The 112,122-nt window shown below is 65.2% G+C and carries 111 protein-coding genes and 1 pseudogene (2 of these 112 only partly in view); 62 read left to right on the top strand and 50 right to left on the bottom strand.

What is annotated here, in order from left to right; all coding sequences use genetic code 11:
• Positions 1–103, top strand: partial view of an NAD(P)-binding domain-containing protein gene (locus tag PU724_RS07505; RefSeq protein ID WP_128273406.1) — the final stretch only. 1,256 nt of this gene lie to the left of the window's left edge; the window shows 103 of its 1,359 coding nt (coding positions 1,257–1,359); the start codon falls outside the window, past its left edge; the stop codon is at positions 101–103.
• 27 nt (positions 104–130) lie between these two features.
• On the opposite strand, the gene PU724_RS07500 is transcribed toward PU724_RS07505, so the two are convergent.
• The 9 genes from PU724_RS07500 to PU724_RS07460 form a co-directional block, all read right to left on the bottom strand.
• A complete protein-coding gene (locus tag PU724_RS07500) occupies positions 131–508 on the bottom strand; it encodes a GFA family protein (RefSeq protein ID WP_354421107.1) in 378 nt (125 codons plus the stop codon).
• Between the two features lie 38 nt (positions 509–546).
• Positions 547–2,526, bottom strand: coding sequence for an ABC transporter permease (locus tag PU724_RS07495; protein WP_354421105.1), 1,980 nt, complete (start codon positions 2,524–2,526; stop codon positions 547–549).
• Entirely contained in the window at positions 2,523–3,602 is a 1,080-nt protein-coding gene (locus tag PU724_RS07490) for a quaternary amine ABC transporter ATP-binding protein (RefSeq protein WP_127310445.1), read from the bottom strand. The genes PU724_RS07495 and PU724_RS07490 overlap by 4 nt, the downstream gene beginning before the upstream one ends.
• A gap of 75 nt (positions 3,603–3,677) precedes the next feature.
• Positions 3,678–4,652 carry an ABC transporter substrate-binding protein gene (locus tag PU724_RS07485; RefSeq protein ID WP_127282592.1) on the bottom strand — a complete coding sequence of 325 codons (975 nt, stop codon included), beginning with the start codon at positions 4,650–4,652 and terminating at the stop codon, positions 3,678–3,680.
• Positions 4,653–5,036: 384 nt separating this feature from the next.
• The gene (locus PU724_RS07480; protein ID WP_354421103.1) at positions 5,037–5,822 is read right to left on the bottom strand and encodes an SDR family oxidoreductase; all 786 of its coding nucleotides are present in this window, start codon (positions 5,820–5,822) and stop codon (positions 5,037–5,039) included.
• 8 nt (positions 5,823–5,830) lie between these two features.
• Entirely contained in the window at positions 5,831–6,598 is a 768-nt protein-coding gene (locus PU724_RS07475; RefSeq protein ID WP_127282594.1) for an SDR family oxidoreductase, read from the bottom strand.
• A gap of 131 nt (positions 6,599–6,729) precedes the next feature.
• Positions 6,730–8,238: a sugar ABC transporter ATP-binding protein gene (locus tag PU724_RS07470; protein WP_127282595.1), complete on the bottom strand. Its 1,509-nt coding sequence runs from the start codon at positions 8,236–8,238 to the stop codon at positions 6,730–6,732.
• Positions 8,239–8,259: 21 nt separating this feature from the next.
• The gene (locus PU724_RS07465) at positions 8,260–9,198 is read right to left on the bottom strand and encodes a sugar ABC transporter substrate-binding protein (protein WP_127282596.1); all 939 of its coding nucleotides are present in this window, start codon (positions 9,196–9,198) and stop codon (positions 8,260–8,262) included.
• Positions 9,199–9,332: 134 nt separating this feature from the next.
• The gene (locus PU724_RS07460) at positions 9,333–10,343 is read right to left on the bottom strand and encodes an ABC transporter permease (RefSeq protein ID WP_187331217.1); all 1,011 of its coding nucleotides are present in this window, start codon (positions 10,341–10,343) and stop codon (positions 9,333–9,335) included.
• 216 nt (positions 10,344–10,559) lie between these two features.
• On the opposite strand from PU724_RS07460, the gene PU724_RS07455 reads away from it, so the two are divergent.
• Positions 10,560–11,522: a sugar-binding transcriptional regulator gene (locus PU724_RS07455; protein ID WP_127282597.1), complete on the top strand. Its 963-nt coding sequence runs from the start codon at positions 10,560–10,562 to the stop codon at positions 11,520–11,522.
• Here PU724_RS07455 and PU724_RS07450 read toward each other — a convergent pair.
• The 5 genes from PU724_RS07450 to PU724_RS07430 all read right to left on the bottom strand — a co-directional run bounded on the left by PU724_RS07450 (position 11,512) and on the right by PU724_RS07430 (position 17,136).
• Entirely contained in the window at positions 11,512–12,114 is a 603-nt protein-coding gene (locus PU724_RS07450; RefSeq protein ID WP_127282598.1) for a hypothetical protein, read from the bottom strand. The two genes, PU724_RS07455 and PU724_RS07450, sit on opposite strands and share 11 nt — an antisense overlap.
• A 75-nt stretch (positions 12,115–12,189) precedes the next feature.
• Complete coding sequence (locus PU724_RS07445) at positions 12,190–13,674, bottom strand: xylulokinase (RefSeq protein ID WP_354421099.1); 1,485 nt, start codon at positions 13,672–13,674, stop codon at positions 12,190–12,192.
• A 19-nt stretch (positions 13,675–13,693) separates the two neighbouring features.
• Positions 13,694–15,016 carry an NAD(P)H-dependent oxidoreductase gene (locus PU724_RS07440; protein WP_127311943.1) on the bottom strand — a complete coding sequence of 441 codons (1,323 nt, stop codon included), beginning with the start codon at positions 15,014–15,016 and terminating at the stop codon, positions 13,694–13,696.
• 293 nt (positions 15,017–15,309) lie between these two features.
• The gene (locus tag PU724_RS07435) at positions 15,310–16,416 is read right to left on the bottom strand and encodes a mandelate racemase/muconate lactonizing enzyme family protein (RefSeq protein ID WP_354421096.1); all 1,107 of its coding nucleotides are present in this window, start codon (positions 16,414–16,416) and stop codon (positions 15,310–15,312) included.
• Positions 16,417–16,443: 27 nt separating this feature from the next.
• Positions 16,444–17,136, bottom strand: coding sequence for a GntR family transcriptional regulator (locus PU724_RS07430; RefSeq protein ID WP_127287319.1), 693 nt, complete (start codon positions 17,134–17,136; stop codon positions 16,444–16,446).
• 111 nt (positions 17,137–17,247) lie between these two features.
• Between PU724_RS07430 and PU724_RS07425 the strand changes: the two genes are divergently transcribed.
• Entirely contained in the window at positions 17,248–17,439 is a 192-nt protein-coding gene (locus tag PU724_RS07425; protein ID WP_245493438.1) for a hypothetical protein, read from the top strand.
• A 9-nt stretch (positions 17,440–17,448) separates the two neighbouring features.
• On the opposite strand, the gene PU724_RS07420 is transcribed toward PU724_RS07425, so the two are convergent.
• From PU724_RS07420 to PU724_RS07410, 3 genes are read right to left on the bottom strand one after another with little or no spacing between them, the layout of a single operon-like run.
• A complete protein-coding gene (locus PU724_RS07420; protein WP_127393688.1) occupies positions 17,449–18,603 on the bottom strand; it encodes an efflux RND transporter periplasmic adaptor subunit in 1,155 nt (384 codons plus the stop codon).
• A 14-nt stretch (positions 18,604–18,617) separates the two neighbouring features.
• Positions 18,618–21,806 (bottom strand): efflux RND transporter permease subunit, encoded by a 3,189-nt coding sequence (locus tag PU724_RS07415; RefSeq protein WP_354421093.1) that lies wholly within the window; start codon positions 21,804–21,806, stop codon positions 18,618–18,620.
• A complete protein-coding gene (locus tag PU724_RS07410) occupies positions 21,800–22,057 on the bottom strand; it encodes a hypothetical protein (RefSeq protein WP_292349124.1) in 258 nt (85 codons plus the stop codon). Before PU724_RS07410 ends, PU724_RS07415 begins: the two co-directional genes overlap by 7 nt.
• A gap of 248 nt (positions 22,058–22,305) precedes the next feature.
• Here PU724_RS07410 and PU724_RS07405 point away from each other — a divergent pair, with 248 nt between their 5' ends.
• On the top strand, positions 22,306–22,887 hold the full coding sequence (locus PU724_RS07405) for a TetR/AcrR family transcriptional regulator (RefSeq protein WP_354421090.1): 582 nt from the start codon (positions 22,306–22,308) through the stop codon (positions 22,885–22,887).
• Positions 22,888–23,243: 356 nt separating this feature from the next.
• On the opposite strand, the gene PU724_RS07400 is transcribed toward PU724_RS07405, so the two are convergent.
• From PU724_RS07400 to PU724_RS07390, 3 genes are all read right to left on the bottom strand, one after another.
• Positions 23,244–23,378 carry a hypothetical protein gene (locus PU724_RS07400; protein ID WP_354421088.1) on the bottom strand — a complete coding sequence of 45 codons (135 nt, stop codon included), beginning with the start codon at positions 23,376–23,378 and terminating at the stop codon, positions 23,244–23,246.
• Between the two features lie 105 nt (positions 23,379–23,483).
• On the bottom strand, positions 23,484–24,641 hold the full coding sequence (locus PU724_RS07395) for a fumarylacetoacetate hydrolase family protein (RefSeq protein ID WP_354421086.1): 1,158 nt from the start codon (positions 24,639–24,641) through the stop codon (positions 23,484–23,486).
• 71 nt (positions 24,642–24,712) lie between these two features.
• Positions 24,713–24,940, bottom strand: coding sequence for a hypothetical protein (locus PU724_RS07390; protein WP_354421085.1), 228 nt, complete (start codon positions 24,938–24,940; stop codon positions 24,713–24,715).
• Here PU724_RS07390 and PU724_RS07385 point away from each other — a divergent pair.
• The 6 genes from PU724_RS07385 (at position 24,828) to PU724_RS07360 (ending at position 31,032) form a co-directional block, all read left to right on the top strand.
• The gene (locus PU724_RS07385; protein WP_435528288.1) at positions 24,828–26,108 is read left to right on the top strand and encodes an NAD(P)/FAD-dependent oxidoreductase; all 1,281 of its coding nucleotides are present in this window, start codon (positions 24,828–24,830) and stop codon (positions 26,106–26,108) included. The genes PU724_RS07390 and PU724_RS07385 overlap by 113 nt on opposite strands.
• A gap of 98 nt (positions 26,109–26,206) precedes the next feature.
• On the top strand, positions 26,207–27,094 hold the full coding sequence (locus tag PU724_RS07380; RefSeq protein ID WP_354421081.1) for an ABC transporter permease: 888 nt from the start codon (positions 26,207–26,209) through the stop codon (positions 27,092–27,094).
• Positions 27,091–27,924, top strand: a complete 834-nt coding sequence (locus PU724_RS07375) for an ABC transporter permease (protein WP_292170326.1) — start codon at positions 27,091–27,093, stop codon at positions 27,922–27,924. The genes PU724_RS07380 and PU724_RS07375 overlap by 4 nt, the downstream gene beginning before the upstream one ends.
• 30 nt (positions 27,925–27,954) lie before the next feature.
• Complete coding sequence (locus tag PU724_RS07370; RefSeq protein ID WP_354421079.1) at positions 27,955–29,025, top strand: ABC transporter substrate-binding protein; 1,071 nt, start codon at positions 27,955–27,957, stop codon at positions 29,023–29,025.
• A 266-nt stretch (positions 29,026–29,291) separates the two neighbouring features.
• Positions 29,292–29,900 carry a cupin domain-containing protein gene (locus PU724_RS07365; protein WP_127311581.1) on the top strand — a complete coding sequence of 203 codons (609 nt, stop codon included), beginning with the start codon at positions 29,292–29,294 and terminating at the stop codon, positions 29,898–29,900.
• 103 nt (positions 29,901–30,003) lie between these two features.
• Positions 30,004–31,032 carry an ABC transporter ATP-binding protein gene (locus tag PU724_RS07360; protein ID WP_426213066.1) on the top strand — a complete coding sequence of 343 codons (1,029 nt, stop codon included), beginning with the start codon at positions 30,004–30,006 and terminating at the stop codon, positions 31,030–31,032.
• Between the two features lie 9 nt (positions 31,033–31,041).
• On the opposite strand, the gene PU724_RS07355 is transcribed toward PU724_RS07360, so the two are convergent.
• A complete protein-coding gene (locus PU724_RS07355) occupies positions 31,042–31,743 on the bottom strand; it encodes a GntR family transcriptional regulator (protein WP_320320796.1) in 702 nt (233 codons plus the stop codon).
• Between the two features lie 230 nt (positions 31,744–31,973).
• Here PU724_RS07355 and PU724_RS07350 point away from each other — a divergent pair, with 230 nt between their 5' ends.
• The 9 genes from PU724_RS07350 to PU724_RS07310 all read left to right on the top strand — a co-directional run bounded on the left by PU724_RS07350 (position 31,974) and on the right by PU724_RS07310 (position 41,180).
• On the top strand, positions 31,974–33,014 hold the full coding sequence (locus PU724_RS07350) for an ABC transporter substrate-binding protein (RefSeq protein WP_127311577.1): 1,041 nt from the start codon (positions 31,974–31,976) through the stop codon (positions 33,012–33,014).
• An 85-nt stretch (positions 33,015–33,099) separates the two neighbouring features.
• On the top strand, positions 33,100–34,182 hold the full coding sequence (locus PU724_RS07345) for an ABC transporter ATP-binding protein (RefSeq protein ID WP_320320820.1): 1,083 nt from the start codon (positions 33,100–33,102) through the stop codon (positions 34,180–34,182).
• Positions 34,182–35,099 carry an ABC transporter permease gene (locus tag PU724_RS07340; RefSeq protein WP_354421074.1) on the top strand — a complete coding sequence of 306 codons (918 nt, stop codon included), beginning with the start codon at positions 34,182–34,184 and terminating at the stop codon, positions 35,097–35,099. The genes PU724_RS07345 and PU724_RS07340 overlap by 1 nt, the downstream gene beginning before the upstream one ends.
• Positions 35,096–35,896, top strand: coding sequence for an ABC transporter permease (locus tag PU724_RS07335; RefSeq protein ID WP_127393102.1), 801 nt, complete (start codon positions 35,096–35,098; stop codon positions 35,894–35,896). Before PU724_RS07340 ends, PU724_RS07335 begins: the two co-directional genes overlap by 4 nt.
• A 21-nt stretch (positions 35,897–35,917) precedes the next feature.
• On the top strand, positions 35,918–37,504 hold the full coding sequence (gene ggt / locus PU724_RS07330; RefSeq protein WP_354421072.1) for a gamma-glutamyltransferase: 1,587 nt from the start codon (positions 35,918–35,920) through the stop codon (positions 37,502–37,504).
• Positions 37,505–37,575: 71 nt separating this feature from the next.
• On the top strand, positions 37,576–39,105 hold the full coding sequence (locus PU724_RS07325) for an acyl--CoA ligase (RefSeq protein ID WP_128275605.1): 1,530 nt from the start codon (positions 37,576–37,578) through the stop codon (positions 39,103–39,105).
• Entirely contained in the window at positions 39,105–40,091 is a 987-nt protein-coding gene (locus tag PU724_RS07320) for a 2-dehydropantoate 2-reductase (protein WP_292102290.1), read from the top strand. Before PU724_RS07325 ends, PU724_RS07320 begins: the two co-directional genes overlap by 1 nt.
• A gap of 150 nt (positions 40,092–40,241) precedes the next feature.
• Positions 40,242–40,595: a nuclear transport factor 2 family protein gene (locus PU724_RS07315; protein WP_127393099.1), complete on the top strand. Its 354-nt coding sequence runs from the start codon at positions 40,242–40,244 to the stop codon at positions 40,593–40,595.
• Between the two features lie 231 nt (positions 40,596–40,826).
• Complete coding sequence (locus tag PU724_RS07310) at positions 40,827–41,180, top strand: ArsC family reductase (RefSeq protein ID WP_128274685.1); 354 nt, start codon at positions 40,827–40,829, stop codon at positions 41,178–41,180.
• A 211-nt stretch (positions 41,181–41,391) separates the two neighbouring features.
• Here PU724_RS07310 and PU724_RS07305 read toward each other — a convergent pair whose 3' ends face one another.
• The 4 genes from PU724_RS07305 to PU724_RS07290 form a co-directional block, all read right to left on the bottom strand.
• Complete coding sequence (locus PU724_RS07305) at positions 41,392–41,748, bottom strand: DUF488 domain-containing protein (RefSeq protein WP_128274687.1); 357 nt, start codon at positions 41,746–41,748, stop codon at positions 41,392–41,394.
• A 22-nt stretch (positions 41,749–41,770) separates the two neighbouring features.
• Complete coding sequence (locus PU724_RS07300) at positions 41,771–43,027, bottom strand: aminopeptidase (RefSeq protein ID WP_128274688.1); 1,257 nt, start codon at positions 43,025–43,027, stop codon at positions 41,771–41,773.
• A 78-nt stretch (positions 43,028–43,105) separates the two neighbouring features.
• Positions 43,106–44,020 (bottom strand): LysR substrate-binding domain-containing protein, encoded by a 915-nt coding sequence (locus PU724_RS07295; protein WP_354421068.1) that lies wholly within the window; start codon positions 44,018–44,020, stop codon positions 43,106–43,108.
• A gap of 109 nt (positions 44,021–44,129) precedes the next feature.
• On the bottom strand, positions 44,130–44,495 hold the full coding sequence (locus PU724_RS07290; protein ID WP_426213084.1) for a hypothetical protein: 366 nt from the start codon (positions 44,493–44,495) through the stop codon (positions 44,130–44,132).
• Here PU724_RS07290 and PU724_RS07285 point away from each other — a divergent pair.
• A complete protein-coding gene (locus tag PU724_RS07285; RefSeq protein WP_426213079.1) occupies positions 44,473–45,588 on the top strand; it encodes a YbfB/YjiJ family MFS transporter in 1,116 nt (371 codons plus the stop codon). The genes PU724_RS07290 and PU724_RS07285 overlap by 23 nt on opposite strands.
• Before the next feature lie 122 nt (positions 45,589–45,710).
• A complete protein-coding gene (gene sbmA / locus PU724_RS07280) occupies positions 45,711–46,970 on the top strand; it encodes a peptide antibiotic transporter SbmA (protein WP_354421062.1) in 1,260 nt (419 codons plus the stop codon).
• A gap of 25 nt (positions 46,971–46,995) precedes the next feature.
• Here sbmA and PU724_RS07275 read toward each other — a convergent pair whose 3' ends face one another.
• Complete coding sequence (locus tag PU724_RS07275) at positions 46,996–47,997, bottom strand: polysaccharide deacetylase family protein (protein ID WP_354421060.1); 1,002 nt, start codon at positions 47,995–47,997, stop codon at positions 46,996–46,998.
• A 203-nt stretch (positions 47,998–48,200) separates the two neighbouring features.
• Here PU724_RS07275 and PU724_RS07270 point away from each other — a divergent pair, with 203 nt between their 5' ends.
• Together PU724_RS07270 and der are read left to right on the top strand one after the other, a co-directional pair.
• Positions 48,201–48,866 carry a tetratricopeptide repeat protein gene (locus PU724_RS07270; protein ID WP_127284884.1) on the top strand — a complete coding sequence of 222 codons (666 nt, stop codon included), beginning with the start codon at positions 48,201–48,203 and terminating at the stop codon, positions 48,864–48,866.
• A 6-nt stretch (positions 48,867–48,872) separates the two neighbouring features.
• Positions 48,873–50,300 (top strand): ribosome biogenesis GTPase Der, encoded by a 1,428-nt coding sequence (gene der, locus PU724_RS07265; RefSeq protein WP_354421058.1) that lies wholly within the window; start codon positions 48,873–48,875, stop codon positions 50,298–50,300.
• Between the two features lie 224 nt (positions 50,301–50,524).
• On the opposite strand, the gene PU724_RS07260 is transcribed toward der, so the two are convergent.
• Positions 50,525–51,445, bottom strand: a complete 921-nt coding sequence (locus PU724_RS07260; protein WP_354421056.1) for a LysR substrate-binding domain-containing protein — start codon at positions 51,443–51,445, stop codon at positions 50,525–50,527.
• A 117-nt stretch (positions 51,446–51,562) separates the two neighbouring features.
• Between PU724_RS07260 and PU724_RS07255 the strand changes: the two genes are divergently transcribed.
• The 7 genes from PU724_RS07255 (at position 51,563) to PU724_RS07225 (ending at position 57,084) form a co-directional block, all read left to right on the top strand.
• Entirely contained in the window at positions 51,563–52,834 is a 1,272-nt protein-coding gene (locus PU724_RS07255; RefSeq protein WP_354421054.1) for an MFS transporter, read from the top strand.
• Positions 52,835–52,964: 130 nt separating this feature from the next.
• Complete coding sequence (locus PU724_RS07250) at positions 52,965–54,149, top strand: cell wall hydrolase (protein WP_354421052.1); 1,185 nt, start codon at positions 52,965–52,967, stop codon at positions 54,147–54,149.
• A gap of 266 nt (positions 54,150–54,415) precedes the next feature.
• Entirely contained in the window at positions 54,416–54,808 is a 393-nt protein-coding gene (locus PU724_RS07245) for an AtpZ/AtpI family protein (RefSeq protein ID WP_354421050.1), read from the top strand.
• Between the two features lie 63 nt (positions 54,809–54,871).
• Positions 54,872–55,630, top strand: coding sequence for a F0F1 ATP synthase subunit A (locus tag PU724_RS07240; protein ID WP_127284233.1), 759 nt, complete (start codon positions 54,872–54,874; stop codon positions 55,628–55,630).
• A gap of 67 nt (positions 55,631–55,697) precedes the next feature.
• Entirely contained in the window at positions 55,698–55,922 is a 225-nt protein-coding gene (locus PU724_RS07235; protein WP_006206606.1) for a F0F1 ATP synthase subunit C, read from the top strand.
• Between the two features lie 63 nt (positions 55,923–55,985).
• A complete protein-coding gene (locus tag PU724_RS07230; protein WP_127392822.1) occupies positions 55,986–56,582 on the top strand; it encodes a F0F1 ATP synthase subunit B in 597 nt (198 codons plus the stop codon).
• Between the two features lie 10 nt (positions 56,583–56,592).
• The gene (locus PU724_RS07225) at positions 56,593–57,084 is read left to right on the top strand and encodes a F0F1 ATP synthase subunit B (RefSeq protein WP_354421044.1); all 492 of its coding nucleotides are present in this window, start codon (positions 56,593–56,595) and stop codon (positions 57,082–57,084) included.
• A 241-nt stretch (positions 57,085–57,325) separates the two neighbouring features.
• Here PU724_RS07225 and PU724_RS07220 read toward each other — a convergent pair whose 3' ends face one another.
• Together PU724_RS07220 and PU724_RS07215 are read right to left on the bottom strand one after the other, a co-directional pair.
• A complete protein-coding gene (locus PU724_RS07220; protein WP_354421042.1) occupies positions 57,326–58,021 on the bottom strand; it encodes a ribonuclease HII in 696 nt (231 codons plus the stop codon).
• Positions 58,022–58,169: 148 nt separating this feature from the next.
• Positions 58,170–59,324, bottom strand: coding sequence for a PA0069 family radical SAM protein (locus PU724_RS07215; protein WP_135858543.1), 1,155 nt, complete (start codon positions 59,322–59,324; stop codon positions 58,170–58,172).
• Positions 59,325–59,474: 150 nt separating this feature from the next.
• Between PU724_RS07215 and PU724_RS07210 the strand changes: the two genes are divergently transcribed.
• Together PU724_RS07210 and PU724_RS07205 are read left to right on the top strand one after the other, a co-directional pair.
• The gene (locus tag PU724_RS07210) at positions 59,475–59,978 is read left to right on the top strand and encodes a glycosyltransferase (protein ID WP_354421040.1); all 504 of its coding nucleotides are present in this window, start codon (positions 59,475–59,477) and stop codon (positions 59,976–59,978) included.
• Between the two features lie 30 nt (positions 59,979–60,008).
• Positions 60,009–60,389 (top strand): annotated as a pseudogene (locus PU724_RS07205) (hypothetical protein); the annotation flags it as partial.
• A 21-nt stretch (positions 60,390–60,410) separates the two neighbouring features.
• On the opposite strand, the gene moaB reads toward PU724_RS07205, so the two are convergent.
• The 6 genes from moaB to PU724_RS07175 form a co-directional block, all read right to left on the bottom strand.
• Complete coding sequence (moaB, locus tag PU724_RS07200) at positions 60,411–60,962, bottom strand: molybdenum cofactor biosynthesis protein B (RefSeq protein WP_320320788.1); 552 nt, start codon at positions 60,960–60,962, stop codon at positions 60,411–60,413.
• Positions 60,949–61,845, bottom strand: a complete 897-nt coding sequence (locus PU724_RS07195; protein ID WP_320320787.1) for a 4-(cytidine 5'-diphospho)-2-C-methyl-D-erythritol kinase — start codon at positions 61,843–61,845, stop codon at positions 60,949–60,951. The genes moaB and PU724_RS07195 overlap by 14 nt, the downstream gene beginning before the upstream one ends.
• A gap of 26 nt (positions 61,846–61,871) precedes the next feature.
• Complete coding sequence (locus PU724_RS07190; RefSeq protein ID WP_127284240.1) at positions 61,872–62,057, bottom strand: hypothetical protein; 186 nt, start codon at positions 62,055–62,057, stop codon at positions 61,872–61,874.
• A gap of 83 nt (positions 62,058–62,140) precedes the next feature.
• Complete coding sequence (locus tag PU724_RS07185) at positions 62,141–62,998, bottom strand: S49 family peptidase (protein WP_128347012.1); 858 nt, start codon at positions 62,996–62,998, stop codon at positions 62,141–62,143.
• Positions 62,999–63,106: 108 nt separating this feature from the next.
• Positions 63,107–63,910 (bottom strand): tRNA1(Val) (adenine(37)-N6)-methyltransferase, encoded by an 804-nt coding sequence (locus PU724_RS07180; protein ID WP_292173603.1) that lies wholly within the window; start codon positions 63,908–63,910, stop codon positions 63,107–63,109.
• A complete protein-coding gene (locus tag PU724_RS07175; RefSeq protein WP_127259063.1) occupies positions 63,907–64,131 on the bottom strand; it encodes a putative signal transducing protein in 225 nt (74 codons plus the stop codon). Before PU724_RS07175 ends, PU724_RS07180 begins: the two co-directional genes overlap by 4 nt.
• Positions 64,132–64,293: 162 nt before the next feature.
• Between PU724_RS07175 and PU724_RS07170 the strand changes: the two genes are divergently transcribed.
• The 3 genes from PU724_RS07170 (at position 64,294) to PU724_RS07160 (ending at position 68,783) form a co-directional block, all read left to right on the top strand.
• The gene (locus PU724_RS07170; protein ID WP_127284243.1) at positions 64,294–65,310 is read left to right on the top strand and encodes a polyprenyl synthetase family protein; all 1,017 of its coding nucleotides are present in this window, start codon (positions 64,294–64,296) and stop codon (positions 65,308–65,310) included.
• Positions 65,311–65,625: 315 nt separating this feature from the next.
• Positions 65,626–67,398 carry a tetratricopeptide repeat protein gene (locus tag PU724_RS07165; RefSeq protein ID WP_354421036.1) on the top strand — a complete coding sequence of 591 codons (1,773 nt, stop codon included), beginning with the start codon at positions 65,626–65,628 and terminating at the stop codon, positions 67,396–67,398.
• A gap of 440 nt (positions 67,399–67,838) precedes the next feature.
• Complete coding sequence (locus PU724_RS07160; protein WP_127284245.1) at positions 67,839–68,783, top strand: glycine--tRNA ligase subunit alpha; 945 nt, start codon at positions 67,839–67,841, stop codon at positions 68,781–68,783.
• A gap of 48 nt (positions 68,784–68,831) precedes the next feature.
• Here the strand turns inward: PU724_RS07160 and PU724_RS07155 are convergent, their stop codons facing one another.
• The gene (locus tag PU724_RS07155; RefSeq protein WP_354421034.1) at positions 68,832–69,011 is read right to left on the bottom strand and encodes a hypothetical protein; all 180 of its coding nucleotides are present in this window, start codon (positions 69,009–69,011) and stop codon (positions 68,832–68,834) included.
• Between the two features lie 220 nt (positions 69,012–69,231).
• Between PU724_RS07155 and glyS the strand changes: the two genes are divergently transcribed.
• Both glyS and PU724_RS07145 read left to right on the top strand, forming a co-directional pair.
• Positions 69,232–71,385, top strand: a complete 2,154-nt coding sequence (glyS, locus tag PU724_RS07150; protein WP_354421032.1) for a glycine--tRNA ligase subunit beta — start codon at positions 69,232–69,234, stop codon at positions 71,383–71,385.
• Positions 71,386–71,608: 223 nt separating this feature from the next.
• Positions 71,609–71,893 carry an ATPase gene (locus tag PU724_RS07145; protein WP_354421030.1) on the top strand — a complete coding sequence of 95 codons (285 nt, stop codon included), beginning with the start codon at positions 71,609–71,611 and terminating at the stop codon, positions 71,891–71,893.
• Between the two features lie 66 nt (positions 71,894–71,959).
• On the opposite strand, the gene PU724_RS07140 is transcribed toward PU724_RS07145, so the two are convergent.
• The gene (locus tag PU724_RS07140) at positions 71,960–72,349 is read right to left on the bottom strand and encodes a hypothetical protein (RefSeq protein ID WP_128275505.1); all 390 of its coding nucleotides are present in this window, start codon (positions 72,347–72,349) and stop codon (positions 71,960–71,962) included.
• A gap of 135 nt (positions 72,350–72,484) precedes the next feature.
• Positions 72,485–72,973 (bottom strand): hypothetical protein, encoded by a 489-nt coding sequence (locus PU724_RS07135; RefSeq protein WP_354421028.1) that lies wholly within the window; start codon positions 72,971–72,973, stop codon positions 72,485–72,487.
• 164 nt (positions 72,974–73,137) lie between these two features.
• Here PU724_RS07135 and PU724_RS07130 point away from each other — a divergent pair, with 164 nt between their 5' ends.
• The 3 genes from PU724_RS07130 to PU724_RS07120 all read left to right on the top strand — a co-directional run bounded on the left by PU724_RS07130 (position 73,138) and on the right by PU724_RS07120 (position 76,321).
• Entirely contained in the window at positions 73,138–74,103 is a 966-nt protein-coding gene (locus PU724_RS07130) for an L-threonylcarbamoyladenylate synthase (RefSeq protein ID WP_354421026.1), read from the top strand.
• A 20-nt stretch (positions 74,104–74,123) separates the two neighbouring features.
• The gene (locus PU724_RS07125; RefSeq protein ID WP_354421025.1) at positions 74,124–75,569 is read left to right on the top strand and encodes an FAD-binding oxidoreductase; all 1,446 of its coding nucleotides are present in this window, start codon (positions 74,124–74,126) and stop codon (positions 75,567–75,569) included.
• A gap of 185 nt (positions 75,570–75,754) precedes the next feature.
• Positions 75,755–76,321: a DUF6101 family protein gene (locus tag PU724_RS07120; protein ID WP_127287094.1), complete on the top strand. Its 567-nt coding sequence runs from the start codon at positions 75,755–75,757 to the stop codon at positions 76,319–76,321.
• Positions 76,322–76,561: 240 nt separating this feature from the next.
• Here PU724_RS07120 and ubiA read toward each other — a convergent pair whose 3' ends face one another.
• On the bottom strand, positions 76,562–77,545 hold the full coding sequence (gene ubiA, locus PU724_RS07115; protein WP_320320781.1) for a 4-hydroxybenzoate octaprenyltransferase: 984 nt from the start codon (positions 77,543–77,545) through the stop codon (positions 76,562–76,564).
• Between the two features lie 51 nt (positions 77,546–77,596).
• Complete coding sequence (locus tag PU724_RS07110) at positions 77,597–78,508, bottom strand: LysR family transcriptional regulator (RefSeq protein ID WP_354421022.1); 912 nt, start codon at positions 78,506–78,508, stop codon at positions 77,597–77,599.
• 90 nt (positions 78,509–78,598) lie between these two features.
• On the opposite strand from PU724_RS07110, the gene PU724_RS07105 reads away from it, so the two are divergent.
• Together PU724_RS07105 and purD are read left to right on the top strand one after the other, a co-directional pair.
• Entirely contained in the window at positions 78,599–79,393 is a 795-nt protein-coding gene (locus tag PU724_RS07105) for a phytanoyl-CoA dioxygenase family protein (protein ID WP_354421020.1), read from the top strand.
• Positions 79,394–79,545: 152 nt separating this feature from the next.
• Positions 79,546–80,826 (top strand): phosphoribosylamine--glycine ligase, encoded by a 1,281-nt coding sequence (gene purD / locus PU724_RS07100; RefSeq protein WP_354421018.1) that lies wholly within the window; start codon positions 79,546–79,548, stop codon positions 80,824–80,826.
• 24 nt (positions 80,827–80,850) lie between these two features.
• Here the strand turns inward: purD and melA (PU724_RS07095) are convergent, their stop codons facing one another.
• From melA (PU724_RS07095) to melA (PU724_RS07070), 6 genes are all read right to left on the bottom strand, one after another.
• On the bottom strand, positions 80,851–82,221 hold the full coding sequence (melA, locus tag PU724_RS07095; RefSeq protein ID WP_354421016.1) for an alpha-glucosidase/alpha-galactosidase: 1,371 nt from the start codon (positions 82,219–82,221) through the stop codon (positions 80,851–80,853).
• A 20-nt stretch (positions 82,222–82,241) separates the two neighbouring features.
• Positions 82,242–83,909: an ABC transporter ATP-binding protein gene (locus PU724_RS07090; RefSeq protein ID WP_354421014.1), complete on the bottom strand. Its 1,668-nt coding sequence runs from the start codon at positions 83,907–83,909 to the stop codon at positions 82,242–82,244.
• Positions 83,910–83,919: 10 nt separating this feature from the next.
• Entirely contained in the window at positions 83,920–85,056 is a 1,137-nt protein-coding gene (locus PU724_RS07085; protein WP_127392698.1) for an ABC transporter permease, read from the bottom strand.
• On the bottom strand, positions 85,057–86,064 hold the full coding sequence (locus PU724_RS07080) for an ABC transporter permease (RefSeq protein WP_127283556.1): 1,008 nt from the start codon (positions 86,062–86,064) through the stop codon (positions 85,057–85,059).
• Between the two features lie 119 nt (positions 86,065–86,183).
• Positions 86,184–88,268 carry an ABC transporter substrate-binding protein gene (locus PU724_RS07075; RefSeq protein ID WP_128274726.1) on the bottom strand — a complete coding sequence of 695 codons (2,085 nt, stop codon included), beginning with the start codon at positions 88,266–88,268 and terminating at the stop codon, positions 86,184–86,186.
• A gap of 101 nt (positions 88,269–88,369) precedes the next feature.
• Positions 88,370–89,836, bottom strand: coding sequence for an alpha-glucosidase/alpha-galactosidase (gene melA, locus PU724_RS07070; protein ID WP_292103160.1), 1,467 nt, complete (start codon positions 89,834–89,836; stop codon positions 88,370–88,372).
• Positions 89,837–90,082: 246 nt separating this feature from the next.
• Here melA (PU724_RS07070) and PU724_RS07065 point away from each other — a divergent pair, with 246 nt between their 5' ends.
• Positions 90,083–90,925, top strand: a complete 843-nt coding sequence (locus PU724_RS07065; RefSeq protein WP_127283568.1) for an AraC family transcriptional regulator — start codon at positions 90,083–90,085, stop codon at positions 90,923–90,925.
• 16 nt (positions 90,926–90,941) lie between these two features.
• On the opposite strand, the gene PU724_RS07060 is transcribed toward PU724_RS07065, so the two are convergent.
• Complete coding sequence (locus PU724_RS07060) at positions 90,942–92,102, bottom strand: glycoside hydrolase family 25 protein (RefSeq protein ID WP_407046031.1); 1,161 nt, start codon at positions 92,100–92,102, stop codon at positions 90,942–90,944.
• A 272-nt stretch (positions 92,103–92,374) separates the two neighbouring features.
• Here PU724_RS07060 and PU724_RS07055 point away from each other — a divergent pair, with 272 nt between their 5' ends.
• From PU724_RS07055 to PU724_RS07030, 6 genes are all read left to right on the top strand, one after another.
• Complete coding sequence (locus PU724_RS07055) at positions 92,375–94,144, top strand: acyl-CoA dehydrogenase family protein (RefSeq protein WP_354421011.1); 1,770 nt, start codon at positions 92,375–92,377, stop codon at positions 94,142–94,144.
• 28 nt (positions 94,145–94,172) lie between these two features.
• A complete protein-coding gene (locus PU724_RS07050) occupies positions 94,173–94,928 on the top strand; it encodes a crotonase/enoyl-CoA hydratase family protein (RefSeq protein WP_354421009.1) in 756 nt (251 codons plus the stop codon).
• Positions 94,929–95,137: 209 nt separating this feature from the next.
• A complete protein-coding gene (locus PU724_RS07045) occupies positions 95,138–96,463 on the top strand; it encodes a hypothetical protein (protein WP_354421007.1) in 1,326 nt (441 codons plus the stop codon).
• On the top strand, positions 96,456–97,049 hold the full coding sequence (locus PU724_RS07040) for a hypothetical protein (RefSeq protein WP_354421005.1): 594 nt from the start codon (positions 96,456–96,458) through the stop codon (positions 97,047–97,049). Before PU724_RS07045 ends, PU724_RS07040 begins: the two co-directional genes overlap by 8 nt.
• Positions 97,046–97,624 carry a hypothetical protein gene (locus PU724_RS07035; RefSeq protein ID WP_354421003.1) on the top strand — a complete coding sequence of 193 codons (579 nt, stop codon included), beginning with the start codon at positions 97,046–97,048 and terminating at the stop codon, positions 97,622–97,624. Before PU724_RS07040 ends, PU724_RS07035 begins: the two co-directional genes overlap by 4 nt.
• A 15-nt stretch (positions 97,625–97,639) precedes the next feature.
• The gene (locus tag PU724_RS07030; RefSeq protein WP_127283564.1) at positions 97,640–98,209 is read left to right on the top strand and encodes a hypothetical protein; all 570 of its coding nucleotides are present in this window, start codon (positions 97,640–97,642) and stop codon (positions 98,207–98,209) included.
• Between the two features lie 16 nt (positions 98,210–98,225).
• On the opposite strand, the gene pdxH is transcribed toward PU724_RS07030, so the two are convergent.
• On the bottom strand, positions 98,226–98,843 hold the full coding sequence (pdxH, locus tag PU724_RS07025) for a pyridoxamine 5'-phosphate oxidase (protein ID WP_292103146.1): 618 nt from the start codon (positions 98,841–98,843) through the stop codon (positions 98,226–98,228).
• Between the two features lie 40 nt (positions 98,844–98,883).
• Here pdxH and PU724_RS07020 point away from each other — a divergent pair, with 40 nt between their 5' ends.
• The 4 genes from PU724_RS07020 (at position 98,884) to PU724_RS07005 (ending at position 101,953) form a co-directional block, all read left to right on the top strand.
• On the top strand, positions 98,884–99,348 hold the full coding sequence (locus PU724_RS07020; protein ID WP_128274979.1) for an RT0821/Lpp0805 family surface protein: 465 nt from the start codon (positions 98,884–98,886) through the stop codon (positions 99,346–99,348).
• Between the two features lie 99 nt (positions 99,349–99,447).
• Positions 99,448–100,380 (top strand): DnaJ C-terminal domain-containing protein, encoded by a 933-nt coding sequence (locus tag PU724_RS07015; RefSeq protein WP_354421000.1) that lies wholly within the window; start codon positions 99,448–99,450, stop codon positions 100,378–100,380.
• 107 nt (positions 100,381–100,487) lie between these two features.
• A complete protein-coding gene (fabI, locus tag PU724_RS07010; protein ID WP_127282527.1) occupies positions 100,488–101,306 on the top strand; it encodes an enoyl-ACP reductase FabI in 819 nt (272 codons plus the stop codon).
• A 59-nt stretch (positions 101,307–101,365) separates the two neighbouring features.
• Positions 101,366–101,953, top strand: coding sequence for a histidine phosphatase family protein (locus tag PU724_RS07005; protein WP_128276159.1), 588 nt, complete (start codon positions 101,366–101,368; stop codon positions 101,951–101,953).
• 46 nt (positions 101,954–101,999) lie between these two features.
• Here PU724_RS07005 and PU724_RS07000 read toward each other — a convergent pair whose 3' ends face one another.
• Complete coding sequence (locus PU724_RS07000; protein WP_127282525.1) at positions 102,000–102,263, bottom strand: DUF1344 domain-containing protein; 264 nt, start codon at positions 102,261–102,263, stop codon at positions 102,000–102,002.
• 388 nt (positions 102,264–102,651) lie between these two features.
• Here PU724_RS07000 and aroC point away from each other — a divergent pair, with 388 nt between their 5' ends.
• Both aroC and ribB read left to right on the top strand, forming a co-directional pair.
• Positions 102,652–103,761, top strand: coding sequence for a chorismate synthase (gene aroC / locus PU724_RS06995; protein ID WP_292349216.1), 1,110 nt, complete (start codon positions 102,652–102,654; stop codon positions 103,759–103,761).
• A 111-nt stretch (positions 103,762–103,872) separates the two neighbouring features.
• Positions 103,873–104,973, top strand: coding sequence for a 3,4-dihydroxy-2-butanone-4-phosphate synthase (ribB, locus tag PU724_RS06990; protein ID WP_354420996.1), 1,101 nt, complete (start codon positions 103,873–103,875; stop codon positions 104,971–104,973).
• A gap of 37 nt (positions 104,974–105,010) precedes the next feature.
• On the opposite strand, the gene PU724_RS06985 is transcribed toward ribB, so the two are convergent.
• Positions 105,011–106,234 carry an MFS transporter gene (locus PU724_RS06985; RefSeq protein ID WP_354420994.1) on the bottom strand — a complete coding sequence of 408 codons (1,224 nt, stop codon included), beginning with the start codon at positions 106,232–106,234 and terminating at the stop codon, positions 105,011–105,013.
• Between the two features lie 120 nt (positions 106,235–106,354).
• Here PU724_RS06985 and PU724_RS06980 point away from each other — a divergent pair, with 120 nt between their 5' ends.
• The 7 genes from PU724_RS06980 to dxs all read left to right on the top strand — a co-directional run.
• Entirely contained in the window at positions 106,355–106,948 is a 594-nt protein-coding gene (locus PU724_RS06980; protein ID WP_126055934.1) for a TetR/AcrR family transcriptional regulator, read from the top strand.
• Positions 106,949–107,077: 129 nt separating this feature from the next.
• Positions 107,078–108,058 carry a hypothetical protein gene (locus PU724_RS06975; protein WP_354420992.1) on the top strand — a complete coding sequence of 327 codons (981 nt, stop codon included), beginning with the start codon at positions 107,078–107,080 and terminating at the stop codon, positions 108,056–108,058.
• An 88-nt stretch (positions 108,059–108,146) separates the two neighbouring features.
• Positions 108,147–109,073, top strand: a complete 927-nt coding sequence (locus PU724_RS06970) for a histone deacetylase family protein (RefSeq protein WP_354420990.1) — start codon at positions 108,147–108,149, stop codon at positions 109,071–109,073.
• 3 nt (positions 109,074–109,076) lie between these two features.
• Positions 109,077–109,328, top strand: coding sequence for an exodeoxyribonuclease VII small subunit (locus PU724_RS06965; protein ID WP_127282519.1), 252 nt, complete (start codon positions 109,077–109,079; stop codon positions 109,326–109,328).
• A gap of 104 nt (positions 109,329–109,432) precedes the next feature.
• The gene (locus PU724_RS06960) at positions 109,433–109,699 is read left to right on the top strand and encodes a DUF2277 domain-containing protein (protein ID WP_127282518.1); all 267 of its coding nucleotides are present in this window, start codon (positions 109,433–109,435) and stop codon (positions 109,697–109,699) included.
• 7 nt (positions 109,700–109,706) lie between these two features.
• On the top strand, positions 109,707–110,627 hold the full coding sequence (locus PU724_RS06955; protein WP_127310676.1) for a pirin family protein: 921 nt from the start codon (positions 109,707–109,709) through the stop codon (positions 110,625–110,627).
• Between the two features lie 108 nt (positions 110,628–110,735).
• Positions 110,736–112,122, top strand: the 5' portion of a protein-coding gene (gene dxs / locus PU724_RS06950; RefSeq protein ID WP_354420988.1) for a 1-deoxy-D-xylulose-5-phosphate synthase. 527 nt of this gene lie beyond the right edge of the window; only the first 1,387 of its 1,914 coding nucleotides appear in the window; its start codon is at positions 110,736–110,738; its stop codon lies off the right edge, out of view.

Raw genomic sequence — 112,122 nt, 5'->3', positions numbered from 1 at the left:
GATGACCGGCACCATGGCGCCGCTGCACCATACGCCCTGGCTGCAGGCGCTGGACGACTCGATGGAGAGCTATCTCGAGGTGAAGGGCGTCGCGGCGGAATAGCGCCTGCGCGACCAGGCGCGCTTGCCGTCAGGCCGGCACGGCGACCCAGCCGTGCCGGCGCTTGTCGAAAACCGACCGCGTCGGCGCCGGAAAGGATGGGTCGGCGAAACAGCCGACGGCAACGGCGACCGCGGCCGGCCGTCGTGAAAGATACCAGAACACCGTCGAGCCGCACGTCTCGCAGAAGTGGAAGGCGATCGAAAATCCGCTATCGGAATTGCGCTCGAATGTCCGCGACGATCCGGTGACGTCGGTCGCGGCGGCATCGAAGAAGGCCGCGATCCCGAACGGGCTGCCGGTCCGCCGCTGACAGTCCAGGCAATGGCAAAGCGAAACGATGTCGGGCTCCTGCGGGCAGCGGATCTGCAATTGGCCGCAGGCGCAGCTGGCCGTCCGGCTGGTCATGGTCCTGTCTCCTTTGGGTGGTTTCGGCGCTTGGGGCTTTACCCCAGCCTCGCCCTGGCTTTCGCTGTCCAGGCATTGAACAGCCGGTCGGCGACGATGCCGATGAAGGCGATGGCCAGCCCCGCGACGATGCCGCGGCCGGAATCGGCCTTGGACAGCGCGATGAACACCTCCTGGCCGAGATCGCGGGTACCGACCATGGCGCAGATGATGATCATCGCCAAGGCCATCAGGATCGTCTGGTTGACGCCGAGCATGATCTCGGGCAGCGCCAGCGGCAGCTGCACGCGGAAGAAGGTCTGGCGCGGCGTGCAGCCGGAAACCTTCGCCGCCTCGATCAGCGCCGGCGGCACCTGGCGGATGCCGTGATTGGTGTAGCGGATCGCCGGCACGACGGCGAAGGCGATCGTCGCGATCATCGCGGTGACGTCGCCGACGCGGAACAGCATCACCACCGGGATGATGAAGCAGAAGGACGGCAGCACCTGCAGCGTGTCGATGATCGGCGTGACGATCTTCTCGAAGCGGTCGCTGCGCGAGGCGGCAAAGCCGATCGGGATGCCGATCAGGCATGAGATGAAGGCCGAGATGCCGCAGAGATAGACCGTCGCCATGGTCTTTTCCCACAAGCCCGTCACCGCGCAGAAGGCGGTCAGTGCCGCGACCAGCGCGGCAAGGCGCAGGCCGCCGAGCTGGTAGCCGGCAAGGCCGAGCAGGAACACCGCGCCCAGCCACGGAAAGCCTTCGCAGAAGGCGCGCACCGGATTGAGCACGTTGAGGATCAGCGCCACGCGGAAGGCCTCGATTGTGTCGAAGAAATTGATCGTCACCCAGTTCACCGCCGCTTTCCACAACGGCGCCGTCGTGAAGGTGATCGCCTTCGGCACCGCCGCGAAGGCGGGCACGAACAGGCTGAGCAGCGTGGTGGCGGCAAGGATGGCGACGGCCAGCGTCAGGTTGGGATAGCGCCGCCAGAAATTCGGGCTAGCCGCCTGGTGCGTCTGGCCCATCGCGTGGTTGTGGGCGATCGCCTGGCTCAGCCGGTCGAGCGCGATGGCCAAGGCGACGATGGCGAGGCCGGCCTCCATCGCTTCGCCGACCTTCAGCGCCCTCAGCGCCAGGAGCACGTCGTAGCCGAGGCCGCCGGCGCCGATCATCGAGGCGATGATGACCATGTTGAGGGCCAGCATGATGACCTGGTTGACGCCGACCATCAGCGTCGGCCGCGCCGAGGGCAGAAGCACGCGCCACAGTTTCTGCCTGGCCGTGCAGCCGGCCATCTCGCTGAACTCGTCGATCTCGGACGGCACGCGCTGCAGGCCGAGCATCGTTGCCCTGACCATCGGCGGCGTGGCGAAGATGGCGGTGGCGATCATCGCCGACACCGGGCTGTTGCCGAACAGGAGCAGCATCGGGATCAGATAGGCGAAGGTCGGAATGGTCTGCATCAGATCGAGGGCAGGGGAGACGACGAGCCTTTCGGCCCAGGGCTTGCGCCAGCCCCAGATGCCGACGAACAGGCCGGTGACGATGCAGAACGGCACCGCGATCGAGATCAGCGCCAGCGTCAGCATGGCGCTGGTCCATTGGCCGAACAGCGCGACATAGGCAAAGCAGCCGCCGACCAGCACACCCAACTTCCAGCCGCCGGCGGCGCGGCCGGCGAGGAACGCCGCAACGCAGACACCGAGCCATGACAGGCGCGGCAGCGTGAAGGTGTCAGCGCCATGGCCGATCTTGAAGTTCTTGGCCAGAAGATCGAGCGCGAAGTCGAGCGGCACGCCAAGCACCGCCGTGATCGAGCGGGTCAGCCAGGAGAAGTTCGTCTTTATCCACTTCATCAGCCCGCCTATCCAGTCGGCGACCGGAATGACGGCGTCGGCCGGATAATTGACCGCCCAGGGCACTTTGTCCTCGAGCAGGAACACGACCAGCACAGCGGCAAGCGCTAGCGCCCAGATCGCCAGCCAGCGCTGGACCGGCGGTCTGGCTTCGCTGGCGCTCGCCGTTACCGTCATGCGCCGGCTCCGCTGCGCTCGATGCCGGCGAGCAGGTCGATCACCGCTTGCGGCGTCACTTCGCCGATCGGCTTGCCGCTTCCGTTGATCACGGCGAAGGGCTTGCCGGCCGCGACGATACCGGCCGAGAAGCTGGCAATCTTCGCCTCCGGCGAGACTGTGCCGCCATGCTCGGCGCCGCCGCAGGCGCGCATCAGGCTCCTCGCCGAGATCACCTTGGCGCGGTCGACGTCGCGGGTGAACTCGGCGACATAGTCGGTCGCCGGATTGACCACCAGTTCTTCCGGTGTGCCGGTCTGGATGACCTCGCCATCCTTCATGATGGCGATGCGGTCGGCGAGCCGGATCGCCTCGTCGAAATCATGGGTGATGAAGACGATGGTCTTGTGCAGCATCGTCTGCAGCCGCATCAATTCGTCCTGCATCTCGCGGCGGATCAGCGGATCGAGCGCCGAGAACGGCTCGTCGAGGAACCAGATCTCCGGCTTGGTGGCGAGGCTGCGCGCGATGCCGACGCGCTGCTGCTGGCCGCCGGAAAGTTCGCGCGGATAGAAATGCTCGCGCCCGCGCAGGCCGACGAGCTCGATCACCTCGCGGGCGCGGGCCTCTCGCGTCGCCCGGTCCTGTCCCTGGATGCTCAAGGGAAAGGCGATATTGTCGAGCACGTTGAGATGCGGCAGCAGCGCGAAATTCTGGAACACCATGCCCATGCGGTGGCGTCTGAGCTCGATCAGCGCCGCATCGGAAATCTTGAGCAGGTCCTTGCCTTCGAATTCGACCTTGCCATGGCTCGGCTCGACCAGCCGCGACATGCAGCGCACCAGCGTCGACTTGCCTGAGCCGGACAGCCCCATGATGATGAAGATCTCGCCCTGGCGGATCTCGAGGTCGACGGCGCGTACCGCGCCGACCAGTCCCGCCGCCGCGATGTCGGTGGGGCTCGCCTTGCCGGCGCGCTCGCGGATGAAGCTCGCGGCATTGGCGCCGAACAGCTTCCAGACATTGCGGCAGGCAAGCTTTATCGGGCGCGCATCCCTGGGCGCACCTGCGGCCTGCGGTTCAGTCGCGTCGCTCATGCATTCGTCCTTCTGGAACGGGCAGTAGAGACCCGGCCATGCCCGGCCGGGTCTCGCAATTTCCAGTCGGAACGGTCACTGCGCCCAGGCCTTCCAGTCGGCCTCGTGGGCGGCGATCCAGGCGGCGGCGACCTCTTCCGGCGTCTTGCCGTTGAGGTCGATGTCGCCGCTCATCTTGTTGAGCTCGTCGGTGTCGATCGTATAGGCCTTGGCCACCTTGTAGGCGACCGGCCATTTCTCCTTCATGCCGCCCCAGGCATATTTCCAGATTTCGCCATGCGGCTTGCCGCAGTCGTATTTGGCGTCGGGGTTGGTGCCCCATTTGGGGTCGGTGTAGCACTCCGGCGTGTATTCGGGGAATTCGACCCACTCGCCCTTGTACTTGGCCGGCGCCCAGTGCGGCGAATAGATCCACAGCATGATCGGCGCCTTGCGCTGATAGGCGGAATCGAGCTCGGCGAACATCGCCGCGTCGGTGCCGGCATGGATGACGGTGAAGGGCAGTTTCAGCGCCTCGACGCGCTCGTCGTCAAAGCCCTCCCAGGTCACCGGGCCGCCGAGGTAGCGGCCCTTCGGCGTTGTCTCGGCCGTCGAGAAGGCCTCGGCGCATTTCGGGTCCTTCAGCGCTTCCCAGTTGGGCAGGCCGGGGCATTTCTCCTTCATGTATTCGGGGAACCACCATTCTTCCTTGGCCTTCGGGCCGAGCTTGCCCAGCCGCTCGGTCTGTCCGGTGGCGTCGGAGGCCTTCATGGCTTCGCCGGCGGTCGTGTCCCAGAATTCCAGGCCGACATCGAGGTCGCCATTGGTGAGGCCGGTGGTCAGGCTGGAGAGGTAATCGGCGGTCGGGTATTCGACCGTGTAGCCGAGCTTTTCGAGGATGCCGCCAAGAATCTTGGCGTTGAGGTTGACGCTGGTCCAGTCGAACAGGGCGATCTTGATCGGATCGCTGGATTCAGGCGCGGCGGCTTGCGCTGCCGGCGTCAGTGCGCTTGCCAGGGCAAGCGTTAGGGCTCCCATTGATGCTGTCGAAATCATGCTCCGAAGTGACATACTTGTTCTCCTGTCAAGCTCTAGAGGATTATCGGTCGTTCCCTTCTTCTGGTCTTTTTATGATTGTGTTGGAAAAGCCGGTCGCTGCGCAAGCGCCCATCCGGCACTGAAGCCGGCGCGAAAGGGTGAGATGATGCCAGGATGAAGGTGCCGTGCGGAGCGAGGCCGCGTCATGGCCGCCCGTCGATGGCTGCCGGGGCAGTCATCCGCGGTTCGATCGCCGCCGATGCGGCGCTCTTGAGCATGCGAGCCATCAGGGTCCCGTGATCCAGGCCTGGCGCGCCATGCGGCGAGCCGAAGCCGTTTCATAGGATGAAATTATATATACCAAGGTTCATGTCGCGCAACGCACAAACGCACTGAGCGATGCGCAATCCGACAGCCTCAGGACATGATCAGGCCGCCATCGATATTGATGGTCTGGCCGGTGATGTAGGCCGCATCGTCGCTGGCGAGGAAGCTGACCAGCCCGGAGACGTCCTCGCCGCTGCCGGCACGGCCCATCGGGATGTTCTTCACCCACTCCGCCATCAGCTCGCCCGGCTTGTAGTCGCCGAGCAGCTTGCCCCAGGCGGTGTCGTTATAGGCCCACATGTCGGTGTCGATGATGCCGGGGCAGATGGCGTTGACGGTGATCTTCTCCTTGGCCACTTCCTTGGCGAGGCTCTGGGTGATGCCGACGACGCCGAATTTCGAGGCCGCATAGTGCGGCGTGTAGATAAAACCCTGCCGCGCCTGGCCCGAAGCGGTATTGATCAGCCGGCCGCCCTCGCCATGCTTGCGCATGCGCCCGATCGCTTCCTGGCAGCACAGGAACACGCCCTTGGTGTTCACCGCCAGCACCTTGTCCCACTCGGCCTCGGTCATCGCTTCGATCCTGGCGATGGTGATGACGCCGGCGTTCTGCACCGAGATGTCGACGCGGCCGAATTCCTTTTCGGCGAGGTCGTAGAGCGCCGCGACCTCGTCCTTCCTGGTTACATCCATGCGCATCGAGGCAACCTTCGCGCCCGCCGCCTTGAGGCCTGCCGCGACCTCGTCGACGCGCGGATCGATGGCGCTGACCACGACCGCGGCGCCCTCCGCCGCGAAGCGTTTCGCCATCGCCGCGCCGATGCCGCCGCTGGCGCCCGTGACGACCGCCGTCTTTCCTTCAAAGCGCTTCTGCATCTTCTCTCCTACCAGCAGACGAAGCCGCCATCGACGATGAGGTCGATGCCGGTGACGAAACTCGAGGCGCGGGCCGCCAGGAACACGGTCGGTCCGACCATCTCTTCCGGCGTCGCCATGCGGCCCATCGGCGTGTCGCGCTTGAAGATTTTTATCTGCTCGGCCACCTCCGGCCGCTTGTTCATCGGCGTCAGCGTGTAGCCGGGGCTGACGACGTTGACGCGCAGGCCGCGGTCGGCCCACTCCATGGCGAGGCTTTTCGACATGTGGATCACGGCCGCCTTCGAGGAGTTGTAGTGCGCCTGCGTCAGCCCGCGATTGACGATCGAGCCCGACATCGAGGCGATGTTGATGATCGAGCCCCTGCGGCGCGGCAGCATGACGCGCGCCTCGGCCTGGCACGACAGGAACACGCCGCTGACATTGACGTCGTAGATCTTCTGCCATTTCTCCAGCGGCAGCGTTTCGGCGGGTTCGGCGCCGGCGATGCCGGCATTGTTGACGGCGATGGTCAGCGCGCCGAGTTCTTTCTCCAGGCGCTCGATCGCCGCCGACAGGTCGCTCTCGGAGGTCACCGAGCCAGTCAGCACCAGTGCCTTGCGACCGAGCGCGGATATCTTCTGCGCGGTCTCTTCCAGCCCGCCCTTCGAGCTGTGGCCGAAGCAGGCGATATCGGCGCCGGCTTCCGCGAGGCCGATGGCGATCGCCTGGCCGATGCCGCTGCCGGCGCCCGTCACCAGCGCAACGTCGCCACTGAGATCGAATAGTTTGGTCATTGGTTCCCTCCTGCCGGCTCTCGCGAAATCAAAGGGCGCCAACACTTTGTTGGCGCCCCGCGCGGTCCGGTGCCTGGGAGGCTATCACCTGCTGCGCCAAGTTTCGATTCCCCGGGTTCCTCACGTCGATCTCAGCTTGTCGCTAGCTCCATCACCGCGACATTGCTGGCTTCGCCGCGCTCGAGGATGCCGCGCTGGCGGCCGCGGCTCAGCACCAGCACGCGGTGCGAGAGCCCCAGCACCTCCTCGAGATCCGAGCTCACCACCACCACCGCCATGCCGGAGCGGGCGAGGTCGGCGATGACGTCGTAGATCGCGGCGCGGGCTCCAACGTCGATGCCGCGCGTCGGCTCGTCGAGGATGAACACCTTGGGTGGCCGTGACACCCATTTGGCGATGATCACCTTCTGCTGGTTGCCACCGGAAAGTTTCGAGACCGCCTGGTTGGGCTTGCCCTTGACGCCGAGCCGGGAGATGCCGGCCTCGGCGAATTTCTGCACTGCCCTGGGAAACACCCAGCCCTTCGGCGCGACATGGTCGAAATTGCCGAATGCCAGGTTCTCGCCGATCGTCTGCTCCAGCACCACGCCTTGCGCCTTGCGGTCTTCCGGCACCAGCACGACGCCGGCCCTGATCGCGGCGGCCGGGCCGTTGAGATGCACCGGCTTGCCGGCGACGCGCACCGCACCGGAAGAGATCGGGTCGGCGCCGGCGATCGCCCGCACCAGCTCCGTGCGCCCGGCGCCGATCAGCCCGGCGATGCCGAGGATCTCGCCTGATTTCACCGAGAAGCTGACGGCGTTGAAGCTCTTGTCCGGCGACGACAGGTTCTCGACCTCGAGCAGCGTTTCGTCGCGCGGCGGCGACTGCTTGGGGAACATGCGCTCGACGCTGCGCCCGACCATCTGCTCGACCACGGTGCGCACCGGGATGTCGGCGCGCTCGTGCCGGGCGACGATGCGGCCGTCGCGCATCACCACCACGCGGTCGGCGATCTGCGCGATCTCGTCGAGGCGATGGCTGATATAGATGAAGGACATGCCCTCGGCCTTGAGCTTGCGGATCTGCTGGAAGAGCAGCTCCGTCTCCTCGCCGCCGAGCGCCGCGGTCGGCTCGTCGAGGATCAGGAGCTCGGCGTTGAGCGTCAGCGCCTTGGCGATCTCGACCTGCTGCTGGGCGGCAATGCGCAACGTGCGCACCTTGCGCTCCGGCGAGACGTCGAGGCCGAGGCGCTTCAACTGCGCCGAGGCCTTGGCATTCATGGTCGCGCGATCGATGCGGCCGCCGCGCATCGGCAGGCGCCCGACATAGACGTTCTCCGCCACCGACAGGTCCGGCAGCAGCTTCAATTCCTGATGGATCATGCCGACGCCGGCCTCGATGGCCGCGGCCGGATTGGCGGGGGAATAGGGCTTCCCCCGCCAGATGATGGTGCCGGCATCGGGCTTGGTCGAGCCGGCGATGATGTTGGAGACGGTCGATTTGCCGGCGCCGTTCTCGCCGAGCAGCGCCACGACCTCGCCCGGCCGCACCTCGAAGCTCGCATCGGCCAGGACCTGCACCGGTCCGTAGCTCTTGCAGAGCCCGTTGACGAAGAGCCCGTGATGCGGGCTTTCGCTGTGGCGAGGGTCGGAGGACATCGCGGCGCTGTCTCGGGTGCCTTACGGATGCTTTTCGATGAACTGCGCGACATTGTCCTTGGTGGTCAGCGTCGCTTCCTGCAGCTGCTCGGCAGGGATCTTCTCGCTGGCCACCAGCTTGATCGCCGCGTCGACTGCGAGCCGGCCCATGCCCTGGGTCTGCTGCGTGGCGGTGACGTCGAACACGCCGTCCTTCAAGGCCTTCAGCGCCGCGACGTCGCCGTCGAAGCCGGCAACCCAGACCTTGTGGCCGGGATTGGCGACCTTGACCGCCTGTGCCGCGCCCAGCGCCAGCGCGTCGGCCTGGCCGAAGATGATCGACACGTCGGGATGCGACTGCAGCAGATCCTGCGTCAGCTTGAAGCCTTCGTCCTGGTGCCAGCCTTCGCTCCACAGCTCGCCGACCACCTTGATGTCGGGATAGGCCTTGAGCGCCTCGCCGCAGCCCTTCGAGCGGTCGACTTCCGGTGTCGTGCCCTTCTGGCCATGGATGATGATCATCTCGCCCTTGCCGCCGGCCTGCTTGGCGATGTAGTCGCAAACGCCCTGGGCCGAGGCGACGCTGTTGGTGGCAATGAAGGTGTCGCCCGGCGCGCCGTCGGCGTTGCGGTCGACATTGACCACTGGGATGCCGGCGGCCTTCGCCGTCTTGGTCGGCACGGTGGCGGCGGTGGCGCCGGCCGGGATGTAGATCAGCGCGTCGATGTTCTGCGTGATCAGGTCCTGCACCTGGCTGACCTGGGTCGCCGAATCGCCCTTGGCGTCGACGGTGACCACATCGATGCCCTTCTCCTTGGCGTAGGCTTCGACCGACTGCTTGATCTGGTTGAAGAAGTCGGCCTGCAGGTTGGCGACGGCCAGCCCGAGCTTCTTGGCGTCCTTGGCCGAGGCCGCGTCGGACAGGCCAAGCAGCGGGACGATGGCCGCGGCGGCGAGCAAGAGTGAACGTTTGGTCAGCATGTTTTTCCTCCGTTGATATTCAGTATGTTCCGCCCGCGCACCACGGCGCCCCTTGGCCGAACGTTCCCAGTCTCGGATCGACCGATCCGTCCATCGCCCGGAGATCCGGGCGAATTCTCATTGCGCCCGGCTCCTCACTGCGATCTGCGGCGCCAGGTGTCGGTGGCGACGGCAAGCGCGATCACCACGCCGATCACCACCTGCTGGATGAAGGGAGAGACGCCGAGCAGGTTGAGGCCGTTGCGCAGCACGCCGATGATCAGCACGCCGACCGCGGTGCCGCCGATCGAACCGACGCCGCCCGAAAGGCTGGCGCCGCCGATGACCACCGCCGCGATCGTGTCGAGCTCGTAGCCGAGGCCGGAGCTCGGCTGCACGGAATCGAGACGGGCGGCGAGCACGATGCCGGCCAGACCGGCAAGCACGCCGCAGATCGCATAGACCCAGTTGGTCAGCGATTTGACCGGAATGCCGGACAGCCGCGCGACCTCGGCGCTGCCGCCGATCGCATAGAGGCTGCGGCCGGTGGCGCGGTAGTTGAGGAAGATGGCGAAGACGATCGCCAGCACGATCATCAGCCCGACGGTGACCGACAGGAAGCCGAAATGGCGGACGATCGACAGGTTGGTGAACCAGTCGGGGAAGCCGACGATCTGCGAGCCGTCGGTGATCATGTTGGCGAGGCCGCGCGCCACCGACATCATGGCGAGCGTCGCGATGAAGGGCGGCAGCTTGGTCATCGTCACCAGCAGCCCCGAGACGAGCCCGCAGAGGCCGGCGACGACGAGCGCCGCCACGACGCCCGCCGGCACGCCGAGATTGAGATAGTCGGGGTGGGCGATATAGCCCATCACCATGGCGGCCAGCGCCAGCACCGAGCCGACCGAAAGGTCGATGCCGCCGATCAGGATGACCAGCGTCATGCCGATCGCCATGATGCCGAGCACGGTGATCTGGTCGAGCACGTTGAGGATGTTGCGCACCGTCAGGAAGGTGTCGGTTGTCAGCGTCAGCGCCAGGCACAGAAGCGCGAGCCCGATCAGCGGCCCCATGGTTCCGGCGAACAGCGCCGAAAACTTCGTGCCCGTCGCGCCCTGCGCGCCGGCCGCGGCCTTCAGCTCGCTTGCATCATTGCTCACAGCCACCTTGTCTCCTCCGTCCGCGAACCGGCGATGCGCTGCCGTCCGCTCTTGTTCACCAGGCATCCTCCCTTGTGAACAATTTATCTTTGATATGCAATTTTGTTCAGCTAATCTGTTCATCAGAAAATTGTCAAGTGCCGCGGACGCATTCGGCGGCGGTTTGCGCCACCCGACGGATTGGCCTAGGGAAGGCCAAGGGAGATGCGGAGGGGCACGAGGATGGCGGTGATCGAGAACGAGAAGGCCTCGCGCTTCCCGGATGCCGAGCTCAAGGCCCGCGCCGCCTGGCACTATTATGTCGAGGGCCTGACCCAGGAGCGCATCTCCGAGATCCTCGGCATCGGCCGCATCAAGGTGCATCGCATCCTCTCTGCCGCCCGTGAGGAAGGCGTGGTCCAGTTCCGTATCCGCGACAGCGTCGTCGAATGCGTGCAGCTCGAGGAAAGCCTGAAGCAGCGTTTTGGCTTGAGCCAGGCGGTGGTCGTGCCTTCAGCCGCCGACAGGACCAACGCGCCGCTGATGATCGGCCATGCCGCGGCAACCTATCTGGCCGACAACGTCAATCCCGGCGATGTCATCGCGCTGGGCTGGGGCCGAACGCTGAAGTTCGCCATCAACGAACTGCCCCGACGGCCAATCGCCAGGACCACGGTGGTTTCGATGCTCGGCGGTCTTACCCATGCGCAGCCGCTCAACCCGACCGAGAGCGCCTGGGAGTTCGCCGAGAAGATCGGCGCCGAATGCTATCTGCTGCCGGTGCCGGTCTATGCCGACAGGCCGGAGCAGCGCGATGCCTTCATGAGCCAGCGCAGCGTCCAGGACGTTGTCTTCCGCGCCCGGCGCGCCAACATCGCCGTGCTCAGCGTCGGCGCCTTCTCGGGCAATAGCCCGATCGCCAATTACGGCTTCATCAAGCCGAGCGAGCTCGAGGAATTGCAGGCGGCCGGCGCCGTCGGCGACATCCTCTGCTACTTCATCGACGCCGAGGGACGCCCCGTCGACCATGAGGTCAACCGCCGCGTCTGCGCCTATCCGCTGCAGGATCTCTCCGATATTCCGTCGATCATCCTGGTTTCGGGAGGACAGGACAAGGTGGCCGTCATGCGCGCCGCGCTTGCCAACACCAGGGTCTCGGTGCTGATCACCGACGAGGACGCGGCCAAGGGCCTGCTCAGTCGCTAGTCCAGCCGGCTAGAAAGTCACAGACCTTGGGGCGCCTCTCGTAAGACCAGTCTTTCAGCAGCACGGGCTTGAAATTTCCCTTGATCGGCCTGCTTTCTTCCAGGTCCTTGGAGACGGTGCCCTTGCCGGTGAGGTAGTTGATGTCGCAGTCGCCCTGGATCGTATCGACGGTGTCATCGGACGTCCGGTTCCCCCAGTCCCAGCTGCGGCTGTAGCCGCCGACCATGAATTGGCCGTGGCGATAGACGACGGTCAGCGTCTCTTCGGTCGATTTGCTGGCGCCGCAGCCGAAGCAGGAGGTGATCGCCAGCGATCCCTTGCCCTTGGCTTCGAGATCGATGATGCGGTCCTCGGTCAGCGCTTTCCTGACGAAGTCGGGTTTTCGCGAAGGACCGGGCTTTTCCGCCCCTGTCCCCAGATAGACGTAGAGCTCGGCTGGACCATCGTCCTGCATCACCACGGCCCGGTCCATCGTGCCGTCCTGGTCGATGTCGAGCGAAAGCTCGAACGCGGGTTTGTCGCCGGCAAGCGCCGGCACGGGCATTGCCGCCAGCGCAACAAGCCAGGCCGCATGATGAAGGGCTGTCGTCATGAGCAATCGTCCGCCGCGCGCCGGGAGCGTATCACCAGCAGGGCAAGACGCAATATGCGTCGGTTCACACAGATTTCATGCCGCGCCCAGCCGCGCGTGGATGTCGCGCGTCGCATGATAGAGGTCGCGGTAGATTGCCTTGCGCGCGCGATAGACCGGCACCAGCGCCTCGACCGGATCGACCTGTCTTGCCGGTGGCGCGGCCATCGCCTTGGCGGCGTCCTCCGGCGAACCGAACCATCCGATCGCCGAGGCCGCCAGCATGGCGGCACCGAGTGCGGCCGCCTCGTTGACCGGCGAAATGGAGAGCGCCCGTTCCAGCACGCTCGCCATGATCCGCATCAGCAACGTCGAATTGGTGCCGCCGCCGGCAGCGATCATCGCCTCTGCCTTGCCGGTCTGCGCCTCCATCGCATCGGTGGCGATCGCCTGCTCGAAGGCGATGCCTTCCAGCACCGCGCGGAAGAGATGTCTTGGCTCATGGTCGAGCGACAGGCCGACAATGGCGCCGCGCGCAGCACCATCCCAGTACGGGCTCATGACCCCGGCCCAGTACGGCATGACCAGCAGGCCGTCGCTGCCTGCGGGCACCTCCATCGCGGCCTTCTCCAGGATGGCGGCGGAAGGTGCACCGGTGGTGCGCACGATCCAGTCGACCAGCTGCATGCCCGAGCGCAGCACCGTCTCCAGCATGAAGCCGGAGCCGGTCGGCGAGACCAGCGTGCGGAACGCGTCCGAAGTCGTGACCGTGCCGGAATAACTGCCGCTGACGACGCCCGAGCCCAGCGAGAGATAGCTCTTGCCGGGACCATGGACGCCCATGCCGAGGCCCATCGCCTGGCCGTCGCCGGCGCCGGCGATGATGGGCGTGCCGGCTTTCAGCCCCGTTGCCGATGCGATGATTTCGGAAAGCCCGCCGCAGATTTCTCCCGGCCCGACCAGTTCCGGCAGATGCTCCGGCCGCAACCCGGCGGCCTCGACCAGGCGGGGATGCCAGGCGCCGGTCTTGATGTCGAGCAGGCCGAGCGGATCGGCACTCGCGGTGCTGGTCACCAGCCGTCCGGTCAGCCGATGGACGAAGAAGCCATGCACGTCGACCAGTGCCGCTGCCTGGCCAAGCGCCTGCGGCCGATGTTCTGCAAGCCAGGCGAGCGCATAGAGCGCCGGCGTCGGATCCGGCGGCTTGCCGCTCCAGTCGCGGATCGCCTCGCGGCCGAGCTCGGCCGAAAGCCGCGCCACTTGCGGGCGGGCGCGCTCGTCCAGCCACAGGATCGCCGGGATGAGCGGCTTGCCGGCAGCGTCGATCAGGGTGAACGTCTCGCGCTGGTGGGCGATGGAAATCGCCGCCACGCGCGAACCGCCGACCTTGCCGGCGACCTGCTTCAGTGCCGCAAGCAGCGCCGTCCACCAGTGCTCGGCGTCCTGTTCGAAATGGCCGGGCGCCGGGTTTGACAGCGGGTAGGTTTCGCGCGCCTGGAACAGTTCCGCCCCGTTCCGCGCGAAAGCGATCGCCTTCACGGCCGTCGTCGAGGCGTCGATCCCGATTACGACATCGTCCATCAGGCGGGGATCCGGGAGGTCAGGCGGCGTTGGTGACAAACCGTCCGTCCGACTGGTCGAGACGACGGCGGATCTGGGTTATCACCATCGAATCGTCGGGGACACAGTTTTCATAGGTGAGGAAGTCGCCGGCCTTCACTGGCTTCACCACCTTGGCGCGTTCGGCAAGCCCGAGCGGCAGTGCGCCCCTGGCACGCGCGTCCTCCCATGTCATGGCGAAGCCGCGATAGTCGTTCTCGCCGATCATGCCGAGCGACTGGCCGGCGCCGAGGTTGCTCTTGGCGACCGCCACGGCTTCCGCCACCGGATGGTCGAGCGGCTCCATGTCGGCGCGCTTGTAGACCACGGCGCGCGCCGCCGAGAGCGGCACCTCCAGGCTGGTCAGGTGATAGGGGCGGAAGATCGTGAAATAGGGGCCCTTGCCGACCTTGAGGTCGATCATGCGCTCCAGCACGCGCGGATGCCTGGTCTCGATGATGCAGAACACGCCGGGCGCCACGCCCTTGCCGATCGAATAGTCGACCACGCCCTTGCGGTGCAGCACGCCGCCATCTTCGCGCGGGCAAAGCACGTTGGCGAGTTCGTCAAGCGTCGCGGTCGGGCCGTGCATGCCCGGCACGTCAGGCACCAGGCCGGTGGCGTTGGCGATCGCCACCATCTCGATCGCCGTCTTCGAGCCGTCGACGAACTCGACCAGCATGCGCGCGTTCATGTTGCGCTCGCTGGCCTCCTTCTCGTAGTCGGCCGGCACGGCGTCGATCTTCAGCGGATTGTTCTTGCCCTTGCCGGCGGCAACGATGTTGAAGCCGAGGCTCTTGGCGAAGCCGATGATCTCCAGCGTGCAGGCGGGCTCGTCGCCGGCGGCGCCGGTGTAGACCACGCCTGCCTTGCGCGCCTCTTCCTTGAGGAAGCGGCCGATGGTGATGTCGGCCTCGACATTGAGCATGACGATGTGCTTGCCGTTCTTCATCACTTCGAGCGCGAACAGCGTGCCGATGTTGGGGTTGCCGGTGGCGTCGATGATGACGTCGATGCGGCCGGCGGCAGCAAGCGCATGCAGATCCTCGGTGACGGCGATCTTGCCGGCCTCGATAGCACGGTCGATGGCAGAGGCGTTGGGCGCCTGGACGATGTCGGAGAGGTCATGGCCGGCAAGCAGGGCCGCGTCGATCGCCGCTTGCGGACGCACCTCGGAAATGGCGCCGATGCGCATGCCCGGCATAAGTGCTACCTGAACGACGATGTCGGTGCCCATCTGCCCGGCGCCGGCGAGACCGATGATGATCGGCCCCTGCTTTTCAGCGCGCTGCAGGAGTTCCGCTGCGAATTGCGGATGGGACATATAGCTTCCTCCGGTCCTTGGCGCGCCGCTGCGCCGGAATGATTATCATGAACATTCCTATTTCCAATTGAAAAATATTTCAACCGGCATTTGGGCAGATGCTGCGGGAATCCGATTTGCAGACGCCGGTGCAGCGGCAATGCCGGACCTTCGATGTCGGCAGGGCGCATTCGTGAGGGATTTTGTCGGGCGTTTTTGGCCAAAATCGACGCCTTCAGCACGAATAGTGCTGAGTGTCTCAACAAGCGCTCAACCTGGAATCGGCGTCGCCGATATGCGGCGGATCTTTATCTTCAGCCGCCGATCTCGAAGAACGGTTTGCCGAGCAGGTCCGGCACCACGTCGATCCCGAGGCCAGGCCCGTCGGGGATGCCCATGCGGCTGCCGGTCACCGGCGGTTTGTTCGAGGCGGTGCGCACCGTCACCCATTCGTGGAAGGCGATGGCGTGCAGCCGCCGCTCCTCCGGCGTCGACAGCGACAGATGCGCCATCGCCGCGGTGTCGATCTCTGCGCCGCCGGTGTCCTCGACCGTGATCATGAAGCCGAGGTCGACTGCGACGTCGCGGATCTGCCGCGTCCTGGTGACGCCGCCCAGCCGCGAGATCTTCAGCGTCAGCCCGTCGGCCGCGCCCCTGCGGTAAATTTCCAGCATCTCCTCCAGCGAGGTGACGGATTCGTCGAGCACCATCGGCTTGTCGAGCATGCGGCGCACCGACATGTTCTCGTCGAGCGTCGTGCAGGGCTGCTCGAACGTGTAGTCGATGCCGCGCGTCGCGTCGGCGAACTGGCGCGCCTGGTAGGGCGTCCAGCCGGCATTGGCGTCGCAGAAGATCACCGTGCCCTTCGGTACGGCGGCGGCGACCGTCGTCACGCGCTCGATGTCGTCGCGGACATTGCCGCCGACCTTGACCTGCAGCCGGTGGTAGCCCTCGGCGACGATGCGCCTGGCGAGCGCGGCCATTTGGTCGAGCGTGCCGTGCGTGACGACCCTGTAGAGCTCCGCCGTCTCGCTCTCGCGGCCACCGAGCATCGTCACCAGCGGCACGTCCGCGGCGCGCGCCGCGAGGTCCCAGCAGGCCATGTCGAACGCCGACTTGATGTAGGGATGACCCTTGAACACCGTGTCCATCAGCCGGCCGATGCCGGCAAGGCCGCGCGGATCCTGGCCGATCAGATGCGGCGCGATTTCCGGCACGCCCGCGCGCGTTCCCGCCGGAAACGCGGCCGAGTAGAAATTGCCGAGCGGCGCCATCTCGCCCCAGCCGGTCGCGCCGCTGTCGGAGGTGATGGCGACGATCACCGCGTCGAAGCAGTCGGCGACGCGCCCCTTTGACATCCGGTAGGGCCCGTCCACGAAGGGCTGCACGACATGGTAGGCCTTGATGCTCTTGATCTTCACGTTGTCGTCCACTGTCTGCGGGATTGGTCAGGCGCCTTTGGAGGCGCGCTTTTCGAGGCTGCGCGCATAGGCGAGAAGCTCTTCGAAATCGAGGTCGATATGCTCGCGCGCATGGCGTTGGGCGGCGCGCATGTCGTTGCCCTTGAGCAGCGCCACATAGGTCTCGTGTACATCCTCCGCGGGCACCGGCTCGGCGCGCGCCTGCTGGTGCAGCGCGAAATACATCTGCAGCCGGCTGGTCAGGCGCTGCCAGGTTTCCAAAAGCACGGAATTGTCGGCCCATTCGTAGATCAGGCCATGCAATTGCAGCGCCGTCTCGATCTGGCGCGTGGTGTCGAGCGCACGCGTCGCCTGCTTGACCGTCGCGTGGCGGCGGTCGAGCTCGTCGAAGAAGCGCTGGTCGCGCAGCGGCCAGGTGCACTCGATGGCGAATTCATCGAGCACCTTGTTGAGCGAATAGGCGTCGATGATGTCCTTGGCGGTGACATCGATGACGAAGGTGCCGGCGTAGGGAATGCTGGTCAGGATGCCTTCCTGGACCAGCTCACGCATCGCTTCGCGCAGCGGCGCGCGGCTTACCCGCATCTGTTCGGATATCCTGAGCTCGTTGAGCTTCTGCCCCGGCTCCAGCTGGCCGGTCAGGATGGCGCGCCGCAACAGCGCGACGATCTCCGCCCTGCGCGTCGTATCCGCGATCGGACTGAAATCCAGCTTCGCCATGCGCCCACTCCGGATGAACCATCGGAAGACAAACAGATTGTCGACAATCTAACAAGAGGGCAATTTGCGAATTCCGAAATTTCTGTCGATGGCTCAGGCCGCGCGGCAATCATGGCCGGGGCCGATCTCGAAGCGGGCCGCCTGATCGCGCTGTCGTCGGTCTCGGTGCGCCTCGGCCAGCCCTATTGCGCCTTCATGCTGCCGGCAAAGGCCGAGCGTGCCGACATCGCCGGGCTGGTCGCCTTGCTCAACAAAACGGCGCCCTCGACGTGGGAGTCGAGGGCGCCGCGGGACCGGGACTGATGGGGGTTATCAGCTGGCCGGTTTTTGTTGCGGCAGCGGCGAGACGGGCATGCCGGGGCCGATCTTCTGCAGGTTGCCGGTAATCACCTGGTCGCCCTCGGCGACGCCGCTCAGGATGGCCACCTGGTCGCCATTGACCGGGCCGAGCGACACCATGCGCTGGTCGACAGTATTGCCCTTGCCGACGACGTAGAGGTACTTGCCGAGCTGGCTGGAGCCGAGCGCCACCTGCGGGACCATCAGCGTGTCGGGCTGCTCCTTCACATGCAGCCGGACGCGAACATACTGGCCGGGCAGCAACGAGAACTTCGCATTGCCGATCGTCGCCCGCGCCGTGATGGTGCCGGTCGAATGATCGATCGTGTTGTCGATGAAGGTGAGCTCGCCCTTCTGGCTGGGTTCCGTCTGACCCGGCAACAGAACATCGACGGCGATCGGGCCGGCCGCCTTGGCCGCCTCGATCTCAACCAGATCCGTCTCGCTCGGATTGAAGGTGACGTAGATCGGATCGAGCTGCACCAGCGTGTTGAGCACCGTGCCGGCGACGCTGACCAGCGTGCCGACCGAAGCCTGGTTGCGGCCGATGCGCCCCGGGAACGGCGCCTTGATCTCCGCATAGCCGAGGTTGAGCTCGGCGGTGCGGAGCGCCGCCCTGTCGACCGCAAGCGCCGCCTCGGCCGCGCGCAAGGTGCTGGTGCGCTGGTCGAAGCTGTCCTTGGCGAGGTAGCCGCTCTTGGCGAGCTCGGTGCCGCGACCGAGATTGGAGCGCGCGTAGTCGAGCGTCGCCGTGTCACGCTCGATCTCGGCCTGCGCCTGGTCGAGTGCGGCCTGATAGTCCTGCGGCGCGATCCGGTAGAGCAGGTCGCCCTGCTTGACGTCGCTGCCGTCGGCGGCAGCCTGCTCCTGCAGGTAGCCGGGCACGCGGGCCTGCAGCGTGATGCTGCGGATCGACTCGACGCGCGCGGCATAGTCGAGATAGATCGGGATGGTCTTCTTGACGACGTTCACCACCGGCACCGGCATCACGAAGGCCGCCGGCGCGGGCGCCGCGCCCGCCGTGCCGGCATTGAGGCTCAAGCTGCCCATGTCGAGCAGATGGACGCTGGCCATCGAAATTGCGCCGAGCGCCACGGCCGTTCCCAAAGCGATTTTCCATTTACGCATTTTGGTCTCCAATCCTATTCGGCCGCTTCAGCCAGGCGCAGGGGCGCCGGCTCGGCAGTCGGTTCAATATGCTCTTGTTCATGTTCCGCGGCGGGTTCGCTCCGCTCACGGCGCTCGCGCAGCTGCTCGATCACCGCGTAGAACACCGGCACGAACACCAGCGACAGCACCGTCGCCGCCACCATGCCGCCGAAGACGGTGGTGCCGATCGACTGGCGGCTGGCCGCACCCGCGCCGGTGGCGTACATCAGCGGCAGCACGCCGAGGATGAAGGCAAAGGCCGTCATCAGGATCGGCCTGAGCCTCAGCCGCGCGGCTTCCATCGCCGCCTCGACGATGCTGAGGCCTTCCTCGCGCCGTCGCCTTGCGAACTCGACGATCAGGATCGCGTTCTTCGCCGCCAGGCCGATCAGCATGACGAAGCCGATCTGCGAGTAGACGTCGATCTGCATGCCGCGCAGCAACAGCACTGCGAAGGCGCCGAACAAGGCGAGCGGCACGGCGAGCAGCACCATGAACGGCATTGCCCAGCTTTCATACTGCGCCGCCAGGATCAGGAAGACGAAGACGATTGCCAGGCCGAACACGATCGAGGCGATCGAGCCTGCCTTGAGCTCCTGATAGGTGATGCCGGTCCACTCATAGCCGAAATCCCTGGGCAGGACATTTGCCGCGGCGCGTTCCATCGCCGCCACCGCCTGTCCGGACGAGAAGCCGGGGGCGGCGCCGCCATTGATCAGGGCCGACGCATTGTTGTTGTAGTGGGGCACCGTCTCGGGCCCGACGATCGGCACCAGTTTGCCCAGCGTGCTCAGCGGCACCATGCCGCCCGACGAATTGCGCACATAGAGCCGCGAGATGTCGGTCGCATCGGCGCGCGCATCCTTGTCGGCCTGGATCGTCACCCGGAAGGTGCGGCCGAACAGGTTGAAGTCGTTGACGTAGAGCGAGCCGAGATAGATCTGCAGCGTGTTGAACACGTCGGGCAGGTTGAGGCCGAGGAGCTTCGCCTTGCTGCGGTCGAGGTCGTAGTTGAACTGCGGCGTCGAGGTCGAGAAGGACGAGAACAGCTGCTGCGGATTGAGCTCGGGCTGCTTGCGCGCCTCGGCGAGCAAAGCCTGGGTGACGTCGTTCAGCGCGGCACTTCCGCGCCCGGACAGGTCCTCGACCTGGAACTCGAAGCCGCCGGTGGTGCCGAGGCCCGGGATCGAAGGCGGGTCGAAGGACAGCGCGAAGGCTTCCGGCATTTGCAGCAGCTTGCCGCGCACCTGCTCGACGAGCTTGGAGGCGCTCTGCTCCGGGCCGCGCTCGTCCCATGGCTTCAGGATGGCGAACTCCACCGCCGAGTTCGACTGCGCCGCGCTGGTCAGGAAGTTGAGGCCGCTGATCGATCCGACGATGTCGACGCCGGGCGTGTTCTGCAGGATGTCGCGCGCCTTCTCGGCCACCGCGTCGGTGCGCTCCAGCGAGGCGCCGTCGGGCAGCTGGATGACGACGAAGAAATAGCCCTGATCCTCGACGGGGAGGAAGGTCGAGGGCAATTTCTGCCAGACGAAATAGGTCGCGACGAGACCGGCCGCGAACAGGCCGAGCATGATCCAGCGCAGCCTGATCAGGATGCGCACGCCGTGCGCATAGGCATGCGACAGCCAGTCGAAGCCGGCATTGAACCAGCGGAACAAGAAGAACTGCGTCTCGCCGCGATGGCGCAGGAATGCGGCACTCAGCGCCGGGCTCAGCGTCAGCGAGTTGAAAGCCGAGATGCCGACAGAGATCGCCACGGTGAGCGCAAACTGGTTGTAGAGCTTGCCCGAGACGCCGGGGATGAAGGCGACCGGAATGAACACCGCCATCAGCACCGCGGTGGTGGCGATGATCGGTCCCGTCACTTCCGCCATCGCCGCGCGCGTGGCTGCCAGCGGTTTGAGCCCGGCCTCGAGTTGTCGCTCGACATTTTCCACCACCACGATCGCGTCGTCGACGACGAGGCCGATCGCCAGCACCATGCCGAGCAGCGACAGCATGTTGAGCGAGAAGCCCAGCATGTACATCACCGCCAGCGTCGCGATCAGCGACACCGGGATGGCGATGGTCGGGATGATGGTGGTGCGCCAGCTTTGCAGGAAGATGAACACCACCGCCACGACCAGCACCAGCGCCTCGCCGAGCGTGATCAGCACGTCATGCATCGAGGCCGACACGAAGCGCGTCGTATCGTAGTGCATCCCGTATTTGACGCCTTTCGGGAAGCGCGCCGACAGCTCCTGCATCTTGTCCTTGACCCGCTGCTGCAGGTCGAGCGCGTTGGAGCCCGGCATCTGGTAGACGGCGAGCACCACCGTCGGGTCCTTGCCGAAGAAGGCGGAGGAGGAATACTGCAATGCGCCGAGCTCGATGCGCGCGACGTCGCGCAAGCGCACCAGCGAGCCGTTCGCGGGGTCGGCGCGCACGACGATTTCGCCGAATTCCTTCGGGTCGCTCAGGCGGCCGACGGCGTTGACCTGCATCTCGAAAGCGGTGCCGGCAGGCGCCGGCGACTGGCCGATCTTGCCGGCCGCCACCTGCACGTTCTGTTCGGCGATCGCGTTCTGCACGTCGACGGCGGTGATGCCGAGATTGGCCAGCTTGTCGGGATCGAGCCAGACGCGCATCGAATAGCGCCGCTCGCCGAAGATCTGCACGTCGCCGACGCCGGGCAGGCGCTTCAGCGGATCGACCACCTGCAGATAGGCGAGGTTGCTCAGCGCCACCGGATCGACCGAGCCGTCCGGCGAGGTGAGGTCGACGATGAGCACGAAATTGGGGTTCTGCTTCTTGATCGTCACGCCGCTTTGGTTGACGATCGCCGGCAGCGAGGATGCGGCCTGCGAGACGCGGTTCTGGACGTCGACGGCGGCGGTGCTCAGCGGATAGCCGACATCGAAGGTGATGGTGATGGTCGAGGAGCCGTCGTTCGAGCTCGTCGACGACATATAGGTCATGCCCTGCACGCCGTTGATCTGCTGCTCGAGCGGCGTGGTCACGGTGTCGGCCACGACCTGCGCGCTGGCGCCCGGATAGTGGGCGCTGACCACCACCTGCGGCGGCGTGATGTCGGGGAACTGCGAGACCGGCAGCAGGAAATACGCGATCGCACCCGCGAGCATCATGATGATGGCGATCGCCGATGCGAAGATCGGGCGCTGGACGAAGAAGTTCACCATGACACGCAGGCCTCGTTGAATGCTTTTGCCTCACCAAACGCGTTGGCGATCCTGGACAGCTGCCGGCTCCGCGCCGCGCCTGAATCTTCCAGGAAACGCGGCAGCGCCTTGCGGTCCGGCGCCTGCGTGGCCGCCTTCGAACGCAGCATCGCCTCGAAGCTGCGCGGATCGACCCGATCCGCCATCATCACCAGCCGGATCATCGGATCCCGGATGGCCTCGTCGATCGTCAGGTCTTTGCGCTTCTGCATAGGAGCGGCTCCTTGCTTGCGGTCCGCATCCAAATGATCGCGAACCGTTTTCTCGTCTTCACCGGCCGAAGCCGCATGACAGGCAGGTTTCTGGCCCTATCTCACTCTGGCAGGACCGATCGGCGGGTCTTGTCGTTGACGCGGAGAGACATAGGTGTTACCAGTAAGTAACATTCTGGAAGTTACAGACCGGTAACACCCTAGTCAAGAGGTGGCCGAGGGTTTTTTGGAAACGAAAGGAGATCATGATGGCAGACGGCGTCGTGGAGCGCTCTCGCCCCCGGGATCGGATCCTGGTGACGGCGCAGGACATGTTCCACAAGCACGGCATCAAGGGTGTTGGCGTCGACGCCATCACCGAGGCCGCCGGCACCAACAAGATGACGCTCTACCGTCACTTCGAATCCAAGGACGACCTGATCATCGAATGCCTGCGCGCCACCGCGGCGAAGGCTGCCGCGATATGGGACGCATTCGAGGCCGAGCACCCGGGCGACAAGCTGGCGCAACTGCACGCCTGGGTCCGCAAGGTCTCCGAGATGCTCACTGCCGACAGCCGCGGCTGCGACATGGCCAATGCCGCCGTCGAGCTCAGCGAGACCGATCATCCGGCCAGGCGCGTCATCAAGGAGCTGAAGGAAGCCCAGCGCGAACGCCTGGTCAGCCTTTGCCGCGATGCCGGCGTCGGCCAGGCGGAGCTTCTTGCCGATACGCTGTCGCTGCTGCTCGAAGGCGCGCGCGTCTCGATGCAGAGCGTCGGCGCCGAGGGTCCGAGCGCGCAGTTCGTGCGCATGGCGGAAGGGCTGATCGCGTCCTTCAGGGCGCGCTGACAGCGGCGCCCGTCTCCAGACCGCAACGGCCGGAACAAAAAAAGCCCGCTGCCGGGAGGAGGAGGCAGCGGGCTCGATTTCGAATGCGGCACGGGAGGAGGTGTACCGCATTCACCGTCGGCATCACATCTGGGAGGAGGAGACGGCCGACACCCGGATATCTACTGATTGCTTAACGATTCGGCAACCATGAAACTTGCATAGCTGATGTGCAGAATTGCCGCACCGTTTGCCAATCATCCGACAAATCTGGATAAAGCAGCCTTGTTGCGGCTCGCTAACCTATTGAACCGGAATGTTTTCTTTGAAATCAGCCGCGGCCTAGTTTGGGCGAGATGAGGGTAGTCGAGCGAGGCTCAGCCGCGCGAACCGTTCTGCCTGAGTTCCGCGCGCCGGCCGCGCCAGATCCTGCCCAGCCAGTCGACCAGTACGACGAAGCCGCCCAAGCGTTTGGCGACGTTGCGCGCGGAGATCAGCGGCGAATCGGACATGTCGGCGGCCCCCCGACCGCGCCGCGATCTTGGAACGGATCGCGCCGGCAGTCACCGGGCCTCAACATAAAATTGTGTTGATGAAGGCCGGTTCTTGCAGGGTTGTCAGATTAGGCCGGCCCTGGCGAGGTCGCGCATCAGATGGCTGGCGCCATAGGTCCAGTGCGGGCAATCCGGTGACAGGCGCACGCGGTTGACCAGCGCGCCGAGCTTCTCCGACGAGATGGTGACGATGTCGCCGACCTTGTGGGTGAAGCCCTTGCCCTTCTCGCCGCGATCCTTCGACGGTACGAACATGGTGCCGAGATAGAGCGCCAGCCCGTCCGGATACTGGTGATGCGGCCCCATCGCTGCCTTGACCAGCTCCTCCGGCGAGCGGCTGATCTCGGCCATCGAGCTTGCGCCCTCCAGAGCGAACCCGTCCTCGCCCTCGACGCTGAGGCGCACCGTGGCGCGCTTCACGTCGGCGATGGAAAAGGTCTCGTCGAACAGCCGGATGAAGGGACCGAGCGCTGCGGACGCGTTGTTGTCCTTGGCCTTGCCCAAGAGCAGCGCCGAGCGCCCCTCGACGTCGCGCAAATTGACGTCGTTGCCGAGCGTGGCGCCGACAATGCGGCCGGTGCTGTCGGCGATCATTGCGATCTCCGGCTCCGGATTGTTCCAGGTGGAGACGGGATGCAGGCCGACATCGGCGCCGAAGCCGACTGAGGCCATCGGCTGGCATTTGGTGAAGATTTCGGCGTCCGGACCAATGCCCACCTCCAGATATTGCGACCAGGCGCCGCGCGAAATCAGCTTGGCCTTGATCTCCATCGCTTCCGGCGAGCCGGGCTTCAGCTTCGACAGATCGTGGCCGATCAGGCCGGCAATGTCGGCGCGGATGGCATCGGCCTTCTCCGCCGAGCCGCGCGCTTGTTCTTCGATGACGCGCTCGAGCAGGCTGACGACGAAGGTGACGCCGGAAGCCTTCACCGCCTGCAGGTCGGCGGGGGAGAGCAGGAACGGCTTCTTCGCGTCGCGCTCTGCCTCGAAACTGTTGGTGGCGATGTCTTCAAGCGCGCCGATCAGCTTGCCCTTGGCGGAGCGGACATAGCCGGCCGGGTCGGGCAACTCGCAGAGGTCGCGCACGGTTGGAGCCGCGCTCGACGTGATGTCGAAGACCGTGCCGTCGCGCACCGCGACCACCTGCGGATGGGCCGCCTCGCTGGTCCTCGCTCGCCCGATGAAAATTCCGTCGGCGGGCAGGCGGGTCGGGTCGGTCATGGCATCGGTCCTTTCGTTTGCGGCGGGCACTTTCCCCGGATTTTGTCCAGACGTCCATCCCGCCGATGGGATCATTTGTGTGCCACTATCCGCAGCCACGGGCCGGCTGGCACAATCGAAGCGACTTTCAAATCCATGAAATCGGCAATACGATTTTCACGCGCCCATTGCATTTCCAGGTGTTCCTTGCCCAAGCCGTTTTCCGACCCGATCTGGCAGAGGCCCAAAACGGTGTCCGCGTTCCAGCCGCAACCGGCGGTCGGCGCAGTTGACGTCGTCGTCGTCGGCGGCGGGATCATGGGCCTCTCCACCGCGCTCCATGCCGCGCGGCAGGGCCTTGCCGTCCAGGTGCTGGACGCCGGAGCGATCGGCGTGGGTGCCTCGGGTCTCAATGGCGGTCAGGTCATCCCCGGACTGAAATACGATCCGGAATGGCTGGTCGAGCATTTCGGCAAGGAGCGTGGCGAGGCGCTGGTCAATTTTGCCGCCTCGACCGCGGATGCGGTGTTCGACCTGATCCGCGACGAGAAGCTGGCGGTGCCGTTCACCCGCAACGGCTGGATCCAGGCTGCGCACACCGAAACCGCTTTGACTGCGGCAGCAAACCGGGATCGCCAGTGGCGGGCGCGCGGCGCCGACGTCGAACTGCTAAGCCAGGCCGAGATCGCGGCCATGACCGGCGCCAAGGGCTATCTCGGCGGCTGGCTCGACCGCCGCGCCGGCGTCGTCGATCCGCTGGCCTATACGCTGGAGTTGGCGCGGGTCACCGCTGCCGCTGGCGCAGGGATCGCCGAAGGGCAGAAGGTGGTGAAGCTGCGCAAGGACACCGGTCTCTGGCGCGTCTTGACCGAGAGCGGCACGGAGGTGCGGGCGAAGGCGGTCGTGCTCGCCACCAACGCCTACACCGATGGCCTTCTGCCTGGCCTCGCGCGGACGATCGTGCCGCTGCACTCCTTCCAGATTGCCACTGCGCCGCTACCGGCCGATATCGGCGCCGGCATCCTGCCGGGCGGGCAGGCGGTGTCGGATTCGCGCCGCATCCTCGTCTACTACCGTAGAAGCGCGGACGACCGGCTTGTGCTGGGCGGGCGCGGCCGCATGGCGCTGCCCTCCAGCGCCGCGGACTGGGCGCATCTGGAACGCGCCCTGATCCGTCTCTATCCGGCGCTTGCCGGCATCGCGATCGAGAAACGCTGGTTCGGCCGGGTGGCGATGACGCCGGATCACCTGCCGCATATCCACGAGCCCGAAAAGGGCCTGCTTGCCGTTGCCGGCTGCCAGGGCAGGGGCGTCGGCCTGATGAGCGCGCTCGGCAAGCGCATGGCAGGCTACCTGGCGAGCGGCGACGCGCGGCAACTGCCGTTCCCGTTGTCGCCGATCCGGCCGATCCCGTTCCATGCCTTCCGGCAGGTCGGCGTTGCCGCGACGATCGCCTGGTACCGGATGCTCGACGCGTTGGAGCGCTGATTTCGCCGAGCACATTCCGTCATTCTCGCGATTCAGCTTGACAGTTTCACAAATCTGAAAAAATCTAAGTCGATTTCATAAATCCGACGGGCAGATCGATGTCGGCCATTGCAGCAAGTCAGCCATTGCCGGAAACCCGCACTTCGCCGGCGTTCCGCTTCGCCATGCTGCTGCCGGGCGGGCTGGTCACCTTCTTCCTGATCCTGTTCGCTCTCGGACTGGTGATCTTCCTTGCCTTCCGCGGCAATGACGGCTCGCTGCTCGGCGTTGGCCTGACCGCCGCGAACTTCGTCACCGTGGCCACCGATCCGCTCTACTGGACGGTGACGCTGCGCTCGCTGGTCATCGCCGGTCTGGTGACGCTGGCGACGGTGGTGACAGCCTATCCGGTCGCCTACTATCTCGCCTTCCATGCCGGGCGGCGCCGCGGCCTGCTGCTCTTCCTGGTCACGCTGCCATTCTGGACCAGCTATCTTTTGCGCGTCTTCGCCTGGAAGATCGTGCTTGCCTATAATGGCGTGCTCAACTCGGCCTTCATCGAAAGCGGCATCTGGTCGGAGCCGACGCTGGCCTTCCTCAACACGCCGGCGGCGGTCGTGGTCACGCTTGCCCACGCCTACGCGCCCTTTGCCATCCTGCCGATCTATGTCGCGCTGGACACGATCCCGAAATCGCTGCTCGAAGCCGCTTCCGATCTCGGCGCCCGTCCGTTCACGGCGTTCCGCCGCGTCGTGCTGCCGAATTCGATGCCGGGCGTGCTGGCGGCGGCCCTTGTCGTCTTCGTGCCGACGGTCGGCGACTACGTCACGCCGGCGATGGTCGGCGGCCCGGCCAGCACCATGATCGGCACGCTGATCCAGTCGCAGTTCGGCAAGGCCAATGACTGGCCGTTCGGCGCCGCACTTTCCGTCTGCGTCATGCTGGTCATCCTGTGCGTGGTGCTGGTCGCGCGCGGCGCCGACCGCAGATTTGGCAGCCGCACATGAGCGCGGCGCGCACCGACATCAACAAGGGCGGCCGCTGGCTCGGCCTCTATGTGCTTGGCTATCTGGTCTTCCTCTATCTGCCGGTGCTGCTGATCCCGCTGTTTTCCTTCAACAATTCCATCCAGGCTGCGTTTCCGCTGCAGGGCTTCACGCTTGAATGGTACGAGACGCTCTATGGCAATCCGGTGCTGTCGGGCGCGCTCGCCAACAGCCTCGTCATCGCCACGGTTGCAGCCACCGGCGCCACGCTCTGCGGCATCACCGTGTCCTATATGGATCTCTACGGCCGCTCGCCGCTCGCCGCCACGATCAGCGCCATCGCCCGGCTGCCGATCCTGATCCCCGGCGTCATCGTCGGCATATCGCTGCTGATCCTGGTCAATCTCATCGGCCTCGGCCCGTCGCGCGTTTCGATCGTGCTTGGGCACATCCTTGTCGCGCTGCCGACGACGGTGGTGGTGATGCGCAGCCGCTTCGCCGCTATTCCCAAAACCATCCGCGAGGCGGCGCTCGATCTCGGCGCCTCCGACTGGACGACGTTCCGGCGCGTCATGCTGCCGCTGAGTGCGCCGGCCGTGCTGTCGGCCTTCATGCTTGCCTTCCTCATCTCCTTCGACGAGTTCATCGTCGTCTTCTTCCTCGCCGGCACCGAGCCGACGCTGCCGCTCTACATCTGGAGCCAGCTGCGCTTCCCGCGCTCGCTGCCGACTGTCATGGCGCTGGGCACGGTGATCCTGGCCGTATCCTTCATCATCGCCGGCTCAGCCGAAATCCTGCGCCACCGCGGCCTTGGCGCTGCGCGTCGGCCAGCCGCCGCCAAACCTGCCTGAACCACAACAAAGAAAGAGAGGAGAACGAAAATGACATTCCAGCTGAAATCGATCACCGGACACAAGACCCGCGCCGGCCTTGCGGCCCTGGCGCTCGCGCTGTCGTCGACCGTCGCCTTTGCCGCCGACAAGCTGCAGTATTTCACCTGGTCGGGCTACGAACTGCCCGACTTCAACAAGAGCTTCCTCGCGGCCCATCCGGACGGCGTCGAGGCCTCGATCTTCGGCGACGACGACGACGCCTTCACCAAGGTCAAGGCCGGCTTCCGGCCGGACATCGCGCACCCCTGCTATGACAAGGTGGCGCGCTGGAACAAGGAAGGCCTGCTGCAGCCGATCGACACCAAGCGCATCAAGAACTGGGATTCGATCTTCCCGGTGTTCAAGAACCTGCCCGACATCCAGGCCGGCGACGGCAAGGTCTGGATGGTGCCGTGGGACTGGGGCAACACCTCGATCCTCTACCGCACCGATCTGGTGAAGAACCCCGAGGCGAGCTGGAACCTTCTGTGGGACAAGCAGTATGCCGGTCGCATGGCGACCATCGACGCCGTGCATGACACGCCGATCGTCGCCGCACTGCTCGCCGGCGTGAACCCCTTCGACATGACCCCGGAGCAGATGGACAAGGTGGCGGAGAAGCTGCGCGAGCAGCGGCCGCTGCTGTCCAGCTACACCACCGACATGACCTCGGTCGAACAGGCGCTGGCAAGCGGCCAGCTGGTCGCCGCCATGACCTGGAACGCGTCGGCCACCTCGCTGAAGAAGCAGGGCGTGCCGGTCGAGTTCATGAAGCCGAAGGAGGGCATGCTGACCTGGTCCTGCGGCTTCGTCATGCTGAAGGACGCCAAGAACGTCGATCTCGCCTATGACTTCATCAACAGCCGGCTCGACGCCGACTCCGGTAAGTATCTGATCCAGTCCTATGGCTACGGCAGTTCGCTGAGCACCGCTTTCGCCGGCGTGGCGAAGGACGAGCTGGAAAAGCTGCAACTGCCGTCGGATCCGGACGAGATGCTGAAGACCACCATCTTTACTGGGCCGATGAAGCAGAACGACGACGTCGCCAAGATGTTCGAGAAGGTGAAGGCCGGGGGTTGAGCGCCATTGCCAAAACCGGTGCTGCCCCTCACCTGCCTGCCGGCATCCTCTCCCCGTATAGTGACGGGGAGAGGGGCGCTGTCATCGCCGCTTTCGCAAATCGCCGCTGTTGCTGCAGGAAGAGGGGCGACGCTGCGTTCAGCCCCCTTCTCCCCGTCACTATACGGGGAGAAGTGCCCGGCAGGGCGATGAGGGGCGGCGCCAACGCCGGTAAGACCAGAACCGGCTCTATTGGCTGGCCAAAGTACTGCAACGAGGACGAACGCATGGACGTTTTTGACGAAGCCGCCGAAAGGTCGAAGGACGATGCCGATGTGCGCGTCGGCCGGCGCGTGCGGGCGCTGAGGCTGGAGCGCAAGCTGTCGCTGGCCGAGCTTGCGGCAAAGGCCGGCATTTCGATCGGCGCGCTCAGCCAGATCGAGCGAGGCATGTCCTCGCTGCGTGTCAAGGTGATCTGGCCGCTGGCCGCCGCGCTCGACATCGAACCGTCTGCGCTGATCGCCGACGGCAATGACGCCGTCAACGACCTCTATTGCGTGCGCGCCGACAAGCGGCGGCAGATACCGGTCAAGTCGGAAGGCATCGCCAAGGCATTGCTCTCGCCGCCAGCGGCCACGCTCACCGGCATGCTGGTTACGGTCGAGGCCGGCGGCGGCACGGCGGAAGCCTACGCCCATGCCGGCCACGAATTCGGCTTCGTGATGACGGGCGAGGTCGAACTGGTGGTCGATTCGACCACCTACGGATTGAAGGCCGGCGACAGCTTTGCCTTCAAGAGCACGCTTCTGCATGCCTTCCGCAACCCCGGCGCCGAGTGCTGCCAGATCCTCTGGGTCAACACGACAAAACCCTCCGAGGTGCGCGATGGCGCCTGATGCGACAGAGCAATTACAGGAAAAGCCCGACACGGTTTTCCGTCCGGAATTGCGAGATGCATTAGTTCGACTGCAGAAAGTCTCAAAGGTCTTTCCGGGTGGTGTGGTTGGTCTCGACGCCGTCGACCTGGATATCGCTCCGGGTGAGTTCCTCACTTTGTTAGGCCCGTCCGGTTGCGGCAAGACCACCAGCCTGCGCGTCATCGCCGGTTTCGAGAGCCCGACCAGCGGCAATGTTCTGCTCGAGGGCCGCGACATAACGGGCCTGCGGCCCTTCGATCGTCCGGTCAACACCGTGTTCCAGGACTATGCGCTGTTCCCGCACATGGATGTCGCCGAGAATGTCGGCTTCGGCCTGTCGCTGCGCAAGCTGTCAGGCGCCGAGCAGGCGAAACGCGTCGGCGCGGCGCTTGACATGGTCGGCCTCGCCGACAAGCTCGGCGCCCGCGTCCTGGAACTCTCGGGCGGCCAGCGCCAGCGTGTCGCGCTCGCCCGCGCCATCGTCTGCGAGCCGCGCGTGCTGCTGCTCGACGAGCCGCTGTCGGCGCTCGACGCACATCTGCGCGAGCAGATGCAGGTCGAGCTGAAGCGGCTGCAGTCGCGGCTCGGCACCACCTTCGTCATGGTCACCCACGACCAGACCGAAGCGCTGTCGATCTCCGATCGCATCGTCGTCATGAACAAGGGCCGCATCGAGCAGATCGCGCCGCCGGCGACCCTCTACGACCGCCCTGCGACGAAATTCGTCGCCTCTTTCATCGGCACCATGAACCTCCTGCCGTCGCGCTTCGTCGGCCGCGACGGCGAGCGCCTGCGCTTTGCCGCCGGCGAGCTGCCGCTGGAAGCTATATCCGAAACCGGCGAGATGCCGGCCGCCGGCGAGATGCGCACCATCGGCGTGCGTCCCGAGGACCTGTTGGCGACCACTGAAGCCGCCGACGGCACCGCGCCGGCACGGGTGAGCGGCGTTGTCTTTCACGGCCGCACGCTGCGCCTCCACGCCGAGCTGGGGCAGGGGATGCGGGTGGTGATCGATGCGCCGCGACGCGCCGACGGTTTTCAGTTCAGCGTCGGCGACGTGGCGCATATCAGCCTGCGCCGGGGCGCCAGCTGCCCTATGCTTTCCAATTGACCGCTTGCCTCAGGACGCCCTGGCGAAAAAACCCTGATAGTCGGATTTGGCCTGCAGCAGGCGCAGGATGTTCTCGCGTGAGCCTCGCACATGCGCGCGGGCGCGCTCGCCGGCAAGCGCCACATCACCGGCGCAGATCGCGTCGACGATGCCGGTGTGCTCCTCGCGGGTGAGCTTCCACTCGTCCAGCCACAGAAGCTCCGTCCAGACATATTGCTGGCACTTGTCGAGTATGCCGCAGAGCATGCCGGAGAGCATCTCGTTGCCGCCGATTTCGGCGATCACGCGATGCAGGTCGATACCGACCTGCAGTTCCTCGAACTGCTCCCTGGTGCTGCGGTCGGGGATCGCGGCCAGACGCTCGCACTCGGCAAGAACTGCGCGCAGCCGCGTCCTGTCGGCGGCGGTGGCGTTGGCCGCCGCCAGCTCGGTCGCGCGCCCGTCGAGCAGCTCGCGGATGTCGAAGGCCTCGCGGAACATGGTGAGATTGAACTCGGCGACCAGATAGCCCTGGCGCGGACGGCCGATGACCAGGCCGTCGCGCTCCAGCCGGTTGAAGGCCTCGCGCACCGGTGTGCGGCTGACCTTCAGGCGCTCGGCCATGTCGGCTTCCGTGACACGCGAGCCGGGCGGAATCTGGCCGGTGATGATCAGCGCCTTCAGCTTCTCGAACACCGAATCGCGCAGCGTGTTCTTTCTCTCCTTGCTCAAGCGTCCCGCCTCCAACGGTCTGTCATGGATTCGCAGTCTAGAGCCTTTTGGCGCTTGCTTGAAACAGGACCGTTTCGAGCAGGGTAGCGCTCCGGCCTTGGCCTCAATCTTTCGTCGCCAAAAACGCATGGCGCGTGTTGACATCGGCCTCCGACGAATTACACTCAAAATTGTATACAAATTCGCATACCAAATCAACGATAATGGGAACACCGGTTGGAGAAGCGAAAATGACGAAGCTGCTTTGCATCAAAAGTCTTGCGGTCGCGGGGCTGCTGGCCTCGGTCGCCGTCCCGGCATCGGCCGCCGACACCATCACCGCCGCCTCCTGGGGCGGCACCTATCAGGAGGCGGAGACCAAGGCCTTCTTCGATCCGACGGCCAAGGAACTCGGCATCACCATCAAGCAGGACACCACCAATGGCCTCGACGACGTGCGCCTGCAGGTCACCGGCAATGCCGTCAAATGGGACATCACCGAGCTCGGCGCCGACGAATGCGCGCGCGGCTCCAAGGAAGGCCTGTTCGAGAAGCTCGACTACAGCGTCATCGACAAGAGCGGCATCAATCCCAAGCTCGTCCATGACGACTGGGTCGGCATCTCCTACACCTCCGTGGTGCTGATCTACCGGACCGACGTTTTCGGCGACAAGGGGCCGAAGACCTGGGCCGATTTCTGGGATGTCGAGAAATTCCCCGGCCGCCGCGCGCTCTCCGGCAGCCAGGCGACGGAAACGCTGAGTGTCGCCGCGCTCGCCAAGGGCATTCCGATCGACAAGGTCTATCCGGTCGACATCGACGGCGCGCTGCAATCCGTCGACAAGGTCAAGGGCCATATCGACGCCTGGTGGACCTCGGGCGCCCAGGCCATGCAGCTCGTCAAGGACGGCGAGGTCGACATGGCGAGCATCTGGAACGGCCGCGCCGGCACCTTGCGCAAGGAAGGCGCGCCGGTCAGCTTCTCCTTCGACCAAGGCGTTCTCACCGCCGACTGCATGGTCATCCCCAAAGGCTCGAAGAACAAGGACCTCGCCATGAAGGCGCTGGCCAAGTTCGTCAGCCCCGACCTTCAGGCCAATTTGCCGCTCTATGTCGACAACGGCCCGGCCAACGAAAAGGCCTTCGAGACCGGCAAGATCCCGCCGGAGCGGATCAAGGACATCAATTCCGCGCCGGACAACGTCAAGAAGCAAGTGCTGCAGGATCCCGAATTCTGGCGCGACACCCTCGTCGAGGCGACCGAGAAGTTCAACAACCTGATCCAGCAATAGACAGGGTGGCACCGGTCGGGGCAGCGTCCAGGCGCTGCCCCAGCTCCGTCCCGCCATGAATGATCCGGAGTCCAGGGAGATGCTTTTGTCCATCGCGCCGACCGCGCTTCCCATCGGCATCAGCGGCATCGAAAAGAGGTTCGGCGGCGTCTCGGTGCTGCGCGATCTTTCGCTCGATGTCGCGGCGGGTGAATTCCTGACGCTGCTTGGCCCGTCGGGCTCGGGAAAGACGACGCTGCTGATGATCCTGGCGGGCTTCGTCAGGGCGAATGCCGGCAGCATCAAGGTCGGCGGCGAGGAGATCATCGCCATGCCGCCGCACCGGCGCAACATCGGCATGGTGTTCCAGAACTATGCGCTGTTCCCGCATATGAATGTCTTCCACAACATCGCCTTTCCGTTGAAGCAGCGCCGCGTCTCGACGGCGGAGACGGCCGAGCGCGTCGAAAAGGCGCTGGACCTCGTGCAGTTGAAAGGGCTCGGCGAGCGCCGCGTCGACCAGCTTTCCGGCGGCCAGCGGCAGCGCGTGGCGCTGGCCCGCGCCATCGTCTTCGAGCCGCGCATCGTGCTGATGGACGAGCCGCTTTCGGCCCTGGACAAGAGCCTGCGCGAGCACATGCAGATCGAATTGCGCAATCTGCATCGCCGGCTGGGCATGACGACTGTCTACGTCACCCACGACCAGCGCGAGGCGATCACCATGTCGGATCGCATCGCCGTCATGAACGCCGGCTGCATCGAGCAGATCGACAGGCCGGAAGTGCTCTACGCCGCGCCCAAGACGCGCTTCGTCGCCGGCTTCATCGGCGATTCCAACTTCATCCCGGTCGAAAGCCGCAACGGCAGCGTCTGGTATGAGGACAGGAAGATCCGCATGACCTCTGCGGCGCCGGCCGCCGGCTGCCATCTGATGGTGGTGCGGCCGGAAAAGCTGCGCCTCGTCGCCGACGCTCAGCCGGCGGGCAGCGTCAACGTGATCCCGGCGACGGTCGGCGACGTCATCTACCAGGGCGACAGTTTCGCCTGCTATGCCACCCTGCGCGACGGGCGCCAGGTGACGCTGCGCGACTATTGCCGCTCCGACGTGCTGGCCAGGCTGCCAAGGCCCGGCGAGCCGGTCAATCTCGGTATTGATGCCGAGGATGTGGTGCTGGTGGCGGCGGACTGATGAGCATGCAATCCGCGATACTGCCCCATGCTGGCGCCCCGACGCTCAACGCCGATGCGTTGCATGCCGATGCGCGCCGCGAATCCTTCGGGCTGCTGGCGCTGCTGTCGCCCGGCCTGCTGCTCGTCTTCGCCGTCATCATCGTGCCGATCGGCTGGCTGTTCTGGCTGTCGCTGTTCGACGAGACCGGCTCGCTGAGCGCTTCGAACTACGCGCGCTTCTTCCAGCAGCCCTCCTACATCAAGACCTTCCTCACCACCTTCAAGGTTGCCTTCGCCGTCACCGGCGCCTGCGTCGTGCTCGGCTATCCGCTGGCCTACATGCTGTCGCAACTGCCGCGCCGCGCGGCCTCGATCTGCCTGATCCTGGTCATCCTGCCGTTCTGGACCTCGGTGCTGGTGCGCACCTATGCCTGGCTGGTCATCCTGCAGCGCAAGGGGTTGATCAACAGCTGGCTGATCGATCTCGGCGTCATTAGCCAGCCGCTGCCGCTCGCCAACAATTTCGCCGGCGTCATCATCGGCATGACCCACATCATGCTGCCGTTCCTGGTGCTGCCGCTCTACGCCTCGATGAAGACGATCGACATCGATTGCCTGCGCGCCGGCATGAATCTCGGCGCCAGCCCGGCCGCCACCTTCCGGCAGATATTCTTCCCGCTGTCGCTGCCCGGCCTCGCCTCCGGCGTGGTCATCGTCTTCGTGCTCTGCCTCGGATTTTTCGTCACGCCGGCATTGATGGGCGGCGGCAAGGTCATCATGTGGGCGATGCGCATCGAGCAGACCACCAGCCTCTATTCCAACTGGGGCGCGGGGGCCGCGCTCGGCGTCGTGCTGCTTGCCGTCACGCTCGCCCTGCTCGGCCTGTTCCAATGGCTGCTCGGCGCGCGCGCCACCGGCGTCTGGAGCTCGCGATGAGCATGGAAAATGCCCTGCCCATATCGCACCGGCAACGGCTCTGGCTCTATGCGCTCGGAGCGCTGGTCCTGCTGTTCCTGATCGCGCCGTCGGTCATCATCGTCATCATGTCCTTTTCCGGCTCGACGCTGCTGCAGTTCCCGCCCGAGCAATGGTCGCTGCGCTGGTACGAGAGCTATTTCGGTTCGGTCGAATGGCGCGATGCCACCATCGTCTCGGTGAAGGTCGCTGTAATGACGATGATCGTGGCGACGCCGCTCGGCACCGCTGCCGCCTATGCCATCAATGCCGGCACGCTTCGGCTGACCGGTGCCATCAATGCGCTGCTCACCGCCTCGCTGATCATCCCGGTCATCCTGATCGGCATCGGCACATTCTTCCTCTACGCCCGCATCGGCCTCAACAACACGCTGACCGGCCTCGTCATCGCTCATACCGTGCAGGCCCTGCCGCTGGTGGTGCTGACCGTTGTTTCCGGCCTGCGGTCCTACGACATGAACCAGGAGAAGGTGGCGCGCAGCCTCGGCGCCAACCGCTTCTCCGCCTTCCTTCAGGTGACGATGCCGCAGATCCGCTTCTCGATCGTGTCGGGCGCGCTGTTTGCCTTCATCACCTCCTTCGACGAGGTGGTGGTTTCGCTGTTCATCTCCGGCGGCGAAACCACGACGCTGACGCGCCGCATGTTCAATGCGCTACGCGACCAGATCGATCCGACCATTGCCGCCATTTCGACTTGCCTGATCGTGCTATCGATCGTCTTGTTGTCCGCCGCTCAGCTTTTCGGCCGCGGACGTTGAATGCAGGGATACCGTAACAGCATGCGTGATTTCCAGTTTCCCGGCCGCTCGCCGGTCCGCGCCACCGAAGCCATGGCCGCGACCTCGCATCCGCTCTCGACCCTCGCCGCGATCGAGATGCTGCGCTCCGGCGGCAATGCGATGGACGCCGCCGTCTGCGCCGCCGCCGTGCAGGCGGTGGTCGAGCCGCAGTCGACCGGCATCGGTGGCGATTGTTTCGTGCTTTATTGCCCTAAGGGCGAGGGGAATGTGCTCGCCTTCAACGGCTCGGGCAGGGCGCCGGCGGCGGCGACCGTCGACTGGTATCTGGAGAAGGGCTTCAGCGAATTGCCGAAGCAGGGCCCGCATGCGGTCACCATTCCGGGGGCCGTCGACGCCTGGTGCAGGCTGCTGGAGGATCATGGCCGAAAGGGCATCGCCGACGCGCTGGCGCCGGCGATCCACTATGCCGAAAACGGCTATGTCGTGCACGACCGCGTCGCCTTCGACTGGAAAGATCCCGAGACCGATCTGTCGGCCGACGAGGTCGCGGCGCGCATCTTCCTGCCCGGCGGCAAACCACCCAGGGCCGGCGACGTCCATCGCCAGCCGGAGCTCGCCGAAACGCTGCGCATCATCGCCAGGAAAGGCCGTGCCGGCTTCTACGAGGGTGCGGTGGCCGAGGACATCGTCGGTCGCTTGCGCCAGCTCGGCGGGCTGCACACGCTCGACGATTTCGCTTCGACCAAGGGCGACTACAAGGCCCCGGTCGGCATCTCCTACAAGGGCTACGGCATCCATCAGATGCCGCCGAACAATCAGGGCCTGACCGCGCTTTTGATGTTGAACGTGCTCTCCGGTTTTGAGCTTGGCGGGCTCGACCCCAATGGCGCCGAGCGCCTGCATCTGGAGATCGAGGCCGGGCGGCTCGCCTACCGCGACCGCGATACATTTCTCGGCGACCAGGATCATGTCGCCGTCCCGGTGAAAGAGCTTTTGTCCGCCGTCTATGCCGACCGGCTGCGCGCCGCCATCGATCGCGAACGCGCCATGACCGATTTGCCGCGCCTCGATCTGCCGGGCAGCGACACGGTCTACATCTCCGTCGTCGACCGTGACTTGAACGCGGTCAGCTTCATCAACTCGACCTACTATTCCTTCGGCAGCGGCGTCGTCGGCCCGAAGACCGGCGTCGTGCTGCAGAACAGAGGCACCAGCTTCCGGCTCGATCCGAAACATCCGAACGCGATAGCCCCCGGCAAGCGGCCGATGCACACCATCATGCCGGGCATGATGACGAAGGACGGCCGCGCGGTGATGCCGTTCGGCGTCATGGGCGGCGGCTACCAGCCTTTCGGCCATGTCCATCTTTTGACCAATATGATCGACTTCGGCATGGACCCGCAGCAGGCACTGGACGCGCCGCGCGTCTTCTACAATCACGACGTCGTCGAGGCGGAGCGAAACGTCCGCCCCGACACAGTTGAAGGCCTTCGCCGGCGCGGCCATCAGGTGGTGGAGCCGGATCACCCGCTGGGCGGCGGGCAGGCCGTGCTGATCGACTGGGAGAAGGGAACGCTGACCGGCGCTTCCGATCCGCGCAAGGATGGAATGGCGCTCGGATACTGATGCCGGCGGCTTCACGATTGTGTGCTGCCGCTCGGCTGGATTTTTGCAGGCTGGAAAGATAGTCGGTGACCATGACCAATACCGCTGACACTGTGGACCTTGCGCACCGCCTCGCCCCCGGCGCCGCTGACGCGCCGGCTGTTTCGGCCCCTGACAGGCCAACGCTCACCCATGGCGGGCTGCGCCGGCTGATCCGCGAGACGGTCGCGAAGCTGAATGCGCTCGGCCTCGGCCGTGGCGACCGCGTGGCCATCGTGCTGCCGAACGGACCGGAGATGGCGGCCGCCTTCCTCGCCGTAGCGGCGGCGGCCTCGACTGCTCCGCTCAATCCGGCCTACCGGGCCGACGAGCTCGATTTCTATCTCTCGGACATCGGCGCCAGGGCGATTCTGGTTGCCAGGGATGAGCACGGGCCGGCGGTCGAAGTCGCCGAGCGTCTCGGCATCCGCGTGCTGCGGTTGCTGCCGCCGGATGACGCGCCCGCCGGCAGCTTCGCCATCGAAGGCGATCCGGTCGGCCCGCCCGTCGCGTCGGGATTGGCAGCGGACGGCGACATCGCGCTGCTTCTCCACACTTCCGGCACCACCTCGCGCCCGAAGCTGGTGCCATTAAGCCATGCCAATCTTGCCGCCTCGGCCGCGCATATCGGCGCGACGCTCGGCCTGACCTCGGCCGATCGCTGCCTCAACATCATGCCGCTCTTCCACATTCACGGGCTGATCGCGGCTGTGCTGTCCTCGCTCGCCGCCGGTGGCAGCGTCTTCTGCACGCCGGGCTTCAATGCGCTACGCTTCTTCCACTGGCTGGGCGAGGCAAAGCCGAGCTGGTACACGGCGGTGCCGACCATGCATCAGGCGATCCTGCCGCGCGCCGCGCGCAATGCGGAAGCGCTTGCGGCGGCACCGCTGCGCTTCATCCGCTCGTCCTCCGCGTCCTTGCCGGCGCAGGTGATGGCCGAGCTGGAGGCGACCTTCGGCTGCCCGGTGATCGAATCCTACGGCATGACCGAGGCCGCGCATCAGATGGCGTCCAACCGCCTGCCGCCAGGCCAGCGCAAGCCGGGCAGCGTCGGCGCCGCGGCCGGACCGGACGTAGCTGTCATGGCGCCGGACGGACGGCTGCTTGACGCCGGCGAGACCGGCGAGATCGTCATTAGCGGCCCCAACGTCACCGCAGGCTACGAGAAGAATCCCGACGCCAACGCCAGCGCCTTCGCCCACGGCTGGTTCCATACCGGCGACCAGGGCGTGCTCGACGAGGATGGCTATCTGCGCGTCACCGGCCGGCTGAAGGAGATCATCAATCGCGGCGGCGAGAAGATCTCGCCGCTTGAGGTCGACGGCGTGCTGATGGACCATCCGGCGGTGGCGCAGGTCGTCACCTTCGCCATGCCGCACGACAAGCTCGGCGAAGAGGTCGCGGCCGCAGTCGTGCTGCGCGAAGGCCAGAGCGCCAGCGAGTCCGACATACGCGGCTTTGCGTCGACTCGGCTCGCCGATTTCAAGGTGCCGCGCAAGGTGCTGATCCTGGACGAGATCCCGAAGGGCGCGACGGGAAAATTGCAGCGCATCGGTCTCGCGGCAAAACTCGGGCTCGGCTGATGCGCGTCACCGTTTTCGGCGCCGGCGCCATCGGCGGCTATCTCGCCGCCAAGCTGGCAGCCGCTGGCACGGTCGATCTGTCGGTCGTGGCGCGCGGCGCGCATCTCGAGGCGATCAAGGCCGATGGCCTCAGGCTGATCGAGGGCGAGAGCGAGATTGCCGCGCCAGTGAGGGCGGCCGCCCGCGCGGAAGAGCTCGGCGTGCAGGACTATGTCGTGCTGGCGCTGAAGGCCCATTCGCTGGCGCCGGCGCTCGACCAGATCGCACCGCTGCTTGGACCGGAGACAGCGGTCGTCACCATGCAGAACGGCGTGCCCTGGTGGTACTTCTACAAGGCCGGCGGCGCGCTCGAAGGCACGCGCATCCAGGCGGTCGATCCCGGCGGCACGATCTGGCAGCGCATCGGCCCGCAGCGCGTCATCGGCTCCGTCGTCTATCCCGCCGCGGAGGTCGATGCCCCCGGCCTGATCCGCCATGTCGAGGGTACGCGGTTCTCGCTTGGCGAGCCGTCCGGCGAAAAGAGCGAGCGCGTAACCGCGCTGGCGCGCGAGATGGTCAAAGCCGGACTGCAGGCGCCGGTGCGCGAGGACATCCGCTCGGAGATCTGGATAAAACTCTGGGGCAATCTGTCCTTCAATCCGATCTCGGCGCTGACCGGTAGCACGCTCGCGGCCATCGTCGCCGACGAGGGAACGCGAACGCTTGCCCGCGCCATGATGCTGGAGGCGCAAGCGATCGGCGAAAGCCTCGGCGTCCGCTTTCCGATCCCCGTCGACAAGCGCATCAAGGGCGCCGGCGACGTCGGCGAGCACAAGACTTCGATGCTGCAGGATCTGGAGCGCGGCCGCCCCATGGAGATCGACGCGCTGGTGAGCGCGGTGCAGGAACTCGGCCGCCTGACCGGCAAGCCGACGCCGGCCATCGACAGCGTGCTGGCGCTGGTGCGGCGGCTGGCCATCGAGCGCGGCTGTTATGCCCCGTTGTAAGGACGACGCATTGGTCGCCATGCGAGCATTTCAAATCGCTGCAAGCTGGACCTGTCTCTCCTGACACGAATTGTCACCTGTGGGACAGGCCGGCGGTAGCAGCCGAGCAGTCGACCCCCTACCTGCGACTGGTCTGAACAGGAGGAAGTCATGACCACTGCTGAAATTGCCAAGGATTTCACGGAACTCCTCAAGCAGGGCGACAGCCACAGCGCTGCCGCGAGATACAATGCCGACGACATCGTCAGCTATGAGGCCATGGAAGGGCCGATGGCTGTTTGCAGCGGCAAGGAAGCCGTCAAGCAGAAGGGCGAGTGGTGGGAGGCGAACCATGAGGTTCACGGCGGCTCGGTCGACGGCCCCTATGTCAATGGCGACCAGTTCGCGCTGCGCTTCAAGTTCGACATAACGCCCAAATCCACCGGCGAGCGCGTCACCATGGATGAGGTTGGCCTCTATACGGTCAAGAACGGCAAGATCAGCGAAGAGCGTTTTTATTATTGAAGCGTGAAATTCCAGCAGCCTCCAGGGCTCGCATCGCGCACGGTTAAAGTCAGGCATGGCGGCTGGGATGACATGCTGGCCGCCATGTGATGTCTCAAATCGTCCTCGCATGGTCCGCATCGGCAACCGTGCCCCAGCCGTCAAGGAAGCTCGGCCTAAGTCGCTGGCAAAGCGGGCAGGGCGGGCCTAGCTTGTCGTCAGATTCGCGAACCCATCTGCCCGAGGTCTGTTTTGACGATCACCATGTACGGCATCACCAACTGCGACACGATCAAGAAGGCGCGCGTCTGGTTGGAGAGCCGCGACGTCGCCTACCGCTTCCACGACTACCGGGCCGAGGGCATCGAGGCGGAGAGGCTGAACGGCTGGGTCGGAAAGGTCGGCTGGGAAAAACTGCTCAACAAGGGGAGCACGACTTTTCGCGAACTGCCCGACGAGGAGAAGGGTACGCTCGACGAGAAGAAGGCGAAGAAGCTGATGCTGGCCAAGCCGACGATGATCAAGCGACCGGTGCTGGAGGTGGGCGACCGCATCCTGGTTGGGTTCAAGCCGGAGGTCTATGAGGAGGCGGTTGGCGGGAAGTAGGCTCGACTGCTTACGCTGCGTTCCTTCGCCCCCCTCTCTGTCCTGCCGGACATTTCCCCCTCAAGGGAGGAGATTGGCAGCTTTGGCACGTCGCTCATTCCTGCGACGTTGGCGATTTGGCGAAAGCCGGCGCGACAGCTGATCTCCCCCCTTGAGGGGGAGATGGCCGGCAGGCCAGAGAGGGGGGCGAAGGAACTCGACGTCTCAGCATTCATGCTTGGGCTCGCAAATACTCCGCCAGCGCCACCGCATTGTTGTGCGCCTCATCATGTGCGCCATAGAGCAGCGTCACCTTGCCTTTGCCGAGCAATGCGTGCAGCTGGGCCACCGCCTCGCCATTCCCATCCAGTTCCGCCGAATACCGCTTCCGAAACTCCGCCCAGCGTTCCGGCTGGTGCCCGAACCATTTGCGCAGTTCGTCGCTCGGCGCGATCTCCTTCAGCCATAGCGTCAGCGCGGCATCCTTCTTGGCGATGCCGCGCGGCCAGATGCGGTCGACCAGCACCCGCTGGCCGTCCGCTTTCGCCGGCGCCTCATAGACGCGCGTTACGGCAATATCGAAGGCCATCATACCTCCGGGTTCGGAAACCTCAGGCCCACTCGCCCTTACGCATCACCGGCACGCGGCTGCCGTCCTTGCCGAGGCCGTCAATGTCGATCTTGTCCGAGCCGATCATCCAGTCGATGTGAATAAAACTCTTGTTGCCGCCGCGCGCGGCGATCTCGTCCTGGCTGAGCGAGGCGCCGTCGACGAAGCACTTCGAATAGCACTGGCCGAGCGCGATGTGGCAGGCGGCGTTCTCGTCGAACAGCGTGTTGAAGAACAAGAGCCCGCTCTTCGAGATCGGCGAGGAATGCGGTACCAGCGCCACCTCGCCGAGGCGGCGCGCGCCTTCGTCGGTGTCGAGCACCTTTTTCAGCACGTCCTCGCCCTTGGAAGCCTTGGCCTCGACGATCCGGCCTTCCTCGAAGCGCACCGAGATCTCGTCGATCAGCGTGCCCTGGTAGGAGAGCGGCTTGGTCGAGGAGACGTGGCCGGAGACCCGCCTTGCATGCGGCGTGGTGAACACCTCCTCGGTCGGGATGTTCGGGTTGCAGGTGACGCCGTTCTTGGCCGTCGAGGCGCCGCCCATCCATTCATGGCCTTCGGCCAGCCCGACGGTCAGGTCGGTGCCCGGCCCGGTGAAATGCAGCGCATGGAAATTGTGCTCGTTCAACCATTTCGTGCGCTCGGCCAACGCGGCGTTGTGCGCCTTCCAATTGCCGATCGGATCCTCGACGTCGACGCGCGAGGCCGAGAAGATCGCATCGGCGAGCTTGGCCACCGCGACGTCGTCGGCATCGCCGGGGAACACCTGCTTGGCCCAGGCAAGGTCGGGATAGGCGACGATGTTCCAGTTGATGTCGAAGCCGGTGATCTTCTCCAGCGCCGGCTGGTAGGCCATCGAGTTCGCCTTGTTGGCGCGCGCCACCTTGGCCGGATCCTGCGCCGACAGGAGCGAGGGGTCCTCGCCGCGCACGGCAAGCCGCGCCGCATTGTTGGAGAAGGCCTTCGCCATGCCTTCATAGAGCCAGCCGGCGGCACGGTCGAAGCCGGCGTCCGCGCCGTAGCGGAAGCGCGCCAGGGTGATCTCGTCATCATTGAAGATCGGCGTCACCAGCCCCGCGCCGGCCTTGTAGGCGTGCTCGACGATGCGCCGCGTCAAGGGCAGGGCCGCGATCGACGACGTCACCACAAGGTCTTGTCCCGGCTGCAACTGCAGCCCGACCTTGATGGCGACTTCGGCCAGCCTGTCGAGCTTCACCGGGTCGATGGTTGCTGCAACGCTGCGCGAATGTGTGGTCATGATCCTGCCTGCCGTGATTGTGGGGTCTGGCCCATACATAGACCGGCAGGGCTAGCCTTTCCACAAGGATCGACTGGCTCAGGCGGCGCTGTCCAGCGACCGGAACTGCGCCATGGTCGCCGCGATTTCCTCGCGTATCCAAGCTTTGAAGTCGCGCACCTTGCGACTCTCGCTTTTTGTCGCCGAGGTCACCATCCAGTAGCCAAGCCCGCTCTCGGCGCGCACGCCGAACGGCGCGACCAGCCGGCCATCTGCCAGCGCGTCGGCGGTCAGCAACTGCCAGGCAAGCATGACGCCATGGCCGGCGATCGCCGATTCCAGGCACAGCATTGGATCGGTGAAGCGTGCCCCCTTGAGAAAGGTGACCGGCTCGACGCCGGCCGCCGCGAACCAGCTGTCCCAGCTGATCATCGACCGCTCGTCGGTGATGGCGCAGGTTTGCGCCAGGTCTTCGATGGCGCGCAGCTTGGCTGCGATCGACGGAGCGCAGACCGGGAACACCTCCTGCGCCAGAAGCAGTTCTGCTTGCACGCCTGGCCATTTGCCGACGCCCATCCGGATTCCGATATCGATGTCAGAATGATCGAGATCGGCGACCCGACCCGAGGCGTCGATGCGCAAGAGCACGTTCGGATGCCGGGCGAAATGCCGCGACAGCCTCGGCAGCAGCCATTTCGACGCGAAGGCCGGGGCCACCGAAACCACCAGCGTGCATTGGCTGGCCTCGTCGGCCAGCGCCACCGCCTGCGCCAGTTCGCGGAAGCCGGCGCCAAGCCTTGCCGTGAACACCGCGCCGAACTCCGTCGGAACAAGGCCGCCCGGCGTGCGTTCGAACAGCGCCTGGCCGAGCTGCTTTTCCGTGCGCTTGATCTGCTGGCTGACGGCGCTGGCCGAGACGTTGAGCTCGCCTGCCGCCGCCGCAAGCGAGCCCAGCCGGGCGACGGTTTCCACGGCACGCAGGCCGTTCAGATGGACGCGGTTCAGCATGGTCATGTAGATTTTCTAAAACGGCAATCGGGAAATCTCAATTGAAACCCGGCACGAAAAGGCTGATTTTTGGGGCTGAAGCCCGACCATTGGAGGCAATTCGATGAAGATTTTATCATTGCTCAAGGTCTTTTCCGCCGATGACGCACGGCGAAACCGCCATGATGGCGAGATTACCCGCTGGATCGTCGACCCGTTGTCGCATCCTGTATTCGACACCATGTCGGAGCGCGAACTGGGCGATGTCCCCTTCCGGCTGACGGCCCGGCGCACAGATCACGAGACGGCGCGCCCAGGCTGTCGGTAAGACAATCGAACTGTTTCCGGCTGGCGGGCACGCGCCCATCGGCATTCCGAACTGGCCCAACACAAGCGCATTGTCTTGCTGCTCGGCACACTTATTGTGCGCCGCGATGAAAACCGCCTCGCCATCGCCCTTGCGGCTTGCCTTGGCCGGCATGCTCGCCATGGCTGTCGCCATGGGCATCGGCCGTTTCGTCTACACGCCGATCCTGCCCGGCATGATGGAGGAACTGCATCTGTCGCCGGCCGATGCCGGCTGGATCGCCTCCGCCAACTATCTCGGCTATCTCGTCGGCGCCTTCGCCGCCGCCGGCGGCTGGGCGCATGGGCGCGAGCGCATCCTGATGTTTGCCGGCCTCGCCGCCAGCGCCTTGCTCGCCGCCCTGATGGGCCTCGGCGACACGATCGCGGTCTTTCTCGCCATCCGCTTTCTTGCCGGTCTCGCCAGCGCCTTCGTCATGGTCTTCATGGCCTCGATCGTCTTCAGCCATCTTGCCGTGGCCGGCCGTAGTGATCTGCAGGCGCTGCATTTCGGCGGCGTCGGGCTCGGCATCGCAGCTTCCTCGGCATTGATGTCAATTCTCGTCACCGGCCATGCCGGCTGGCCGGCGGGCTGGCTGTGGGCGGCGGCGATCTCCGCTTTGGGTCTCGTCGCGGTCGCCCTGCTTGCCGGCACCACATCGACCATCAACGGCGCCGAAGGCCGCGAGCCCGCACTGCCGAAGCACCGGTCGCTGCTCAAGATGATTGTCGCCTACGGCCTGTTCGGCTTCGGCTATGTGGTGACCGCGACCTTCCTCGTCGCCATCGTGCGCCAGGGCGGCGGCGGGCGCGTGTTCGAGGCCATGGTCTGGATGGTCACCGGCCTTGCCGGTGTTCCGTCCGTCTGGCTGTGGCAGAAGGTCGCCGAAAGGTTCGGTCTCTACCCAGCCTACGTACTCGCTTGCCTGATCGAGGTGGTCGGCGTCGCGGCAAGCGTCGTTGTCGGCGGCTATGTCGGGCCTCTGCTGGCCGGCGTTCTGCTGGGCGGCACGTTCATCGCCATCACCGCGCTCGGCCTGCAGGCGGCAAGGCAGCTTGCACCGCAAGCGCCGCGCCGCATCTTTGCGCTGATGACCGCCGCCTTCGGCCTTGGCCAGATCATCGGCCCGATCGCCGCCGGACTGCTCGCGCAAGCCTCCGGCAACTATGTCTCGGCCTCGATCATGGCGGCGGTCGTCCTGCTCGTCTCCGCCGTCGTCGCCTGGTCGGCTGCGCCAAAATCGCCATGATTTGTGGTCTTGCTCGGTGCCGGGCATTGGGCACGGGCATTTTCTTTCCACCTAATGTGTGACCTTATGCCCGCCGAGCAGCAATACCGCCGATCAGCGATTCGACCGAGGAACCCGCCACAGTGTTCGTATCCTTCTTCCCGCAGCCGAAGCTCTTCTTCACCTCGGCCGCCGTCTGGAGCCTTGCCGCGATCCTGTTCTGGTTCTTCGGTGGTGAGCAACTGGGCGCCTTGGTCGGCCTGCCGCCTGCAGCCGCCGGCGCGCCGCCGATCATCGGCATAGCCGTGCTGTGGTCGAAGCCGTTCCTGTGGTTCTATCTCTATTTCGTTTTCTGCGTGGCCGCCTTCTACGCGTTCTGGGCCTGGTATTCGCCGCATCCCTGGCAGAACTGGTCGATCCTGATGACGGCCGTCATCCTGTTCTTCATCTATTTCAACGTGCAGGTCAGCGTCGCCGTCAACGCCTGGTACGGTCCGTTCTTCGACTATGTGCAGGGCCTCATGTCGGGCACGGGAAAGTCGACCGACAGCGAGTTCTACCTCGGATTGGCCGACTTCTCGTGGCTGGCGCTGGTCGGCATGAATGTGCAGGTGGTCAACGCTTTCATCGTCAGTCACTGGATCTTCCGCTGGCGCACGGCGATGAACGACTATTTCGTGGCGAACTGGGGCCGGCTGCGGCATATCGAAGGTGCCTCGCAGCGTATCCAGGAAGACACCATGCGCTTCTCGCAGATCATGGAGGATCTGGGTTCCAGCTTCGTCCAGTCGATCATGACGCTGATCGCCTTCCTGCCGGTCATGATCCAGCTGCAGGCCCATATCACCGAGTTGCCGATTGTCGGAGCGGTCCCTCAGCCGCTGGTTGTCGCAGCGCTTGCCTGGTGTCTGTTCGGCACGATTTCGGTGATGGTTGCGGGCCTGAAGCTGCCGGGATTGCAGTTCCGCAACCAGCGCGTCGAGGCGGCCTATCGCAAGGAACTGGTCTACGGTGAGGATCATGCCGACAGGGCACAGCCGGCGACCACCGCCGAGCTCTTCGCCAATGTCCGTCAAAACTACTTCAGGCTCTATTTCCACTACATCTATTTCAATGTCGTCCGTTACACCTACCTGCAGGCCGACAACATCTTCTCGCTGCTGATCCTCGGCCCCTCGCTGGTGGCGCACAAGATCACCTTCGGCGCGCTGAACCAGATCTCGAACGCCTTCGGCAAGGTCACGGGATCGCTGCAGTTCCTGCTCACCTCATGGTCGACCATCGTCGAACTGCAGTCAGTGCATAAGCGCCTGCGCGCCTTCGAGGCGACGCTGCAGGGCGAGCCGCTGCCGGATATCGACCAGCGCTATCTGGCAAGGCAAAGCGCGGAGGATCCCGCCTGACAGTTCGGGCAGGGCGCGAGACGGCTCAGCCGCCGACCGTTGCCTGCCGCTCGCCCGCGCGCTGGCGCCCGACATAATCGCGAAAACTGATGCATTCGACCTGCCGCATGACGCAGACTTCGCCGGCAAAGCGCTCCAGCGCGTCCCAGTAGGCGCCGCCGTTCATCTGAGTGAAATGGAAGCCGAGCTCCAGCGGGATGCGCTTGCCCTGGTACTGCTTGTCGAAGGCGGCGCGGAAGGCGCGGTAGCTCCGCTCCGTGAACTCCGCCGCCATGCCCGGCTTCTCGAAGCCACCGGAATGGCGGACATAGAGATTGTAGTCCATCGCGATTACCGGCCTCGACTTCGGCCCTTCCGGAATCTGCGGCAGCGAAAAGCGCGTGATGCCGCCTCTCTCCGGCGGCAGGGCAGGGCCTTTCGAGACGCCGCTGGCGTCATACTCAAAGCCCGCCTGCGGCAGCGCCTCGTAAAGCGCCTTGTTCGCCGACAAGTACGGCGCGCGAAAACCGGTCACGGCATGTCGTGCTAAATCATGCCAGCTGGCCGGCTCCGGCGCGATGCCGTTGATCGAATAGGCGTTTTCCAGAATGTGCTTGAAGGCGGCGAATTCGGCGAGCCAGTCGGCCTTGCTCCAGTCCTTGCCGTCGAAATGGCCGCAGCCATGGCTGGCGATGTCATGGCCTTCCGAGGCGGCCAGGTTGATCTGCGCCAGCCGCTCCGCCACCTCCTGTTTCGAGGCGGCAAAGCCGATGTTCGATTTGCCGGCGCTCTTTCCCGGCCCCGTGTAGTCCTTGCGCGTTTCCGGCGACAGCAGGAAGACGCAGGAGACAAAATAGGTGAAATGCGCGCCGGTGCGTTCGGCCAAGGCGCGGCTGCGCCGCCATTGCGAGATTTCGCGGGCGCTGTCGAAGGAGATGATGACGATCTGCTTCGGCTTGGGCGGCGGCGCCGGCGGGTCGGCGAGCGCCGGGCCGGCGAGGGCGAGGGCGACAAGACTGGACGCAGCAACGGGGAATGGACGGGGCATCGGCAAGGGTCTGGGCATTGGGACGGTCGGCGACCGGCTAGCGGCGAAATGTGGCGTGGGTGCGGTCGGCGGGCGGGGCGCTCCTTGCGGGGTCCGATCCTCTATCCGCCGATTTTCCGGGCGGCCCCCTTCCATGCCGACAAAATTTCGCTAAAACGCGGGCTCAAGAAGCGCCCCGTGCGGGGCAGCAATGGTTTTGATTGATGTCCGACGACAGTTTTATCCGCGAAGTCAACGAAGAGATTCGTCGCGAACAGGCGCAGGCGCTGTGGGACCGTTTTGGTCCGGCGCTGCTTGGCCTTGCCATCCTGATCGTGCTCGGCACCGCCGCCGTCGTCGGCTACCGCTATTGGGACGAGAGCCGCGCCAACCGCTCGGGCGACGCTTTCTCGCAGGCGCTGAAGCTTGCCAACGACGGCAAGAGCGACGAGGCGCTCACCGCCCTCGATCAGCTCCAGAAGGACGGCTACGGCGCCTATCCGCTGCTCGCCCGCATGCGTGCCGCGACGGTCAAGGCCGACAAGGGCGACGTCGCCGCCGCCGTCAAGGATTTCGACGACGTCGCGGCCGACAACGCCATCCCGCAGGGCATCCGCGACATGGCGCGGCTGAGGGCAGCGCTGCTGCTCGTCGACAGCGGCTCCTTCGCAGACGTGTCCAGCCGTGTCGAGGCGCTCACCGCCGACACCAACACGCTGCGCCACACCGCGCGCGAGGCACTCGGCCTTGCCGCCTGGAAGGAAGGCAAGACGGCGGACGCGCTCAAACTGTTCGACCAGATCGCTTCGGATGACGGCGCCCCGCGCAATGCGCGCCAGCGGGCGACCTTGATGTCCGAACTGATCCGCGGGTCGGGCAACGCGTCGTGACCCCGGATGGGCTTCAAAGTCGCCATCATCGGCCGGCCTAACGTCGGCAAATCGACTCTTTTCAATCGGCTGGTCGGAAAGAAGCTGGCGCTCGTCGACGATACGCCGGGCGTCACCCGCGATCGCCGTGTCCACGCCGCCAAGCTCTACGATCTTTTCTTCGACGTCATCGACACCGCCGGCTTCGAGGACGCCGCCGCCTCGACGCTGCCCGGTCGCATGCGCCAGCAGACCGAGATCGCGATCCGCGAGGCGGACCTGATCTTCTTCACCATCGACGCCAAGTCCGGCCTGCTGCCCGACGACCGCACCTTTGCCGAGGTCGTGCGCAAGTCCGGCAAGCCGGTGGTACTGGTCGCCAACAAGGCGGAGGCGCGCGGTGCGCAAGGCGGCATGCTGGAGGCCTGGGAACTCGGCCTCGGCGAGCCGATCCCGGTCTCGGCCGAGCACGGCCAGGGCATGCCCGACCTGCGCGACGCGGTGATCGCGGCGCTCGGCGAGGAACGTGCCTTCGGCGAGGACGAGGAGGACGATGCGGAGATCGCCGCCAGCGAGGTGCTGATCGGCGAGGACATCACCGACCCCGATGCCGAGCCCGCCTATGACGACACCAAGCCGATGCGCATTGCCGTCGTCGGCCGCCCGAACGCCGGCAAGTCGACGCTGATCAACGCGCTGATCGGCGAGGAGCGCCTACTGACCGGACCGGAAGCCGGCATCACCCGCGATTCGATCTCGGTCGACTGGGACTGGCGCGGCCGCCGCATGAAGCTGTTCGACACCGCCGGCATGCGGCGCAAGGCCAAGGTCCAGGAGAAGCTCGAGAAGCTCTCGGTGCAGGACGGCCTGCGCGCCATCCGCTTCGCCGAGATCGTCATCATCGTGCTCGATGCCACCATCCCGTTCGAGAAGCAGGACCTGCAGATCGCCGACCTGATCGTCCGCGAAGGCCGCGCGCCGGTCATCGCCTTCAACAAGTGGGACCTGATCGACAATCCGCAGGAACTGCTGGCGGAACTGCGCGAAAAGACCGAGCGGCTCTTGCCGCAGGTGCGCGGCATCCAGGCGGTGACGGTGTCGGCCGAGACCGGGCGCGGCCTCGACAAATTGATGGATAGCGTCATCAAGACGCACAAGGTCTGGAACAGCCGCGTCTCGACTGGCAAGCTCAACCGCTGGCTGGAAGGCATCCTCGCGCATCACCCGCCGCCCGCCGTCGCCGGCCGCCGGCTGAAGATCAAATATGTCACCCAGGCCAAGACCCGCCCACCGGGCTTCGTCGTCTCCTGCTCGCGGCCGGACGCGATGCCGCAATCCTACGTCCGCTATCTCTCGAACAGCCTGCGCGAAGCCTTCGACATGCCCGGCGTGCCGATCCGCATGGCGCTGCGCACCTCGGACAACCCGTTTGCGGGCAGGGCGAAGAAGCGCTGAGGCTTTGGAGTCGGCAGCGCGTCCCTTCGGACGGGCGGAGCGAGGAGCGAAGCGACGCGGCGCAGCCCCGAGGATCCATGCCGTAATTTAGACGCGCTGCTACGGTGCAGAGTTCTACGCCGTTGCACACCTCGGTCGATGGAGCGGCGTGGATCCCAGGGTCTACGCTCCGCTTCGCGTCGCTGCGCCCTAGATGACGAAGCCGATAGGCTTCGGCCAAGAAGCTAAGCGACTTTCAGCAGGTTCTCTTTCGTCTCGGCGCTTTCGGGCAGCGCCTCCACTGCCGCCTGCAGCAGTATCTCCGCCAGCCGCGCCGCGACCGGGTCGAGCTCTGCGTCCTTCTGGTGCAGCACCAGCGCCATCTTCGGCAGGGCAGGGAGCCCGAGCGTCCCGGACGCCATCGCCCTGACGTTGGCGGGCAGGCCGATATCGGTGCGGATCGTCAGCCCGAGACCGGCCGCCACCGCCGCCCAGATGCCGCCGAGACTGGGACTGGAGAAGGCCATCCGCCAGGACAGGCCGGCGCGGTCGAGCGTTTCGGTCGCCACCGTGCGCAGCAGGCAGGGCGCCTCCAGCGCCACCAGCGGCAGGGCCTCGCCGCCGCGCGAGCCAAGCTCGATCGGCTTTGCCGGCCCGACCCAGCGCATCTGCACGTCGGCGACGTGCCGGCTGTAGGGCAGGCTCGCGCCATTGTGCCAGGCGAGCGCAATGTCGAGGCTGCCCTGGGTGATCCGCTCGGCAAGCTCGTGGCTGCGCGCGATCCGCGCCTCGATTCTGACCTTGGGATGGGCGCGCGCGAAGCGGCCGAGCACTTCCGGCAGCACCGCCTCGCCGAAATCCTCCTGCAGTCCGAGCCGCACCCAGCCTTCCAGCTCGACGTCGTGAATGGCGGCGGCCGCCTCGTCGTTGAGTTCGAGCAGCCGGCGTGCATAGCCGAGCATGGCCTCGCCGGCCTCGGTCAGCGCCAGCCCGCGCCCGGACTTGCGGAAGATCGGCGTCGCCGCCTGTTCTTCCAGCTTTTTCAGCTGTGCGCTGACGGCCGAGGTCGAGCGGCCGAGCCTCTCGGCCGCCTTGGCGAAGCTGCCCAGCTCCATGCCGGTGACGAAGGTCCTGAGAACGTCGAGGTCGAATGTAACGCGTCGCATGAGTATTGTCCCGAATTTCAGGATCGTTTGTCAAAAACTTCCTGATTTTATGGATGAAGCTATGGCGCTACATCATGCTCGTCAAGCCGGTCAGCCGGCCGCCACGGGAATGGAACCATGTCCGTCATCGTCACACGCACCGATTGTCCGCCGCCTGCCAAAGCCGTTTCCGGTACTGCCGGCCGAACCTTCGGACCCAACCATCGCTGGAAGGTGCTGGGCATCGGCGTCGCCGCCAATGCCGGGTTCTCGGCGACCTTCTCAGGCGTGCCGGCCACCGCGGTGGTGATGCGCCAGGGATATCAGCTCGACAATGCCTCGCTCGGCCTCGCGCTCGGGCTTCTTGGCCTCGGCGTCGCGCTCAGCGAACTGCCCTGGGGCGTGCTCACCGATCGCTGGGGCGACCGCCGCGTGCTGTTGACCGGGCTCGGCGCGACGGCGGCATGGCTGTTCGTCATGGCGATGCTCGTCGTGCCGACAAAGGGTGCCATCCCCGGCGCCAGTCTGCTCTCGGCAAGCCTGCTCGTCGCCGGCCTGCTCGGCGGCAGCGTCAACGGCTCCAGCGGCCGCGCCATCATGGGATGGTTCCGCGAGGGCGAGCGCGGTTTCGCCATGAGCATCAGGCAGACGGCGGTGCCGCTCGGCGGCGGCATCGGCGCGCTCGTCCTACCCTCGCTTGCCCTGGGCTTCGGCTTTGCCGCCGTCTTCGGCCTGCTGGCGGCCGTTTCCGCCCTCTCGGCCGTCCTTGCCTGGAGCTGGCTGCACGAACCGCCGGCGGAAGGAGGCGGTCATGTCGCCGCGACGGCCGGTCCGGCGCCGCTGCGCAATCTCGAGGTCTGGCGCATCTCGAGCGCCATCGGCCTGCTTTGCTTCCCGCAGGTGGCGGTGCTCACTTTCGCCTCGGTGTTCCTGCACGATTTCGTAGGGCTGGGGACATTGGCGACCAGCGCGAGCCTCGCCGCCGTGCAGACCGGCGCCATGGTCATGCGCGTCTGGAGCGGCCACTTCACCGACCGTCACGGCAACCGCCGTCCGTTCCTCAGGCTGTGCAGCGCGCTGAGCGCGCTGGCCTTCGCCGTGCTCTGGCTGCTGGTCGTCAGGGCCGCAGGCCGGCCGGCCCTCATGGCGGCGCTTCCCGTCATGCTGGTCGTCGCAGGCATCGCGGTCTCCGCCTGGCACGGCGTCGCCTACACCGAGCTTGCCACGCTTGCCGGCCCCGGCCATGTCGGCACCGCGCTCAGCCTCGCCAACAGCTTCGTCTTCGTCGGCTTCTGCCTGGTGCCAATCGCCATTCCCGGACTCCTGCACTTCTGGGCATGGCCCGGCGTCTGGCTGGCGGCGGCCGGCTGCGCGCTGATCGCCTGGCCGATCTTCCTGCGGCCAGCCTGATTCCGGGCGGCGGAGGCCGTCCCGATTCAGGCCAACATCAAAAAAACACGATCGACGGCGTTAACGCCCCATCAAGGTTAATGCATCATTTTGGCTCTCCAGAGGGTCAGTTGCGTTTCTGGAGAGTTCCGTGCATCGACGTGTCTTGAAGCGGCTGGTCGCCGCCGCCGGTGAGAGAAAACGTTCCTTCCTGTCTCCGTTCGTTATTGGCCTTGGCATCTGGGTCGGCTTTCCGTCGGTCGTCGCCTATCAGGACATGACCAGCCTCGTTTCCGGCCTTGAGACGTCGAACGCCCGCTGGAACGCCTATGTCGAAAAGTCCGTCGCGGGCTCGGTCCACAACGCCGAGATGCCGTTCGTCGATTCCACCTCCACCGGCTCGATCTCCGGCTCCGGCGTGCAACTGCCGGGCGTCGGCACGGTCGCCTTTCGCGGCAAGGGCAATGTGGCGGGCACGACGCCGGACGAGGACCGCATCGTGCGCGCCGACAAGAAGGGCCGCATCGTCCAGGTCTCGCCGGTGGCGCCACCAAAGGCCTTCAACGCCGGCTCAATCTTCGAACGCACATCCTCGCTGCTTCGCCCGAGCATGGACAGCGGCCTGAAGCTCGCCTTCGCCAAGCCCGGCATCAAGGGCAAGGAGATCCAGATCGCCCAGGCGTTCCACATCCGCGAGGACAAGAAGCCGGATTCCGGCGTGCCGGCCATGCTGGCGGCGCTCGTCAACAACGACAAGCCGGACGTGCTGGCCACCGCCTATGCCCAGGCCGAGCCCGACTATGCCAAGGCCTCGCCGTTCGAGGCGCTGCTGCAGGACGAGGAGCCGAACAGCGGCCGCTTCATCCCGCCGATGGCCAAGGGCGATCACTGGTGGATCCAGAACCCGCTGCCGGCCAGCGTCTTCTCCAAGCCGGAGCAGGCGTGCCTTGCCAACGGCATCTATTTCGAGGCGCGCAGCGAATCCGTGCGCGGCCAGGCCGCCGTCGCCCAGGTGATCCTCAACCGCGTGCGCAACCCGGCCTATCCGAAGTCGATCTGCGGCGTCGTCTACCAGAACGACAACTGGCTGAACCGCTGCCAGTTCTCCTTCGCCTGCGACGGCCGCAAGAAGCGCGTCACCGATCCCGCCGCCTACAAGACCGCGCAGGACGTCGCCATGGCGGTGACAGCCGGCAAGATCTTCATTCCGGAAGTCGGCTCGTCGACCCACTACTATGCCAATTACGTGCATCCGGGCTGGGCGCGCACGATGAAGCGAATGACCAAGATCGGCCTGCATATCTTCTACCGCACCTATGGTGGCGGCTGGAGCTGAGGCTGTTTCGCCGGGATCGTCCGGGTGGTCCGGATGGCTCCGAACGCCGGCAGCCGGGGAGCCTTGGTTGCAAGGATTCGCCGGGCGCTTGCCCCGAACCGCGACGGGCACGATGTCGCACCTCTTTAAGCTGTTGATTTCAAAATAAAAAATACATGGGTTTGAAGTTCGGCCCGTGGCTTGACGGGCGCGGACCCTCTAACTATGTTGCCGGCGACTTTAGAAGCGGACGGACGCTAGCGGTCTGACCGGGCAGGGGGGTTGCGATGGCCGACACGAACGGGCCAGACGGAACCGGAGAAACCGGCCGCGGCAAGCAGCGCGAAGCCGACATCCGCGACGACGATCTTGAGCGCCGCCGGCGTGATCTTGAAGCATCGCTTGCGACAAGGCGGCCGGACCGGCTCGAGGGGAAAGACGACGCGAAAGCAGTGACCGGATACGGTCAGGCACTCAAGCTGTCCAGCGAGTTCATCGCAGGCATAGTGGTCGGTGTCGCGATCGGCTGGATCATCGACCGGCTGGCGGGAATATCGCCATGGGGTCTGATCGTCGGCCTGCTGCTGGGATTTGGCGCCGGCGTCCTCAATGTCCTGCGTTCGGCGGGGCTGGTGGCGCAATTCGGACAGGGCGGCAAGCCGCGCGATCCGGAGGAATGAAGTGGCGCCGTCATGGCGCTGGGTAAGACACTGAAGCCGCGTGCGGCTTTGACGGGGATGTAAATGGCTGCTGACAAGGTCGATCCGATCCACCAGTTCCATATCGTCAAGCTGATTCCGATCAACATCGGCGGCTACGACCTGTCCTTCACCAATTCCGCCTTGTTCATGGTCGCGACGGTCGCCGTCGCATCGGCCTTCCTCTACCTCACCACTGCCAGCCGCAGCCTGGTTCCGGGCCGCCTGCAGTCGGTCTCGGAAATGGCCTACGAGTTCGTTTCCAACATGCTGCGGGATTCGGCCGGAACGCAGGGACTGAAGTTCTTCCCCTTCGTCTTTTCGCTGTTCATGTTCGTGCTGGTCGCCAACCTGCTCGGCCTGTTCCCCTATTTCTTCACCGTCACCAGCCACATCATCGTCACCTTCGGCCTCGCCGCGCTGGTCATCGGAACCGTCGTCGTCTACGGCTTCGGCAAGCATGGCCTCGGCTTCCTCAAGCTGTTCGTGCCGCATGGCGTGCCGGTCTTCCTGCTGCCGCTGGTGGTGCTGATCGAGGTGATCTCCTTCGTGTCGCGCCCCGTCAGCCTCTCGGTTCGTCTGTTCGCCAACATGCTGGCCGGCCACATCACGCTGAAAGTGTTCTCCGGCTTCGTCGTCAGCCTGAGCGCGCTGGGCGCCGTCGGCATCGCCGGCTCGGTGCTGCCGCTTGCCATGGCCGTCGCGCTGACGGCGTTGGAACTGCTGGTCGCCTTCCTGCAGGCCTACGTGTTTGCCGTGCTCACCTGCATGTATCTGAACGACGCCCTGCATCCCGGGCACTGATTACAAGTTTCCGGCATTCGTCGCCGGATGGAATTGCAACGGAATTACAGATCCAAAGGAGTTTGAAATGGACGCAGAAGCAGCAAAGTACATCGGCGCCGGCATCGCTTGCCTGGGCATGGGTGGCGCGGGCATCGGCCTCGGCAACATCTTCGGCAGCTACCTGGCGGGCGCGCTGCGCAACCCGTCGGCTGCTGATGGCCAGTTCGGCCGCCTGATCTTCGGCTTCGCCGTGACCGAAGCTCTGGGCATCTTCTCCCTTCTCATCGCGCTTCTGGCCCTGTTCGGCTGAGCACTGGGAAGATTGGACAGGCAGGCCGCGATCAGCGGCTGGCCTGATATCAGGGGATAGTCCATGTTCGTGACATCTGCCTTTGCAGAAGAGTCAGCGCCGGCCGCCGAAGGCGCCGCCGGTGCGGGAGCCGAAACGCATGCCGGCACCGAGGTGCCCGGCGAGGCGCACGGCACGTTCCCGCCATTCGATCCGGCGACGTTCCCGTCGCAGTTGCTGTGGCTGGCGATCACCTTCGGGCTGTTCTACCTGTTCCTGAAGCGGGTGGTGATGCCGCGCCTTGGTGGCATCATCGACGTCCGCAACGACCGCATCACGCAGGACCTCGACCATGCCGCCCGGCTGAAGGGCGAGGCTGACGCCGCCGTTGCTGCTTACGAGCAGGAACTGGCCGAAGCCAAGTCGAGAGCCAATGCGATCGGCCAGCAGGCCGGCGATGCCGCCAAGGCCGAGGCCGAGGCCGTCCGCAAGAAGGTCGAGGCGGAGCTCGACAAGAAGCTCGGCGCGGCCGAGGCCAGCATCGCGTCGATCAAGGCTAACGCCATGAAGGAAGTCGGCACCATCGCCGAGGACACCGCTTCGGCCATCGTCGAGGCGCTTGTCGGCGGCAAGGCCAGCAAGGCCGAGATCGCGGCCGCGGTCAAATCCGTGGCCCGGTGAGGAGCGCATCATGGACGCTACATCTCTCGCAACGCTCTGGGCCACGATCGCCCTGATCATCTTCCTCGGCGTTGCCGTCTACATCAAGGTGCCCGGCCTGATCGCCAAGGGCCTGGACGCCCGCGCCGCCAAGATCAGCAACGAGCTTGAAGAAGCCCGCCGGCTGCGCGAAGAGGCCCAGCAGCTGCTCGGCCAGTACCAGAAGAAGCGCAAGGAAGCCGAGCAGGAGGCCGCCGACATCGTCGCCGCCGCCAAGCGCGAGGCCGAACTGCTCGCCGCCGAGGCGCACAAGAAGACCGAGGACTACGTGACGCGCCGCACCGCGCTCGCCGAGCAGAAGATCGGCCAGGCCGAGCGCGAGGCAGTTGCGGAAGTGCGTGCCAGCGCCGTCGACGTCGCCGTCGAGGCCGCCCGCGCGCTGCTTGCCGCCAAGGTCGACGCCAAGGCCGGCGCGGACTTCTTCAAGTCGGCGCTGCAGGAAGTGAAGGCCAAGCTGAACTAGGCTGGTATGTCCTATCTAGCATGAAGCCGCCTGGGGCAATCCGGCGGCTTTTTGTTTGAGCGGAGATAATCTCCCCCCTTGAGGGGGAGATGTCGCCAAAGGCGACAGAGGGGGTCGGTTCGACTGGGCGCGACGTTCTTGCGGACGACAGATGGCGTTGGAGCTTCACGCGAAGCGACCCCCTCTGCCTGCCGGCCATCTCCCCCTCAAGGGGGGAGATTACGCGCACCTTCGCCGCCGCTCACTCCAGTCCTACAAAGCTCTCTTCTTCCACCACCTCGACGCCGCCCAAGCGAAACGGCGCGAATGACGCCCGGTGCAACCTTGCCACCGGGCCGTGCGCTTCGATCGCGGTGCGGTGGCGGGCCGTTGCATAGCCCATATGCACCTCGAAGCCGTAGCGCTCGTGGTGACCGCCGCAGCCGCACATCATGCGGTCGCGCATCACCTTGGCGACGATCGAGGCGGCGGCGATCGACTGCGAGCGCTGGTCGCCCTTGATCAGCGCGCGTCCTTCGCAAGCAAGACCGGGCGGCACGTCGCGGCCGTCGGCCAGCGCCAGCTTCGGCCGCAGCGACAGGCCGGCGACGGCACGGCGCATCGCTTCGAGGCTGGCTTTCAATATGTTGCTGCCATCGATGCCTTCGGCGCTGATCGAGGCCATCGACACGCCGAGCGCCGAGCCCAGAATCCTGGCGAACAGCGCTTCACGCTGCAGATGGGTGAGGCGCTTGGAATCGTCGAGCCCCTCGGGAATGTTGGCGGGGTTGAGCACCACCGCCGCCGCGACGACCGGACCGGCGAGCGGTCCGCGCCCGGCCTCGTCCATTCCCGCCACCGGCCACAATCCGTCGGCCATCGCCTTCGTCTCGATGGAGAAATCGGGTTTCTCGACGATTTCGAAGAGAAGCGGAGAATCGGAACGCGCGCGAGCCATGGTGCGGCGAGGTTCGCATCGGCTCCGATTCTCCGCAAGTCCCTCCGGGTCGGGTGGGGCGCGGACCGGGAGGGCACCGTCTCAAGGCCGGGGGACAGGCCGGACGGGATTCTTCTCGCGCCAGCCGGCGAGGGCCGGCGCGAGACCTTCAAAGCAGCATCAACTGCTCGGTGGCGTTGGCTGCGGCGACGAACTGGTCGGTCCTGAGCTGCCGCCGCTCGGCGTTGAGCCCGAGCCGCTTGGCGGTGATCTCGAAACGGCGGCCGATCTGCCAGGCATAGGGTCCGGCGCCCTTCATGCGCTTGCCCCATTCCGAATCGTAGTCCTTGCCGTCGCGCATCGAACGGATCAGCGACATCACGTGCCGGTAGCGGTCCGGATAATGGCGCAGCAGCCAGTCCTTGAAGATCGGCGCCACCTCCAGCGGCAGCCGCAGCACGACATAGCCTGCTTCGCGCGCGCCGGCGGCGCGTGCCGAATCGAGGATGCGCTCCATCTCCGGATCGGTCAGGCCGGGGATGATCGGCGCGACCATGACGGAGGCCGGAATGCCGGCGTCGGAGAGCTGCCGGATCGCCTCCAGCCGCTTGGTCGGCGTCGACGCGCGCGGTTCCATGGTTCTCGCCAGCATGCGGTCGAGCGTCGTCACCGACAGCGCCACCTTGGCAAGTCCGCGTTCGGCCATGCGCGACAGGATGTCGATGTCGCGCGTCACCAGCGCCGACTTGGTGACGATGCCGACCGGATGGCCGCGCGCCTCCAGCACTTCGAGGATCTCGCGCATGATCCGGTACTGCTTCTCGATCGGCTGGTAGGGATCGGTGTTGGTGCCGATGGCGATGGTGCGCGGCTGGTAGCCGGGCTTCGACAGTTCCTTGTCGAGCATGCGCGCCGCATCAGGCTTGGCGAACAGCTTCGATTCGAAATCGAGTCCCGGCGACAGGCCCATGAAGGAATGCGTCGGCCTGGCGAAGCAGTAGACGCAGCCATGCTCGCAGCCGCGATAGGGGTTGATCGAGCGATCGAACGAGATGTCGGGCGACTCGTTGCGCGTGATGATGGTGCGCGGCCTCTCGACCTGCACCTCGGTCTTGAATGGCGGCAGTTCCTCCAGCGAATTCCAGCCATCGTCGAACACATGCCGGCTGACCGGCTCGAAGCGGCCGGACGGATTGATGCCGGCGGAACGGCCGCGATTGCGGTCGGGCCGCACGCGCATGCCGCTCTGCTCGATCATCGCATTCGCCATCTCGGCTCTCCCGGCTCCGAAGGCTGCAATGTCGGCACGCACGATCTGTTCCATTTTCGCCCTCTCCCAAGGACTGTCCGCAGGCTGTCGAATCGCTCTGTTCATGAAACTATTCCTATTTTCTTGATGAGAACAAAGCAAGAACTTTTTGTGCCGTGATGCAAAAACTGGCGCATGGCGCGGCTTTCCGCTATTCGGCTGGCAATGCTCAGCGTTCTCATCGAAACCCTGAATGACGAAGAGGGCCTTGCCCGCACGCTCGCCTCGCTGATCGGCGGCGCGGTCGAAGGCGTGGTGCGCGACGTCGTCGTCTGTGACACCGGCTCGACCGACCAGACGCACCGCGTTGCCGATCATGCCGGCTGCCACTATGTCGCAGGCGGCATCGCCGCCGGTATCCGGCAGGCAAAGGGCGACTGGCTGCTGTTGCTGGAGCCCGGCGCGCGGCTGGCGGACGGCTGGATCGACGAGGTCGTGGCCCACACGGCGAGGGCCACCATGCCGGCGCGTTTTTCGCGCGCGCGCGGCAGCCGCGCGCCGTTCCTGGCCAGGGTCTTTTCCGGCAACCGAGCGCTGGCCGAGGGGCTGGTCATCAGCAAGCGCCAGGCCACGGCGCTCGCGAAAAGCGCCCGCAGCGCCGAAGCTATCGCGCGCGGCCTGGCAACGAAAAGACTCGACGCGGAGATCTGGGTCGCGCCGCCGAAGTGATTCTTCCCGCGTTTTTGGGGGAGAAGGGGCGCCGACAAGAACCTTGCCTCGCTCGGCAAGTACCATTTCGATCTCGACGACTGGCGGATGCTGAAATTCTTCTTCTACCTGAAGCCCTGCGATGCCGGCACCGGCCCGCATGTCTATGTGCGCGGCAGCCACAAACGCCGCAGCCTAAAGCACCAACTTACGCTGCTTGTCGAGCATCCGGCGGATGAGGTGCTGAAGTTCTACGGCGACGACAGCCCGGTCACGCTCACGGGTGAAGCAGGGCTCGGCTTCGTCGAGGATCCGTTCGGCTTCGACATGGGCACGGTGCCTTCGCGCACGCCGCGGCTGATGATGGAAGTCGGCTTCGGCGTCTCGCGCCCCTCGCGCCGGCGCTTCCACGGCGAGCCGGTCATCCGCTGAAGCGGCGACGCCGTCAGGCGATCACCCGGCCTTGCCGCGTTTCAGGTGTTCGTCCAGGCGCGGCATGATCTCGACGAAGTTGCAGGGCATGTGACGGTAGTCGAGCTGCGCCTTGATGATGCCGTCCCAGGCGTCCTTGCAGGCGCCGGGCGAGCCGGGCAGCACGAAGACGAAGGTGGCGTTGACGACGCCGCCGGTCGCCCGGCTCTGGATCGTCGAGGTGCCGATCTTGTCGTACGAGATGCGGTGGAACACTTCGGAAAAGCCGTCCATGCGCTTTTCGAAGATCGGCTCCAGCGCTTCCGGCGTCACGTCGCGGCCGGTGAAGCCGGTGCCGCCCGTGGTGATGACGACATCGACGCCTTCGTCCTTCGACCAGCCGAGCACCTTGTCGCGGATATTCTCCCGGTCGTCGGTGACGATGTCGCGCGCGGCGAGGATGTGGCCGGCCTCCGCGATGCGGTCGGCCAGCGTCTGCCCGGATTTGTCGTCGGCGAGGCTGCGCGTGTCCGAAACCGTCAGCACCGCGATGCGCACGGGGATGAAGGGGCGGCTCTCGTCAATCCTGGCCATGGGCGTCGGCCTCCATGCTTCGCGTCGCGGCGACGAACCAGTCGGGATGGCGGCGCCTTATATCGAGCGCCGCGCGCTTGGCGACATTGCCGGTCTCGAACAGGCCGAAGCAGGTGGCGCCGGAACCCGACATGCGGGCAAAGCCGGCGTCGGCCTTCCTCAGCGCCTTGAGCGCTTCGCCGATCGCCGGCTGGATGGCGCGGGCGGCGGGCTCGAGGTCGTTGCGCGTCGCCTCCAGCCAGTTGCGGATGGTATGGAAATCGAGCTTGCCGGGCAGCGGCGGCAGCGCCTCGTTATCGCGGCTGGCCAGCGCCTTGAAAACCTCCGGCGTGCAAACCGCGATGCCCGGATTGACCAGCACCAGGGCGAGCGCGGGAAAGCCTTCGACCGCGGAAATCTCGTCGCCGACGCCGCGCGCGATCAGCGGCCTTGCCGCCAGGCACATCGGCACATCTGCTCCAAGCGACAGGCCGATCCGCGCCAGCTCGGCGTCGTCGATGTCGAGCCGCCATGTCTGGACCAGCCCGCGCAGCACGGCGGCGGCATCGCTGGAGCCGCCGCCGACGCCGGAGGCGACCGGCAGGTTCTTTTCCAGATTGATGGCAACAGGCGGCGTGGCATGCGATCCCGCTTCGCGGCGCAATGCCTCGCGCGCCTTCACCACCAGATTGCTGTCGTCCGCTGGAACCGCAGGGGCGTATTTGCCTGAGATGGATAACCGGTCGGTCTCGGCCGGCTCGATCTCGACCCGGTCGCCGAAGCGGGTGAAGACGGCGAGGCTTTCGAGCAGATGATAGCCGTCGGCGCGCCTGCCGGTGACATGCAGCGCAAGGTTGATCTTGGCAGGGGCAAGCCACGTGCCGGCTTGCGTCCCGGCATCCAACGCTTCGGTTGCTGACGAGATGGCGTTCAGTCCTTGGCCAGCCGGTATTCGCCGGTCTTCGGGTCCTTGACCAGCGTCCCCATGGTGCCGTTTGCCGCCTGTTTCTCGGTACGCCGGATCTTGGCCGTCACGCGCTCGGCTTCGCGGATGAATGCGCGATAGCCGAAATAGGCGGCGGCGCCGATAACGACGAAGAAAATGATCTGCGGCATCCCAAAACTCCTCCCTCGAATAGGCGGCGAATGCGGCCGGTCGGGTCGGTCAAGCGGGTATGCTAGACGCTTTCACCGCTTTTTCAAAGCCCGAAGCGCGCCCACAGCGCGCGCTCTTCCGCCGCATCGACGACGCCGCTGGCTGCGGCGGCCGCGATGTCGGGCGCCGAAAAGCGCGAGCCGAACAGGCCGAAGCGGCCGAACAGGCCGCGCGGCGCGGTGATCAGCTTCAGCTGGGTCTTCGCCCCGAAGCGGGTCTTCAGAACGCCCCGCATGTCGCCCAGCGCGTCGACGAGGCCGAGCTCGAGACCCTTCTTGGCGGTCCAGAACAGGCCGGTGAACAGGTCAGGATCGTCCTTCAGCCTGGTGCCGCGCCGCTCCTTGACGAGGTCGATGAAGGTCTCATGCACTTCAAGCTGCAGCGCCTTCAGCCGCTCGACATCTTCCTTCTTCTCCGGCTTGAACGGGTCGAGCACCGCCTTGTTCTGGCCGGCGGTGTGGACACGCCGCTCGATGCCGATCTTTTTCATCAGCTCGGGAAAACCGAACGAGGCGGAGACGACGCCGATCGAGCCGACGATCGAGGACGGATCGGCGAAGATCTCGTCGCCGGCGACCGCGATCATGTAACCGCCGGAGGCCGCCACGTCCTCGACGAACACCAGCACCTTCTTGTTCTTCTCCAGCGCGAGGTCGCGGATGCGCTTGAAGATCAGCCGCGACTGCACCGGCGAGCCGCCCGGCGAATTGATGGAGATGGCGACGACGGGCGCATCGAAGGAGAACGCCTTCTCGATGAGGCCGGCGGTGGACGCCAGCGACAGGCTCGGCCGGAACTGGCCGCCGCCGGCCATGATCGTGCCGTGCAGCCGGATGACCGGAACCACGACGACGGTGGAGCGCCAGGACTTCGGCAGCAGGCGGTTCAAGAGGCGTTTCACGAGGTCGGGGTCTCCGGTCACTGAAAAAGAAGCAAGATGAGGCCTCATCCTGCTGTGGGCATGTAGGAGTTCGCCGGCCAACGGCAATGCCGCATGGCCGGCCGATGATCAATCGCCGAACAGCGACGCCAGTCCGTTGTTGATCATCTCGGTCCGCTCGGCTGGCCCGTTGCCTGTCTCGGCGTGCAACATCAGCGGCGGGCGGATCGACAGTTTTCCGCGCGCGCCGAGCGTCGCCCTGACGACGATCCGGATTGCCGCCGCCTCGGGACGGGGGTGGACGGCGAGCATCTCGGTATCGCCGAAGCGGCCCTCGATCGCATCGAGCAGGGCGCCGAGCTGCTCGGGCCTGGCGATGACGGCGAGCCCGCCGCGTGGCTTCGCCACCGCGGCGGCGCTTCTGATCCAGCCTTCGAACAGCCCGTCCTCCATCACATGCGCCTGCTTGCGCAACTGATCCGGCGTGGCGCGGTCCTCAGCGGCGTTGAAGGGCGGGTTCATGATGACGAAGTCGAAACTGTTGTCGGCAAGGCCGGCCTCGCCGCGCGCCTTGCCCGTCAGGGTGACGTCGGCCGTCAGCACCGAGGCGCGGTCGCCGAGATGCGCGTTGCCGGGATGGGCGAGCGTGGCATGCGCGAATCCGGCCATTTCCGGCGAGCGTTCGACCAGAACGACCCGCGCCGCCGGACAGCGCGACAGCACTGCGAGCCCCGCGGCGCCCGCGCCGGCGCCGAAATCGGCCAGCCGTCCGCCAAAGGGCGAGGGCACGGCGGCGGCCAGCATCATGGCGTCCATGCCGGCGCGGTGGCCGGCGGCCCGAGGCTGCACCAGCCAGAAACGCCCGCGATGGAAGGCATCGACCGTATGGGCCGGTGTGTCCGGGACAAGGGCTGCGGGCGACGCGGACGTCATTTCCGGCGGATCTCGTTGGCGATGCCGGCATCGGTCAATATGCGCCGCGCCGCGTCCGCCTTGTCGGCGTCGACCATGACGCGCCGCGGCAGGATGCCGATCGAGCCGTCGAGCACGCTCATGTTCTCATCGGCGACGAAACAGGCAATGCCGGCATCGCGCATCAGCGATTCGACGAAGGAGATGATCACGGCATCGTTGGTACGGATGAGCTCTATCATGGAATGAAAATCGCAGGTTGCGCCGTTCCTGTAAACGTGGGCGTTCACGCCGCCGGCCGCAACCGCGCCAATTCGCCTCTTGCCGTGCCGGTGGATGCCGCCCTAGAGTCTGCTTCGGGACTAGGTGCCGTCGTGCGCTTGGAATAGACGGGAGTGTCTGTGGTGGGTGTCGTTCTCAACATCGAAAACGGGAAGCGGGAACCCGCCTCCATCAAGGATCTGATCGATCTGACGGCCGCCGACATGGGCCGCGTCAACAAGCTGATCCTGTCCAAGGCCGGCTCCGACGTCGAGATGATCCCCGAGGTCGCCAACCATCTGATCTCGTCCGGCGGCAAGCGATTGCGGCCGATGCTGACGCTCGCCGCCGCCCAGATGTTCGGCTATTCCGGCGACGGTCATGTCAAGCTCGCCACTTCGGTCGAGTTCATGCACACCGCGACGCTGCTGCACGACGATGTCGTCGACGAGAGCGGCATGCGCCGCGGCAAAAAGACGGCGCGCATGATCTGGGGCAACCAGGCCAGCGTGCTGGTCGGCGACTTCCTGCTGGGCCAGGCCTTCCGCATGATGGTCGATGTCGGCTCGCTGGAAGCCCTCGACATCCTGTCCAGCGCCGCTTCCATCATCGCCGAGGGCGAGGTGATGCAGCTCGCCGCCGCCAAGAACCTGGAGACCACCGAGGACGAACATTTCGCCGTCATCAAGGCCAAGACCGCGGCGCTGTTCTCGGCCGCCGCCGAGGTCGGCCCGGTCATCGCCCAGGCAACCCGCAACGACCGCGCCGCGCTGCGCTCCTACGGCATGAATCTCGGCCTTGCCTTCCAGCTCATCGACGACGCGCTCGACTATGGCGGCTCCAGCAAGGACCTCGGCAAGAATGTCGGCGACGATTTCCGCGAGGGCAAGGTGACGCTGCCGGTGATCCTCGCCTACAGGCGCGGCACCAAGGCCGAGCGCACCTTCTGGAAGCGCGCCATCGAGGACAATGTCACCGACGACGCCGGGCTCGAAAAGGCCATCGGCCTGATGACCCGCCACGGGGCGATTGCCGACACGATCGGCCGCGCCCGTCATTTCGGCGAGATCGCCAGGGATGCGCTGGCGCCGCTGGAGGCGACGCCGCAGAAATCGGCGCTGATCGACGTCATCGATTTCTGCATCGCCAGGGTGAACTGACAAGCCGCCGGCCGCAGGGCGCCGGAGCCCTCGCGCATCCCCCGAGAAGCTGCCAGAGCCCGCGAATGGGCCGGGCTGTGCAGCGAGGTCGCCGCGAGCATCGTGGCGTCAGGGCATAGATCATGATGTCAGGGTGTAGTTGGCCGCGCGATCTGCTATTATCGTCGGCGGCCATTGTTCGTTAATCGGGTGACCCGATTGTGAATTCGGCCCGGATTGAAGCCTGACCCCAAAAAGGCCATGCTTTGTCGGGAAAAGACCGAGTCTGTGGCGGTCCCATCGACTTGGGGATTGCGTCTGGCTGAAAGGGATACGATGCGGCAAGGACGTGCGCGCTGGCTCGCGGGGCTGGCAATTGTGACGGGCATGGCGATCTCGGCTCTGCCGGCCTACGCCAAGCAAACCACCGAGCCGGTCAAGATCACCTCCTTCTCCGGCGCCTATCTTGCCGCGCGCATTGCAGAAGGCGACAACGATCTCGACAGCGCCATCGCCTATTACAAGCAGGCGCTCGCCTTTGCGCCCGGCGACACGGCGCTGCAGCAGAGCCTGATGCTGTCGCTGATCGCGCAGGGACGCTTCGAGGAATCGCTCGTTTATGCCGACAAGCTCAGGGAAGTGCCCGATGTCGAGCGTTTCTCGCGCCTGGCGCTGGCCGTCGATTCCTTCCACAAGAAGGATTTCTCCAAGGCCGAGTACTGGCTGAAACTGTCGCTCGAATCCGATCTCGACCGGCTGCTGTCCGGCGTCATGAGCGGCTGGGCCACGGAAGGCGCCGGCGAGCCCGCCGATGCCATGGCCGCCATCGACAAACTGCAGGGCCCCGACTGGTTCGGCCTGTTCAAGTCCTTCCACCGCGCGCTGATCGCCGATGCCGCCGGCATGTCCGAAAAGGCCGACCAGATCTACGCGGCGACGCTGCAGGACACCGCCGCCGGCGGTGCCGCGCCGGAGACATGGATGCGCAATGCGCAGGCCTACGCCTCCTTCCTCGCCCGCAAGGGCGACAAGGCCAAGGCGCTTTCGGTGCTCGACCAGGCCGAGGCGTTCGCGCCAGGCAAGCTGGAAATCACCACACTGCGCGAAAAGATCAACAAGGGCGACAAGATCGAGCCCTTCATCACCGGCCCGTCCGACGGCGCCTCCGAGATCCTGCTCGATCTCGCCACCGCGCTCAATCGCGGCGGCGGCGAGCCGTTCGTGCGCCTCTATCTGCAATATGCGCTGGCGCTGAAGCCCGACAGCGATGCCGCCCTGGTGCAACTCGCCGCCGTCGCCGAGCAGCTGAAGGACGGCGAGGGGGCAATCGCGCTCTATCGGCGCATTCCCGATTCCTCGCCCCTGAAGGAGCTTTCCGACCTGCAGCTCGGCCTCAACCTCGCCGATCTCGACCGCCATGACGAGGCGATCGCCCATCTCAAGGCCTTCGTCGACAAGCATCCGGACGATATGCGCGCCTATCTGGCGCTGGGTGGCGTCTACTCCTCCAAGGAGGACTTCCGCTCGGCCGCCAATCTCTACGACAAGGCCGTCGAGGTGCTGAAGACGCCGACCAATGCCAACTGGAACATCTTCTACCAGCGGGGCATCGCCTATGAGCGGCTGAAGGAATGGCCGAAGGCCGAACCGAACTTCCGCAAGGCGCTGGAGCTGTTCCCCGACCAGCCGCAGGTTCTGAACTATCTCGGCTATTCCTGGGTCGACATGAACTTGAACCTCAAGGAAGGCCTGGCGATGATCCAGAAGGCCGTCGACCTCAGGCCAAGCGACGGCTACATCGTCGATTCGCTGGGCTGGGCCTATTTCCGCATGGGCCGTTTCGAGGATGCGGTCCGCGAAATGGAGCGCGCAGTGTCGCTGAAGCCGGAAGACCCGGTCCTGAACGACCATCTCGGCGACGCCTACTGGCGCGTCGGCCGCAAGCTGGAAGCCACCTATCAGTGGAACCAGGCCCGCGACCTGAAGCCGGATCCCGACGTGCTTGCGACCTTGCAGCAGAAGCTGATCAAGGGCCTGCCGCCGATCGAATCCAACACGGCGCAGGAAACCCCGAAGGTCAAGCCCACTACGCCCGCGCCGAAGGGCTGAGCGAGCATGCTTTGAGCGGGGCTCTTCGGAACCCCGCTTCTTTTGAGCTTAGCTTCTCGTCTCACGCAAGCTATCCCAATCGCCGGGCGCTTGGGCGATATTGGAAACGTCGGCGCCGCCCCTCATCCGCCTGCCGGCGCCTTCTCCCCGTATAGTGACGGGGAGAAGGGGGTGGCCGCGACGTCGGCACTCATTCTGCAACGTTGGCGGTTGGCGAAACCCGCCGCGGTGGCGTCTTTCTCCCCGTCACTATACGGGGAGAAATGCCCGGTAGGGCAATGAGGGGCGGCGCGGACGGACGAGATATGATCAAAGCGTCTCGCATGAGGCGCGGGGGAACAGCCTGCGATAGACGAACCACCCAAAGTTCGCTTGCCTTGACGCTTGCAGGCCGTGCCTCTAGAGCGTGGTCCCCATCCAGCCGCTCCATCGAGGCCGCCGTGACCGTCGACATTCCCGCCCACATGCATCCCAGCCGCTCCTTCCAGGGGCTGATCCTGACTTTGCACAATTACTGGGCGAACTATGGCTGCGTCATCCTGCAGCCCTACGACATGGAGGTCGGCGCCGGCACCTTCCATCCGGCGACCACCTTGCGCGCGCTGGGTCCGAAGCGCTGGAACGCCGCCTATGTGCAGCCGTCGCGCCGGCCGAAGGACGGGCGCTATGGCGAGAACCCCAACCGGCTGCAGCACTATTACCAGTACCAGGTGATCCTGAAGCCGAACCCGCCCAACCTGCAGGAGCTCTATCTCGGCTCGCTGGAAGCCATCGGCGTCGATCCGCTGCTGCACGACATCCGCTTCGTCGAGGACGACTGGGAGAGCCCGACGCTGGGCGCCTGGGGGCTCGGCTGGGAGTGCTGGTGCGATGGAATGGAAGTGTCGCAGTTCACCTATTTCCAGCAGGTCTGCGGCATCGAATGCGCGCCGGTGGCGGGCGAGCTCACCTACGGACTGGAACGGCTCGCCATGTATGTGCAGGGCGTCGACAATGTCTACGACTTGAACTTCAACGGCCGCGATGGCGCCGACAAGGTCACCTATGGCGACGTCTTCCTGCAGGCCGAGCAGGAATATTCGCGCCATAATTTCGAATTCGCCAACACCGCGATGCTTCTGAAGCATTTCGAGGACGCCGAGGCCGAGTGCAAGGCGCTGCTCGCGGCCGGCGCGCCCGGATCGAATGACGCGCCGGCGCGGCACCGCATGGTCCTGCCTGCCTATGACCAGTGCATCAAGGCCAGTCACGTCTTCAACCTGCTCGACGCGCGCGGCGTGATTTCGGTCACCGAGCGGCAGAGCTACATCCTCAAGGTGCGCAACCTTGCCAAGGCCTGCGGCGAGGCCTTCCTGCAGACCGAGGCGGGCGGGCTGGCGGCCTAAGGTGTCGATATTCAGGTGATGCCGGCCTGACCTGATTCTCAACGCACCTTAGTTCAAGGCGCTTTCACCGATTGTGAGCGAGGCGATCGGCAACGAACTCTGGCTGCTTGCGCCATCGATCGTCCGCAGCGCCTGCCGCACGCCCGGCATCGTGAACGTGCCATGCATCTGGGCGGCGAAGCAGGCGCTCAGTGCCAGGATCTGCAGGGTTCTCGATACCGTTTTCATGGTCGTTCAGCCAATAGTTCTCTGCCTGAGCGTTGGTCGCTTCAGCGCCGCGTTCGGTTCATTGGATTTCTGTTCTTAGGACGGGCGCGCCCGCCTGGTCCCGACAAAGACCTGATAATTTCCTGAAATCGGCCGCCCTGGCGGTCGGCGGGCAGGGGTGACAGCGGCGAGCCGAGTTGCTATGCCCGCCCGGACCGTTCGCCCGCATGAGTTGATCCCTATGCCCGACCTGCTTCTCGAACTTCGCTCCGAGGAAATCCCCGCGCGCATGCAGCGCAAGGCCGCGGGCGATCTCAGGAAGATGCTGACCGACGGCCTCGTCGAGGCCGGTCTGACCTATGAGGCGGCGCGCGAGTACTGGACGCCGCGGCGCCTGGCGCTCGACATTCGCGGCCTGACGGCGCGCTCCAAGGACATTCGCGAGGAGATCAAGGGCCCCGCCACCTCGGCGCCGGAACAGGCGGTGCAAGGCTTCCTGCGCAAGGCCGGCCTCGCCTCGATCGCCGAGGCGCATGTCCATTCCGACCCGAAGAAGGGCGACTTCTATGTCGCCCATATCTCCAAGCCGGGCAGGGCGGCGGAGGACATCATCGCCGAACTGGTGCCGGGCATCATCCGCAGCTTCCCCTGGCCGAAATCGATGCGCTGGGGGCCGGCCTCGGCCAGGCCCGGCTCGCTGCGCTGGGTGCGGCCGCTGCAATCGATCGTCTGCACCTTCGGCCCCGAGACCGAGGAGCCCGTGGTGGTCGATTTCGATATCGACGGCATCCGCTCCGGCAACGTCACCTATGGCCATCGCTTCCACGCCCCGGGCGAATTCACCGTGCGTCGGTTCGACGACTACGTGTCGAAGCTGGAGGCCGCCAAGGTCGTGCTCGATGCCGAGCGGCGCAAGGAGATCATCCTGGCCGACGCCCGCAACCTAGCCTTCGCCAACGGTCTCGACCTGGTCGAGGACGAAGGGCTGCTGGAGGAAGTTTCCGGCCTCGTCGAATGGCCTGTCGTGCTGATGGGCGAATTCGAGCAGGATTTCCTCGCCATTCCGCCCGAGGTCATCCGGCTGACCATCCGCGCCAACCAGAAGTGTTTCGTGACCCGGCCGCAAGGGGCGGGCGAGGACCTCTCCAACCGCTTCATCCTCGTCGCCAACATCGAGGCCAAGGATGGCGGCAAGGAGATCGCGCATGGCAACGGCAAGGTGGTGCGCGCCCGCCTCTCCGACGCGCTCTATTTCTGGAAGACCGACCAGGGCGATCTGCCAGATTTCGGCGAGCTCAAGGCGTCGGCGGAAAAGTTCGGGCTCGATCTGAAGAAGCCGCTCGACCAGCGCATGGCGCGTCTGGACCATCTCAACGTGACCTTCCACGCCAAGCTCGGTACGCAAGGAGCTCGTGTCGAGCGGATCAAGCGGCTGGCCGAAGAACTGGCGCCGGTCGTCGGCGCCGATCCGGCGCTGGCGCGCCGCGCAGCCCTGCTCGCCAAGGCCGATTTGCAGACCGAAGTGGTCGGCGAGTTCCCTGAATTGCAGGGCGCCATGGGCCGCAAATATGCGCTGCTGGAGGGCGAGCATCCGTCCGTCGCAGCAGCTGCCGAGGAACACTACAAGCCGCAGGGCCCGTCCGACCGCGTGCCGACCGATCCGGTCTCGGTGGCGGTGGCGCTCGCCGACAAACTCGACACGCTGACCGGCTTCTGGGCCATCGATGAGAAACCAACCGGCAGCAAGGATCCGTTCGCGCTGCGGCGTGCTGCGCTCGGCGTGGTCAGGATCCTGATCGAAAACCGCGTTCGGTTGGCGTTGACATCGATCTTCGCCAAGGCCTTTGCAAACTTTGCAGGCGGTGCGAGCCAGCAGTCCGACCTCCTCGCCTTCTTCCACGACCGCCTGAAAGTCTATCTCCGCGATCAGGGCGCCAGGCATGATCTGATCGATGCCGTCATCACGCCGCAGTCGGACGACCTCTTGCAGATCGTGCGCCGCGTCGAGGCGCTCGGCTCCTTCCTCGACAGCGACGACGGCAGGAATTTGCTCGCCGGCACCAAGCGCGCGGCCAACATCCTGGCCGCCGAGGAGAAGAAGAAAACCCTGGTCGCCGAGACTGTTGAGCCGGCGCTGTTTCGCGAGGATGCCGAGAAGTCGCTGTTTGCCGCAGTGAATCAGGCCGAGAAGGAAGCCGGCCAAGCGATTCAAAACGAAGATTTTTCCGCCGCCATGCTGGCGCTTAGCGTTTTGCGTGAACCGGTTGATTCATTTTTTGAACGGGTTCTCGTCAATGATGAGGACCAGGCCGTGCGCGCCAATCGGCTGGCGCTGCTTGCCCGCATCCGCGCCGCCACCGACCAGGTCGCGGATTTCTCCAAGATCGCCGGCTGACGGCTGAGAAAAGGCGGCCCTGAAGTTGCCTGCGCCTATCAGGGCGCGGGCAGCGCGCCCCTGCCTTCAGGCGTCAAAATTAGTACGCTGGCGCCGGCTTACAGTCATATGACGATGACCTCCGCATGGGAGAACCAATGCGTGTCGCCCAGAAGTGTGCAGCGGTTCTGGGACAACGACATGCATCAAACAAAAGACGTTCCCCCAACGATGGAGGCTTGCCATGCATTCCGATCACGACATCGAAGTGACTGAAGAAACTACGGCCGCCGAGGCGAGCGACTCCGCCTCCGACACCATCCTCGACCATGCCGCCGCCGCCGCGATCGAAGCCGCCGACCTGTCTGACGACGAGGATGGCGACGACGAAGTCGCCGAAGATACCGACGAGGAAGCCACCCTCTCGGGTGACGATGAGGACGAGGACGGCGAAGCAGAAGACGGCGTGAAGGCCGAAGGCGAGGACGACGAAGACGAGTCCGACGAGGACAAGGAAGAAGCCGCCTGAGCATCCGCGACCGGCTGGCCCGACCGGGCCAAGGAAAGGGCGGCGCCAGCGCCGCCCTTTTTGCCGTCAGTCCTCAAGGATGCTGACGTAGACGCTGTTCGAATAGACATCGACCTGGATCAGCGGCTCGCCATTGACGATGGCGCGCCGCGTCGCGCCGCTCATGGCGCCGCCACGCTTCAGCATCCGCTCCAGATCGGCGCGGTCCTCATTGCTGCGGAACCAGGCGTCGCCCTCGTCGTCGCGGTCGCGCCGATGGAACTTGTGCCAGTTGGCCCGGTCCTGCCGCACCATCTGCGCGGCGCTGTCCAGCGGATAGCCGTCGCTGGCTTGGTGATCCCGCTCGGAAATGCGCGCGACATAGGAGCCGAGCATGTCGTCGGCCCGCGCCGTGCTCGTGCCCAGCACTGACGCCAGCAGCAATGCGGCGACGGCAAATCGTCTCGTCTCGTTCATGATGAACCCCCTTTTGAACCCAAATCCTCGTCCAGCGAAGCCGCCCGAGCGGTTCGGGCAGCGGCGATGGAATCAGGGACGAATACTGCCATCCGCACATGTGTGTCGGATGACGGATCCGCCTCCGCCGAAAGCTTACATGGCTTTTCCGATAGGGGATATCGGTGCCGGCTGAGCCGCTTCCGGTTGCGGCTGCTGCGCCTCCGGCTGCGATTTCGGCTCGCCGTTTGACGCGGTCGCCTCGCTAGCCGGCTTGCCGTCTTCGGCGGGCTTCGTCTCGGTCGCCGGCGCACTGGCGGTGGCCTTGGCCGGCACGGCAGCAGGCGTAGCAAAGGCGCCGCCAACGACGCCGCCGCGGATGATCATCGGGCTCTGCATGGAGCCATGATGCGTGGGCTTCTCGGGGATCGCCGCCACTTTCTCGTCGGTGACGTCGGGCGCCGGCTCGCCGAGCGCCACCACCGACGGCGTCGAGCCGATCTTCATCGGGTCCGCCGCGCCGAGCCTGATGATGGACGGCGTCGCGGTCGACGCGCCGAGCACGACAATGGACGAGGCCTGCGCGCTGCCGGTGATCGCCGACAGGCCGACGCCAAGCGCTGCAAGGATACGCATCGACACCATGATAATTCCCCTGGCCCAACAGACCGGCACCATATTCCCGCGGGATTGATGCCTGCTTGCGCGGAAACATAGCATTTTAGGGATTGATAATTCGCCAACGCCCGCACTTGCCCCCCGGGCGTCGCCGTATTACGCAGCCCCGCATCCTATAGAGGTGACGACAAGTGGCTGAGATACTTGCCGCCGGCAAGGCGATGGAGCGGGCTCTGGCGCTGCTCGAAGGCGGCGATGTCGTCGCCATTCCGACCGAGACCGTCTATGGGCTGGCCGGCGACGCCACCAATGGCATCGGCGTTGCCCGCATCTTCGAGGCCAAGGGTCGGCCGCGCTTCAATCCGCTCATCGCCCATGTCGCTGATCTCGCTATGGCCGAGCGCATTGCGCATTTCGATCCGCTGTCGAGGAAGCTGGCCGGGGCCTTCTGGCCGGGGCCGCTGACACTGGTGCTGCCGCAGCGCGCCGGCAACGGCATTCATCCGCTGGTCACGGCCGGGCTCGACACCATTGCGCTGCGCATGCCGAAGGGCTTCGGCGGCGAGTTGATCGCCAGGCTCGGTCATCCGCTCGCCGCGCCAAGCGCCAATTCGTCCGGCAGGATCAGCGCCACCACCGCCGAGGCCGTGGCGGCCGATCTCGGCGACAGGATCAGGCTGGTGGTCGATGGCGGCGCGACGCCGGTCGGCCTGGAATCGACCATCGTCAAGGTCGAGGGCGAGAGCGTGCGGCTGCTGCGGCCCGGCGGTATCGCCGCGGCCGAAATCGAGGCCGTCGCCGGCAAGCCGCTGCTGCGCGGCGCGGCCGCCGGCATCGAGGCGCCCGGCATGCTCGCCTCGCATTACGCGCCAGGCGCCGCGATGCGCCTCAATGTCCGACAGATCGCCAGCGGCGAGGCGCTGCTCGCCTTCGGCGGCAGTCGCGCCGAAGGCTGGCAGGATGCCGCCGCGCTGCGCAACCTCTCCGAGACCGGCGACGTGCGCGAGGCGGCGGCGAACCTCTTCGCATACATGCAGGACCTCGACCGCAGCGGCGCTACGACCATCGCCGTCGAGCCGATCCCCTTCGACGGACTGGGCGAGGCGATAAACGACCGGCTGTCGCGCGCCGCAGCGCCGCGTGACAAGACCGGCTGAGCGCCATAGGTTCTGGCCCCATGAACGATCAGACCGACGACCAGCCCTTCGAACTCGACGCCGCGATCATCGACCGTTTCGCGGCCATCGTCGGCGAGCAATACGCGCTGCGCGGCGAGGCGGAGATCGCGCCCTACATCACCGAAAGGCGCGGCCTGTGGCACGGCAGGACGTCGCTGGTGCTGAGGCCGGGCAGCGTCGAGGAGGTGAGCCGCATCATGCGGCTGGCGACCGAGACCGGAACGCCCGTCGTGCCGCAGAGCGGCAACACCGGACTGGTCGGCGCCCAGGTGCCGGACAAGTCCGGCCACGACATCGTGCTTTCACTGTCGCGGCTGAACCGCATCCGCGAGATCGACGTGCTCTCCAACACCGTCACCGTCGAGGCCGGCGTCATCCTGCAGACCTTGCAGGAAGCGGCCGACGCCGCCGGCCGGCTGTTTCCGCTGTCGCTTGCCGCGCAGGGCTCCTGCCAGATCGGCGGCAACCTCTCCTCCAATGCCGGCGGCACCGGCGTGCTCGCCTATGGCAATGCGCGCGAGCTTTGCCTCGGCGTCGAAGTCGTGTTGCCGACCGGCGAGGTGTTCGACGATCTGCGCAAGCTGAAGAAGGACAACACCGGCTACGATCTGAAGAACCTGTTCGTCGGGGCCGAAGGCACGCTCGGCGTCATCACCGCCGCCGTGCTGAAATTGTTCCCGAAGCCGAAGGGCAGGGAGGTCGCTTTTGCCGGCCTTCCGTCGTCCCCGAAAGACGCGCTTTCGCTGTTCACACTGGCGATGGACCGGGCCGGCGCCTCGCTCACCGCTTTCGAACTGATTGCCAAAAGGCCCTACGACTTCACGCTGAAGCACGGACAGGGCATCTCGCGACCGCTGGCCGACGACTGGCCCTGGTATGTGCTGATGCAGGTCTCTTCCGGCCGCTCCGAGGAGGACGGCAAGGCGCTGATCGAGGAGATACTGTCGGCCGGGCTCGAGCAGGGCATCGTCGGCGATGCGGTGGTCGCCGCAAGCCTTGCCCAGGGCGATGCCTTCTGGAACTTCCGCGAGACGTTGCCCGAGTGCCAGAAGCCCGAGGGCGCCTCGATCAAGCACGACATCTCGGTGCCGATCGCCGCGATCCCCGAATTCATCGACAAGGCGGCCGGCGTGGTGGAGACCGTGTGTCCGGGCGCGCGCGTGGTCTGCTTCGGCCATATGGGCGACGGCAATCTCCACTATAACATTTCCCGCCCGGTGGACTGGCAGGACGCCGCCTTCCTCGACCTCTACCATCCCATGAACAAGGCCGTGCACGATGTCGTGCGCTCCTTCCATGGCTCGATCTCGGCCGAGCACGGCATCGGCCAGCTGAAGCGGGAGGAACTGATCGCCACCGCGCCGCCGACGGCGATCGATCTGATGCGCCGGGTGAAGGCGGCCATCGACCCCGCCGGCATCATGAATCCCGGTAAGGTTATCTGATCCTTCCAACATGTTGTGGATGGTTGCATTCCGATAACCATCGGCTCAGATCAGCAAAATTTAACCGACTTTCTTAAGCGCGGCGGTAAGGAGCCAGCGCTAATGTTTCGCCATAAGCGAGGCCGGAAAAAACTGGCCCGGAGAGAACCGGTAAACGGCCCTCAGGAGAGACAGGAAGGCACTCGATGAACACTGGACTGAAGCCAGTCTGGGCAGGGCGCAACATGCGTCTCGACCCATTCCGCCTGCCGCAGATGGTGAGCTATGCGACACGCGACGACTATGGCGATGTTACCTTCACCATCGACCAGCGTGGCGCAGTCATTCGCCGCATGCTGGAGATGAGCGGCGTGCCGGCGATCATCGCACTGCCTGCCAAGGCGTTTCGCGGCGTCGCCGCCCGCGCCATGGAGGATCCCGAAGGCAACGTCACGGTGACACTCGAACTCCTGCACAATGATCCGATGCTGTCGGTGCCGCTGCTGGTGGCAGACGACCTCGACGACGTCGCCGCCGACTGGCGCGCCTGGGCCGACGCCTATCGCCTGCCGATGCTCCTGATCGAGGCCGACGGCGTTGCCCGCACGCTGGAGGAATCGCTCGGCGCCGCCATCAAGGCGCTGCCGCCGCAGGAGCGCCGCAAGGGCCGTGTCTCGACCATGCGCCGTCCGCGCTTCCTTGCCCGCCGCCGGGCCGGCGATCTTGGCCTCAGACTCGTCGTCGACGGCGAGGAGATCATTTCGCACGAGTAGTCTGCTCATCCCGCAGGCGATTGGCGAAACCGCCGATGACAGCCTTCTTCTCCCCGTCACTATACGGGGAGAAGTGCCCGGCAGGGCGATGAGGGGCGGCGCCGACCTCAGGTTTTGGCCACATCAAAAGCCGATCAGAGGCCGTATAACCGCTGTACATTTCCCTTTGCTTGCAAGGCTGGCGCTGCCCCTCATCCGGCTGCCGCCACCTTCTCCCCGTTGAACGGGGAGAAGGGAGAACTACACCAGCGGCTTCAGCGCCACCCACAGCGAGCCGCCGATCAGGCCGAGGAAGATCAGCCAGCCGACCTGGTTGTTCGACTTGAACAGCTTGAGGCACTGATCCGGATTGTTGATGTCCAGCCTCGCGATCTGCCGCGCCATATGCGCGCCGGCGGCGATCAGCCCGGCCAGCGCCGGCATCGGCGCCTGCGCCGAGGCGAAGGCGATGGCGAAGCAGACAAGCGCGCCGCCATAGAGGCCGACCAGCCAGGTCTTGGTGTTGTCGCCGAACAAGCGCGCCGTCGAGCGCACGCCGACGATGGCGTCGTCTTCCTTGTCCTGATGCGCGTAGATCGTGTCATAGCCGATCACCCACAGGATCGAGCCGATATAGAGCATGATGGCCGGGCCATCGAGATCGCCGAACTCGACCGCCCATCCCATCAGCGCGCCCCAGGAGAAGGCAAGGCCGAGCACGAATTGCGGCCAGTCGGTGATGCGCTTCATAAACGGGTAGACGGCGACGATGACGAGCGAGGCGATGCCGAGCGGAATGGCGAAGCTGTTGAACTGCAGCAGCACGACTAGCCCCACCAGCGCCTGGATGACCAGGAATCCCCAGGCCTGCCGGCGCGTCACCTTGCCAGCCGGCAGCGGCCGCGAGCGCGTGCGCTCGACCTGGTTGTCGATGTCCTCGTCGGCCAGGTCGTTATAGGTGCAGCCGGCGCCGCGCATGGCAACCGCCCCGACCAGGAACAGCAACAGGTACCAGGCTGACGGCAGCAGGGTCAGCAGCGGATCCGTCGGGCGCGGATAGGCGCTTGCCGCGAGCGCGGCCGACCACCAGCACGGCCAGAGCAGCAATTGCCAGCCGATCGGGCGATCCCAGCGCGCGAGCTGCGCATAGGGCCAGAGCCCGCGCGGCAGCGCGCGGTAGACCCAGTGACCGCTCGGGGCATCGGCGACGCGGCCCTGGGCCGCTTTCGACTGGATGGTTTCCATCGTGCTGGAGTGGCAGCAGCGGTGAGCGCCGTCAAGCGGCCGCGTTGTCGCTCAGCCCGTGAAAACATCGTGGCTGGCGAACCACGCTTTCGCCACCTCGATGAAGGCCAGCGCCGCCTTCGACAGGCGCTGGCGCGTGTCATGGGCGAGGACGATGCGCTGCATCGGCAGCGGATCGGCGAGCGGCTTGCAGACCAGCGGCAGTCCGTCATAGCTCAAATCGCCATGCGGCCTCGTGTAGCTGACGGCGACGCCGAAGCCATTGGCGACCATGCTGCGCTGCAGCTCGAACGAGCTCGTCGTCGATTGGGCGACAGGCGTCAGGCCACGGCTGAGGAAGAGGTCGAGCATGTGCTGCCAACTGTGCGGCTGGTCGGTCATGATCAGCGGATGCGCCGCGAGCTCGACCAGGCCGACGGTTCGCTTGTCTGCCAGCACGTGACCGGCAGGCAAAAGCGCATGCGGCCGAAGTTCGTGCAGCAGGACGCGCTTGAAATGCGCCGGCAGGCCGAGATCGTAGGTGAGGCCAAGATCGACGGCCGAATCGGCAAGCCGCCGCCCCAGCGTCTCGAAGGTTTCGTCTCGTATGACGACTGTGACGGCCGGGCAGCGCTCGGCGAAGGCGCGCATCAGCGCCGGCGCGAAATAGGCTGCCAGATCCTCGAAACAGCCGAGCACCAGCTCGCCGCCGACTTCGGCTTCGCGCGATCCGAGCGCGGCCAGCTCGTCCGCCTCGGCCAGCACTTGCCTGGCCTTGGCGACGGCCTTGCGACCGAACGAAGTCAGCGCGACGCCGCTTCCCCGCTGGCGCACGAACAGTTTTTGGCCGAACGCGTCCTCCACATGGTCGATCGCCACCGAAATCGAAGGCTGCGACACATTCAGCGCCTGGGCCGCCATGGTCACGCTGCCATAGCGGGCCACGGCAACGACATAGCGCAATTGGGCGAGCGTGAACTTCATAGGTCAAAACTATAAGCGAGATGACAAGTTATTATTTTACGTGATGTGACGCTCTTGCGATAGTCGATCATCGAACAGCAGGAGAGCACGATGGCCAGCCCGAAAATCGACGCCGCGACAATTGCCGACTACCAGCGTGATGGCGCGGTCTGCATCCGCGGCGCCTTCAAGGCTTGGGTCGATGTCATCGCGGATGGCATAGAGCGCAACATCGAGAACCGCAGCGCCGCCGCTTCCGACATCGCCAATGGCAAGGGCAGTTTCTTCGACGACTACTGCAATTGGGAGCGCATCCCTGAATTCGTCAGGATCGTCAGGGAATCGCCGGCGGCCGAGCTGGCGGCCGCCGTCATGCAGTCGCGCAGCGCGCAGTTCTTCCACGACCACGTTCTGGTCAAGGAGCCCGGCACGCAGAAGCCGACGCCCTGGCATCAGGACATTCCCTATTATTTCGTCGATGGCAGCCAGACGGTGAGCTTCTGGATCCCGATCGATCCGGTGAAGGAGGCAACGCTCAGGCTGATCGCCGGCTCGCATAAGTGGGAAAAGATGGTGCTGCCGGTGCGCTGGCTGAACGACAGCAATTTCTATGCGGACGAAGGCGACTACCTGCCGGTGCCCGATCCCGACAACGACCCGTCGCTGAAAGTGCTCGAATGGGAGATGGAGCCGGGCGACGCCATCCTGTTCGACTTCCGGACCGCGCATGGCGCGCGCGGCAACCTGACCTCGGCCCGGCGCCGGGCGCTGTCGCTGCGCTGGGTCGGCGACGACGCTCACTATGTCGAGCGGCCGGGCCGCACCTCACCGCCCTATCCGGGCCACGGCATGCAGCCCGGCCATAAATTGCGCGAGGACTGGTTCCCCGTCGTTTTCCAGAGCTGACCGCGCGGGGTGAGCCGCCCATCGGCATGAAACGTCGCGCCCTCCGCGCGACGTTCCCGTGCGCAACCGGCATCGAGCAGGCCAAAAGCCTTGACCCGCCGGCCCTGGGGCAATAGCGGGAGGTCCTGTCGTGGATGACTGGGGATATCGGCATGCGCGTTTTGGTGATTGGCTCCGGCGGCCGCGAACATGCCCTGGCCTGGAAGATCGCGGCCTCGCCGCTTCTGACCAGGCTCTATGCCGCGCCCGGCAATCCGGGCGTTGGCCGCGACGCCGAACTGGTCAAGCTCGACATCGCCGACCACGCCGCCGTTGCCGCCTTCTGCAAGGACAACGCGATCGACCTCGTCGTCGTCGGACCTGAAGGCCCGCTGGTCGCCGGCATCGCCGACGATCTGCGCGGCGAGGGCATCCGCGTCTTCGGCCCGTCGAAGCGGGCGGCGCGGCTCGAAGGCTCGAAAGGCTTCACCAAGGACCTCTGCGCCAAATACGATATTCCGACCGCCGCCTATGGCCGCTTCGCCGACCTCGCCTCGGCGAAGGCCTATGTCGAGAAGGTCGGCGCGCCGATCGTCATCAAGGCCGATGGGCTCGCCGCCGGCAAGGGCGTCACCATCGCCATGACCTTGGACGAGGCGCTCGCCGCGCTCGATGCCTGTTTCGACGGCGCCTTTGGCGCCGCAGGCGCCGAGGTGGTGGTCGAGGAATTTCTGACCGGCGAGGAGGCAAGCTTCTTCTGCCTGTGCGATGGCACGACGGCACTGCCCTTCGGCACCGCGCAGGACCACAAGCGCGTCGGCGACGGCGACGTCGGCCCCAACACCGGCGGCATGGGTGCCTATTCGCCGGCGCCGGTGATGACATCGGAAATGGTCGAGCGCACCATGCGCGAGATCATCGAGCCGACCATGCGCGGCATGGCCGAACTCGGCGCGCCGTTCGCCGGCATCCTCTTCGCCGGATTGATGATCACCGACCAGGGGCCGAAGCTCATCGAATACAACACTCGCTTCGGCGATCCCGAATGCCAGGTGCTGATGATGCGGCTGAAGGACGATCTCCTGGTGCTGCTCAACGCCGCCGTCGACGGCCAGCTCGCGCATACCTCGATCCGCTGGCGCGACGAGGCGGCGCTGACGGTGGTGATGGCGGCGAGGGGCTATCCCGGCACCCCGGAAAAGGGTTCGGTCATCCGCGGTCTCGAGGAGGCCGCCAGCGACGGCGCCGAGATCTTCCATGCCGGCACCGCCATCAACGGCGGCGCGCTGGTCGCCAATGGCGGCCGCGTGCTCAATGTCACGGCGACCGGCGCCACCGTCGGCGAGGCGCAGCAACGCGCCTATGCCGCTCTCGATCGCATCGACTGGCCGGAGGGCTTTTGCCGCCGCGATATCGGCTGGCAGGCCGTGGCGCGCGAAAAGGCCGGCGCCTGATCCTATCCCTGCCGCCAGCGACGATCAGGCGGCCTGTGTCTTGCGATCCGCCCGCGCCCAGGCCGGCAGCCAGTCACCGTGAGCGGCAAGCAGGTCGTCGACAAGCGACCAGATCTGGTCGAGGTCGAGTTCGGCCGCGGTGTGCGGATCCATCATCGCCGCGTGGTAGATGTGCTCGCGGTTTTCCGTCATCAGCGCCCGCACCGTCAGCTCCTGCACGTTGATGTTGGTGCGGATCAGTGCCGTCAGCTGCGGCGGCAGGTCGCCGATATAGGTCGGCTGGATGCCGGAGGCGTCGACCAGGCATGGCACTTCGGCGGCGCAATCGAAGGGCAGCGAGGTGATGCAGCCATTGTTGCGGATATTGCCGTAGATCACCGAGGGCTCGCCGGTCCAGACCGAGTTCATGATCGAGGAGGCGTACTCCTTCGACTGCTCGACCTCGATCCGGTCGGCCGAGCGGTAGGCTTCGGCCTGCCCCTTCCAACGCTCGATCTGTTCGATGCAGCGCTTCGGATACTCGTCGAGCGGGATGCCGAACTTCTCGATCAGGTCGGGGCGGCCATCCTTGATGAAATAGGGCGTGTATTCGGCGAAATGCTCCGAGCTTTCGGTGACGAAGTAGCCTAGCCGCGTCAGCATCTCGTAGCGCACCTTGTTGGGGCAGCGCGGGTTCCAGCCGGGCTTCGGCGCGCGGCCTTCGCGATAGGCGCGCACGAGATCGGGATAGAGGTCGCGGTAGGAACCGTCCGGCTGGCGATGCTCGAACTTCAGATAGAAGGCCATGTGGTTGATGCCGGCCGAGCGATAGCGGATCTCCTCGTAGGGAAGGTCGAGGTCGTGCGCCAGCTCCATCGCCGTGCCCTGCACCGAGTGGCAGAGGCCGACCTGCCTTATGGCGGGATATTTTTCCGATATCGCCCAGGTGTTGATCGCCATCGGGTTGACGTATTGCAGCATGATCGCCTCGGGGCAGACCGCGAGCATGTCCTCGCAGATCTTCCACAGATGCGGCACGGTCCTCAGGCCCCGCATGAGGCCGCCAACGCCCAGCGTGTCGGCGATGGTCTGGCGCAGGCCGTATTTCCTTGGCACCTCGAAGTCGGTGACGGTGCAGGGTTCGTAGCCGCCGATCTGGAAGGCGACGACGACGAAATCGGCCCCGGCAAGCGCCTTGCGCTGGTCGGAATAGGTCTCGGCCTTCGCCTTGACGCCGAGCGTCGCGATCAGCTTGTTGACGACGACGGCGCTTTCTTCCAGCCGCTGCGGGTTGATGTCCATCAGCGCGATCGTCGCGCCGGACAGCGCCGGGCGCTGCAGCACGTCGCCGACGATGTTCTTCATGAACACTGTCGAACCGGCACCTATGAACGTGATCTTGGGATGTCTTGCCACTGAAACCTCCGGCACTTTGTCTAGGCCACCTCGAAAGCGGCCCGGACGAGCCGTTCGGTGTAGGCGGTCTTGGGATTGGTGAGGACCTCGTCGACAGGTCCCTGCTCGACGACCTTGCCGTGCTGCATGACGATGACGCGGTGGCACAGCGCGCGCACCACCTTGAGGTCGTGCGAGATGAAGAGGTAGCTCAGGCCGCGCTCGTCCTGCAGCTTCCGCAACAGGTCGATGATCTGCGCCTGGACGGAGAGGTCGAGCGCCGATGTCGGTTCGTCGAGCAGGATGAATTCGGGCTCCAGCGCGATCGCCCGGGCGATCGCGATGCGCTGCCGCTGGCCGCCGGAGAATTCATGCGGGAACCGCGAAAGGATGTCGCCCGGCATGCCGGCGCTGACCAGCGCCTCGCGAACCCGTTCGACCCGCTCGGGCCGTGTCGCCCCGATGCTGTTGACGACCAGCCCTTCCTCGATGATCTGCCCGATCGTCATGCGAGGATTGAGCGAGGAAAAAGGATCCTGGAAGACGATCTGCATGCGTGAGCGCAGCGGCCGCATTTCGTTGCGCGACAGGCCATGGATCGGCTGGCCGTCGAAACGGATCTCGCCGCGTTTCGGATCGAGCAATCTGAGCAGGGCCTGCCCGAAGGTGGTCTTGCCGGAGCCGGATTCGCCAACCAGCCCCAGCGTCTCGTGGCGGCAAAGCTTGAGGTCGAGGTCGTCGACGGCGACCAGTTCGCGCCAGTCCGGTTTCAGGAAGCTGCCATGGCGCAGCATGAAGCAGACGCGTACGCCGTTCGCTTCGAGAATGGTGCCGCAGCCCTCCGGCAGCGGTTGCGGCCGCCCGCGCGGCTCGGAGGCGAGCAGGCGCTGCGTATAGGGGTGCTGCGGATCGGCGAACAGCCGTTCGGTGACATTGTGCTCGCGCATCTCGCCATGCTGCATCACATAGACGTAGTCGGAGAACTTGCGCACCACCGTGAGGTCGTGGGTGATCAGGATCACCGCCATCCGAAGTTCTTTCTGCAGATTGCGGATCAGGCTGAGGATTTGCGCCTGGACCGTGACGTCGAGTGCCGTCGTCGGCTCGTCTGCGATCAGCACGTCGGGATCGTTGGCCAAAGCCATGGCGATCATCACACGCTGGCGCTGCCCGCCGGAGAGCTGGTGCGGGTACTGCTTGAGCCGCGCCTCCGGCTCAGGTATCTGGACATGCCGCAAGAGTTCGAGCGCTCGCGCCCAGGCCTCCCTGCGGCCCACCTTGCGATGCACCCTGATTGCCTCGACGATCTGGCTGCCGACCGTGTAGATCGGGTTGAGCGAGCTCATCGGCTCTTGGAAGATCATCGAGATGCGGTTGCCGCGCAGCTTGCGCCGGGCGTGCTCGGGGAGTTTCAGGATGTTCTGCCCATCGTAAGAAACGCTCGACCTCGGCGATACCGTGGCCCGCCGCGACAGCAGCCCCATGACGGTGCGCGCCGTCACCGACTTGCCGGAGCCGGACTCGCCGACGATGGCGATCGTTTCGCCGCGATAGAGCTGGAACGAGACTTCCTTGACTGCTTCGACGACGCCGTGTTCGACCTTGAAGGCCACCTCGATGTTGCGGGCGTCGATGATTGGCTGGTCCGCGCGTCCGTCATGGTCGTGGCGGGAGGCTGGCGCAAAGGGCTCGGCGAGTGCGAGGGTCATCCCGGCCACCTCAATAGGGGTCTACGGCATCGCGCAGGCCGTCGCCCAGCGCGTTGAAGGCAAAGACGGTGATCAGCACGAAACCGACCGGCGACAGGATCCATGGATAGGTGCCGATGACCGAATAGGTGGCCGTGTCCTGCAGCATCAGGCCCCATGAGATCAGCGGCGGCTTCACCGCGAAGCCCAGGAAGCCGAGGAAGGATTCCAAGAGCACCACTGTCGGGATCGCCAGCGTCACGGCGACGATCACATGGCTCATCACGTTGGGGAGGATGTGCTGCATGATGATGCGCCGGTCTGTGGCGCCGACTGCCATGGCAGCGCGCACATAGTCGACCCGCGCCAGCGCCAGGGTCTTGCCGCGCACCTCGCGCGACATCTGCGCCCAGCCGAGCGCCGACATGACGATGATGACAAAGGCGAGGAAAACGTTGGTCGGCGCGGTGACCGGGATCAGCGTCGTCAGCGCCAGGTAGAGCGGCAGTTGCGGGAAAGCGAGCACCAGTTCGACGAAACGTTGCACCCACACGTCGAACCTGCCGCCGAAATAGCCGGAGACCATGCCGACCGTGGTGCCGATCATGGTGATGATGAAGACGACCGTCAGCGCGATCATCAGCGAGACGCGCGAGCCGTGGATGGCCCGCGAGAGCACGTCGCGACCGAACTTGTCGGTGCCGAGGAAATGCACCGGCTGGCCATCCATCGAGCCGAAGAAATGCCGGTCTGCCGGAAGGAGCCCGAAGAGCCTATAGGGCGAGCCCTCGACGAGGAACCCAAGCAGCCTTGGGTGTTCGTAGTCGGGGCCGACGATAGGCTGGAAGGTGATCGGATCGAGATCGGCCGAATCGGCCAGCGCATACACCCTCGGCCGCGCGACGAAGTTGCCGTCCTTGTCGTGGAAGCTTGGCAGTTGGGGCGGCGCGAAGGCGATATCGGTTGCCTTCGGGTCCATCGGCGCCAGGAATTCCGCGAACACGGCCATCAGGAGCAGCAGCACGACGAGCCAGAGCCCGGCCATCCCGGTCCACGAACGCTTGAGCCGCCGCCAGACCAGCGCGATGTAGCTCTCATTGCCGCGCGCGGGCTTCTCGATGGTTCCCTCGGCGGGCGGCGGTGGCAGTGATGTGTCGCGCGCCAGCATCTAGTTCTCTCCGAACTGGCGGATGCGCGGGTCGAGCAGGACGAGCAGCATGTCGGCGATGATGTTGCCGACGATCAGCGTCGCCGACAGCACCATCATGAAGGTGGCGGTAACATAGACATCGCCTACCGCCATCGAGCCGACGATCGCCGGTCCGACGGTCGGCAGCGCGAAGATGATCGCCGTCTCGATCTCGCCGGTCAGCATGTAGGGCAGCACCACGCCCTGGTACATGACCAGCGGGTGCAGTGCGTTGGGCACGGCATGACGCAGGACCACGGCGCCGCCGGTCAGCCCCTTGGCCTTGGCCGTCTCGACATATTGGGCGTTCAGCGTGTCGAGCAGATTGCCGCGCATGACGCGCATGTTGTAGGCGAGCCCGCCGAAGGTCGCGATCGCCACCACCGGCCAGACATGCTTGACGAGGTCGACGAATTTTGCCCACGACCATGGCGCGCCGCCATATTGCGGCGAGAAGAAGCTGCCGATCTCCGACACGTTGAACTGGAAGACCAGCAGGTAGACGATGATCAGCGCCATCAGGAAGCGCGGCACCGTCATGCCGAGGAAGGAGATGGCCGAAAGTGTGGAGTCGATCCAGGAATACTGCCGGGTCGCCGCCCATATGCCGAACGTGATGCCGAGGACGGAAGCGAGCAGGTGGCAGACCAGTGCCAGAAGCAGCGTGCGCGGCAGGCGCTCGCCCACCACATCGGCAACCGGCTTGTTGTAGTAGAGGCTGTAGCCGAAATCGCCGCGCGTGACGATGCCGCCGATCCAGTTGAGATACTGGACGGGCAGCGGCTTATCCAGGCCGTGCTCGATCCGATAGGCCTTGGCCTGCGCGTCGGCCTGGGCGAAAGACGCGCCGCCCTGGTTGATCAGCTGCGAACGGATGTAGTCGGCATAGTCACCCGGCGGCGCCTGGATGATGGCAAAGGTGACCAGGCTCAAGATGGCGAGGACCGGGATCGCCGACGCTATGCGCGTGAGCAGGAATCGCAACATCGAACGGCCCGTTTCCTTGTCTCGCCGGTTGCGCCCGCTCAGGGCCTGTCCGGAGGGTTTGCTTGGTCCGGCCGCGCCAGCGGCGCGGCCGGAGTTCTCTTCGTCAGGGAGGGTAAACCTTAGTTCATCGGCCCCTTGTCTCCGGGTTTGCCGGGAAGCTCGTCGGGGAACAATTCGTACTTGGCTTGTTTGTCGGCCGCGACAAACACCCGTTCGCGGACGATCGAATCCTCGGCCCAGTTGAACATGAAGATCGGCGTGCCTTGCGGAATGTTGGAGAAGCGCTTGTTGATGATCAGCGCGCCGGGATATTCCGTCAGGCCGACATTGTAGACGTGCTCCGTCGAGATCTTCTGGAAGTCTCTCATCAGGCCGGCGCGCTGGTCGTTGTCCTGCGTCGAGACGAACTTGTTGACGATGTCGACGAGATCCTTCTCGAACGGCATCAGATCGACTTCGCCGCTTTCCGGTGCACGGTGGTTCCAACTGGTCTTGGGGCCAACCGGCGCAAGCTGCTCGGTGTTCTGCACGACGGAGGTCAGTTCCTGGTCGTTGCGCCTGATCAGCCAGTCGAAGCGGCCGGAATATTGCGAGGCGTCGCGCTGGGTACCGTTGAGGCCGTTGAGCACGACCCTGAGCCCCAGCTTTTCCATCTGGGCGACGACGCCTTCGGCAAGGCTCTTGTCCGTGGTGTAGTCATTGTTGACCAGCATCACGATCTCGACGTCCTTGCCGCCGGCGGTGCCGGCTGGGAAGTTCACGATGCCATCGCCGTCGGTGTCCTTGAGGCCAGCCTTGGCGAGCTCGGCCTTGGCGCCCTCGAGGTCGAAGGGATAATAGACGGTCGACTTGCGGTCGTAGAAGCTGGTGCCGGATGAGAAACCGCCGGCGTAGATGGCGGTGAACGGCCCCTTGACCAGGGAGTCGCCGAGCGCCTTGCGGTCGAACGCCATGGTGACGGCCTTGCGGAAGTCCTCGTTGCGGTTCAGCTCGCGGATGGCCTGGCCGCGCTCGTCGGGATTGCCCCAGCCATTGGCGGAAAAGTTCATGCGCAGATTGTAGCCGATGAGCCGGGGTCCGAAGGCAAGCCTGGCGGGCGCGTCCTTTTCCGCCGCGCGTTTCAGCGAGGCGACGAAGTTTTCCGGCTGTTCCAGGTTCGAGAAGTCGCCCGAGCCCGCCACCGCCTGGACGTCGCGGTCGGCCCAGGTCGAGAGCTTGTATTGCAGTTCGTTGAGGTAAGGCAGCTGGTTGCCCTTCTCGTCGACCTTCCAATAGTAGGGGTTGCGGCGCATGACGATGATGTCGTCTGGCCGGTACTCGACCGGCACCCAGGCGCCCATCACCGGCATGTTCATGTATTCCGGCGGGAAGGCGTTCTTGAACTGGTCGTAGGTGTTCTTCGAATATTTCGGATGCTGCGGCTTCAGAATGTGCGACGGGCCGGGGCAGAACGTGCCGTAGGCCATGGCGTAGAGATATTGTCTCGGGAAGGCTTCCTTGAAGGTCCATTCGACGGTGTAATCGTCGATTTTCTTCAGCGTCGTGCCGACGCCGAAGGTTTCCGGCGTCGCGCCATTGAGCGGCGAGACGTTCGGATCGACGACTTCGTCGTCCCAGTAGAACATGATGTCGTCGGCGTTGAAGGGCGCGCCGTCCGACCATTTGGCGCCTTCGACCAGGTGCATGGTCAGCTTGTGGCCGTCCTTCGACCACTCCCAGCCCTTGGCGAGGTTGGGCAGCGGCTCGGTGTCCTTGGCCTCGACCTGGAACAGCGGCGCGGTACGCGTCAGGCATTCTGAAAGGCCGATATCGATGCCGCCCCAGCCTTGCGTCTGGCCGGCGCCGTAGTTCCAGCCTTCCGGCCTGCCGCCGATGACATGGCGCATGGTGTCGCCGTAGACGCCGATGCCATCAGGCATGTTGCCCGTCTTGAAGACCAGTGGCTCCTTCGGCAGCCTGTCTTTCAGCGGCGGCAGCTTGCCGGTCTTGACGAATTTCTCGGTGACCCAGTCAGGCTCGTGATATTCCGGCAGCGCCTTGAACTCCAGGATGGAGTCGCGCGCCACATACTTGATCTTGCCCTCGGCCGGGAACGTTGCCGGCTCCGGTGGGATCGTCGGTTCGGAAGCGAAAGCATTGAGCGCGGGGATTGAAACGCTCAGCGCCAGTCCCGCCGCTATGCCAAGTCTGTGTAAGTTCCTCATAGTCTCCTCCCAGGTGTTGGACGTCTGCTGCCCGCCTTCTATGCAGTGCGGCTGAATTGGCGGACCGCCTTGCGGCGGATCCGCGTTGGTGCCTGACTGTCTCAGCCGGCCTGTTTCAGTGCCGCCTTCTCGGCGCGCAATTCCTCGATCGAGCGCACACTGCGGCGCGCGGCACCGGCCCATTCGCGGGTCTTGACCTTGGATTTCGAAAGCCGCTCCTTTGCTGCCGGAACCGCATGGGCATATTGCGGCAGCCAGGCGGCCTGGGCGACGACCATCTCGTCCACCATCTGCCAGACCTCCTCCGGCGTCGAAACCGCGCCGACCAGCGGGTCATGCAGTACGGCGAGCTTCAAGAGGTCGATGTCGCCTGATATCGCGGCATGCACCGACATGCGCTGGACGTTGATCGAGGAGATGCAGGTGGCGGCGCAGGCCTCCGGCAACGTGATGCCGGCGGCCATGTTGATGCCGAACCGATCGACGAAGCCGGGCGACTCGATGATGGCGTCCTGCGGCAGGTTGGTGATCACGCCGTTGTTCTTGACGTTGAAGTGGCCGCGATAGACGCGGTTCGTCTCCAGCGCCTCGAGGATGTGGCTGGCATGCTCGTTGGAGCGCTTGGCCGGGTCGATCGGCTTCGACGCCGCTTCAAGGAATTGCGGATATTCCGTTTCGAACCAGTTGCGGGTCTCGGTCGAGTAGCGCAGGTAGCCGCCAGTCTCGCCGTGGATCCAGTCGGACATGTCGATCCAGCGCGTGATCTCGTCGGGGCGCTTGCGGTACCAGGGCAGATACTCGGAAAGATGCCCGTTGCTTTCGGTCGAATAGACGCCGAAGCGCTTCAGCACGTCGATGCGCAGCTTTTCCTGCTTCGAATAGACGGGGTGCGCCTCGAAGGCGGCGACCAGTTCGTCCTTGCCGATCGGGCGGCCGTTGAGGCGCAATTCGATGAACCAGGTCTGGTGGTTGATGCCAGAACAGACATAGTCGAGTTCCCCGGACGATTTCGCTCCCAGCACCTCGGCAATCTGCTCGGCGCCGTGCTGCACGCCGTGGCAGAGCCCGACCGTGTCGACCTTGCCATACTCGATCGCGGCCCAGGTGTTCATCGCCATCGGATTGGCATAGTTGAGGAATTTGGCGTTCGTGTCGGCCACCTCGCTTATGTCCTTACAGAAATCGAGGATCACCGGGATGTTGCGCTGGCCGTAAAGGATGCCGCCGGCGCAGATCGTGTCGCCGACGCACTGGTCGATGCCATATTTAAGCGGAATGCGGATGTCGTCGGCATAGGCCTCCAGGCCGCCGACGCGCACGCAGCTGATAATGTAGCGCGCGCCCTCGATCGCCTTGCGCCGGTCGGTCGTTGCCGTCACCTTGGTCGGCAACCTGTTCGCTTCCACGATCCTGTCGAGGATAGCCTTGATCATGCCGAGATTGTGCTCGCTGACGTCGGTCAGCGCGAATTCGATGTCGCTGAATTCGGGGACACACAGAATGTCGGTGAACAGCTTCTTGGTGAATCCGACGCTGCCGGCGCCAATAATAGCGATTTTGAAGCTCATCACCTTCACCTTGGTCCAATCGAATGCTAGGCAAGGAGCAGCAAGGGAGGATATGGCCGCACGCCAGGGCGTGCATGCCACTCAGGCCGGAAATCCGGCCTTTTCTCCTCCCGCCCGCTCCTCGACCGCGGGTCATTCCCGTTCTCTGGAGCTGGATTATGCGCTTATTCGTAGGCACGAACAGAGAAGGATTATGCTTTCGAGGGTAATTTTGTGCTGCAGGACCTGATCGCCAACGGCCCATCGATGCGGACGGTCTCGCTGCCGCGCGGCCGCCAGCGCCTCCATGCCATGCCGACCAGCACCGGCTATGAGGTGCGCGAGGACGAAACCTATGACTGGGACGGGCGAAAGCGCGGCCAGACCCCGTTCACCGTCCTCCAGCACACGATCGGCGGCACCGGGCAATTACGCTACGAGAGCCGCAACTACCGCCTGCAGGCGAACGACACGCTGCTGGTGCTGGTGCCGCACAACCATCGCTACTGGCTGGCCAAGGGTGATCGCTGGGAATATTTCTGGATCTCGATGAACGGCGAGGAGGCGCTGCGCATCCACAAATCGATCCTAAGCGTCTCGGGCCCTGTGTTTCGGCTGCAGCCAACGACGATCGACCATCTTGCCGACTGCAGCCTGCGCCTCATCACGGGAGCCGGTTCGCCGGGTGCCGCTTCCGCCGTCGCCTACGAAGCTGCCATGGCCCTTTACGACGATGTTTTCGGGTCGCACGCCTTCGCGGAAAAACAAAGCGCCATGCAGCCGGTGATCGACCACATCAACGCCAATCTCGACAAGCCGCTGCCGGTGGCGGACCTCGTCCACATCAGTGGCCTCAGCCGCGCGCACTTCTCGCGCTGCTTCGCCGAGAGCGAGGGCATCCCGCCCGCCGAATTCGTCTTGCAGCAGCGGTTGCAGCGCGCGGCAAAACTGCTGACCAAAGCGGATTTCCTGCCGGTCAAGGAGGTCGCCGTCCTGTGCGGCTTCGAGGACGCGAATTACTTCTCCAAGGTTTTTCGCCGTTCCTACGGCACGACCCCGACGCAATTTCGCACCACTGGCATGTATGCCAGCCTCGGAAATCATCGCTGACCCGGTTGCCGGTTGCTCAGCGCCGCCTGCGGTCGATCGCGGTCGAAGCGGTGCTCACCGGATCGGCCGCCGCGAAGGCGGCCTCGAGCTGCAAGGGCGAGCGCTGCTCGGTGCGCTTCCAGGCAACATACTCGGCAATGCCGAAGCGCGGCCGCCGTGGCACCGTCTTCACCACCGGCATGCTGAAGCCGTCGCGGAATTTCTGCCAGCGCTGGCCGAGCACCGAGACCATTTCCTCGAAGGTCGGCGGCGTCGCGACATCGGCATAGGTGATGGTGAATTTGCCGGCGAGCCCGGCCTCGCGCGAGACCGGCACCGGGATCGAGGCGAGATAATCTGACGGCACGTCGATCAGGCCGCCAAAGGCCCATTGCTGGCGCAACCGGTCGGCATTCATCGGTGCGACGGAGACGTCGATGTCGTTGGGCGTGCCCGGCACGCGGTAGGGGCATTTTAGGCGGCCGCAATTGGTGTGCGCCGAAAACTGCCAGAGCGCGTAGCCCTGCCAGTTGCCCATCGGAAAATGCACCTCGATGTCGGGCTTGTAGCGCGCATACCAGAGCGGCAGCCGCGACAGGAGCCGGTACTGATAGCGGTTGTCGGCAATGAATTGCGCAGTCCTGCCGTTGGTGTAGAGCACCGGGAAGCGGCCAAGGCGCCGATGCACCTGGCGCACGAACTCCTCGGCATCCTCCAGCGACATCCACTGCGTCGGATCGTTGCCTTCGATATCGAGGGCAACGAGGTCGTCTGGCGCCGGTTCGGCGAAATCGATGAAGTTATTGGCCTGCTCGACCGGGTTGCCGGGGCGGGCAAGGTGATAGGCGCCCCATTTCAGGCCGAGCGCCTTGGCCACCACCTTGCGCGTCTGAAACAGTTCGCGCGTCACCGCGAAGCGCTTCCACAACGCCTTGCAGAGCCGGAACTCGGTCTCGTCGCCCGAACAGAAATAGGCCGGCGGCAGCCCGTCGGAGGCCTTGTTGATGAAACCGACGATGCGCTTGTCGGTGGCAAGCTCGGCCCAGTCGATGGAATTGTATTCGTAGGCGTCGATGACCAGCGCGCGGTCAGCGTTCTTCCACGGCTCGGAGAAATCCGAGGCCTGTGCCGCCGTGCCGAGCACCATCGCAGCCGCGAGAAGTGCCAGGCGGCGAAGAGGGCGCGCCGGCTCTTTCAATCAGGGTTGTCCCCACTGACAAGAGGGTATGCTGAACCGCTATGGTTAAGGAAGTGCTTTCAAAACCAATGAGACTCTTTGCGGCAAAAGCGCGACGAAACATGAACGGATCGGGCGCCGGCTGCTGCGACGTGTCGTTGCGACTGCAAAATCCACGTGACAAAGTTTGACGTTTACGTAAAAAGAAGATCGGAGGCCGCCCAAAGGCGGATGGTTTTGCATCGGCCCGGGTCCTACGATCAAGTGGCTGAGGCAGCGGAGGAGCAAGCGGCATGTATAAGGCACCCGTCGAGGACATTTCGTTCACGCTGAAGCATGTCGCCGGTCTCAAGCCTGCGCTGGACGCCGGCACGTTCGGCGATCTCGGCGAAGACCTTGTCGACGCCATCCTGGCCGAAGCCGGCCGCTTCGCCAGCGAGGAGGTGGCGCCGCTCTACAAGATCGGCGACGAGCATGGCGCGGTGCTGCGGGATGCGGCCGTCACCATGCCCCCCGGCTGGAAGGAACTCTACCGGCGCTGGATCGACGGCGGCTGGAACGCGCTGTCAGGGCCGGAGGAATTTGGCGGCCAGGGCCTGCCGACCATGCTGGCCGTCGCCGCGCTCGAAATGTGGAACTCCGCCGCCATGGCTTTCGGCATCGGCCCGACGCTGAGCATGGGCGCGGTCGAGGCGCTCGACAAGCACGCCTCCGAGGCACTGAAGGAAAAATATCTGGCCAAGCTCGTTTCCGGCGAGTGGATGGGCACGATGAACCTGACCGAGCCGCAGGCGGGTTCCGACCTCGCCGCGCTGCGCACGCGCGCCGAACCTGCCGGTGACGGCACCTACCGCATCTTCGGCCAGAAGATCTTCATCACCTATGGCGAGCACGACTTCACCGACAACATCGTCCATCTGGTGCTGGCGCGGCTGTCCGACGCGCCGGCCGGCACGCGCGGCATTTCGCTGTTCCTGGTGCCGAAATTCCTGGTCGGCGACGATGGCGCTCTCGGCGCCCGCAACGACGTTTTCTGCTCCGGCCTCGAGCACAAGCTCGGCATCCACGCCTCGCCGACCTGCACCATGATCTATGGCGACGGTTTTCAGGGCACGACTCCCGGTGCCATCGGCTGGCTGATCGGCGAGGAGAACAAGGGCCTGGCCTGCATGTTCACCATGATGAACAATGCGAGGCTTGCCGTCGGCATGCAAGGCGTTGCGGTGGCCGAGACAGCGACGCAGAAAGCGATCGCCTACGCCAACGAGCGTCGCCAGGGCAAGGCGTCGGACTATTCAGGCTCCGGCATGGCGCCGATCGTCCATCACCCCGACGTGCAGCGCAATCTGCTCACCATGAAGGCGCTGACCCAGATCGCGCGCGCCATCAGCTATTCTTGCGCCCATGCCCTCGACCGCGCTCGCGTCGGCGAAGGTGAGGCCGCCGCCAATTGGCGCGATCGCGCCAACCTTTTGACGCCGCTGGCAAAAGCCTTTTCGACCGATGTCGGCGTCGAGGTCGCCTCATTGGGCGTCCAGGTGCATGGCGGCATGGGCTTCATCGAGGAGACAGGCGCGGCCGCGCTCTACCGTGACGCTCGCATCGCGCCGATCTACGAGGGTACCAATGGCATCCAGGCGATCGACCTGGTGGCGCGCAAGCTGCCGCTCGGCGGCGGCGAACATGTGCATCAGTACATTGGCGAGTTGAAAGCGATGGCGGACGCGGTGCGTACGTCCAACATCGAAGGCTTCGGCCGCACCGCGGACAATCTCGATAGGGCGCTCACCGATCTCGGCGAGGCGACACGCTTCCTGCAGACGCTGATGGCCGATGGCAAGGCTGATGCCGCCATGGCCGGGGCCACGCCTTATCTGCGTCTGATCTCGCTCGCCGCCGGCGGCGCCTATCTGGCGCAGGGCGGGCTTGCCGATCGCGGCCGCATCGCGCTCTGCCGCTTCTTTGCCGAAAACCTGCTCGGCGAGACGCGCGCCTTGAAGGAGCGCGTCATCGACGGGTCCGAAAGCCTCGCCGCCGCAGGCAGGGCACTGATTTCCGCCTAGAACATCCTGACATGCGAAGGAACTGACCGTGACAGACCACATCCTCGTCGAGCGCCAGAGCGCCGTGCAGATCATCCGCATGAACCGGCCTGACAAGAAGAACGCGCTGACCCGCGCCATGTATGCGAAGATGTCGGCAGCCCTTGCCGAGGGCGACGCCGATCCGGCGGTGCGCGTCCATGTCTTCCTCGGCGTCCCCGGCGCCTTTTCTTCCGGCAACGACCTTGCCGACTTCCTGGTCATCGCCACCGGCGGCGAAGGCGGCACCGAGGTCTGGGATTTCCTGATGGCGCTGGCCAAGGTGGAAAAGCCAATGGTGTCGGGCGTCGACGGCATCGCGATCGGCATCGGCACCACGCTCAATCTCCATTGTGACCTGACCTTTGCCACACCGCGCACCATCTTCCGCACGCCTTTCGTCGACCTCGGCCTGGTGCCTGAGGCGGGCTCCAGCCTGCTCGCGCCGCGGATCCTCGGCCAGCAGGGCGCCTTCGCCCTGCTCGGTCTCGGCGAGGCTTTCTCAGCCGAGCGTGCGAAAGCCGCCGGCCTGATCTACGACGTCGTCGAGGAAGGCGCGCTGGAAGCCGCGGTTCTGGCCGCTGCCAACGAGATCGCCGCCAAGCCGCCGCAGGCGCTGAAGATCGCGCGCGACCTGATGCGCGGCTCGCGCGACGATCTCGTCGCCCGCATCAAGGTCGAAAGCGAGCATTTCCGCGAGCGCCTGAAATCCGAGGAAGCGCGCGCCGCGCTCACCGCCTTCATGACGCGCAAGAAAGCGAGCTGATCCACGACACTGTCAGGTTGTGGCAGCTTCACGCGAAACTCGCGTCAAACGCGATTTTTGATCTGTACACCGCGGTTCTCGCGTCCTATCCCACGAACCGACGGGGCGGGGGCCTGGTCGGTGGAGAGGACATGGCCCGCAACATCGCTGCCGAGACGCAACCTTCCGAAACGATCAGGGGCATGCATTTGACGGATTGAGCGTCCGACATGTTTGCCGATGCCGCAAAGCCGCTGGCGCTGACCCTAAAACTCTGGTGGCGCTTCTGGCCGCAACTGGTCGCCATGGTGCTGCTGGGCATCGTGTTCGGTGACCTGTTCATGCAGATCGCCGCGCGCGCCGCCTTCTTCAACCACATGGCGGGGCTTGCGCTGCTGACGTTGGTCGCCCTGACGCAGCTCACCGTCACCGTCGCCATGTTCCAGACGCTGCTGCCTGTCCTGCCGGCGACACGTGCCGCGCAGCACGCGGCACGCAGCGAAGCTTCCGGTGAGGTGCGCAGCGGAGGCGCGCGGCTGGCGCGCATGGTCACCGTCGCGCTGCTGCCGTTCTTCGCCTACTACGCGGCCTGGGGGTTCCTGGGCGACACGGTGCGGCAATATTCGCGCGTCACGCTCGACATGGCGCCGTTCGGCGAAAGCGCGGGGAACGTGCTCGATGTGCTGGATTCGCGATGGCTTGTCCTGTCCGTCGCGATCTCATGGTTGATCCGGCGCTTCGCCAACGCAATGCAGAAGCGCGGCGAGGCGCGCTCCTTCTGGCAGATCGTCGTGGTGATCTGCGAGACAAACTGGATCTTCATCGGTCTCTACGTCATCTCGCGCTGGAAGGACGACGTCGTCGGCTGGTTCATGAGCCGCAACATCTTTTCCGTCCTGCAGGCCGCGGCGGACGGCATGGCCACTCCCATCGCAAGCGCCTTCGCCGATCCCATGGTTCCCGTCGAGGTCACGTCCGTCGACACGACGGCCAGGCTGGTGAGCCTGTTCTTCTATATGCTGCTGCCGGTGATCTGGCTGGTGCTGGCCGCGCTCATCTACGGCTACGACGTGCGTGACGACAAGGAACTGATGCGCGCGCATCAACGCGTCGAACGCCTGGGCGCGCGCTACAGCACCATTCCGAAATTCCTTCGCGATTTCGTCGAACACTTCATCAGCGGCTATCGCTCGCGCTATCTGCCGATCGCCAACGGTGTGCGCATCACGCTGAGCTCGGGCGTTGTGCTGGTCGTCACGCTGATCGTCGGCTACCGGCTGGTCGACTGGCTTGCCGCCTGGGCGTGGCTGGGCACGACGCGCCTCATCGGCCCGCATGAGCTCGACACCTGGCAGGTTCTCTCGCATGGCGTTTCCTTGCTGTTCGGCAGTCCGTTCCAGGACTCATCGACCGGCATCCTCGTCGAGCCGCTGCGCATCTGCTTCCTCGCCGCGATCCTCGAAACCGCATTCGCGTTGCCGAAGCGCCAGACCAGTGGAGACGCGCAGCCCACCGGTCCGAAAGGCGCGGCGGAAGTCGAGGCGCAAAATGCTTGAGACCGCCCGCTCGCGTCTGAAAGCCTGGATCGTTGCCGGTATCGGCACCGCGGCGGCGATTGCCGTTGCCGGTGTCCTGGGCGCCTTCGGCGCAAGGCACGAGCCGATGCCCGCGCTGGCACCAACCAGTCGGATCGAAACCGGCCAGTGGCTGCTGCAACCATTGAAGGCCTACGTCACGGAAGGGAAGGATGCATATGGCGCGCCGCTCAAGCCTGGCGGGAAAGCGCTCGTCCTCGAAGTCGAAATGACCAACCGCACGGCAAAGTCCTCGAAGGATTATTTCGAGATCCTGCGAGCGAGCCAAACAGCGGTCGATGCCGCGACAAAGCCTTTCATCGTGCTGATTCGCGACTCGACGCTGTCGCCGGAACTGCATCCCGGCATGCCGGAGCGCATGGCCTACATCTGGGAAATGCCGCCTGGCGCGGTGTCGCCGACGAGCTTCGACCTGACGGTCATCGGCAAGACCTATAAGCAGCGTGACAACCTCTACGGGTTGCCCGGCTGGTTCAATCCGACGCCGATCGGCACGCTGACGCTTGCGGTCGGTGCCGGGCCGGACACGGCGCAGGTCCAGCCATGATGCGGAAGATGGCCAACGTCATCCTGCTGCTCCTCGCGACCGCCCTCTGTTACGGCCTGCAAGTGTCGAAGCCGCACTATGCCGAACTGATCGGACCGATCCCGGCCTACGGCAAGCTGGGCGATGCGGTTGTCGGGCGCGGCTTCGAGGCGCGCGCCGCCAAGGTGGCTTTCGCGCGCAACCTGAAGGTCGACAGATATGGCCAGACCAAAGTGTTCACGACTGGCGGCATCTGGGCGGTGGTGACGGTCGAGTTTGCGGCAAGTGCGCAATCGACGACGGTGGCGGTCGCCTCCTGGCGCGGTCCTACGGGCCTCGCCTATGACCAGACCGAACGGCTGTCCTTTGCCGATGGCCTGCTTCGCGTGGCCATCGATCCCGGCCTGCCAAAAAAGGCGAGGCTGATCTTCGAAGTACGGCCGGACGAGGTGAGCAATGCCACATTGCTGATCTCCGAGAAACTGATGTCGGCGCTCGACTCGCAGGCCGAGATCTCGCTCGGACCGGTTGCTGCCGGAGCTGACGGCTTACCCGCCGACACTATCGACACGCTCGATCTGACGCAGCCGATCTGAAGGGGATGGCGCCAAATGACGGCAAGGAGTCTGGATTGGGAGAGCGGGCAGGGCGAACGGAAATGGCGTCGCCGCAGCCTTTGGGCTCTCCTCCTGCTCGTTCCGCTGGCACTGGCCGGGCAGGCCTATGACAGCGTCAAGACGCTGCTGGGCGGCGAGGATCTGTTTCCGCGCCAGGTCGCCTGGGGACAGAGCGCGCATTTCGGTGGCAGCGACTGGAAACTGACCGATCTGCGCGGCGCCTTCGGCATGTCGAACCTGCCGCCGGATTCGGTGCCGGTGCTGGCCGACTTCTCCGTAAAGGTTGGCGATCCCGATCTCCAGAAACTCTGGCTTGGGTGCAAGGTGATGCTGATCGATGCCGAAGGCAGGCGCTGGTCGCCGACATCGCTGGTGTCGCTGAAAGCGCCGGGCGATGTCCACACCTGCGTGTCGGCGATCTTCTCCGGCGCCAGACGCGGCGATACGTTGAATTTGCGTGAGACGTTCCTGGTGCCGAGGCAGGCGACCAAGACGATACGCCCGGCGGTCGGCCTCGCCAGCGAGAGGCCGCATTTCCTGTTCTTCCAACTGGAGAAGGATTGATCTCCGGCGCATCCAGCTAGGGATAGAGCCGCGTCTTGTCCCAGCCGCCTTCCGCGTTGCGCGAGAAGACCAGCCGGTCATGCAGGCGGAACGGCCGGTCGTGCCAGAACTCGATCGACTGCGGCACGATGCGGAAGCCCGACCAGTGTTTTGGCCGAGGGATCTCGCCGATCGGGTAACGCGCGGTGTATTCGGCCACCGCCTTCTCCAGCGCGAAGCGGCTTTCCAGCGGCCGTGACTGTTTCGAGGCCCAGGCGCCGATGCGGCTGCCGCGCGGCCGCGTCGCGTAATAGGCGTCGGCCTCGGCGTCGCTGACGATCTCCACCGGGCCGCGCACGCGCACCTGCCGGCGCAGCGACTTCCAGTGAAAGCACATCGCCGCCTTCATGCTGCCTAGAATTTCGCGGCCCTTGGCGCTTTCGAAATTCGTGTAGAAGACGAAACCGCCTTCATCGAACCCTTTCAGCAGCACCATCCGCACGTCAGGCATGCCATCGGCATCGACGGTCGCCAGCGCCACGCCGTTGGGGTCGTTGGGCTCGCTCCTGGTCGCGTCCTCCAACCAGGCGGCAAACAGCCGGAACGGCTCCGCAGCTTCGGTAAAGTCACTCGTTGTTAACTCAGTTTCGCTCATAGTTTTCCAAATTCTTACCGTAGCCGGAGGACATTGCCTGTTGTCGCGCATCATGCAAGCTTTTGACAGCAGGCAAAGGGGCGTTATCGCTTCGGCCAGCGTCAGGCTGATGGTCGCGGCCATGGCCCTGCCGCTAGCCGCTTGCGGCGCCGGCGGCTTCAGCCTGGAGAAGGCGGAAATCGACCGCTCGATCGTCACCGCCAGCGCGCCTTCCTCGCCCGCCGCGCCGGCGAGCGGCGATGAGGACTCGGATCAGACCACCATCGGCAATGCCGTCTCATCGGCCGACATCCTGGAACTTGGCGGCCAGGGGGTGCCATGGGCGAATGCCGGCACCGGGTCGCGCGGCTCGATCACTGAAATGGTCGAACTGAAGGACGCCGGCCTGACCTGCCGCCGTTTCACCGCTTCGCGCGAGAGTTTCGACGGGGTGTCGCTGTTCAAGGGCCAGCTCTGCATGGCCGCCGCCGGCGGCTGGCACATGCAGGAATTCAAGGCGCTCTGAATTCAGTCGCCGATCGCGTCTTGCGCCACTGGAATTTCTTCCTATGCGAGCGCATATAGGAAGCGACCATGAACTCATTTTCTCTTGCAGGCAGGATTAATGCGCGACCCCTATGAGGTGCTGGGCGTTGCCAAAAACGCATCGGCGAAGGACATAAAATCGGCGTACCGCAAACTCGCCAAGAAGCATCATCCGGACCAGAATCCGAATGATCCCAAGGCGAAGGACCGTTTTGCCGCCGCCAACCAGGCCTACGAGATCGTCGGCGACGAGAAAAACCGCGCCGCTTTCGATCGCGGGGAGATCGACGCCGACGGCAAGCCGAAATTCCAGGGTTTCGAGGGCGCTGCCGGCGGTGGCGACCCGTTCGCCGGCTTCCGCCGACAGCAAGGCCCGGGCGGCGCGCATTTCGAATTCCGCTCTGGCAGGCCGGGCGGCGATCCGTTCGATGGCAACAGCGACATCTTCAGCCAGATCTTCGGCGACGCCTTCTCCGGCGCCCGCGGCGCCGGCAGGAGCGGCGACCGTCGTCAGCCGGTCCAGGCCCCCGACCTCAACGTCACGCTCGACGTCACCATCGAGGAGGCAGCCACCGCCGAGAAGGTGACGGCGATGTTCCCCGACGGTCGCAAGATGGCGGTGAAGCTGCCGGCCTATGTCGAGGACGGCCAGACCATCCGTCTGAAGGGCCAGGGCGAGCAGGGACCGGGCCAGCCGGGCGACGCGCTGGTCAAGATCCATATCCGCCGCCATCCGCGCTACCGTGTCGAGGGTCGCGACCTGCATGCCGATCTGCCGGTGGCGCTGGCCGACGCGGTGCTGGGCGCCAAGGTGGCGGTCGAGACACCAACCGGCCGCCTCGCGGTCAATGTCCCGGCATGGTCGAGCTCCGACAAGGTGCTGCGGCTGAAAGGCAGGGGTTTGCCGGAGAAAACCGGCGGCCATGGCGATCTCTATGTCCATGTCAGGCTGATGCTGCCCGAGGGCGGCGACAGCGAGCTGGAAGCGCTGATGCGTCGCCAGAAGGGCTGAGCTTTGGCGTTTTCTCCCCCGGACAGTCCGCTTTGAGTGCTTGAAGGGGCTCTGTGCCTGTGCGATAGGCTCTCCACAAAGCAGACATTCTTGCGGAGAACGCTCACATGGCGGGTGGACAGGGCCTGATGGCCGGCAAGCGCGGGCTGATCCTCGGCGTTGCGAACAATCGGTCGATCGCCTTCGGCATCGCCAAGGCGTGCGTCGATCACGGCGCCGAGATCGCGCTGACCTATCAGGGCGAAGCCTTCAAGAAGCGCGTCGAGCCGCTGGCGGCGGAGCTCAACGCCCATGTCGCCGGTCATTGCGACGTCACCGACCCGGCAAGCCTCGATGCCGTCTTCGCAGACATCGCCAAACATTGGGGCAAGCTCGACTTCCTCGTCCATGCCATCGCGTTTTCCGACAAGGACGAATTGACCGGCCGTTATGTCGAGACGACGCGCGACAATTTCCTGCGCACCATGGACATCTCGGTGTTCTCTTTCACCACCATCGCCAAGCGCGCCGAGCCGCTGATGACCGATGGCGGCTCGCTGTTGACGCTGACCTATTACGGCGCCGAAAAGGTGATGCCGCACTACAACGTCATGGGTGTGGCAAAGGCTGCGCTGGAAGCGAGCGTGCGTTATCTCGCCGTCGATCTCGGCGCCAAGAAGATCCGCGTCAACGCCATCTCCGCCGGCCCGATCAAGACGCTTGCCGCCTCCGGCATCGGCGACTTCCGCTACATCCTGAAGTGGAACGAGTACAACGCGCCGCTGAAGCAGACGGTCACCCAGGAAGAGGTCGGCGATTCCGGCGTCTATTTCCTGTCGGATCTGTCGCGCGGCGTCACCGGCGAGGTCCATCACGTCGATTCGGGCTACCACGTCGTCGGCATGAAGGCGGTCGACGCGCCCGACATCTCGACCGTCAAGGAATAAGCGCGTCGGACGACCATCCCCCCGCCTGCAGTCTGCCTGATCTTTCGCCGGAAGACCTGATGTATCCGCTCGTCTACATCGTGCGCCACGGACAGACGCAATGGAACACCGAGCGTCGCCTGCAGGGTCAGGCCGATACCGACATCAATGAGCTTGGACGCCAGCAGGCGACTGGCAATGGCCGGCGCTTGGCCGCGATGATCGGCAAGGGTGAGGATTTCGACTTTGTCGCCAGCCCGATGCGGCGCACGTGCGAAACGATGGAACTGATGCGGGCGGCAATGGGGCTCGACCCGCTCGCTTACCGGACAGAACCGCGTCTGGTGGAGTTGAGCTTCGGCGACTGGCAGGGTTTTACGTTTCGTGAGCTCGAAGCCCGGCTTCCGGGATCGACCCGCGGGCGCCGCTCGGCCAAATGGGATTTCCAGCCGCCCGGAGAGGGGGCGGAAAGCTATGAGATGCTGCTCGAGCGGATCAAGCCATGGTTCGACGCGCTCGACCGGCAGACGGTCTGCGTCACCCATGGCGGCGTGATGCGCTGCCTTTTCCGCTTCGTCATGGGCCTGTCAAAACAGGAGGCGGCGGGCCTGGAAATCCCTCAGGACCAACTGCTCCGGCTGCAGGGCCGGAGCCTGGAGTGGCTGTGAGGGCTGCGGCCTGTCGAATTCAGATCAGGCCGGCCTCATCTTAGATCTAGTTGGCGTCGCTATCCGGCAGCTGCATGTCGGTGACCACATTCTCGCCATTGGTCACGTCAAAGGCGATGACGATGTCCATGCCCGGCTGCAGCGCGTCGAGATCGGTTTCGGCGTTGAGCTTGTAGGACTTGCCGTCGTCCAGCGTCAGCGTCAGCGTGTCCTTGTCGACCTTCTTGATCAGGCCCTCGGTCTGGCCGGCAAACGCGGCGGCGGTGGAAATCATCAGCATGGCGGCAACAGCGCCAATCAGGGTACGCATCGTCGTCCTCATTATCATTGCGCCGGCATGGCTAGCGGCGGATCCTCAACGGCGGATGGAAGAAAGCAGAAACCAAGCGAATGTGTCAAAAGTAAAACTGGCTTCGTCACGACCTATTTCGTTCGAGGTGCGATCGCGAGTTCCAACGACGGTTCCTTTCACGAGCAATGAGTGGCAGCCACTCGCGCGGCGTGCTCTTGATCATTGCGGCAGGGTGGGGCAGCAGCCCTGGCCATTCGTGGCAGCGCGGGTCTCCCGCACACACAGTTTGACCACTTTGCAAAACGCCAATAGAAGGCAGCGTGCAGCGTCGCGCGTGCTTTTTGACGCGCAAAGGACGCTGCACCACTTTGGACTTCCGGCTCCGCCGCCGGGCAGGGCGTTTTCCATGTCTCACAACACTTTCGGCCACCTGTTCCGCGTCACCACATGGGGTGAGAGCCATGGGCCGGCGCTCGGCTGCGTCGTCGACGGCTGCCCGCCCGGCATCCGTTTCAAGCGTGAGGACATCCAGACCGAACTCGACAAGCGTCGCCCCGGCCAGTCGCGTTTCGTGACGCAGCGCCGCGAGCCGGACGAGGTCAAGATACTCTCCGGCTTCATCCTCGACGAGGACGGCGAGACGATGATCACCACCGGCACGCCGGTGTCGATGCTGATCGAGAATGTCGACCAGCGTTCCAAGGATTATGGCGAGATCGCCCGCCAGTACCGGCCGGGCCATGCCGACTACACCTATGAGGTCAAATACGGCCTGCGCGACTACCGCGGCGGCGGCCGTTCCTCGGCCCGCGAGACGGCAGCTAGAGTGGCGGCAGGCGCCTTGGCCCGCAAGGTGGTGCCCGGCATGGTGGTGCGCGGCGCGCTGGTCTCCATGGGCGAGAAGTCGATCGACCGCGCCAACTGGAACTGGAACTTCATCGGCGATGCCGACAATCCGTTCTTCACCCCGGACCCCGCCTCGGTCCCCGTCTTCACCCAATATCTCGACGCCATCCGCAAGGCGGGCTCCTCGGTCGGCGCCATAATCGAGATCGTCGCCGAAGGCGTGCCGGCCGGCCTTGGCGCGCCGATCTATGCCAAGCTCGACCAGGACATCGCGTCCGGCCTGATGTCGATCAATGCCGTCAAGGGGGTCGAGATCGGCAATGGTTTCGAGGCAGCCCGCATCACCGGCGAACAGAATGCCGACGAGATGCGCATGGGCAATGACGGCAAGCCGGTGTTTTTGTCCAACCACGCCGGCGGCATCCTGGGCGGCATCTCGACCGGGCAGGCGATCGTCGCCCGTTTCGCCGTCAAGCCGACATCGTCGATCCTGACTCCGCGCAAATCGATCGACAAGGACGGCAACGACGTCGAGGTGATGACCAAGGGCCGCCACGACCCCTGCGTCGGCATCCGCGCCGTGCCGATCGGCGAGGCCATGGTTGCCTGCGCCATCGCCGATCACTATCTGCGGCACAGAGGACAGACGGGGAAAGGAATAGGGGAGTAAGGCAATAGGGGAATATGTTACGTCGCGTTTCGCCACGCCAAATTTTTTCCTTTTCCCTACTTCCTTACTGCCCTATTCCCCTACTCCCTGGCGAGCGAAGCGAGCATTTCCATGCCATACGACCAGAAGAAGATCGTCGAAGCCATCCGCGCCTTCGAGCGCGGCGAGATCGTCGTCGTCATGGACGATGACGGGCGCGAGAACGAGGGCGACCTGATCGTCGCCGCGGTCCACTGCACGCCGGAGAAGATGGCCTTCATCGTCCGCAATACCTCCGGCATCGTCTGCACGCCGATGCCGCGCGAGGAGGCAAAGCGCCTCAACCTTGCGCCGATGGTGGCCGACAACGATTCCGCCCACACCACCGCCTTCACCGTCAGCGTCGATTTCAAGCACGGCACCACGACCGGCATCTCCGCCGACGACCGCACGCTCACCGTGCGCAACCTTGCCAACGGCAATGTCGGCGCCTCCGATTTCGTCCGTCCCGGACATATCTTCCCGCTGGTCGCCCGCGAGGGCGGGGTGCTGATGCGCTCCGGCCATACCGAAGCGGCCGTCGACCTCTGCAAGCTTGCCGGCCTGCCGCCGATCGGCGTCATTTCCGAACTGGTCAACGACGACGGCACCGTCAAGCGCGGGCCGGAGGTTCAGGCCTTTGCCGAGAAGCATGGCCTGAAACAGGTCTCGGTCGCCGATCTCATCGCCTACCGGCAGCGCAAGGAAACGCTGGTCGAGCGCGTCGCCTGTTCCGACATCGACACGCTTGGCGGCAAGGCGCAGGTCTTCACCTACACGCTGCCCTGGGATTCGATGCATCACGTCGCGATCGTCTTCGGCGATATCCGCGACGGCGAGGAGGTGCCGGTGCGCCTGCATTCGGAGGATGTCGTCACCGACGTGTTCGGCACCAGCCACCGGCTCGACGCCATCATGAAGGCGATGGGCGAGCGCAAGCGAGGCGTCATCGTCTATCTGCGCGAGGGTTCGGTCGGCGTCGCCCATCAGGAGCGCAAGCGGCCGGTGAGCGGCGAGCGCGAGGATCATGAGGAAGCCCGCCGGCGCGAAAGCGAATGGCGCGAAATCGGCCTCGGCGCGCAGATCCTGAAAGATTTGGGCATTTCGTCGATCAACCTGATCGCCTCGCGCGAGCGCCACTATGTCGGCCTCGAAGGTTTCGGCATCCATATCGCCAAGACCGAGATCCTCTAAGGCGCCAGGCCCCTTGCAGGACCGGACGCGCACGACATCACTCCGCGGGAACCGCCTCCGCCTCACATCCGGCAAGATCGCAATCCGGACCGGCCAGGCTGCGCTGGCCGATAAGAACCGTCGCCAGCGCGATCGCGCCCGCCGCCACCGACACAAGAAAGCCGTTCTGGGCGCCGAACGCGTCCACCACCGCGCCGGCGGCGAAGGAGCCGAGCGCCATGCCGATACCGATTCCGGTCGTCACCCAGGTGATGCCCTCGGTCAGCATCGCTTCGGGCACGCGCCGCTCGATCAGGCCGAAGGCGGTGATGAAGGTCGGCGAGATCGCCAGGCCGCTGACGAACACGGCAAGCGCCAGCAGCGGTACCGTGCCGGCGGCCAGCAGCGGCAGCGTGGTGAGCGCGATGACGGCGACGGCGACAGCCAGCTGGCGTTGCAGCGGCGCTTTCAGGTTGAGCGCGCCGATGATGATGCCGAGCACGAACGAGCCGAGTGCGTAGACGCCGATGACGAGGCTTGCCGCTTCCGGTTGGCCGAGCTCCTTGGTGATCGCCACGGTGCTGACTTCCGTGGTGGCGAAAGTGGCGCCGATGAAGATCAGGGCGAACGTTATGACCTGAACCGGCCGCAGGCGGATCGCTGAGCCGCGTGAACCATGTTCCTGTGGCCGCACGTTGGGTTCGGTCGCGCGCTGCAGGATGAAGGCCGCCGAGCCGAATGCCAGGAACAGAGTGCTGGCAAGCATGCCCGCTTCCGGGAACAGCGCGGTGCTCAACCCGACCGACAGCGATGCGCCGGCGATATAGACCAGTTCATCCGCCGCAGACTCGAAGGCGAAAGCGGTGTTCAGCTCCGGGCGGTCACGGAAGATCTCCGTCCAGCGGGCGCGCACCATCGCCGGTATGCTGGGCATGGCAGCGGCAAGCAGTGCCGAGGCGAACAGCGTCCATATCGGCCAGTCCTGGTTGGCCGCCGCGATCAGCACTGCGAAGGCGAGCACGGCGATCACCGTCGTCGGCGCGACGATGCGCGTCTGACCGAGGCGATCCACCAGCCGCGATATTTGCGGCGCAATAAACGCGTTCACCAGCGCGAAACTCGCCGAAACGGCGCCGGCCAGCCAGTATTCGCCATGCGTCTGCGACAGCATGGCGACGATCCCGATCGGCGCCATGGCGATCGGCAGCCTGGCAACGAAGCCAGCCGCCGCGAAACCCTTGGTGCCGGGGGCTCGAAATATTTCCGAATAGGGATTTTGCATGCTCTGGCTCCTCGACAAGGGACGGATCGGCAATTACATACGTTGCGTATGAAATCAGATAGATCATACGCCGCGTATGTCAATTGGCATACGATGCGTATGTAAGTTGGGCCAGACCGCATGCACCGACCTCGCAAGGAGATGATCGCCGAGACGCGCGCCAAGCTGATCGCGGCCGCCCGCCACGCTTTCGGCACCATCGGCTATGCGGACGCCTCGATGGATGATTTCACCGCCTCGGCCGGGCTGACGCGCGGCGCGCTCTATCACCACTTCGGCGACAAGAGGGGATTGCTGCAGGCGGTCATCGCCGAGATCGACGGCGAGATGGCTGCCCGGGTGAACGAGGTGGCGGCGAGGGCGCCGACCCGCTGGCAGCATTTCGTCGACGAATGCACCACTTACATCGAACTGGCGCTGGAGCCGGAGATCCAGCGCATCATGTTCCGCGATGCTCCGGCGGTACTGGGTGATCCCGCGCAGTGGCCGAACGCCAGCGCATGCACGGCGTCGATGACCGATCACCTGACCAGGCTGCAGGAGGAGGGGGTGGTCGTGGCCGACCTCGATCCCGAGACCACGGCGCGGCTGATCAACGGCGCGAGCAGCCAGGCTGCGCAGCGGATCGCCAATTCGCAGGATCCGGAAGCGACGTCGAAAAAGGCGGTGGCTGCGTTCAAGCAACTGCTCGAGGGGCTGCGCAAGCAGCCCTGAGCACACGGTCAGCTAACCATGACGCGCGGTTTGTGCACCGGTTTTAGGTCGGCGCGGCGTCGCCAAGATTGACAATCGCCGGGGCGAGCGCATCCTCCTCAACCATCTCTGAGGCGGGAGAGTCGGGCCATGTGGGACTTCAGCATCGGCCGGTCGGTGTCCATCATGATCAGGACATGGCCTTTCATCGTCTTTCGCATGGTTGTCTATTTCGGCATCACGCTGGCCTACATCATGGCGACCGGGACCGGGGCCAGCGTCGGCTATGGCGTCGGCCACATCTCCACCGATCCCGATGGGCCGCTCTCCTTCGCGCTATGGGGTGGCGTGGTCGGCTTCGGCATCGTCTCGGTAGCCGTCTACTGGATCCGCGAATACATCCTCTACGTCCTCAAGGCCGGGCATATCGCCGTCATGGTCCATCTGATCGACGGCCAGGACGTTCCCGACGGCCAGAACCAGATCTCCTATGCCAGGGCCGTGGTGACCGAGCGTTTCGCCGAGGCCAATGTGCTGTTCGTGATCGACCAGCTGGTCAAGGGCGCCATCCGCGCCATCACCGGCCTCATCGGCGGCATCGCCGCCTTCCTGCCCATTCCCGGTCTCAACGGCTTTGTCAGTTTCATCAACACGGTGATCCGCATGTCGCTGACCTATGTCGACGAGATCATCCTCGGCTACAACATCCGCATCAATTCCACCTCGCCCTTCGAGACCGCCCGGCAAGGCGTCGTGCTCTATGCGCAGAACGGCAAGACCATGGTCAAGAACGCGGTCTGGCTGGCCGTGATCATGTGGGGCGTGTCCTTCGTCATCTTCCTGTTGATGCTGGCGCCGGCCGGCGCCATCCTCTGGGTCATGCCAGGCCAGCTTGCCGGCTGGGCCTTCGTTCTGGCCATCGTCTTTGCCTGGGCCTTCAAGGCCGCCTTCATCGAGCCCTTCGCCATCGCCTCGCTGATGCAGGTCTATTTCGCCACCATCGAGGGCCAGGCGCCCAATCCGGACTGGGACCGCCGGCTGGCGGAAGCCTCCTCGAAATTCCGCGAACTGAAGGACAAGGCGCTGGCCTCGTTCGGCGGCTCGCGCTGGACGCAGCCGGCACCCCAATAGCCGGGAAACCAGCCTAATCCCTGTTGAACGTTCCTCTTTGGCGGCGCGAAAACATGGCCAAACCGGTCTTGCGCGCCTATATCGGGGCATGGTCACCAGGCTTTACACCCACCCGGTCTTCCTCGAACACCTGACCCCGCCCGGCCACCCCGAGCGGCCCGACCGCCTGCGCGCCATCGAGCGCGTGCTGGACGACGAGGCATTTTCGGCGCTCGACCGGGTCAAGGCGCCGGAAGGCGACCAGGCGACCATCCTCTATGCGCATCCCGAGAATCACGTCGTACGCGTGCGCGCCGCCATTCCGGAAACCGGCATCGCTTCGATCGATGCCGACACCAGCGCCAGCCCGAAGAGCTGGCAGGCGGCGGTGACGGCGATCGGCGCCGCCAATGCCGCCGTCGACGACGTTTTCGACGGCCGCGCCGCCAATGTCTTCGTCGCCGCCCGGCCGCCCGGCCACCATGCCGAGAAGACCACGGCCATGGGCTTTTGCCTGTTCAACACCGCGGCGATCGCCGCTCGCTACGCGCAGAAGAGGCACCAGGCCGAGCGCGTCGCCATCGTCGACTGGGACGTCCATCACGGTAACGGCACGCAGGATATCTTCTGGGATGACCCTTCGGTGCTCTATTGCTCGACGCACCAGATGCCGCTTTATCCGGGCACCGGCGCCAAGGGCGAGACCGGCGCCGGCAACATTGTCAACGCGCCGCTGGCGCCGCGCACCGGCAGCGACACGTTCCGTGACGCCTTCCTGTCACGCGTGCTGCCGTCGATCGACAATTTCGCGCCCGACCTGATCATCATTTCCGCCGGATTCGACGCGCACCATCGCGACCCGCTGGCCGAGATCAACCTGACCGAGGAGGATTTCGACTGGGCAACGGGTCAGCTGATGGAGCGCGCCGCGCGCCACAGCGGCAATCGGCTCGTCAGCCTGCTCGAGGGTGGCTACGATCTGCAGGGACTGGCATTTTCGGTCGCCGCCCATGTCGGGCGGCTGATGAAGGGATGAATTATGGCTGGTGAAGCTAACGAGGACGTCAAGGCGATGAGCTTCGAGCAGGCGCTCGACGCGCTGGAGAAGATCGTCGACGATCTTGAGCGCGGTGACGTGCCGCTCGACCAGTCGATCAAGATCTATGAGCGCGGCGAGGCGCTGAAAGTCCATTGCGACCGGTTGCTGAAGGCGGCCGAGGACAAGGTCGAGAAGATCAGGCTCTCGCGCGACGGCAAGCCGGTTGGCACGGAGCCGCTCGACGCCGAGTAAGGTGTATTGATATTCAGCCGGCCTGCAAATGGCGGCTTCCTGCGCTTGCGGTGGTGCATAATCCGCGCAGGCGGGGATCGGGCAGCAGGTAAGGAGTTTAAGCTATGTGCCGCAACATCAAGACCCTGGCCAATTTCGAACCGCCGGCAACTAATGACGAAGTGCATGACGCGGCACTTCAGTTCGTGCGCAAGCTGAGCGGATCGACCAAACCCTCAAAGCGCAATGAGCACGCCTTCCATCACGCCGTCGAGGCGATCGCCGCCATCGCGCGTGAATTGATCGACTCGCTCGAGACCAACCAGGAGCCACGCAATCGCGAGGAAGAGGCGGCCAAGGCGAAGGCCAGGTCCGCCCTCCGTTTCGCCTGAGGTCGAGATGAGCTTCTTTCCGGGAAACGATCCTGAGCCTGGCGATGCGTTCGCCTGCGACCAGATCGAGCTGATGGTCGTACCTAACGCCAAGGACATTGGTGGCTTCGAGGTTCGCCGCGCGCTGCCCACCGCGAAGCGTCGTCTGGTCGGCCCGTTCATCTTCTTCGATCGCATGGGCCCGGCCATCCTGCGCGCCGGCCACGCGCTCGATGTGCGCCCTCATCCCCATATCGGCCTGTCGACGGTGACCTACCTTTTCGATGGCAAGATCAGGCATCGCGATTCGCTCGGCACCGAAATGGTGATCGCGCCGGGCGATGTGAACCTGATGACCGCCGGCCGCGGCATCGTCCATTCCGAGCGCACGCCGGAGGAACTGCGCGGCGCGCCGATGTCGATCTCCGGCCTGCAGACCTGGCTGGCGCTGCCGGACGGCAAGGAGGAGGTTGCTCCGGTCTTCGAGAACACGGCCGTGATCCGCTTGCCCGAGATCGATGCCGAGGGCATCAGCGGCCGCGTCATCATCGGCGCTTTTTCCGGTCTGCGCTCGCCGGTTTCGACCGCCTCGGACACCCTTTATGCCGACCTGAGGCTGGCGCCCGGCGCCAGCGTCAAGATCCCGCCCGATGCCGAGGAGCGCGCCATCTACACGCTGGAAGGCGAGGTCTCGATTGCGGGCGACCGTTTCCCGGCCGAGCGGCTGCTGGTGTTCAAACCGGGCGACGAAATCGTCGTTTCGTCCGAGCGCGGCGCCCATTTCATGCTATTCGGCGGCGCCTCGCTCGGCTCCAGGCGCTACATCTGGTGGAACTTCGTTTCGTCGTCGAAGGAACGCATCGAACAGGCGAAAGAGGAATGGAAGACCGGCCGCTTCGATATCGTTCCTGGAGACGAGGAAGAGTTCATTCCGTTACCGGACAATTAACGCCAGAAGCATCCGCGTCATTGACACGCATTTACATTCGCCGGGCGGCGGCATATTTCGCCCATGATCAACGTGCATGAACGTCAGGTTTGACCAGGCCCCTTAGCCGTGAACGCAAAGCCCGATACGCCGCTCCTCGACAAGGTCCGCATCCCCGCGGATCTGAGGACGCTTGACGAAAGCGAGCTGCCGCAGCTCGCCTCGGAGCTGCGCGACGAGCTGATCGACGCCGTCTCGCACACCGGCGGCCATCTTGGCGCCGGGCTCGGCGTGGTCGAACTGACCGTTGCGCTCCACTATGTCTTCAACACCCCGGACGACCGGCTGATCTGGGATGTCGGCCACCAGGCCTATCCGCACAAGATCCTGACCGGCCGGCGCGACCGCATCCGCACCCTGCGGCAGGAGGGCGGCCTTTCCGGCTTCACCCGGCGTGCCGAGAGCGAATACGACCCGTTCGGCGCCGCCCATTCCTCGACCTCGATTTCCGCCGGTCTCGGCATGGCGATGGGCCGCGACCTCTCCGGCGGCCGCAACAACGTCATTGCCGTCATCGGCGACGGCGCCATGTCGGCCGGCATGGCCTATGAGGCGATGAACAATGCCGGCGCGCTCGATGCCCGGCTGATCGTCATCCTCAACGACAACGACATGTCCATCGCGCCGCCGACCGGGGCGATGAGCGCCTATCTGGCGCGGCTCGCCTCCGGCAAGGCCTATCTCGGCCTGCGTGATTTCGGCAAGAAGCTGACCTCTTATCTCGGCAAGCGCGCCGATCGCGCCATCACACGAGCCGTCGAGCATGCGCGCGGCTACGTCACCGGCGGCACGCTGTTCGAGGAGCTCGGCTTCTATCACATCGGCCCGATCGACGGGCACAATCTCGAGCACCTGATCCCGGTGCTGAAGAACGTCCGCGACAATGGTGACGGCCCGGTGCTGATCCATGTCGTGACCCAGAAGGGCAAGGGCTACGCGCCGGCCGAAGCCGCCGCCGACAAATATCACGGCGTCAACAAGTTCGACGTCATCACCGGCGCGCAGGCCAAGGCGCCTGCCAACGCGCCGAGCTACACCAAGGTCTTCGCCGAAAGCCTGGTCCAGGAGGCGCGCGAGGACGACCGCATCGTCGCCATCACCGCCGCCATGCCGAGCGGCACCGGCCTCGATCTCTTCGGCGAGGCCTTCCCGGCCCGGACCTTCGATGTCGGCATCGCCGAGCAGCATGCCGTGACCTTCGCCGCCGGCTTTGCCACGGAAGGCTACAAGCCTTTCTGCGCCATCTATTCGACCTTCCTGCAGCGCGCTTACGACCAGGTCGTCCACGACGTGGCGATCCAGAAGCTGCCGGTGCGCTTCCCGATCGACCGCGCCGGCTTTGTCGGCGCCGACGGCGCCACCCATTGCGGCGCCTTCGACACCACCTTCCTCGCCTCGCTGCCGGGCTTCGTCGTCATGGCCGCCGCCGACGAGGCGGAACTTCGCCACATGGTGC

This window comes from Mesorhizobium abyssinicae (assembly GCF_049887195.1).
GTDB classification, from domain to species: domain Bacteria; phylum Pseudomonadota; class Alphaproteobacteria; order Rhizobiales; family Rhizobiaceae; genus Mesorhizobium; species Mesorhizobium abyssinicae.
This window is presented reverse-complemented; position numbering and strand designations above follow the sequence as displayed.

What these genes read in the sequence shown, in the direction of transcription:
- PU724_RS07500 (WP_354421107.1), bottom strand. Translation starts at nt 508, where the DNA reads ATGACCAGCCGGACGGCCAGCTGCGCCTGCGGCCAATTGCAGATCCGC.
- PU724_RS07495 (WP_354421105.1), bottom strand. Translation starts at nt 2,526, where the DNA reads ATGACGGTAACGGCGAGCGCCAGCGAAGCCAGACCGCCGGTCCAGCGC.
- PU724_RS07490 (WP_127310445.1), bottom strand. Translation starts at nt 3,602, where the DNA reads ATGAGCGACGCGACTGAACCGCAGGCCGCAGGTGCGCCCAGGGATGCG.
- PU724_RS07485 (WP_127282592.1), bottom strand. Translation starts at nt 4,652, where the DNA reads ATGTCACTTCGGAGCATGATTTCGACAGCATCAATGGGAGCCCTAACG.
- PU724_RS07480 (WP_354421103.1), bottom strand. Translation starts at nt 5,822, where the DNA reads ATGCAGAAGCGCTTTGAAGGAAAGACGGCGGTCGTCACGGGCGCCAGC.
- PU724_RS07475 (WP_127282594.1), bottom strand. Translation starts at nt 6,598, where the DNA reads ATGACCAAACTATTCGATCTCAGTGGCGACGTTGCGCTGGTGACGGGC.
- PU724_RS07470 (WP_127282595.1), bottom strand. Translation starts at nt 8,238, where the DNA reads ATGTCCTCCGACCCTCGCCACAGCGAAAGCCCGCATCACGGGCTCTTC.
- PU724_RS07465 (WP_127282596.1), bottom strand. Translation starts at nt 9,198, where the DNA reads ATGCTGACCAAACGTTCACTCTTGCTCGCCGCCGCGGCCATCGTCCCG.
- PU724_RS07455 (WP_127282597.1), top strand. Translation starts at nt 10,560, where the DNA reads ATGGCGGTGATCGAGAACGAGAAGGCCTCGCGCTTCCCGGATGCCGAG.
- PU724_RS07450 (WP_127282598.1), bottom strand. Translation starts at nt 12,114, where the DNA reads ATGACGACAGCCCTTCATCATGCGGCCTGGCTTGTTGCGCTGGCGGCA.
- PU724_RS07445 (WP_354421099.1), bottom strand. Translation starts at nt 13,674, where the DNA reads ATGGACGATGTCGTAATCGGGATCGACGCCTCGACGACGGCCGTGAAG.
- PU724_RS07440 (WP_127311943.1), bottom strand. Translation starts at nt 15,016, where the DNA reads ATGTCCCATCCGCAATTCGCAGCGGAACTCCTGCAGCGCGCTGAAAAG.
- PU724_RS07430 (WP_127287319.1), bottom strand. Translation starts at nt 17,136, where the DNA reads ATGGCGAAGCTGGATTTCAGTCCGATCGCGGATACGACGCGCAGGGCG.
- PU724_RS07425 (WP_245493438.1), top strand. Translation starts at nt 17,248, where the DNA reads ATGGCCGGGGCCGATCTCGAAGCGGGCCGCCTGATCGCGCTGTCGTCG.
- PU724_RS07420 (WP_127393688.1), bottom strand. Translation starts at nt 18,603, where the DNA reads ATGCGTAAATGGAAAATCGCTTTGGGAACGGCCGTGGCGCTCGGCGCA.
- PU724_RS07415 (WP_354421093.1), bottom strand. Translation starts at nt 21,806, where the DNA reads ATGGTGAACTTCTTCGTCCAGCGCCCGATCTTCGCATCGGCGATCGCC.
- PU724_RS07410 (WP_292349124.1), bottom strand. Translation starts at nt 22,057, where the DNA reads ATGCAGAAGCGCAAAGACCTGACGATCGACGAGGCCATCCGGGATCCG.
- PU724_RS07405 (WP_354421090.1), top strand. Translation starts at nt 22,306, where the DNA reads ATGGCAGACGGCGTCGTGGAGCGCTCTCGCCCCCGGGATCGGATCCTG.
- PU724_RS07400 (WP_354421088.1), bottom strand. Translation starts at nt 23,378, where the DNA reads ATGTCCGATTCGCCGCTGATCTCCGCGCGCAACGTCGCCAAACGCTTG.
- PU724_RS07395 (WP_354421086.1), bottom strand. Translation starts at nt 24,641, where the DNA reads ATGACCGACCCGACCCGCCTGCCCGCCGACGGAATTTTCATCGGGCGA.
- PU724_RS07390 (WP_354421085.1), bottom strand. Translation starts at nt 24,940, where the DNA reads ATGATCCCGCCGCCGACGACGACGACGTCAACTGCGCCGACCGCCGGT.
- PU724_RS07380 (WP_354421081.1), top strand. Translation starts at nt 26,207, where the DNA reads ATGTCGGCCATTGCAGCAAGTCAGCCATTGCCGGAAACCCGCACTTCG.
- PU724_RS07375 (WP_292170326.1), top strand. Translation starts at nt 27,091, where the DNA reads ATGAGCGCGGCGCGCACCGACATCAACAAGGGCGGCCGCTGGCTCGGC.
- PU724_RS07370 (WP_354421079.1), top strand. Translation starts at nt 27,955, where the DNA reads ATGACATTCCAGCTGAAATCGATCACCGGACACAAGACCCGCGCCGGC.
- PU724_RS07365 (WP_127311581.1), top strand. Translation starts at nt 29,292, where the DNA reads ATGGACGTTTTTGACGAAGCCGCCGAAAGGTCGAAGGACGATGCCGAT.
- PU724_RS07350 (WP_127311577.1), top strand. Translation starts at nt 31,974, where the DNA reads ATGACGAAGCTGCTTTGCATCAAAAGTCTTGCGGTCGCGGGGCTGCTG.
- PU724_RS07340 (WP_354421074.1), top strand. Translation starts at nt 34,182, where the DNA reads ATGAGCATGCAATCCGCGATACTGCCCCATGCTGGCGCCCCGACGCTC.
- PU724_RS07335 (WP_127393102.1), top strand. Translation starts at nt 35,096, where the DNA reads ATGAGCATGGAAAATGCCCTGCCCATATCGCACCGGCAACGGCTCTGG.
- ggt (WP_354421072.1), top strand. Translation starts at nt 35,918, where the DNA reads ATGCGTGATTTCCAGTTTCCCGGCCGCTCGCCGGTCCGCGCCACCGAA.
- PU724_RS07325 (WP_128275605.1), top strand. Translation starts at nt 37,576, where the DNA reads ATGACCAATACCGCTGACACTGTGGACCTTGCGCACCGCCTCGCCCCC.
- PU724_RS07320 (WP_292102290.1), top strand. Translation starts at nt 39,105, where the DNA reads ATGCGCGTCACCGTTTTCGGCGCCGGCGCCATCGGCGGCTATCTCGCC.
- PU724_RS07315 (WP_127393099.1), top strand. Translation starts at nt 40,242, where the DNA reads ATGACCACTGCTGAAATTGCCAAGGATTTCACGGAACTCCTCAAGCAG.
- PU724_RS07305 (WP_128274687.1), bottom strand. Translation starts at nt 41,748, where the DNA reads ATGGCCTTCGATATTGCCGTAACGCGCGTCTATGAGGCGCCGGCGAAA.
- PU724_RS07300 (WP_128274688.1), bottom strand. Translation starts at nt 43,027, where the DNA reads ATGACCACACATTCGCGCAGCGTTGCAGCAACCATCGACCCGGTGAAG.
- PU724_RS07295 (WP_354421068.1), bottom strand. Translation starts at nt 44,020, where the DNA reads ATGACCATGCTGAACCGCGTCCATCTGAACGGCCTGCGTGCCGTGGAA.
- PU724_RS07285 (WP_426213079.1), top strand. Translation starts at nt 44,473, where the DNA reads ATGCTCGCCATGGCTGTCGCCATGGGCATCGGCCGTTTCGTCTACACG.
- PU724_RS07290 (WP_426213084.1), bottom strand. Translation starts at nt 44,495, where the DNA reads ATGGCGACAGCCATGGCGAGCATGCCGGCCAAGGCAAGCCGCAAGGGC.
- PU724_RS07275 (WP_354421060.1), bottom strand. Translation starts at nt 47,997, where the DNA reads ATGCCCCGTCCATTCCCCGTTGCTGCGTCCAGTCTTGTCGCCCTCGCC.
- PU724_RS07270 (WP_127284884.1), top strand. Translation starts at nt 48,201, where the DNA reads ATGTCCGACGACAGTTTTATCCGCGAAGTCAACGAAGAGATTCGTCGC.
- der (WP_354421058.1), top strand. Translation starts at nt 48,873, where the DNA reads ATGGGCTTCAAAGTCGCCATCATCGGCCGGCCTAACGTCGGCAAATCG.
- PU724_RS07260 (WP_354421056.1), bottom strand. Translation starts at nt 51,445, where the DNA reads ATGCGACGCGTTACATTCGACCTCGACGTTCTCAGGACCTTCGTCACC.
- PU724_RS07255 (WP_354421054.1), top strand. Translation starts at nt 51,563, where the DNA reads ATGTCCGTCATCGTCACACGCACCGATTGTCCGCCGCCTGCCAAAGCC.
- PU724_RS07245 (WP_354421050.1), top strand. Translation starts at nt 54,416, where the DNA reads ATGGCCGACACGAACGGGCCAGACGGAACCGGAGAAACCGGCCGCGGC.
- PU724_RS07240 (WP_127284233.1), top strand. Translation starts at nt 54,872, where the DNA reads ATGGCTGCTGACAAGGTCGATCCGATCCACCAGTTCCATATCGTCAAG.
- PU724_RS07235 (WP_006206606.1), top strand. Translation starts at nt 55,698, where the DNA reads ATGGACGCAGAAGCAGCAAAGTACATCGGCGCCGGCATCGCTTGCCTG.
- PU724_RS07230 (WP_127392822.1), top strand. Translation starts at nt 55,986, where the DNA reads ATGTTCGTGACATCTGCCTTTGCAGAAGAGTCAGCGCCGGCCGCCGAA.
- PU724_RS07225 (WP_354421044.1), top strand. Translation starts at nt 56,593, where the DNA reads ATGGACGCTACATCTCTCGCAACGCTCTGGGCCACGATCGCCCTGATC.
- PU724_RS07220 (WP_354421042.1), bottom strand. Translation starts at nt 58,021, where the DNA reads ATGGCTCGCGCGCGTTCCGATTCTCCGCTTCTCTTCGAAATCGTCGAG.
- PU724_RS07215 (WP_135858543.1), bottom strand. Translation starts at nt 59,324, where the DNA reads ATGGAACAGATCGTGCGTGCCGACATTGCAGCCTTCGGAGCCGGGAGA.
- PU724_RS07210 (WP_354421040.1), top strand. Translation starts at nt 59,475, where the DNA reads ATGCTCAGCGTTCTCATCGAAACCCTGAATGACGAAGAGGGCCTTGCC.
- moaB (WP_320320788.1), bottom strand. Translation starts at nt 60,962, where the DNA reads ATGGCCAGGATTGACGAGAGCCGCCCCTTCATCCCCGTGCGCATCGCG.
- PU724_RS07190 (WP_127284240.1), bottom strand. Translation starts at nt 62,057, where the DNA reads ATGCCGCAGATCATTTTCTTCGTCGTTATCGGCGCCGCCGCCTATTTC.
- PU724_RS07180 (WP_292173603.1), bottom strand. Translation starts at nt 63,910, where the DNA reads ATGACGTCCGCGTCGCCCGCAGCCCTTGTCCCGGACACACCGGCCCAT.
- PU724_RS07175 (WP_127259063.1), bottom strand. Translation starts at nt 64,131, where the DNA reads ATGATAGAGCTCATCCGTACCAACGATGCCGTGATCATCTCCTTCGTC.
- PU724_RS07165 (WP_354421036.1), top strand. Translation starts at nt 65,626, where the DNA reads ATGCGGCAAGGACGTGCGCGCTGGCTCGCGGGGCTGGCAATTGTGACG.
- PU724_RS07155 (WP_354421034.1), bottom strand. Translation starts at nt 69,011, where the DNA reads ATGAAAACGGTATCGAGAACCCTGCAGATCCTGGCACTGAGCGCCTGC.
- glyS (WP_354421032.1), top strand. Translation starts at nt 69,232, where the DNA reads ATGCCCGACCTGCTTCTCGAACTTCGCTCCGAGGAAATCCCCGCGCGC.
- PU724_RS07145 (WP_354421030.1), top strand. Translation starts at nt 71,609, where the DNA reads ATGCATTCCGATCACGACATCGAAGTGACTGAAGAAACTACGGCCGCC.
- PU724_RS07140 (WP_128275505.1), bottom strand. Translation starts at nt 72,349, where the DNA reads ATGAACGAGACGAGACGATTTGCCGTCGCCGCATTGCTGCTGGCGTCA.
- PU724_RS07135 (WP_354421028.1), bottom strand. Translation starts at nt 72,973, where the DNA reads ATGGTGTCGATGCGTATCCTTGCAGCGCTTGGCGTCGGCCTGTCGGCG.
- PU724_RS07125 (WP_354421025.1), top strand. Translation starts at nt 74,124, where the DNA reads ATGAACGATCAGACCGACGACCAGCCCTTCGAACTCGACGCCGCGATC.
- PU724_RS07120 (WP_127287094.1), top strand. Translation starts at nt 75,755, where the DNA reads ATGAACACTGGACTGAAGCCAGTCTGGGCAGGGCGCAACATGCGTCTC.
- ubiA (WP_320320781.1), bottom strand. Translation starts at nt 77,545, where the DNA reads ATGGAAACCATCCAGTCGAAAGCGGCCCAGGGCCGCGTCGCCGATGCC.
- PU724_RS07110 (WP_354421022.1), bottom strand. Translation starts at nt 78,508, where the DNA reads ATGAAGTTCACGCTCGCCCAATTGCGCTATGTCGTTGCCGTGGCCCGC.
- PU724_RS07105 (WP_354421020.1), top strand. Translation starts at nt 78,599, where the DNA reads ATGGCCAGCCCGAAAATCGACGCCGCGACAATTGCCGACTACCAGCGT.
- purD (WP_354421018.1), top strand. Translation starts at nt 79,546, where the DNA reads ATGCGCGTTTTGGTGATTGGCTCCGGCGGCCGCGAACATGCCCTGGCC.
- PU724_RS07090 (WP_354421014.1), bottom strand. Translation starts at nt 83,909, where the DNA reads ATGACCCTCGCACTCGCCGAGCCCTTTGCGCCAGCCTCCCGCCACGAC.
- PU724_RS07085 (WP_127392698.1), bottom strand. Translation starts at nt 85,056, where the DNA reads ATGCTGGCGCGCGACACATCACTGCCACCGCCGCCCGCCGAGGGAACC.
- PU724_RS07080 (WP_127283556.1), bottom strand. Translation starts at nt 86,064, where the DNA reads ATGTTGCGATTCCTGCTCACGCGCATAGCGTCGGCGATCCCGGTCCTC.
- PU724_RS07075 (WP_128274726.1), bottom strand. Translation starts at nt 88,268, where the DNA reads ATGAGGAACTTACACAGACTTGGCATAGCGGCGGGACTGGCGCTGAGC.
- melA (WP_292103160.1), bottom strand. Translation starts at nt 89,836, where the DNA reads ATGAGCTTCAAAATCGCTATTATTGGCGCCGGCAGCGTCGGATTCACC.
- PU724_RS07065 (WP_127283568.1), top strand. Translation starts at nt 90,083, where the DNA reads ATGCGGACGGTCTCGCTGCCGCGCGGCCGCCAGCGCCTCCATGCCATG.
- PU724_RS07055 (WP_354421011.1), top strand. Translation starts at nt 92,375, where the DNA reads ATGTATAAGGCACCCGTCGAGGACATTTCGTTCACGCTGAAGCATGTC.
- PU724_RS07045 (WP_354421007.1), top strand. Translation starts at nt 95,138, where the DNA reads ATGTTTGCCGATGCCGCAAAGCCGCTGGCGCTGACCCTAAAACTCTGG.
- PU724_RS07040 (WP_354421005.1), top strand. Translation starts at nt 96,456, where the DNA reads ATGCTTGAGACCGCCCGCTCGCGTCTGAAAGCCTGGATCGTTGCCGGT.
- PU724_RS07035 (WP_354421003.1), top strand. Translation starts at nt 97,046, where the DNA reads ATGATGCGGAAGATGGCCAACGTCATCCTGCTGCTCCTCGCGACCGCC.
- PU724_RS07030 (WP_127283564.1), top strand. Translation starts at nt 97,640, where the DNA reads ATGACGGCAAGGAGTCTGGATTGGGAGAGCGGGCAGGGCGAACGGAAA.
- pdxH (WP_292103146.1), bottom strand. Translation starts at nt 98,843, where the DNA reads ATGAGCGAAACTGAGTTAACAACGAGTGACTTTACCGAAGCTGCGGAG.
- PU724_RS07015 (WP_354421000.1), top strand. Translation starts at nt 99,448, where the DNA reads ATGCGCGACCCCTATGAGGTGCTGGGCGTTGCCAAAAACGCATCGGCG.
- fabI (WP_127282527.1), top strand. Translation starts at nt 100,488, where the DNA reads ATGGCGGGTGGACAGGGCCTGATGGCCGGCAAGCGCGGGCTGATCCTC.
- PU724_RS07005 (WP_128276159.1), top strand. Translation starts at nt 101,366, where the DNA reads ATGTATCCGCTCGTCTACATCGTGCGCCACGGACAGACGCAATGGAAC.
- PU724_RS07000 (WP_127282525.1), bottom strand. Translation starts at nt 102,263, where the DNA reads ATGCGTACCCTGATTGGCGCTGTTGCCGCCATGCTGATGATTTCCACC.
- aroC (WP_292349216.1), top strand. Translation starts at nt 102,652, where the DNA reads ATGTCTCACAACACTTTCGGCCACCTGTTCCGCGTCACCACATGGGGT.
- ribB (WP_354420996.1), top strand. Translation starts at nt 103,873, where the DNA reads ATGCCATACGACCAGAAGAAGATCGTCGAAGCCATCCGCGCCTTCGAG.
- PU724_RS06985 (WP_354420994.1), bottom strand. Translation starts at nt 106,234, where the DNA reads ATGCAAAATCCCTATTCGGAAATATTTCGAGCCCCCGGCACCAAGGGT.
- PU724_RS06980 (WP_126055934.1), top strand. Translation starts at nt 106,355, where the DNA reads ATGCACCGACCTCGCAAGGAGATGATCGCCGAGACGCGCGCCAAGCTG.
- PU724_RS06975 (WP_354420992.1), top strand. Translation starts at nt 107,078, where the DNA reads ATGTGGGACTTCAGCATCGGCCGGTCGGTGTCCATCATGATCAGGACA.
- PU724_RS06970 (WP_354420990.1), top strand. Translation starts at nt 108,147, where the DNA reads ATGGTCACCAGGCTTTACACCCACCCGGTCTTCCTCGAACACCTGACC.
- PU724_RS06965 (WP_127282519.1), top strand. Translation starts at nt 109,077, where the DNA reads ATGGCTGGTGAAGCTAACGAGGACGTCAAGGCGATGAGCTTCGAGCAG.
- PU724_RS06960 (WP_127282518.1), top strand. Translation starts at nt 109,433, where the DNA reads ATGTGCCGCAACATCAAGACCCTGGCCAATTTCGAACCGCCGGCAACT.
- PU724_RS06955 (WP_127310676.1), top strand. Translation starts at nt 109,707, where the DNA reads ATGAGCTTCTTTCCGGGAAACGATCCTGAGCCTGGCGATGCGTTCGCC.